The sequence below is a fragment of the Mesorhizobium sp. CA5 genome, assembly GCF_020165105.1.
Lineage (GTDB): Bacteria > Pseudomonadota > Alphaproteobacteria > Rhizobiales > Rhizobiaceae > Mesorhizobium.
Genome location: NZ_JAIUHJ010000006.1, coordinates 171,039 through 281,758, shown reverse-complemented (window position 1 = coordinate 281,758; position 110,720 = coordinate 171,039). Strand labels below are relative to the sequence as shown.

115 protein-coding genes and 2 pseudogenes (2 of these 117 cut by a window edge) are annotated in these 110,720 nt (G+C 63.6%); 64 read left to right on the top strand and 53 right to left on the bottom strand.

Annotation, left to right across the window (positions count from 1 at the left end; translation table 11 throughout):
- On the top strand, positions 1-249 hold the final stretch of the coding sequence (locus LB529_RS10915) for a DNA-3-methyladenine glycosylase I (protein WP_224711077.1). It extends 390 nt beyond the left edge of the window; only the last 249 of its 639 coding nucleotides appear in the window; its start codon lies off the left edge, out of view; the stop codon is at positions 247-249.
- 273 nt (positions 250-522) lie between these two features.
- On the opposite strand, the gene LB529_RS10910 is transcribed toward LB529_RS10915, so the two are convergent.
- The gene (locus LB529_RS10910; protein WP_224711070.1) at positions 523-837 is read right to left on the bottom strand and encodes a hypothetical protein; all 315 of its coding nucleotides are present in this window, start codon (positions 835-837) and stop codon (positions 523-525) included.
- 27 nt (positions 838-864) lie between these two features.
- Positions 865-1,101: a hypothetical protein gene (locus LB529_RS10905; protein ID WP_224711069.1), complete on the bottom strand. Its 237-nt coding sequence runs from the start codon at positions 1,099-1,101 to the stop codon at positions 865-867.
- A 237-nt stretch (positions 1,102-1,338) separates the two neighbouring features.
- Between LB529_RS10905 and hisS the strand changes: the two genes are divergently transcribed.
- The 6 genes from hisS (at position 1,339) to LB529_RS10875 (ending at position 8,539) form a co-directional block, all read left to right on the top strand.
- The gene (gene hisS / locus LB529_RS10900) at positions 1,339-2,880 is read left to right on the top strand and encodes a histidine--tRNA ligase (RefSeq protein WP_224711068.1); all 1,542 of its coding nucleotides are present in this window, start codon (positions 1,339-1,341) and stop codon (positions 2,878-2,880) included.
- 174 nt (positions 2,881-3,054) lie between these two features.
- On the top strand, positions 3,055-4,173 hold the full coding sequence (locus LB529_RS10895) for an ATP phosphoribosyltransferase regulatory subunit (protein ID WP_224711067.1): 1,119 nt from the start codon (positions 3,055-3,057) through the stop codon (positions 4,171-4,173).
- Positions 4,170-4,871 (top strand): ATP phosphoribosyltransferase, encoded by a 702-nt coding sequence (gene hisG / locus LB529_RS10890; protein WP_224711066.1) that lies wholly within the window; start codon positions 4,170-4,172, stop codon positions 4,869-4,871. The genes LB529_RS10895 and hisG overlap by 4 nt, the downstream gene beginning before the upstream one ends.
- An 86-nt stretch (positions 4,872-4,957) precedes the next feature.
- Positions 4,958-6,718, top strand: a complete 1,761-nt coding sequence (locus tag LB529_RS10885) for an AMP-binding protein (protein ID WP_224711065.1) — start codon at positions 4,958-4,960, stop codon at positions 6,716-6,718.
- 10 nt (positions 6,719-6,728) lie between these two features.
- On the top strand, positions 6,729-7,352 hold the full coding sequence (locus LB529_RS10880; protein ID WP_224711064.1) for a poly-gamma-glutamate hydrolase family protein: 624 nt from the start codon (positions 6,729-6,731) through the stop codon (positions 7,350-7,352).
- 83 nt (positions 7,353-7,435) lie between these two features.
- Positions 7,436-8,539 carry a calcium:proton antiporter gene (locus tag LB529_RS10875; RefSeq protein ID WP_224711063.1) on the top strand — a complete coding sequence of 368 codons (1,104 nt, stop codon included), beginning with the start codon at positions 7,436-7,438 and terminating at the stop codon, positions 8,537-8,539.
- Between the two features lie 46 nt (positions 8,540-8,585).
- Here LB529_RS10875 and LB529_RS10870 read toward each other — a convergent pair.
- Positions 8,586-9,495: pseudogene (locus LB529_RS10870) on the bottom strand (hydrogen peroxide-inducible genes activator).
- Between the two features lie 173 nt (positions 9,496-9,668).
- Here LB529_RS10870 and katG point away from each other — a divergent pair.
- Positions 9,669-11,876 carry a catalase/peroxidase HPI gene (gene katG, locus LB529_RS10865; RefSeq protein ID WP_224711062.1) on the top strand — a complete coding sequence of 736 codons (2,208 nt, stop codon included), beginning with the start codon at positions 9,669-9,671 and terminating at the stop codon, positions 11,874-11,876.
- A 65-nt stretch (positions 11,877-11,941) separates the two neighbouring features.
- Here the strand turns inward: katG and LB529_RS10860 are convergent, their stop codons facing one another.
- On the bottom strand, positions 11,942-12,619 hold the full coding sequence (locus LB529_RS10860) for an MIP family channel protein (protein WP_224527544.1): 678 nt from the start codon (positions 12,617-12,619) through the stop codon (positions 11,942-11,944).
- Between the two features lie 333 nt (positions 12,620-12,952).
- Here LB529_RS10860 and LB529_RS10855 point away from each other — a divergent pair, with 333 nt between their 5' ends.
- From LB529_RS10855 to LB529_RS10845, 3 genes are all read left to right on the top strand, one after another.
- Positions 12,953-14,245: an RsmB/NOP family class I SAM-dependent RNA methyltransferase gene (locus tag LB529_RS10855; RefSeq protein WP_224711061.1), complete on the top strand. Its 1,293-nt coding sequence runs from the start codon at positions 12,953-12,955 to the stop codon at positions 14,243-14,245.
- 94 nt (positions 14,246-14,339) lie between these two features.
- Positions 14,340-14,801: a PaaI family thioesterase gene (locus LB529_RS10850; protein WP_140635058.1), complete on the top strand. Its 462-nt coding sequence runs from the start codon at positions 14,340-14,342 to the stop codon at positions 14,799-14,801.
- A 131-nt stretch (positions 14,802-14,932) separates the two neighbouring features.
- A complete protein-coding gene (locus tag LB529_RS10845) occupies positions 14,933-15,571 on the top strand; it encodes a 5'-methylthioadenosine/S-adenosylhomocysteine nucleosidase (protein WP_224711060.1) in 639 nt (212 codons plus the stop codon).
- A gap of 12 nt (positions 15,572-15,583) precedes the next feature.
- Here the strand turns inward: LB529_RS10845 and LB529_RS10840 are convergent, their stop codons facing one another.
- Positions 15,584-15,901, bottom strand: a complete 318-nt coding sequence (locus LB529_RS10840) for a hypothetical protein (protein ID WP_224527552.1) — start codon at positions 15,899-15,901, stop codon at positions 15,584-15,586.
- 87 nt (positions 15,902-15,988) lie between these two features.
- On the opposite strand from LB529_RS10840, the gene LB529_RS10835 reads away from it, so the two are divergent.
- From LB529_RS10835 to LB529_RS10815, 5 genes are all read left to right on the top strand, one after another.
- Positions 15,989-16,471 carry a MarR family winged helix-turn-helix transcriptional regulator gene (locus tag LB529_RS10835; protein ID WP_224711059.1) on the top strand — a complete coding sequence of 161 codons (483 nt, stop codon included), beginning with the start codon at positions 15,989-15,991 and terminating at the stop codon, positions 16,469-16,471.
- 58 nt (positions 16,472-16,529) lie between these two features.
- Positions 16,530-18,095, top strand: a complete 1,566-nt coding sequence (guaA, locus tag LB529_RS10830) for a glutamine-hydrolyzing GMP synthase (protein ID WP_224711058.1) — start codon at positions 16,530-16,532, stop codon at positions 18,093-18,095.
- Positions 18,096-18,304: 209 nt separating this feature from the next.
- The gene (locus LB529_RS10825; RefSeq protein ID WP_224527660.1) at positions 18,305-18,670 is read left to right on the top strand and encodes a VOC family protein; all 366 of its coding nucleotides are present in this window, start codon (positions 18,305-18,307) and stop codon (positions 18,668-18,670) included.
- Positions 18,671-18,981: 311 nt separating this feature from the next.
- Positions 18,982-20,874, top strand: coding sequence for an APC family permease (locus LB529_RS10820; protein WP_224527662.1), 1,893 nt, complete (start codon positions 18,982-18,984; stop codon positions 20,872-20,874).
- Between the two features lie 164 nt (positions 20,875-21,038).
- A complete protein-coding gene (locus tag LB529_RS10815) occupies positions 21,039-21,620 on the top strand; it encodes a sigma-70 family RNA polymerase sigma factor (protein ID WP_224527665.1) in 582 nt (193 codons plus the stop codon).
- A gap of 3 nt (positions 21,621-21,623) precedes the next feature.
- Here the strand turns inward: LB529_RS10815 and LB529_RS10810 are convergent, their stop codons facing one another.
- The 12 genes from LB529_RS10810 to LB529_RS10755 form a co-directional block, all read right to left on the bottom strand.
- On the bottom strand, positions 21,624-21,785 hold the full coding sequence (locus LB529_RS10810; protein ID WP_176477115.1) for a hypothetical protein: 162 nt from the start codon (positions 21,783-21,785) through the stop codon (positions 21,624-21,626).
- 122 nt (positions 21,786-21,907) lie between these two features.
- Positions 21,908-22,045: a hypothetical protein gene (locus LB529_RS10805; protein ID WP_224527667.1), complete on the bottom strand. Its 138-nt coding sequence runs from the start codon at positions 22,043-22,045 to the stop codon at positions 21,908-21,910.
- Positions 22,046-22,237: 192 nt separating this feature from the next.
- Complete coding sequence (locus LB529_RS10800; protein ID WP_095768881.1) at positions 22,238-22,456, bottom strand: hypothetical protein; 219 nt, start codon at positions 22,454-22,456, stop codon at positions 22,238-22,240.
- Between the two features lie 59 nt (positions 22,457-22,515).
- On the bottom strand, positions 22,516-23,376 hold the full coding sequence (locus tag LB529_RS10795; protein ID WP_224527669.1) for a class I SAM-dependent methyltransferase: 861 nt from the start codon (positions 23,374-23,376) through the stop codon (positions 22,516-22,518).
- Positions 23,377-23,426: 50 nt separating this feature from the next.
- Positions 23,427-24,419, bottom strand: coding sequence for a GNAT family N-acetyltransferase (locus tag LB529_RS10790; RefSeq protein WP_224527671.1), 993 nt, complete (start codon positions 24,417-24,419; stop codon positions 23,427-23,429).
- Positions 24,419-25,480 carry a glycosyltransferase gene (locus LB529_RS10785; protein WP_224527672.1) on the bottom strand — a complete coding sequence of 354 codons (1,062 nt, stop codon included), beginning with the start codon at positions 25,478-25,480 and terminating at the stop codon, positions 24,419-24,421. Before LB529_RS10785 ends, LB529_RS10790 begins: the two co-directional genes overlap by 1 nt.
- Before the next feature lie 18 nt (positions 25,481-25,498).
- A complete protein-coding gene (locus tag LB529_RS10780; RefSeq protein WP_224711057.1) occupies positions 25,499-26,434 on the bottom strand; it encodes a beta-xylosidase in 936 nt (311 codons plus the stop codon).
- Entirely contained in the window at positions 26,427-27,188 is a 762-nt protein-coding gene (locus tag LB529_RS10775; RefSeq protein ID WP_224711056.1) for a TIGR04290 family methyltransferase, read from the bottom strand. The genes LB529_RS10780 and LB529_RS10775 overlap by 8 nt, the downstream gene beginning before the upstream one ends.
- A 2-nt stretch (positions 27,189-27,190) precedes the next feature.
- Entirely contained in the window at positions 27,191-27,994 is an 804-nt protein-coding gene (locus LB529_RS10770) for a nucleotidyltransferase family protein (protein ID WP_224601075.1), read from the bottom strand.
- Positions 27,994-29,091: a glycosyltransferase gene (locus tag LB529_RS10765; RefSeq protein ID WP_224711055.1), complete on the bottom strand. Its 1,098-nt coding sequence runs from the start codon at positions 29,089-29,091 to the stop codon at positions 27,994-27,996. Before LB529_RS10765 ends, LB529_RS10770 begins: the two co-directional genes overlap by 1 nt.
- Positions 29,092-29,105: 14 nt before the next feature.
- A complete protein-coding gene (locus tag LB529_RS10760) occupies positions 29,106-29,702 on the bottom strand; it encodes a histidine phosphatase family protein (RefSeq protein WP_224711054.1) in 597 nt (198 codons plus the stop codon).
- Entirely contained in the window at positions 29,699-30,802 is a 1,104-nt protein-coding gene (locus LB529_RS10755) for an inositol-3-phosphate synthase (protein WP_140844510.1), read from the bottom strand. Before LB529_RS10755 ends, LB529_RS10760 begins: the two co-directional genes overlap by 4 nt.
- 152 nt (positions 30,803-30,954) lie before the next feature.
- Here LB529_RS10755 and LB529_RS10750 point away from each other — a divergent pair, with 152 nt between their 5' ends.
- Positions 30,955-32,703, top strand: coding sequence for a hypothetical protein (locus LB529_RS10750; RefSeq protein WP_224711053.1), 1,749 nt, complete (start codon positions 30,955-30,957; stop codon positions 32,701-32,703).
- On the opposite strand, the gene LB529_RS10745 is transcribed toward LB529_RS10750, so the two are convergent.
- The 9 genes from LB529_RS10745 to LB529_RS10705 all read right to left on the bottom strand — a co-directional run bounded on the left by LB529_RS10745 (position 32,704) and on the right by LB529_RS10705 (position 41,903).
- Positions 32,704-32,853: a hypothetical protein gene (locus LB529_RS10745; protein ID WP_224544254.1), complete on the bottom strand. Its 150-nt coding sequence runs from the start codon at positions 32,851-32,853 to the stop codon at positions 32,704-32,706.
- Positions 32,854-32,967: 114 nt separating this feature from the next.
- Positions 32,968-34,002 carry a UDP-glucuronic acid decarboxylase family protein gene (locus tag LB529_RS10740; RefSeq protein WP_224711052.1) on the bottom strand — a complete coding sequence of 345 codons (1,035 nt, stop codon included), beginning with the start codon at positions 34,000-34,002 and terminating at the stop codon, positions 32,968-32,970.
- A 23-nt stretch (positions 34,003-34,025) separates the two neighbouring features.
- On the bottom strand, positions 34,026-35,135 hold the full coding sequence (locus LB529_RS10735; protein WP_224544255.1) for a glycosyltransferase: 1,110 nt from the start codon (positions 35,133-35,135) through the stop codon (positions 34,026-34,028).
- On the bottom strand, positions 35,132-36,226 hold the full coding sequence (locus LB529_RS10730; RefSeq protein WP_224551593.1) for a glycosyltransferase: 1,095 nt from the start codon (positions 36,224-36,226) through the stop codon (positions 35,132-35,134). Before LB529_RS10730 ends, LB529_RS10735 begins: the two co-directional genes overlap by 4 nt.
- Positions 36,223-37,350 (bottom strand): glycosyltransferase, encoded by a 1,128-nt coding sequence (locus tag LB529_RS10725; RefSeq protein ID WP_095768867.1) that lies wholly within the window; start codon positions 37,348-37,350, stop codon positions 36,223-36,225. Before LB529_RS10725 ends, LB529_RS10730 begins: the two co-directional genes overlap by 4 nt.
- Before the next feature lie 2 nt (positions 37,351-37,352).
- Complete coding sequence (locus LB529_RS10720; protein WP_224711051.1) at positions 37,353-38,453, bottom strand: glycosyltransferase family 4 protein; 1,101 nt, start codon at positions 38,451-38,453, stop codon at positions 37,353-37,355.
- Positions 38,438-39,730, bottom strand: coding sequence for a TIGR04295 family B12-binding domain-containing radical SAM protein (locus LB529_RS10715; RefSeq protein WP_224711050.1), 1,293 nt, complete (start codon positions 39,728-39,730; stop codon positions 38,438-38,440). Before LB529_RS10715 ends, LB529_RS10720 begins: the two co-directional genes overlap by 16 nt.
- Positions 39,727-40,800 carry an NAD-dependent epimerase/dehydratase family protein gene (locus LB529_RS10710; protein WP_224711049.1) on the bottom strand — a complete coding sequence of 358 codons (1,074 nt, stop codon included), beginning with the start codon at positions 40,798-40,800 and terminating at the stop codon, positions 39,727-39,729. The genes LB529_RS10715 and LB529_RS10710 overlap by 4 nt, the downstream gene beginning before the upstream one ends.
- Positions 40,797-41,903 (bottom strand): NAD-dependent epimerase/dehydratase family protein, encoded by a 1,107-nt coding sequence (locus LB529_RS10705; protein ID WP_095768863.1) that lies wholly within the window; start codon positions 41,901-41,903, stop codon positions 40,797-40,799. The genes LB529_RS10710 and LB529_RS10705 overlap by 4 nt, the downstream gene beginning before the upstream one ends.
- Before the next feature lie 189 nt (positions 41,904-42,092).
- Between LB529_RS10705 and LB529_RS10700 the strand changes: the two genes are divergently transcribed.
- On the top strand, positions 42,093-42,365 hold the full coding sequence (locus LB529_RS10700; RefSeq protein WP_140833344.1) for a hypothetical protein: 273 nt from the start codon (positions 42,093-42,095) through the stop codon (positions 42,363-42,365).
- 225 nt (positions 42,366-42,590) lie between these two features.
- A complete protein-coding gene (locus tag LB529_RS10695) occupies positions 42,591-42,797 on the top strand; it encodes a hypothetical protein (RefSeq protein WP_095768905.1) in 207 nt (68 codons plus the stop codon).
- Between the two features lie 242 nt (positions 42,798-43,039).
- Here the strand turns inward: LB529_RS10695 and LB529_RS10690 are convergent, their stop codons facing one another.
- The gene (locus tag LB529_RS10690) at positions 43,040-43,363 is read right to left on the bottom strand and encodes a hypothetical protein (RefSeq protein ID WP_224629482.1); all 324 of its coding nucleotides are present in this window, start codon (positions 43,361-43,363) and stop codon (positions 43,040-43,042) included.
- 209 nt (positions 43,364-43,572) lie between these two features.
- Between LB529_RS10690 and LB529_RS10685 the strand changes: the two genes are divergently transcribed.
- Together LB529_RS10685 and LB529_RS10680 are read left to right on the top strand one after the other, a co-directional pair.
- Positions 43,573-44,067, top strand: coding sequence for a DUF6894 family protein (locus LB529_RS10685; protein WP_224711048.1), 495 nt, complete (start codon positions 43,573-43,575; stop codon positions 44,065-44,067).
- A 311-nt stretch (positions 44,068-44,378) separates the two neighbouring features.
- Positions 44,379-44,729: a response regulator gene (locus LB529_RS10680; protein WP_224527705.1), complete on the top strand. Its 351-nt coding sequence runs from the start codon at positions 44,379-44,381 to the stop codon at positions 44,727-44,729.
- Between the two features lie 11 nt (positions 44,730-44,740).
- Here LB529_RS10680 and LB529_RS10675 read toward each other — a convergent pair whose 3' ends face one another.
- The 3 genes from LB529_RS10675 to LB529_RS10665 are packed head-to-tail and all read right to left on the bottom strand — an operon-like array spanning position 44,741 to position 49,728.
- Positions 44,741-45,115: a response regulator gene (locus tag LB529_RS10675; RefSeq protein ID WP_224527708.1), complete on the bottom strand. Its 375-nt coding sequence runs from the start codon at positions 45,113-45,115 to the stop codon at positions 44,741-44,743.
- Positions 45,116-45,149: 34 nt separating this feature from the next.
- The gene (locus tag LB529_RS10670; RefSeq protein ID WP_224544263.1) at positions 45,150-48,722 is read right to left on the bottom strand and encodes a CheR family methyltransferase; all 3,573 of its coding nucleotides are present in this window, start codon (positions 48,720-48,722) and stop codon (positions 45,150-45,152) included.
- Positions 48,676-49,728 carry a chemotaxis protein CheB gene (locus LB529_RS10665; RefSeq protein WP_224711047.1) on the bottom strand — a complete coding sequence of 351 codons (1,053 nt, stop codon included), beginning with the start codon at positions 49,726-49,728 and terminating at the stop codon, positions 48,676-48,678. The genes LB529_RS10670 and LB529_RS10665 overlap by 47 nt, the downstream gene beginning before the upstream one ends.
- A gap of 328 nt (positions 49,729-50,056) precedes the next feature.
- Between LB529_RS10665 and LB529_RS10660 the strand changes: the two genes are divergently transcribed.
- Positions 50,057-50,488, top strand: coding sequence for a hypothetical protein (locus LB529_RS10660; protein WP_224527716.1), 432 nt, complete (start codon positions 50,057-50,059; stop codon positions 50,486-50,488).
- Between the two features lie 52 nt (positions 50,489-50,540).
- Here LB529_RS10660 and LB529_RS10655 read toward each other — a convergent pair whose 3' ends face one another.
- The gene (locus LB529_RS10655) at positions 50,541-51,116 is read right to left on the bottom strand and encodes a response regulator (protein WP_224711046.1); all 576 of its coding nucleotides are present in this window, start codon (positions 51,114-51,116) and stop codon (positions 50,541-50,543) included.
- A gap of 267 nt (positions 51,117-51,383) precedes the next feature.
- On the opposite strand from LB529_RS10655, the gene LB529_RS10650 reads away from it, so the two are divergent.
- Positions 51,384-51,578 carry a hypothetical protein gene (locus tag LB529_RS10650; protein ID WP_224711045.1) on the top strand — a complete coding sequence of 65 codons (195 nt, stop codon included), beginning with the start codon at positions 51,384-51,386 and terminating at the stop codon, positions 51,576-51,578.
- Between the two features lie 11 nt (positions 51,579-51,589).
- Positions 51,590-52,192, top strand: coding sequence for a diguanylate cyclase (locus tag LB529_RS10645; RefSeq protein WP_224711044.1), 603 nt, complete (start codon positions 51,590-51,592; stop codon positions 52,190-52,192).
- A gap of 169 nt (positions 52,193-52,361) precedes the next feature.
- Here the strand turns inward: LB529_RS10645 and LB529_RS10640 are convergent, their stop codons facing one another.
- Entirely contained in the window at positions 52,362-52,565 is a 204-nt protein-coding gene (locus LB529_RS10640) for a DUF2934 domain-containing protein (protein WP_095768854.1), read from the bottom strand.
- Positions 52,566-52,715: 150 nt separating this feature from the next.
- Here LB529_RS10640 and LB529_RS10635 point away from each other — a divergent pair, with 150 nt between their 5' ends.
- Entirely contained in the window at positions 52,716-53,030 is a 315-nt protein-coding gene (locus LB529_RS10635) for a hypothetical protein (RefSeq protein ID WP_224601096.1), read from the top strand.
- 618 nt (positions 53,031-53,648) lie between these two features.
- Here the strand turns inward: LB529_RS10635 and LB529_RS10630 are convergent.
- Together LB529_RS10630 and LB529_RS10625 are read right to left on the bottom strand one after the other, a co-directional pair.
- Entirely contained in the window at positions 53,649-53,819 is a 171-nt protein-coding gene (locus tag LB529_RS10630) for a hypothetical protein (protein ID WP_224711043.1), read from the bottom strand.
- A 622-nt stretch (positions 53,820-54,441) separates the two neighbouring features.
- Positions 54,442-56,202: a thiamine pyrophosphate-dependent enzyme gene (locus LB529_RS10625; RefSeq protein WP_224711042.1), complete on the bottom strand. Its 1,761-nt coding sequence runs from the start codon at positions 56,200-56,202 to the stop codon at positions 54,442-54,444.
- Positions 56,203-56,345: 143 nt separating this feature from the next.
- On the opposite strand from LB529_RS10625, the gene LB529_RS10620 reads away from it, so the two are divergent.
- Both LB529_RS10620 and LB529_RS10615 read left to right on the top strand, forming a co-directional pair.
- Positions 56,346-57,242, top strand: a complete 897-nt coding sequence (locus LB529_RS10620) for an alpha/beta fold hydrolase (RefSeq protein ID WP_224711041.1) — start codon at positions 56,346-56,348, stop codon at positions 57,240-57,242.
- Positions 57,243-58,181: 939 nt separating this feature from the next.
- Entirely contained in the window at positions 58,182-58,445 is a 264-nt protein-coding gene (locus LB529_RS10615; protein ID WP_140542264.1) for a hypothetical protein, read from the top strand.
- Between the two features lie 35 nt (positions 58,446-58,480).
- Here the strand turns inward: LB529_RS10615 and LB529_RS10610 are convergent, their stop codons facing one another.
- From LB529_RS10610 to LB529_RS10600, 3 genes are read right to left on the bottom strand one after another with little or no spacing between them, the layout of a single operon-like run.
- The gene (locus tag LB529_RS10610; protein ID WP_224711040.1) at positions 58,481-58,693 is read right to left on the bottom strand and encodes a hypothetical protein; all 213 of its coding nucleotides are present in this window, start codon (positions 58,691-58,693) and stop codon (positions 58,481-58,483) included.
- A 49-nt stretch (positions 58,694-58,742) separates the two neighbouring features.
- Positions 58,743-59,342, bottom strand: a complete 600-nt coding sequence (locus LB529_RS10605) for a hypothetical protein (RefSeq protein WP_224711039.1) — start codon at positions 59,340-59,342, stop codon at positions 58,743-58,745.
- A gap of 14 nt (positions 59,343-59,356) precedes the next feature.
- Positions 59,357-60,085, bottom strand: coding sequence for a DUF4142 domain-containing protein (locus LB529_RS10600; protein ID WP_224544398.1), 729 nt, complete (start codon positions 60,083-60,085; stop codon positions 59,357-59,359).
- A gap of 437 nt (positions 60,086-60,522) precedes the next feature.
- Between LB529_RS10600 and LB529_RS10595 the strand changes: the two genes are divergently transcribed.
- The gene (locus LB529_RS10595; RefSeq protein ID WP_224711038.1) at positions 60,523-61,437 is read left to right on the top strand and encodes a hypothetical protein; all 915 of its coding nucleotides are present in this window, start codon (positions 60,523-60,525) and stop codon (positions 61,435-61,437) included.
- Positions 61,438-61,497: 60 nt separating this feature from the next.
- Here LB529_RS10595 and LB529_RS10590 read toward each other — a convergent pair whose 3' ends face one another.
- Together LB529_RS10590 and LB529_RS10585 are read right to left on the bottom strand one after the other, a co-directional pair.
- On the bottom strand, positions 61,498-62,571 hold the full coding sequence (locus LB529_RS10590; RefSeq protein WP_224629455.1) for a sensor histidine kinase: 1,074 nt from the start codon (positions 62,569-62,571) through the stop codon (positions 61,498-61,500).
- Positions 62,571-63,314 carry a Crp/Fnr family transcriptional regulator gene (locus tag LB529_RS10585; protein WP_224629454.1) on the bottom strand — a complete coding sequence of 248 codons (744 nt, stop codon included), beginning with the start codon at positions 63,312-63,314 and terminating at the stop codon, positions 62,571-62,573. Before LB529_RS10585 ends, LB529_RS10590 begins: the two co-directional genes overlap by 1 nt.
- A 117-nt stretch (positions 63,315-63,431) precedes the next feature.
- Here LB529_RS10585 and LB529_RS10580 point away from each other — a divergent pair, with 117 nt between their 5' ends.
- The gene (locus LB529_RS10580) at positions 63,432-63,611 is read left to right on the top strand and encodes a hypothetical protein (RefSeq protein ID WP_224638492.1); all 180 of its coding nucleotides are present in this window, start codon (positions 63,432-63,434) and stop codon (positions 63,609-63,611) included.
- 184 nt (positions 63,612-63,795) lie between these two features.
- Here LB529_RS10580 and LB529_RS10575 read toward each other — a convergent pair whose 3' ends face one another.
- The 3 genes from LB529_RS10575 to LB529_RS10565 all read right to left on the bottom strand — a co-directional run bounded on the left by LB529_RS10575 (position 63,796) and on the right by LB529_RS10565 (position 64,989).
- Entirely contained in the window at positions 63,796-64,014 is a 219-nt protein-coding gene (locus LB529_RS10575) for a hypothetical protein (RefSeq protein WP_224544276.1), read from the bottom strand.
- 226 nt (positions 64,015-64,240) lie between these two features.
- A complete protein-coding gene (locus LB529_RS10570) occupies positions 64,241-64,429 on the bottom strand; it encodes a DUF3606 domain-containing protein (RefSeq protein WP_224629451.1) in 189 nt (62 codons plus the stop codon).
- Between the two features lie 251 nt (positions 64,430-64,680).
- Positions 64,681-64,989, bottom strand: coding sequence for a DUF982 domain-containing protein (locus LB529_RS10565; RefSeq protein WP_224629450.1), 309 nt, complete (start codon positions 64,987-64,989; stop codon positions 64,681-64,683).
- 366 nt (positions 64,990-65,355) lie between these two features.
- On the opposite strand from LB529_RS10565, the gene LB529_RS10560 reads away from it, so the two are divergent.
- The 4 genes and pseudogenes from LB529_RS10560 to LB529_RS10545 all read left to right on the top strand — a co-directional run.
- A complete protein-coding gene (locus tag LB529_RS10560; RefSeq protein ID WP_224711037.1) occupies positions 65,356-65,517 on the top strand; it encodes a hypothetical protein in 162 nt (53 codons plus the stop codon).
- Between the two features lie 93 nt (positions 65,518-65,610).
- A complete protein-coding gene (locus tag LB529_RS10555; RefSeq protein ID WP_095768838.1) occupies positions 65,611-66,417 on the top strand; it encodes a hypothetical protein in 807 nt (268 codons plus the stop codon).
- Positions 66,410-67,156, top strand: a complete 747-nt coding sequence (locus LB529_RS10550; RefSeq protein WP_140844352.1) for a metallophosphoesterase — start codon at positions 66,410-66,412, stop codon at positions 67,154-67,156. Before LB529_RS10555 ends, LB529_RS10550 begins: the two co-directional genes overlap by 8 nt.
- Before the next feature lie 127 nt (positions 67,157-67,283).
- A pseudogene (locus LB529_RS10545) lies at positions 67,284-67,445 on the top strand (LysR family transcriptional regulator); the annotation flags it as partial.
- 221 nt (positions 67,446-67,666) lie between these two features.
- Here LB529_RS10545 and LB529_RS10540 read toward each other — a convergent pair.
- The 3 genes from LB529_RS10540 to LB529_RS10530 are packed head-to-tail and all read right to left on the bottom strand — an operon-like array spanning position 67,667 to position 71,219.
- Complete coding sequence (locus LB529_RS10540; RefSeq protein ID WP_224527757.1) at positions 67,667-68,482, bottom strand: alpha/beta hydrolase; 816 nt, start codon at positions 68,480-68,482, stop codon at positions 67,667-67,669.
- Positions 68,483-68,492: 10 nt separating this feature from the next.
- Complete coding sequence (locus tag LB529_RS10535; RefSeq protein WP_224711036.1) at positions 68,493-69,977, bottom strand: NAD-dependent succinate-semialdehyde dehydrogenase; 1,485 nt, start codon at positions 69,975-69,977, stop codon at positions 68,493-68,495.
- Positions 69,978-69,992: 15 nt separating this feature from the next.
- Entirely contained in the window at positions 69,993-71,219 is a 1,227-nt protein-coding gene (locus LB529_RS10530; RefSeq protein ID WP_224711035.1) for an iron-containing alcohol dehydrogenase, read from the bottom strand.
- 135 nt (positions 71,220-71,354) lie between these two features.
- On the opposite strand from LB529_RS10530, the gene LB529_RS10525 reads away from it, so the two are divergent.
- On the top strand, positions 71,355-72,053 hold the full coding sequence (locus tag LB529_RS10525) for a GntR family transcriptional regulator (protein ID WP_224711034.1): 699 nt from the start codon (positions 71,355-71,357) through the stop codon (positions 72,051-72,053).
- 107 nt (positions 72,054-72,160) lie between these two features.
- Positions 72,161-72,754, top strand: coding sequence for a DJ-1/PfpI family protein (locus LB529_RS10520; RefSeq protein ID WP_095768830.1), 594 nt, complete (start codon positions 72,161-72,163; stop codon positions 72,752-72,754).
- 158 nt (positions 72,755-72,912) lie between these two features.
- On the opposite strand, the gene LB529_RS10515 is transcribed toward LB529_RS10520, so the two are convergent.
- Positions 72,913-73,677 (bottom strand): SDR family oxidoreductase, encoded by a 765-nt coding sequence (locus tag LB529_RS10515; RefSeq protein ID WP_224711033.1) that lies wholly within the window; start codon positions 73,675-73,677, stop codon positions 72,913-72,915.
- A gap of 290 nt (positions 73,678-73,967) precedes the next feature.
- On the opposite strand from LB529_RS10515, the gene LB529_RS10510 reads away from it, so the two are divergent.
- The 8 genes from LB529_RS10510 (at position 73,968) to LB529_RS10475 (ending at position 80,762) form a co-directional block, all read left to right on the top strand.
- The gene (locus tag LB529_RS10510; protein ID WP_095768828.1) at positions 73,968-74,240 is read left to right on the top strand and encodes a hypothetical protein; all 273 of its coding nucleotides are present in this window, start codon (positions 73,968-73,970) and stop codon (positions 74,238-74,240) included.
- A gap of 293 nt (positions 74,241-74,533) precedes the next feature.
- Positions 74,534-75,736 carry an ABC transporter substrate-binding protein gene (locus tag LB529_RS10505; RefSeq protein ID WP_095768827.1) on the top strand — a complete coding sequence of 401 codons (1,203 nt, stop codon included), beginning with the start codon at positions 74,534-74,536 and terminating at the stop codon, positions 75,734-75,736.
- A gap of 77 nt (positions 75,737-75,813) precedes the next feature.
- Positions 75,814-76,680: a branched-chain amino acid ABC transporter permease gene (locus tag LB529_RS10500; protein ID WP_224711032.1), complete on the top strand. Its 867-nt coding sequence runs from the start codon at positions 75,814-75,816 to the stop codon at positions 76,678-76,680.
- 7 nt (positions 76,681-76,687) lie between these two features.
- Positions 76,688-77,668 (top strand): branched-chain amino acid ABC transporter permease, encoded by a 981-nt coding sequence (locus LB529_RS10495; RefSeq protein ID WP_224711031.1) that lies wholly within the window; start codon positions 76,688-76,690, stop codon positions 77,666-77,668.
- A gap of 3 nt (positions 77,669-77,671) precedes the next feature.
- Complete coding sequence (locus tag LB529_RS10490; protein ID WP_224711030.1) at positions 77,672-78,451, top strand: ABC transporter ATP-binding protein; 780 nt, start codon at positions 77,672-77,674, stop codon at positions 78,449-78,451.
- On the top strand, positions 78,448-79,170 hold the full coding sequence (locus LB529_RS10485; RefSeq protein ID WP_224711029.1) for an ABC transporter ATP-binding protein: 723 nt from the start codon (positions 78,448-78,450) through the stop codon (positions 79,168-79,170). The genes LB529_RS10490 and LB529_RS10485 overlap by 4 nt, the downstream gene beginning before the upstream one ends.
- 10 nt (positions 79,171-79,180) lie before the next feature.
- Positions 79,181-79,918: an aspartate/glutamate racemase family protein gene (locus LB529_RS10480; RefSeq protein WP_224711028.1), complete on the top strand. Its 738-nt coding sequence runs from the start codon at positions 79,181-79,183 to the stop codon at positions 79,916-79,918.
- A 136-nt stretch (positions 79,919-80,054) separates the two neighbouring features.
- Entirely contained in the window at positions 80,055-80,762 is a 708-nt protein-coding gene (locus LB529_RS10475; protein ID WP_224629425.1) for a GntR family transcriptional regulator, read from the top strand.
- Positions 80,763-80,808: 46 nt separating this feature from the next.
- On the opposite strand, the gene LB529_RS10470 is transcribed toward LB529_RS10475, so the two are convergent.
- Positions 80,809-81,711 carry an SDR family oxidoreductase gene (locus tag LB529_RS10470; protein WP_224711027.1) on the bottom strand — a complete coding sequence of 301 codons (903 nt, stop codon included), beginning with the start codon at positions 81,709-81,711 and terminating at the stop codon, positions 80,809-80,811.
- 81 nt (positions 81,712-81,792) lie between these two features.
- Between LB529_RS10470 and LB529_RS10465 the strand changes: the two genes are divergently transcribed.
- Positions 81,793-82,647 carry a helix-turn-helix transcriptional regulator gene (locus LB529_RS10465; protein WP_224711026.1) on the top strand — a complete coding sequence of 285 codons (855 nt, stop codon included), beginning with the start codon at positions 81,793-81,795 and terminating at the stop codon, positions 82,645-82,647.
- Between the two features lie 111 nt (positions 82,648-82,758).
- The gene (locus LB529_RS10460) at positions 82,759-83,094 is read left to right on the top strand and encodes a hypothetical protein (RefSeq protein WP_224711025.1); all 336 of its coding nucleotides are present in this window, start codon (positions 82,759-82,761) and stop codon (positions 83,092-83,094) included.
- 166 nt (positions 83,095-83,260) lie between these two features.
- On the opposite strand, the gene LB529_RS10450 is transcribed toward LB529_RS10460, so the two are convergent.
- Complete coding sequence (locus tag LB529_RS10450; protein WP_224711024.1) at positions 83,261-84,214, bottom strand: LysR family transcriptional regulator; 954 nt, start codon at positions 84,212-84,214, stop codon at positions 83,261-83,263.
- An 85-nt stretch (positions 84,215-84,299) separates the two neighbouring features.
- Here LB529_RS10450 and LB529_RS10445 point away from each other — a divergent pair, with 85 nt between their 5' ends.
- Positions 84,300-85,130 (top strand): class I SAM-dependent methyltransferase, encoded by an 831-nt coding sequence (locus tag LB529_RS10445; protein ID WP_224711023.1) that lies wholly within the window; start codon positions 84,300-84,302, stop codon positions 85,128-85,130.
- A gap of 11 nt (positions 85,131-85,141) precedes the next feature.
- A complete protein-coding gene (locus LB529_RS10440; protein ID WP_224711022.1) occupies positions 85,142-85,645 on the top strand; it encodes a hypothetical protein in 504 nt (167 codons plus the stop codon).
- Here the strand turns inward: LB529_RS10440 and LB529_RS10435 are convergent.
- Positions 85,642-86,181: an Lrp/AsnC family transcriptional regulator gene (locus LB529_RS10435; protein ID WP_224638504.1), complete on the bottom strand. Its 540-nt coding sequence runs from the start codon at positions 86,179-86,181 to the stop codon at positions 85,642-85,644. The two genes, LB529_RS10440 and LB529_RS10435, sit on opposite strands and share 4 nt — an antisense overlap.
- Positions 86,182-86,229: 48 nt before the next feature.
- On the opposite strand from LB529_RS10435, the gene LB529_RS10430 reads away from it, so the two are divergent.
- Together LB529_RS10430 and LB529_RS10425 are read left to right on the top strand one after the other, a co-directional pair.
- Positions 86,230-87,414 (top strand): MFS transporter, encoded by a 1,185-nt coding sequence (locus LB529_RS10430; RefSeq protein WP_224711021.1) that lies wholly within the window; start codon positions 86,230-86,232, stop codon positions 87,412-87,414.
- 91 nt (positions 87,415-87,505) lie between these two features.
- Complete coding sequence (locus LB529_RS10425; RefSeq protein WP_224711020.1) at positions 87,506-87,931, top strand: GNAT family N-acetyltransferase; 426 nt, start codon at positions 87,506-87,508, stop codon at positions 87,929-87,931.
- On the opposite strand, the gene LB529_RS10420 is transcribed toward LB529_RS10425, so the two are convergent.
- Entirely contained in the window at positions 87,932-89,047 is a 1,116-nt protein-coding gene (locus LB529_RS10420) for an anhydro-N-acetylmuramic acid kinase (protein WP_140844311.1), read from the bottom strand.
- Positions 89,048-89,271: 224 nt separating this feature from the next.
- On the opposite strand from LB529_RS10420, the gene LB529_RS10415 reads away from it, so the two are divergent.
- The 9 genes from LB529_RS10415 (at position 89,272) to LB529_RS10375 (ending at position 98,131) form a co-directional block, all read left to right on the top strand.
- The gene (locus tag LB529_RS10415; protein ID WP_224711019.1) at positions 89,272-89,961 is read left to right on the top strand and encodes an SDR family NAD(P)-dependent oxidoreductase; all 690 of its coding nucleotides are present in this window, start codon (positions 89,272-89,274) and stop codon (positions 89,959-89,961) included.
- A 203-nt stretch (positions 89,962-90,164) separates the two neighbouring features.
- Positions 90,165-91,001: a substrate-binding periplasmic protein gene (locus LB529_RS10410; RefSeq protein ID WP_224711018.1), complete on the top strand. Its 837-nt coding sequence runs from the start codon at positions 90,165-90,167 to the stop codon at positions 90,999-91,001.
- Between the two features lie 2 nt (positions 91,002-91,003).
- Positions 91,004-92,368 carry a dicarboxylate/amino acid:cation symporter gene (locus tag LB529_RS10405; RefSeq protein WP_095768812.1) on the top strand — a complete coding sequence of 455 codons (1,365 nt, stop codon included), beginning with the start codon at positions 91,004-91,006 and terminating at the stop codon, positions 92,366-92,368.
- Positions 92,365-93,162: an aspartate/glutamate racemase family protein gene (locus tag LB529_RS10400; protein ID WP_224711017.1), complete on the top strand. Its 798-nt coding sequence runs from the start codon at positions 92,365-92,367 to the stop codon at positions 93,160-93,162. Before LB529_RS10405 ends, LB529_RS10400 begins: the two co-directional genes overlap by 4 nt.
- Before the next feature lie 197 nt (positions 93,163-93,359).
- Positions 93,360-94,202 carry a MetQ/NlpA family ABC transporter substrate-binding protein gene (locus tag LB529_RS10395; RefSeq protein ID WP_224711016.1) on the top strand — a complete coding sequence of 281 codons (843 nt, stop codon included), beginning with the start codon at positions 93,360-93,362 and terminating at the stop codon, positions 94,200-94,202.
- 83 nt (positions 94,203-94,285) lie between these two features.
- On the top strand, positions 94,286-95,377 hold the full coding sequence (locus LB529_RS10390) for a methionine ABC transporter ATP-binding protein (RefSeq protein WP_224711015.1): 1,092 nt from the start codon (positions 94,286-94,288) through the stop codon (positions 95,375-95,377).
- Positions 95,358-96,011 carry a methionine ABC transporter permease gene (locus tag LB529_RS10385; protein ID WP_140844297.1) on the top strand — a complete coding sequence of 218 codons (654 nt, stop codon included), beginning with the start codon at positions 95,358-95,360 and terminating at the stop codon, positions 96,009-96,011. Before LB529_RS10390 ends, LB529_RS10385 begins: the two co-directional genes overlap by 20 nt.
- 284 nt (positions 96,012-96,295) lie before the next feature.
- The gene (locus LB529_RS10380; RefSeq protein WP_224707298.1) at positions 96,296-97,315 is read left to right on the top strand and encodes an isopenicillin N synthase family dioxygenase; all 1,020 of its coding nucleotides are present in this window, start codon (positions 96,296-96,298) and stop codon (positions 97,313-97,315) included.
- A 465-nt stretch (positions 97,316-97,780) separates the two neighbouring features.
- The gene (locus tag LB529_RS10375; protein WP_224711014.1) at positions 97,781-98,131 is read left to right on the top strand and encodes a hypothetical protein; all 351 of its coding nucleotides are present in this window, start codon (positions 97,781-97,783) and stop codon (positions 98,129-98,131) included.
- A 134-nt stretch (positions 98,132-98,265) separates the two neighbouring features.
- Here LB529_RS10375 and LB529_RS10370 read toward each other — a convergent pair whose 3' ends face one another.
- Complete coding sequence (locus tag LB529_RS10370; RefSeq protein WP_224711013.1) at positions 98,266-99,168, bottom strand: LysR family transcriptional regulator; 903 nt, start codon at positions 99,166-99,168, stop codon at positions 98,266-98,268.
- Between the two features lie 102 nt (positions 99,169-99,270).
- Between LB529_RS10370 and LB529_RS10365 the strand changes: the two genes are divergently transcribed.
- Entirely contained in the window at positions 99,271-100,257 is a 987-nt protein-coding gene (locus LB529_RS10365) for a zinc-dependent alcohol dehydrogenase family protein (protein ID WP_224711012.1), read from the top strand.
- Between the two features lie 99 nt (positions 100,258-100,356).
- Positions 100,357-101,316 carry a dihydrodipicolinate synthase family protein gene (locus LB529_RS10360; RefSeq protein ID WP_224711011.1) on the top strand — a complete coding sequence of 320 codons (960 nt, stop codon included), beginning with the start codon at positions 100,357-100,359 and terminating at the stop codon, positions 101,314-101,316.
- Positions 101,317-101,389: 73 nt separating this feature from the next.
- On the opposite strand, the gene LB529_RS10355 is transcribed toward LB529_RS10360, so the two are convergent.
- On the bottom strand, positions 101,390-102,286 hold the full coding sequence (locus LB529_RS10355; protein WP_224711010.1) for an AraC family transcriptional regulator: 897 nt from the start codon (positions 102,284-102,286) through the stop codon (positions 101,390-101,392).
- 149 nt (positions 102,287-102,435) lie between these two features.
- On the opposite strand from LB529_RS10355, the gene LB529_RS10350 reads away from it, so the two are divergent.
- A complete protein-coding gene (locus LB529_RS10350) occupies positions 102,436-103,161 on the top strand; it encodes an SDR family oxidoreductase (protein WP_224711009.1) in 726 nt (241 codons plus the stop codon).
- A gap of 64 nt (positions 103,162-103,225) precedes the next feature.
- Here LB529_RS10350 and LB529_RS10345 read toward each other — a convergent pair whose 3' ends face one another.
- Positions 103,226-106,630, bottom strand: coding sequence for an acyl-[ACP]--phospholipid O-acyltransferase (locus LB529_RS10345; protein WP_224711008.1), 3,405 nt, complete (start codon positions 106,628-106,630; stop codon positions 103,226-103,228).
- Between the two features lie 506 nt (positions 106,631-107,136).
- Here LB529_RS10345 and LB529_RS10340 point away from each other — a divergent pair.
- The 3 genes in view from LB529_RS10340 to LB529_RS10330 are tightly spaced (at most 19 nt apart) and all read left to right on the top strand, a layout consistent with a single transcriptional unit that may run on beyond the window.
- Positions 107,137-108,537, top strand: a complete 1,401-nt coding sequence (locus tag LB529_RS10340) for an SWIM zinc finger family protein (protein ID WP_224711007.1) — start codon at positions 107,137-107,139, stop codon at positions 108,535-108,537.
- Positions 108,534-109,973: a DUF5691 domain-containing protein gene (locus LB529_RS10335; RefSeq protein ID WP_224711006.1), complete on the top strand. Its 1,440-nt coding sequence runs from the start codon at positions 108,534-108,536 to the stop codon at positions 109,971-109,973. Before LB529_RS10340 ends, LB529_RS10335 begins: the two co-directional genes overlap by 4 nt.
- Positions 109,974-109,992: 19 nt before the next feature.
- Positions 109,993-110,720: the 5' portion of an ATP-binding protein gene (locus LB529_RS10330; RefSeq protein ID WP_140844275.1), read on the top strand. The gene runs 352 nt beyond the window's last position; the window shows 728 of its 1,080 coding nt (coding positions 1-728); its start codon is at positions 109,993-109,995; the stop codon falls past the right edge of the window.

Genomic DNA, 110,720 nt, shown 5'->3' with positions numbered 1-110,720 from the left:
TGGAAGTTCGAGCCGGGTCCGGGCGAGCGGCCCGAAATCGTCGACCTGGCGCATCTGCGCGCTAACCCGACGACGGCGGTGTCGGTCAGGATATCCAAGGAATTGAAGAAGCGCGGCTGGAGCTTTGTCGGCCCGACCACGGTCTATGCTTTCATGCAGGCGATGGGCCTGGTCAACGACCATCTCGAAGGCTGCTACTGCCGGGCAGAGGTGGAGAAAGAGCGCAAGAAGCTGAAGCGGCCGAAGTAGGGGTGCTTTCTTCCTTCTCCCCTTGTGGGAGAAGGTGGCCGCGAAGCGGCCGGATGAGGGGTGTTCCAGGGAATGCCAGCGTCTCACACCGCCGGAGGAGACGGCAAGTTTGCCGCCGCCTCACTCGCTGGAGCACCCCTCATCCGTCTCGGCGCTAACGCGCCGATCCACCTTCTCCCACAGGGGGAGAAGGAAAAGAGGCGCGCTACTTCTCGAACCTGCCCTTATGGCCGCTGCCGTTGATGTCCCAGACCAGATTGGAACCGGACACCGTCAGCACCAGTCCGCTGAAGCCGCTGTCGTCGGGCGTATGATGCGTGGAGGCGGAGCTGCGGCCTGCCGGGATGACCTCGAGAGTCGAGCCCTTCCGCACCAGCAGCCCTTGCCGTACTGGTCGTTGGCGCCATAGGCGAGCGCGAATTCAAAGCTGCCGTCTTTCTTCAACAGCAGTTCTGAACCGACCTCCATGACGCCGTTCAGGTAATAATGGCCGGCAAGACGGGCATCACCCGCCTGGCAGGCGTTGGCGGCAACGGGCATGCTACAGAAAAGCGCGCCGGCAAGCGCGTACGCGAATTGCAGATGCATGATGATCCCCCGATCGTTGAGTGAAAGTCAGACGCTGCCGGCGCCGGCCAGGAACAACCCGGCAATGATCGCCGCCACCGCCGCGAAGGCCGGATAGATCACCAGCAGACCGGTCACCAGCGCGTCGCGCACGGTCGGCTTGCGCGCCTCGGCCGCGACCTCGAATGGCCCGGCCGGCTGCTGGGCCGGCTTGAGCATAAAGCCGCCGGCAGGCCGCAGCCTGGCCGATGTGTCGCTCTCGATAATCTCGTTAGCCGTCGTCATGCCCCGAACCCCTTGTTTCGGCGCGCTTTATAGTCGCCGATTGTGTCGGCAGCATGCCGCGCCGACGGCGGAATTGTTTCGTTTTTGGCGTGGTTCGTTTCAGCTCTTTCCTTCCCACAAGGGAGAAGGAAAGAGCCCACCCTTGCCGCACCAAGCAGCATCGGTTAGGACACGCGCGCCTTGGAAATAGGAAATTTCCTATCTAAGGCGTGCCACGAAACACCGAGTACTCATCCCATGGCCGACAAATCCGAAAAGACGAAAGCGCGGCTGCCGCGCGGTTTTGCCGACCGCAGCGCCGAGGATATTCGTGCCGTCGAGAAGATGATGGCGACTATCCGCTCGGTCTACGAGCTCTACGGTTTCGAGCCGGCCGACCAGCCGATGATCGAATACACCGATGCTTTGGGAAAATTCCTGCCCGACCAGGACCGGCCGAACGAAGGCGTCTTTTCCTTCCAGGATGATGACGACCAGTGGCTGTCGCTGCGTTACGACCTGACCGCCCCGACGGCCCGCTTCGTCGCCGAGAATTTTGACAGGTTGCCAAAACCCTATCGCAGCTACCGCTCCGGCTGGGTGTTCCGCAACGAGAAGCCTGGTCCCGGCCGCTTCCGCCAGTTCATGCAGTTCGACGCCGACACCATCGGCACGCCGGGTGTCGCCGCCGATGCCGAGATGGCGATGATGATGGCTGACGTGATGGAAGCGCTCGGCATCAAGCGCGGCGACTACGTCATTCGCGTCAACAACCGCAAGGTGTTGGACGGCGTGCTGGAAGCGATTGGCCTTGGCGGCGAGGAAAATGCCGGCCGCCGGCTGACGGTGCTGCGGGCGATCGATAAGCTGGACAAGTTCGCACTCGAAGACATTCAACTTTTGCTTGGAAAGGGCCGCTGGGACGGCGGCAAGGAAGGCGAGGGAGATTTCACCAAAGGCGCAGGTCTTTCCGACAGTCAGATATCGCAGTTATTAAACATCACTGGTTGGAAGGCTCAGGGATCGGGCAGCAGCGGGGTTGCTAACGGCCTTACTGTCGACAATCTGCGTCGCGGCTTCGAGCAGACTCCTCTGGTGATGCAAGGTTGCGAAGAGCTTGATCAGATACAAATGCTCTGTGCAGCCGCTGGTTACGACGAAACTAAGATATTGATCGACCCCTCCGTCGTGCGCGGCCTCGAATACTACACCGGCCCGGTCTTCGAGGCCGAGTTGCTGGCCGAGATCCCCAATGACGAAGGCCAAATCGTGCGCTTCGGCTCGGTCGGCGGGGGCGGGCGCTATGACGGGCTGGTCTCGCGCTTCCGCGGCGAGCCGGTGCCGGCGACCGGCTTCTCCATTGGCGTCTCGCGGCTAATGACGGCGCTGAAGAACCTCGGCAAGCTCGACGCCTCCGATGTCATCGCGCCGGTCGTGGTGCTGGTCATGGACAAGGACACCGAAAGCCTCGGCCGCTACCAGAAGATGGTTGCCGACCTGCGCGCCGCCGGCATCCGCTCCGAAATGTATCTTGGCGGCGCCGGCATGAAGGCGCAGCTCAAATATGCCGATCGCCGCGGCAGCCCGGTCGCCATCATCCAGGGCGGCGACGAGCGCGCCAAAGGCGAGGTGCAGATCAAGGACCTGATCGAAGGCGCCCGCCTGTCGGCCGAGATCGCCGACAATGCCGAATGGCGGGCGGCAAGGCCGGCGCAGGTGACGGTGGCGGAGAGCGAGCTGGTTGGCGAGGTGAAGAAGATACTCGCGGCGCAGGCTGAGGAGCGCGCACGTGGCCGATAGGGCGCCGACCTCCCCTTCTCCCCTTGTGGGAGAAGGTGGCCGAGCGAAGCTCGGTCGGATGAGGGGTGTTCCAGGGAACGCCGGCGTCTCATTCCTTCCAACACCCCTCATCCGTCTCGGCGCTGCGCGCCGATCCACCTTCTCCCACAAGGGGAGAAGAGGAAGGGGCGCCGCATGACCTCCCGTCCCGCCATCGCCGCCGACATCGTTGAACTATTCGCCACCCGCGACACCCACGCCGTGGAAGTCGCCGTGCTGCAGCCTGCCGACCCGTTCCTCGACATGGCCGGGGAGGATCTGCGCCGCCGCATCTTTCTCACCGAGAGCGAGACCGGCAAGACGCTGTGCCTGCGGCCCGAATTCACCATTCCGGTCTGCCTCGACCACATCTCCAGCCAGGCCGGCACGCCGCGCCGCTATTCTTATCTCGGCGAAGTGTTCCGCCAGCGCCGCGACGGCGGCAACGAGTTCTTCCAGGCCGGCATCGAGGATCTCGGCGACCGCGACACGGCCGCCGCCGATGCCCGTTCGCTGGCCGACGCCCATGCGCTGCTGTCGCTGGTGCTGCCCGGCCGGAAGCTCGCCGTCACGCTCGGCGACCAAACTTTGTTTGAGGCGGTGCTGGCCGCGCTCGGCCTGCCGCGCGGCTGGCGCATGCGCCTTGCGCGTGCCTTCGGTTCGGCGCCGATGCTGGAGGCCGCCCTTGCCGATCTCGCCAATCCGCCGCGCAACAGTCAGCTTTCCGGTCCGGTCGCGCTGCTGGTGCTCGACGGCGATGCGGAAGGCCTTGCCGCGCATATTGCCGACGGCATGGAGGAAGCCGGGCTGTCGGCGTCATCCGGCCGCGCGCCTGCCGACATCGCGCGCCGGCTGATCGAGAAAGCGCAACTGCGCAGCGTGCGGCTGTCCGACGAGGCCTTCTCGGCGTTGAAGGGCTTTCTCGAGATCGACGTCGCGCTCAGCGACGCGACCGCGGCGCTGGAAAAATTCGCCGCCGATGCCGGCCTGTCGCTGGGACCGGCGCTGGAGAATTTCGCCGCCCGCGCTAAGGCGATCGAGGCGCATGGGCTGTCGGCGGCGCAAATCCGCTATGACGCCGCCTTCGGCCGTCCGCTCGATTACTACACCGGCCTGGTCTTCGAGATCGCGGTCCAGGATGGCGATCGGCCGCTGGCCGGCGGCGGCCGCTACGACCGGCTGCTGACGCTGCTGGGAGCAAAAAAGCCGATTCCAGGGGTTGGCTTCTCGGTTTGGCTCGATCGCATCGACGCCTTGCGGGAGAATGCCATATGATCACGCTGGCGATCCCCTCGAAGGGCCGTCTTAAGGAGCAGTCGCTCGAAGTGCTGGCCAAGGCAGGCCTGGCCGTGAGCCTGCCTGAAGACGATCGCAAGTACCGCGCCCGCATCGACGGTCTCGACAATGTCGAGGTGGCCTTCCTGTCCGCGTCCGAGATCGCCGGCGAGATCGGCCAGGGCGCGGTCGACCTCGGCATCACCGGCGAGGACCTTTTGCGCGAGAACCTCGCCGACTGGGAAGCGTGCGCTGAGATCGTCGCCCGCCTCGGCTTCGGCCATGCCGATGTCGTGGTGGCGGTGCCCGACATCTGGCTGGACGTCGACAGCATGGCCGATCTCGACGATGTCGCCGCCGATTTCCGCCAGCGCCATGGCCGGAGGCTCAGGATCGCCACCAAGTACTGGCGGCTGACGCAGCAGTTCTTTTCGCTCAAGCATGGCATCCAGGTCTACCGCATCGTCGAAAGCCTCGGCGCCACCGAAGGCGCGCCGGCCGCGGGGCTGGCCGACGTCATCGTCGACATCACCACCACCGGCTCAACGCTTCGCGCCAACCACCTCAAGGTGCTGGGCGACGGTGTGATCCTGAAGTCGCAGGCTTGTCTCGTTGCTTCGAAGAAGCAGCGCGATGCGGCCGACGAAGCGATCCTGCGCGACATCGCCGCGAAAATGAGCGTCCTTCCTCCTGCCTGAGCGCCCTCAAGCAGAGGGGGACCATTGACGGATTTCCACCGTCCCCATCGGCTGATAGGCTGGCTTATCCCGGGAGGAGAACGGCGATGGCGATCAAACTCGACGAGCTCATGAACGCCACCAATCTGCGCAAGACGCGCAACAGCTTCGTTGCTCCGGTTGGCGGCAAGGCGCATGTGTCGGGCGACCGGTCGGTGCCGCTGCTCGACAAGACCATTCCGGAATTGTTTTCCGATACGGTGAGCAGATATGCCACGCTCGACGCTGCCGTCTTCGTCGGCCAGGACAAGCGTTTCACCTGGAGCGAGCTGTCGGACGCGGTCGACGCTTTGGCCGCTGGTTTCCTGGCGCTCGGCCTCGAAAAAGGCGACCGCGTCGGCATCTGGTCGCCGAACCGCTGGGAATGGCTGGTGACGCAGTTCGCCACCGCGCGCATCGGCCTGATTCTGGTTAACATCAACCCGGCCTACCGGCTGACCGAGCTCGAATACGCATTGAACAAAGTCAGCTGCAAGGCATTGGTCACCGCCGCGCAGTTCAAGACCTCCGACTATCTCGGCATGATCGAGACATTGGCGCCGGAGATCGCCAAGGTGGAGCCCGGCAAGCTCAAGGCTAAGAAACTGCCGGCGCTGGAAATCGTCATCCGCATGGGCGACGACAACTCGCCCGGTATGTTCAATTTCGGTGACGTGCTCGCAATGGCCGGTCGTGACGAGCATGACAGCCTCGACCGCATCTCCGAAGGGCTGAAGCCCGGCGAGGCCATCAACATCCAGTTCACCTCAGGCACGACCGGCGCCCCGAAAGGCGCGACGCTGACGCATTCCAACATCGTCAACAACGGCAATTTCGTCACCTCGGCAATAAAACTCACCACCGAAGACCGGCTCTGCATCCCGGTGCCGCTCTATCACTGCTTCGGCATGTCGATGGGTACGATGGGCTGCGTGTCGAAAGGCGCGACAATGGTCTTCCCGGGCGAAGGCTTCGATGCCGGCGCGACGCTGAAAGCGGTGGCGCAGGAGCGCTGCACCGGTCTCTATGGCGTGCCGACCATGTTCGTCGCCATGCTCGACCATGCGGATTTTTCGAGCTTCGATCTCTCCAGCCTGCGCACCGGCATCATGGCCGGCTCGCCATGCCCGATCGAGGTGATGAAGAAGGTGGTGTCGCTGATGCATATGAGCCAGGTGACCATCGCCTATGGCATGACGGAGACCAGTCCCGTCTCCTTTCAGAGCAGCGTAGACGATCCGCTGGAAAAGCGTGTCTCAACCGTCGGCCGCATCCACCCGCATGTCGAGGTCAAGGCGATCGGCGCCGACGGTGCCACCGTCGCGGTCGGCGAGCCGGGCGAGCTCTGCACGCGCGGCTATTCGGTGATGAAAGGCTATTGGGACGACGCCGAAAGGACCCGCGAGGCGATCGACGCCGACGGCTGGATGCATACCGGCGACCTCGCGACGATCGACGCCGAGGGCTATTGCAACATCGTCGGTCGGGTCAAGGACATGGTCATCCGCGGCGGCGAGAACGTCTATCCGCGCGAGGTCGAGGAATTCCTCTATCGCCATCCCAAGATCAAGGAAGTGCAGGTCTTCGGCATCCCGGACGACAAATATGGCGAGGAGCTCTGCGCCTGGATCGTGCTGAAGCCCGACCAGATCGCCACCGCCGAGGAGATCAAGGCCTTCTGCGCCGGCCAGATCGCGCATTACAAGGTGCCGCGCTATATCCGCTTCCGCACCGAGCTGCCGATGACGGTGACCGGCAAGCCGCAGAAATTCCTGATGCGCGCGGCGATGGTGGAGGAATTGGGGCTGGTGGCGCAGAAGACGGCGTGAAACGGCATCTATGGACAACGAGTTTCCAAACTTCGCGGCGCTGAGAGCCGCCAAAATTGAAAACGTGGATTATCGCATCGTTGTCCGGCGCGGCGCGCGAACCGGAAGTGCCATCGTCATGGCCCCGCATGGCGGCAAAATCGAGCCTCGCACCTCCCTGATCGCCGAGACGATAGCAGGGGCCGATCTCGATATGTATTGCTTTGAAGGGCTCATGCCGGAAAGCAACCGGGAGCTGCACATAACGTCCAGGAACTTTGACGAGGCAACCGCGCTCGAACTGTTGCGGACGAAGTCCACCGTCGTCGCCATCCACGGCCGTCAGGATCGCGACGATCCCTCGACGGTCTACCTGGGCGGCAAGGACGCCGCTCTGGTTTCAGAGATAGCCGGGCGTCTGCAGGAGGCCGGCTTCCAGACAAAAAGGGACAACCATCCCTTTCCCGGTATCCAGGATTCGAACATCGTTAACCGCGGACTGACGGGGAAAGGAGCACAGCTGGAAGTGCCCTTCTCGCTGCGCCGCCGACTGGGGAACGAGCCGGAACTTCTGGAAAAATTCTGTGGGGCAGTTCGCAACGCCATCGAGACATTCGACGCCATGAACGGCGCCAGGTCTCCAATCATGTTTTGAATGCTGCAAGGATGCCCGCGAGAGATGCTCCCCACGCGCTTTTCCGCTAAGTTCGCGTAAACGCCTGGCATTCGGGGGCTTTGATGACTGGTTATGCGCGATCGGTGACGTCCTACACGATGCCGTTGGTGGCGCTGGCAATGGCTGTCGCGGTCAGGGCCAGCGGCCTTTCGGTGGACGAAGGGTCACTGAACGCCAGGATACTCGTTGGGGTGCTCTCGAGCGCCATCATGTTCACCACCATTTTCGTCGTGCTCGACCACGCCGAGGCAGTCGCCTTGCGCGTCGGCGAGCCCTATGGAACTTTGGTGCTGACATTTGCGGTGACGGCAATCGAAGTGTCGATCATCGTCTCCATGATGCTGCATGGAGAAAACAACCCGACGCTGGCGCGCGAGTCCGTTTTCTCGACGGTGATGATCACCTCCACCGGCGTCGTCGGCATATGCCTCACGCTCGGCGGCTGGCGCTATCGCAAGCAGGCGATCCTGCGGCAAGGCACCAGCGCCTACCTGTCGGTTCTGATCGCGCTGACCGTGATGACGCTTATTCTTCCGACCTACACCCAAGCCACGGATCCCGGCACGTTCTCGGCGGCTCAGCTTGGTTTCGTAAGCGTTCTCTCGGTGCTGCTCTATGCGAGCTTCGTATTCGCCCAGACCGTCCGGCACCGGGAGGACTTCGTCCAGGGGCAGGCGCACGACGCTCCGACGCGAACTGCAATCCACGGAAGCATTTTGATCAGCACCCTGCTGCTGTTGGGCGGGCTCGTCGGCATTGTCCTGCTCGCCGAGCAGGTCGCCGCGAGCGTGGAGGATGCGCTCGCTGCCTACAAGGTGACCCAGGCCGACAGCATCGTAGGGGCAATGATCGCGGCACTGGTTTTGATGCCGGAGGCGATCTCGGCGATCCGCGCCTCCTTCAAGAATGAGCTGCAGCGCAGCCTGAACGTCGCGATGGGCTCGGCCTGCGCCACGATCGGCTTGACGATACCGGCGGTCGCCGCCGCCAGCCTGCTGACGGGCAGGGGGTTGACCTTGGGGCTCCCGGCGTCCGATGCCGTGCTTCTGGTGCTGGCGCTTTTCATATGCAGCGTGAGCTTCAGCACCGAACGAACGACGTTCCTGACCGGCATGGTGCATGTCGTGGTTTTTTTCACCTATGTGTTTCTGATCTTTGTGCCGTGAAGTGCCGGCCGGCGGGCGCAGGGATGGAGATGCGTCGAAGCGCGCTTCACACCGCCAGCACCGCCCGATCCAGCCCGCGTATGATCCGCGCCAGTTCCACGCACTCGTCCTGGCGCACCTTGTTCTTGCGCCAGGCCATGCAGATCATGCGCTGCGGCATCGGCTCCTGGAACGGCACGATCCTCAGGTCCGGCATGACGCTGGCAGCACTTGCCGCCATTTCCGGCACCAGCGTGACGCCCAGCCCATGCGCCACCATCTGCAAGAGCGTTGTCAGGCTTGTCGCGCCGTAGCTTGCCATCGCCACCCGGTCGCACATTGCCGCAGACGGCCAGCGCCTGCTCGCGCAGGCAGTGGCCTTCCTCCAGAAGCATCAGCCGCTCCAGCGCCGGGCTCTCGGGCGGCACCGGCGGCGAGGCGAAGGCCGGATCGCCGGCGGGAACGGCGAGGAAGAAGCGGTCTGGAAAAAGCGCTTCGGTGACGATCGCCGGCTGGTCGAGCGGCAAGGCCGCGATGAAGGCGTCGAGCCGGCCGGTGGCCGCGTCCTCGACCAGCGACGCGGTCACCGCCTCGCGCAGTTCGAGTTGCAGGGCAGGGTAGTGCTTTTTCAGCTCCGGGAGCACATGCGGCAGGAGATAGGGCGCGACCGTCGGGATCATGCCCAGCCGGAAGCGTCCTTCCATGGTCGGGCGGCCGCGCCGGGCAGTCGTCTCGACGTCACGTATATCCGCCAGAATGCGCTCGATACGCGGCTGCAGGGTGAGCGCCTCGTGGGTCATGCGCACCGCCTTGCCGCCGCGCTCGAACAACAGGCAGTTCAGCCGCTCTTCCATCTCGGCGATCTGCGCGGAAAGGGCCGGCTGGCTGACGCCGGCGAGTTTCGCGGCGCGGCCGAAATGCAGCGTCTGCGCCAGCGCGTCGAAATACTGCATTTGCCGGACGGTGAGGCCAATCATAAGAAAATCCTATCAAACGAAACAGGAAAGGCAATTTGTCTTTATCGGCAGGCCGGCCTAGTCTGGAATCGTTCCAGGTTGGCGCGGCCGGCGGCTGCCCCCGAAATTTCGGGAAAAATCAACCTCGGCAAAATTCAACCACGGCAAAACCTCGGCAGAATCGGGAGACTAAGATGGACGCGAAAACCGACGACAACAGCGCTGGCAAATGCCCGGTGGCGCATGGATCCGCACGGACCAACCGCGACTGGTGGCCGAACCAGCTCGACCTTTCCGTTCTGCACCAGCAGTCGAACCTCTCGGACCCGATGGATGAAGATTTCGACTATGCCAAGGAGTTCGCAAGCCTCGACCTTGATGCGGTGATCGCAGACCTGCACAAGGTCATGACGGATTCGCAGGACTGGTGGCCGGCCGACTTCGGCCATTACGGCCCGCTCTTCATCCGCATGGCTTGGCACAGCGCCGGCACATATCGCATCGGCGACGGCCGCGGCGGCGCCGGCGCCGGTCAGCAGCGTTTCGCGCCGCTGAACAGCTGGCCGGACAACGCCAACCTCGACAAGGCGCGCCGGCTGCTATGGCCGATCAAGCAGAAATACGGCCGCAAGATTTCCTGGGCCGACCTTCTGATCCTCACCGGCAACGTCGCGCTGGAATCGATGGGCTTCAAGACCTTCGGCTTTGCCGGCGGCCGCGCCGATGTGTGGGAGCCGGAGCAGGACGTGGACTGGGGCTCCGAAACCAAGTGGCTTGGCGACGAGCGCTATTCGGGCGACCGTGAGCTTCGCGGCCATCTCGGCGCCGTGCAAATGGGCCTCATCTACGTCAACCCGGAAGGTCCGAACGGCAAGCCGGATCCTGTCGCGGCCGCGCGCGACATCCGCGAGACCTTCGGCCGCATGGCCATGAACGACGAGGAAACCGTGGCGCTGATCGCCGGCGGCCACAGCTTCGGCAAGACGCACGGCGCCGGCGACGCCTCGCTGGTGGGCGCCGAGCCGGAGGGCGCCGGCATCGAGGCGCAAGGCCTCGGCTGGTCGAGCAAATATGCCTCCGGCATTGCTGGCGACGCCATCACCTCGGGCCTCGAGGTCACCTGGACGACGACGCCGACCAAATGGAGCAACAATTTCTTCGACAACCTGTTCAATTACGAATGGGAGCTGACGAAGAGCCCGGCCGGCGCGCATCAGTGGACGCCGAAAGGCGGCGCCGGCGCCGGCACCGTTCCGGACGCGCACAATCCCTCCAAGCGTCACGCGCCGGCCATGCTCACCACCGACCTCGCGCTGCGTTTCGATCCGGCCTATGAGAAGATCTCGCGCCGCTTCCACCAGAACCCGGACCAGTTTGCCGACGCCTTCGCCCGCGCCTGGTTCAAACTTACCCACCGCGACATGGGCCCGGTGGTGCGCTATCTCGGTCCGCTCGTGCCGAAGGAAGAGCTGATCTGGCAGGATCCGATCCCGGCCATCGACCACGAGCTGGTGAGCGAGGCCGACATCGCTTCGCTCAAGGCGAAGATCCTGGCCTCCGGCCTGTCGGTCTCCGAGCTGGTCTCGACCGCCTGGGCCTCGGCCTCGACCTTCCGCGGCTCGGACAAGCGCGGCGGCGCCAATGGCGCCCGCATCCGTCTGGCGCCGCAGAAGGACTGGGATGTCAACGAGCCGGCTCAGCTCGCCAAGGTGCTGACCAAGCTGGAAGCCATCCAGAAGGAGTTCAACACCGCGCAGCTCGGCGGCAAGAAGGTCTCGCTCGCCGATCTCATCGTGCTTGGCGGCGTCGCCGCGGTCGAGAAGGCGGCGAAGGACGGCGGCACCGAGGTGAAAGTACCCTTCACGCCGGGCCGCATGGACGCTTCGCAGGAGCAGACGGACGTCGCCTCCTTCGCCGCGCTGGAGCCGAAGGTAGACGGCTTCCGCAACTATGCCCGCGGCAGGTTGCCGATGTCGGTCGAAGCGATGCTGGTCGACCGCGCCCAGTTGCTGACGCTGACCGCGCCGGAGATGACGGTACTTGTCGGCGGCTTGCGCGTGCTCGGTGCCAATACCGGCGGTTCGAAGCATGGCGTCTTCACCGACAGGCCTGGCCAGCTCACCAACGACTTCTTCGTCAACCTGCTCTCGATGGCGACCGTTTGGGATCCGGCGGCCGGGTCAGAGCCGGGCTCGGACGAGGTTTACGAAGCGCGCGACCGCAAGACCAAGGAGGTCAAGTGGACCGGCACCCGCGCCGACCTGATCTTCGGCTCGCACGCGCAGCTGCGTGCGCTCTCCGAAGTCTACGCCTCGGCCGACGCCAAGGCCAAGTTCGTCAAGGATTTCGTCAAGGCGTGGACGAAGGTGATGAACGCCGACCGCTTCGACATCGCGAGATAAGGTCGTACCTCCCAAGCAAAAAAGGCGCGGGTCATGCCCGCGCCTTTTACTTTATCGAACTGCGGTCAGTCTTTTTCGAAGACGCCGGCCTTGGCGACGACGCCGGCAATCGCGCCGCCGACCAGCGGCGCGACGATGAACAGCCAGAGCTGGCTGAGCGCAGCGCCGCCCGAAAACAGCGCCGGGCCGATCGAGCGCGCCGGATTGACCGAGGTGCCGGTCACCGGGATCATGGCGAAGTGGATGCCCGCCAGCGTCAGTCCGATGGCCAGGCCGGCAAAGGCGGTGGTGTGCTTGGCGTTGGTGACGCCGAGGATCACGGTGACGAAGGTGAAGGTGCCGATCAGCTCCCACAGGAAGGCTGAGCTCATGCCCCATTTCGTTTCGTCCCAGCCATTGGCGCCGAAGCCGCCGATGTGGCCGCCGACCTGGCCGGAAACGATGATCCACAGCGCCAGCGAGGCGATGATGGCGCCAATGATCTGCGCGATCCAGTAGGGGACGACATCCTTGGCCGGCATCCGCCCCGCCAGGAACACGCCGAGCGTCACCGCCGGATTGAGATGCGCGCCCGAGATCGGGCCGATCGCATAGGCCGCGGCGATCAGGCCGATGCCGAACGCCAGGCCGATGCCTTCCTGTCCGAGCGGCAGCGCGCCGCCGAAGCCGCCCGTGACCACGGAGGCGGTGCCGATGAACACCAACAAAAACGTGCCGAGAACTTCTGCCAGATAAGTCTTCATTGCCCTCTCCTCATAGGATCCGTCGAAACCGCGTTTCCTGCGTCGCGAATCACTACCGGAAGAGTATTCCTGCCGGAAACACTTGAAAAGCTTGGAGGTTAAGCCGGTTTGCTTTCTTGCAGGCGTCAATCAAAAACATTAGAAGTCTTTCATGTTCTGATCGATTGTTCTTGTTTCCTGACTCGGGCTCCCACCAACGGAAAAATCGTTCGGCCAAATGGGCCGGTCTTGAAACGCCATTTCATCGGCAAACCGAACGGAACTGTTTCAATCCTGGCCGGAAAGGCTTTATGAGCGGGCTGGAACCGATTTGTAACAGCTACGGAAAACGGGATGCGACTGGGCGGAAGGCTGGCGGCGGCCATAGAGGTTCTTGAAGACATCGGCCGGCGTCACCGGCCGGTGGCCGACGCCCTGCGCGATTGGGGCCTGTCGCATCGTTTCGCCGGCGGCGGCGACCGCGCCGCGATCGGCAACATCGTTTATGATGCGCTGCGCCGCAAACGCTCGGCCGGCTGGCTGTTCGGCGAAGACACGCCGCGCGCTATCGGCTTCGGCGCGCTTCTGTTGGAATGGGGCCAGACGGCGCAGTCGCTCAACGACGCGCTCGACGGCGACAAATTCGCGCCGCCGCTGCTCAGCGCGTCCGAGTTGAAAGCGGCTGCCGAGCGCAGGCTTGGCGAGGCCCCCGATGCTGTGCGGGCCGATATCCCGGACTGGTGCGCGCCGCTGCTCGAGCAAGCCTATGGCGACGCCTGGGTCAAGGAAGGCGCCGCCCTGGCGCAGCGCCCGCCGCTGGACCTGAGGGTCAACACGCTCCAGGCCGATCGCGCCAAGGTGCTGGCCGAGCTCCAGGGCACCGGTGCCGCGCCTACGGCGATCGCGCCGCATGGCATCCGCATCCCGCCGGTCGACGGCGACGGCCGGCATCCGAACGTGCAGGCCGAGCCTGCCTTCCAGAAAGGCTGGTTCGAGGTGCAGGACGAAGGCTCGCAGCTTGCCGCCGCGCTTGCCGGCGCCGAGCCCGGCATGCAGGTGCTCGATTATTGCGCCGGCGCCGGCGGCAAGACGCTGGCGCTGTCGGCCGAGATGGACAATCGGGGCCAGCTCTTTGCCCATGACGCGGAGAAGGTGCGGCTGGCGCCGATCTTCGAGCGCATCCGCCGCTCACACAACCGCAACGTCCAGGTCGTCAGCAAGCCCGCGGAGCTTGCGCCACTCGCCAACCATATGGACATCGTGCTGATCGACGCGCCCTGCACCGGCAGCGGCACCTGGCGGCGGCGGCCCGACGCCAAATGGCGACTGACGGAAAGGCAGCTCGATGCCCGCAAGGCAGAGCAGCAGGCGATCCTCGACACCGCGCAAGCCTTCGTCAAGCCGGGGGGCCTGCTGGTCTACGTCACCTGTTCGGTGTTCGACGCCGAGAACGGCGAGCAGGTCGCGGCATTCCGCGAACGCCATGCAGGCTTCGCGCCGGTCGATCATCGCCAGCTGTGGGACAGCCGCTTCCCGGGCCATGAAGGGGCCGCGCGCATTGCCGATACCGGCGGTATCTCGCTGTCGCCGGCGCTCAGCGGCACCGACGGGTTCTATCTCCACGCCTTGCGCAGGACTGCCTCTTGAAGACAGCCGGGCTTTTGTTGCGCTGCAGCATAAAAGATTGCCTGTCTTGCCTGGCTCTGCAATAAACTTCGCCAGCAATGTGAGGCAAAGCGCCATGGCGGCAGCCAAGATCGTACCCGCTCCGGATTTCGAGGAACGCGTCAGGGCGTCCTTTGCCCGCCAGGAGGCGATGGCGACAATCGGCGCCGAGCTGACGCTGGTGACGCCTGGCATCATCGAGATCGAGATGCCGTATTCCGCCTCGCTGACCCAGCAGCACGGTTTCCTGCATGCCGGCGTCATCTCCACCGCGTTGGACTCCGCCTGCGGTTACGCGGCCTTTTCGCTGATGCCGGAGAATTCCGGCGTGCTGACCATCGAGTTCAAGGTGAACCTGCTCGCGCCGGGCAGGGGCGAGCGGTTCCTGTTCCGCGGCTCCGTGACCAAACCCGGTCGCACCATCATCGTCGCCGACGGCCAGGCCTACGCCTTCGCCGCCGACGGCGAGGCCAAGCTGATCGCCACCATGACCGGCACGATGATGACGGTGGTCGGCCGCGACGGGATAGAGGGGTGAGGAGCGGTCCGCGCAGCGGACGAAAAGCCCCCAAATGGGCTTTTCGAGCGACGAACGCCCGGAGCCATAGCGAAGGCGGCGAGAGCACGGTGTCCCTTTCGCGTCGTCGTAGCAAATAGGGGTAAAGCTTCATGACTATCGAAGTGTCACGCCTGTCGCAAAAATCCGTTCTCTTCGTCATGGCGGCCGAGGCCGAATACGGCCCGCACCTGAAAAACCTGTTCACGCCGCTGATGACCGGCGTCGGTCCGGTCGAGGCCGGGGTCAGGCTGGGCGCCGAGCTCTCGGCGTTGAAGGCTGAAGGAGCGCTTCCGGACCTGGTCGTTTCGCTGGGCTCGGCCGGCAGCCGCAAGCTGGAACAGACCGAAATCTACCAGGCCGTGTCGGTGAGCTATCGCGACATGGATGCCTCTCCGCTTGGCTTCGAGAAAGGGGCGACGCCTTTCCTCGACCTGCCGGTGACGGTGCCGCTGCCTTTCGTCATCCCGGGGATCAAGACCGCCTCGCTTTCGACCGGCGGCGCGATCATTTCCGGCGTTGCCTATGACGCCATCGATGCCGACATGGTCGACATGGAGACCTTTGCCTGCCTGCGTGCCTGCCAGCTGTTCGGTTTGCCGCTGATTGGGCTCCGCGGCATTTCCGACGGCGCGGCCGATCTCAGGCACGTCAACGACTGGACGGAATATCTGCACGTCATCGACGAGAAGCTCGCCGCGGCCGTCGCCCTGCTGGAACAGGCGATCGGCGGCGGCCTGCTTGGTGGCTGACTGCCGGTTGGATCAGGCAGCAAGGCGTTGCGGATCGCCGAAATCGATGCGTGAAATGCGTCCACGGGAGGCGCCTGTTGCATCGATATAGTCGATTGCCCCCGCTGTATGATCGAGTTTCCACGCGCCGGCGGGGCCGTTTTTCCATTCGACCTTGTAGCCGTCGTCAAGCAGCGTCCAGGTCCCGTGAAAGCGCGTGCCATCCGGCAGGAGCATGTGCGCCCGATCGTCGGTTTCATAGTGGATGAAGGCGTTCTTGCCGCCCATGTCGATGACATGCGTGGTTCCGACCATGATAATGGCCAGCGTGTCCCTGTTCAGTATCGTCATTGTTCCTGTCCGCGGGTTTGCGTTTCTCGAATGGCCTCGACGCCAAGAAGATCGTCAAGTATCTTGACCATACGGAGTTCGAATTAAATGGTCAAGGAGCTTGACGAAGAAACTGACGGGCTGCCCGATCACGTCGGTTGGCGGCTGTGGCAGGCGAGCCGTGCCTGGCAGGCGGAATTTGCCGCTGCCATGCGGGCCGCCGGCCACGCTTGGTTCAGCGAAGCGCGTGCCGGGCTGCTTGGACACATCCCGCGCAACGGCACGCGCCAGTCGGCATTGATCGAGCGCGCGGCGACCTCCAAGCAAGCGGTTCAGCAATTGCTCGACGGGCTGGAGGCGGAAGGCGTGCTGGAGCGATTGCCCGATCCACGGGACGGGCGCGGCAAGCTCGTGCGCTATACGCGCAAAGGCCTGGATGCCTTGCGCGACGGCGATCGCATCAAGCTTCAGATCGAACGCAGCTATATCGATCGCATCGGCGAGCAGCGGTTCGCGGCGCTGATGGACGCCTTGCGCTCACTTGATGCCGGGCAGGGCGATGCATCGGGAGAAGCACCAGCATCGAAGTGAACGGCGCGACCGCGCACAACCCATTGCGCCGACTCGTTTCTTTCTCTAAAGGCTCGCCATGACGACGACAGCCAATCATCCCGACACCGTTCTGATTGTCGATTTCGGCAGCCAGTTCACGCAACTCATTGCCCGCCGCATCCGCGAGGCCGGCGTCTTTTCCGAGATCGTGCCGTTCCAATCGGCCGAATCGGCCTTCCAGCGCATCAAGCCGAAAGCGGTGATCCTGTCGGGCGGCCCGGCCTCGACCACCGATATCGGCAGCCCGCGTGCGCCGCAGATCGTCTTCGATGCCGGCGTGCCGGTGCTCGGCATCTGCTACGGCCAGATGGCGCTCTGCGTGCAGATGGGCGGCGTCGCCGAAAGCTCAAACCACCGCGAATTCGGCCGCGCCTTCGTCGAGATCGAGAAGGAGAGCCCGCTGTTCGAAGGCCTGTGGGCGCCTGGCCAGCGCCACCAGGTGTGGATGAGTCACGGCGACCGGGTCATCGAGTTGCCGCCGGGCTTCAAGGTGCTCGGAAAGTCGGAAAGCTCGCCCTTCGCGATCTTCGGCGATATCGAGCGCAAGATGTACGGCATCATGTTCCATCCGGAAGTGGTGCACACGCCGGACGGCGCCAGGCTGCTCAGGAACTTCGTCCACAACATCGCCGGCATCGAGGGCGATTGGACGATGCGCGCCTATCGCGAGCACGCTGTGGAATTGATCCGCAAGCAGGTCGGCAAGGGCAAGGTCATCTGCGCGCTCTCGGGCGGCGTCGACTCCTCGGTCGCCGCACTTTTGATCCACGAAGCGATCGGCGACCAGCTGACCTGCATCCTCGTCGACCACGGTTTGATGCGCAAGGACGAGGCCAAGGGCGTCGTGGAGATGTTCCGCCAGCACTACAACCTGCCGCTGATCCTGGTCGACGCCTCCGACCGCTTCATCTCGGCGCTGGAAGGCGAGGCCGACCCCGAAAAGAAGCGCAAGACCATCGGCCGCTTGTTCATCGAGGTGTTCGAGGAAGAGGCGAAGAAGCTCGGCGGCGCCGATTTCCTGGCCCAGGGCACGCTTTATCCCGATGTCATCGAAAGCGTCTCCTTCTCCGGCGGTCCGTCGGTGACAATCAAGTCGCACCACAATGTCGGCGGCCTGCCCGAACGCATGAACATGAAGCTGGTCGAGCCGCTGCGCGAACTGTTCAAGGATGAGGTGAGGGCGCTCGGCAAGGAGCTCGGCCTCCCCGAAAGCTTCATCGGCCGCCATCCTTTCCCCGGCCCCGGCCTTGCCATCCGTTGCCCGGGCGGCATCACGCGCGAAAAACTGGAGATCCTGCGCGAGGCCGACGCCATCTATCTCGACGAGATCCGCAAGGCCGGCCTCTATGACGCCATTTGGCAGGCCTTCGCCGTGCTGCTGCCGGTGCAGACCGTGGGCGTCATGGGCGACGGCCGGACCTATGAATTCGTCTGCGCGCTGCGCGCCGTCACCTCGGTCGACGGCATGACGGCGGACTTCTACCACTACGACATGAACTTCCTCGCCGCCGCCGCCACCCGCATCATCAACGAGGTCAAAGGCATCAACCGGGTGGTGTATGACGTGACGTCGAAGCCGCCCGGGACGATCGAGTGGGAGTAACAGGAAGTACCATGGAGTAGGCATGGGATAGCAGGATGTATAAGCGATCGGAGACCAGCGACAGATAAAAATCGAGCGACGCTGCTCCGCAGGCGGTAGAAGCCCAGGTCGTGTCCTCATCAGCCGACCCGCAGACTATTGGCCGCCAATGCCAAGGAACCACATTCCCATCGGCCAGTTCACTTTCTATGGTGAAAGGAGCACGGGCCATGGCATCCGTCCGATACATTGTGACAGACGTTGACAGTTCGGTCGCGTTTTATCGCGATAACCTCGAGTTCGAGGTTGACATGCACAACCCTGGCAAGTTCGCAGCGCTCATTCGCGATGATCTCACGCTTTACCTTAGCGCTCCGGGGGCAGGCAGTGGAGGAACTGCTGGCGGCAAACCAGAGCCTGGCGGGTGGAACCGATTCATGATCGTCACGAAGGACATAGATGTCGTCGTCGGCCGGTTGAACGATGCAGGCGTCAAATTCAAAGGAGAAATCAGCGAGGCGGGAGCTGGTCGCGCCAGACTTCTGGAAGATCCGTCGGCCAATCTGGTTGAGCTGTTTGAATTCAAGAAGAAATGAATGGGCGCGCAGATCGTCAACAACGACGTTCATGTTCATGCGCTTCACAGGTCCGACCGAATGCAGCTGAGGGAGCTGCCCGGCTGGCATTGAAGTGCGTGGCCGCACTTGATGCCACAGTCGCTGAAACCAAGCAGACAAGCAATCGGAGCCCTCGCGCTGCGCGACAGCCCCATAGCGCCACGAGATCCGCTCGCGGCCGGTGATTCCTAGCGACCGGCCCATTCCCGCCCGCCCTCAGAATCGGAAGGCGCAGTCGAGGAACATTCTTCTCCCCGCGCTATTCGGGAGAAGTTTCTCGGGACAACGACATGTCGATACTGGGCTGGATTCTCGGCCGGCGCCTGGCAAATCAGGAACAGTCGCAACGCAAGATCGGCGTGTTCGAGGGCGTGCCGGCAATGGGCCTCGATGGGCTGGGTTCGTCGGCCTATGGGCCGGAAGCGGCGCTCACGATCCTGATCCCGCTCGGCGCGGCGGGTCTCGGCTATATCGGTCCGATCATGGGCGCCATAGTCGGTTTGCTTGCGGTCCTTTATCTTTCCTACCGCCAGACCATCGCCGCTTACCCCGGCAATGGCGGAGCTTATATCGTCTCGCGCGAAAATCTTGGCCGTGACGCCAGCCTGCTCGCCGCCGCCGCGCTGATGGTCGACTACGTGCTCAATGTCGCCGTAGGCATCTCTGCCGGCGTCGGCGCGCTGGTGTCGGCGCTGCCTTCGCTGCATGCCTACACGCTTTGGCTCTGCCTCGGGATCCTGCTTTTGGTAACCGTCGTCAACCTGCGCGGCACGCTCGATGCCGGCCGGTTGTTTGCCCTGCCGACCTATCTGTTCGTTGCGAGCTTCCTGGCGATCCTGGCGATCGGCGTCTCGAAGACGCTTGCCTCCGGCGGTCAGCCGGTGCCGGCAATTCCACCGCCGCCCCTGCAGCAGCCGTCCGAAACGGTAAGCCTGCTCCTCTTGATGCACGCCTTTGCCAGCGGCTGCACGGCGATGACCGGCGTAGAGGCGGTCAGCAACGGCATGACCGCATTCAAGGATCCGCCCGTCAGGCACGGCCGGCGCACGCTGGCGGCGATTTGTCTGATCCTTGGACTGCTGCTCGGCGGCATCGCCTTCCTGTCGGCACGCTACCGCATCGGTGCGATGGATCAGGAGAAGGACGGCTATCAGAGCGTGCTGTCGCAGCTTGCACATGCCGTCGTTGGCGACGGGGTCTTCTACTATGTCGCCATCGGTAGCCTGCTTTGCGTGCTGGCGCTTTCGGCCAATACAAGCTTCGTCGATTTCCCCCGCCTTTGCCGCATGGTGGCGGAAGACGGGTATCTTCCCAAGCCCTTCGCCATGGTTGGCCGCCGGCTCGTTTTCTCGATCGGCATCCTTTACCTCGCCTCGTCGACAGGACTGCTGCTGGTCGTGTTCGGCGGCATCACCGACCATCTGATCCCGCTTTTCGCCATCGGCGCCTTTCTGACCTTCACGCTGTCGCAGACCGGGATGGTGATGCACTGGGTAAGGGCGCTTCGCACGACCAAGGATACGAGCCGGACGGGCAACCGGATGCATCTGGCGATCAACGCGTTCGGCGGCATAGTCACCGCGCTGGCGCTCATCGTGATTGTCGTCGCCAAATTCAGGGAAGGCGCCTGGATCACGGTGATCGTCATCCCGGTTGTGATCCTCCTGCTGCGGCTGGTGAGGCGCTATTACGACCAGCTCGAGGCAAGTCTGCGCGAGCCCGGGAAAGTCGATTTGAGCAGCACCGAGCCCCCTGTCGTTCTTGTCGTGACCCAGCAATGGAACAGGATGGCGGACAAGGCGCTCAGCTTTGCCTTTCACCTGTCCGAAGATGTCATCGCCGTCCATGTGGCGCGGCTGTCGGGTGAAGAGAGCGACGAAGAGCGCGCAATTCGCGGGAGGTGGTCGCAGGATGTGGAAGCGCCGGCGAGGGCGGCTGGCCTGCGCCCGCCACGCCTGCTTCTCCTCAAAGCCGACTACCGGCTGATGTACGAGCCGTTATTGAAGGAGATCAAGGCGCTGCGCGGCGAGTTCGACGGCCGCACCATTGCAGTGCTGCTCCCAGAGGTCGTGCCCCCCAATTGGTGGCAATATATGCTGCATACGCAGCGCGCTCGCCGATTGCACGCCAAACTGCTCGAGTTCGGCGGATCGGACATCGTGATCATTTCCATGCCTTGGTAATCGAGGAACCGAAGATCGAGGCGGCCCGTTGAATGTTGCCACTCCCTTCGATCACGCCACCTCACCAAAAGTTTGGCCGAGCGATGGAAAACAGGAACGTTCCGATTTCTCAAACATTCTCCCTAGTCTGCACTGCGTAATTCCTACTTGCTGGGGCCGGAACATTGTCATTCAGAGAGCATAATCTGCCGAACCCCAGCACCGAGGAGATCTCCATCGTCAACCTCATTCCTGCCTTGCGGGCTTTTGCGCGGACCTTCTGTCGCGTGCCCGACGATGCCGACGATCTTGTACAGGAAACGTTGACCAAAGGGCTCTCCAACCTGGACAAATTCGAGCCCGGCACGCGCCTGAAGTCCTGGCTCTTCACCATCATGCGCAACACGCACTACACGCGTGTCAAAGCGGCGGCCAGGGAGGCCCCCGGGCTGCTCGACTGCGCCTCCAGCCGGCCGATTTCGGAACCGTCCCAGGATTGGTCCGTGCAAAGCAGGGAAGTGCATCAAGCCATCCAGAAGCTGCCGTCCCATCAGCGTGAGGTCTTGATGCTGATCGGCGTACTGGGCGTAAGCTACGAAGAAACCGCGCAAATATGCGGTTGCGCTGTCGGCACCGTCAAAAGCCGCCTCAACCGCGCCCGTGCCGGCGTTCTGGAATTCCTCGGAGAAAGCTCGCCGCAAGCGCTGATCGAGCCACGACGTCAACTTTCGGACAATCATTGGGATACAGAGGGCGCGAGGCGCTAAATCCTACCGGCGCTGGGCTGCTGTCATGACTTTGGCCTCTCTCATCAACGAGGCCCAATTCAGACCGAGCAGAGAAACAAGTTCGAGCGCTTGCGCTTCGGTGATGCCCGTCTGCGCGACCAGCCGCCGAACGAGTTCGTCCACTTCCGGAGTTCTGCCAGCCATCGGGATGATCCCCAATCGGCTACAACGACTAACTTATGTTAAGGTTCCACCGATCACGCGACAGCGAGCGATATCGTGCCTTCCCGTCTCCAAGGAATGCCGCATCCTTGCTGGTGACATCTTCAACCGCGCTCACCCGCCATGTCGCCTTTGCGCTTTTCGATCAGAGCGTTCTGCAGTTCGAGTGCAAGCCTTGTCAGCCGGTCAGGGACCTCCTCCCGCTCGATAGCGTTCAGCAGCGATGCGATCTCCTGGTCCAAGCTCTGGATTACCCGGGCGCAAAGGTCGCGCTGACTCCTGTGAGACATGGCATTCTCTTAACAAACAGAGGCCCCTTCAAATCTCACAGAGGCATAGCCGACCGGCCTATGCAAGGCGCTTGCCGCAGGCTGTGGGGTTTCCGGTCCGTTGTCCCCGGATTTTGCGGCAAGAGGTGATCTGGAAACATCAGCTCAATCCTTGGGAAGGCGGTTCGCAGCGTGATCCTGATACTGATCGGATTTGATCCGGTTGCCGTCCAGACCTCGTTGCTCGGTGTGCTGCTTCTTGTCCCGGTTGGACAGCACGTCGTTCTCGCCGACCATGTCCTTTGCAAGCGTCGTCTTGGCTCCGGTTCCGGAACCCTTGCCCTGGCTGCCGCGGCCCATCTGTTTCTTACCGCCGGATGCCATCTGCTTCTCCCTGTTCTGCTGGCCTGGAACTGTTCGGTGACCGAACTGCCGCCGGTGCGTTATGTTCCGCCGTCACGACGGACAAGAAAGACCATGCCGTCCCAACTGCCGAACGGCATTTCGCCGTCGACCACGAGGTCCATGCCGCATGCATGAGAAAGACGGCTGATGTCGCCGGAATCGATACCCGGCGATGTCCGATAGGAATAGTTGAGGATCGCTGCCATTCCTCCCCGCCGCAGCACGCGCGCGATCTCGATGAAATGCCGCTCGGCAATCCCGGCGAGCACCAGGTAAGGAAAACTGTCCAGGGCCAGCACGCCGTCAAAGCTTGCATCGGCGAAATCACCGAGATCAAGGCCTGAGGTCAGGTGAAATTCCACATTGGCAAGGCCGGCGCATCGCCGGCGCGCGATTTCGATCATCCGCGACGAGATGTCGATGCCGACGACATATCCTGTGTGGGTGCCGAGCGCATGTTCGAGACGCCCGATGCCGCAGCCGATGTCGAGTATGTGCTTATGGGCACCAAGGAAACCCTGCTGTTCCAGCCATGCGACAATCTCGGCGGTGGTGGTCGACAGCCTGTGCTCGTCGCCAAGCGAGGACAACTGGACGCTGGCCGCGGGAGATATGGCGGCCGCCCGATCGAAGCTGCCGGCCAGCCGTTTGACGGTCATGGCGGTCGGTTCGCTATCCGGCCAGTCATGCGACACGCAGGCAGCCGCTCTGCGGACCTTGTCGAAGGCGTCCGCCTTGCCACGAAGCATCGTGGCGACCTCCTCCAGCCAGCATCGCCGGGGAGCATGGCTTGGACGCATGTCCAGCGCGATATCCGCCAATTGCGCCACGCTGGTCGTCTTGTCGGTATAAACGGCCAATCTGGCCAGCGCGTTGTCGACGGAAAGGCCGTCCGTCATGCAATCCTCGAGCAAGCGCCTGGCAATCGCACCGGGTTGGCTCGCGACGTTCACGGCGACGCGCTCCTGGTCCACACCTTCTGCGCCGTCCAGCGGTCCTTCGCGCCCCAGCCATATTTGTAACCTTCCCTGCCGCGCAGGAAATCGAACTCCAGCGCGCCCTCGCTGGCGGCTCCGGTGATGGCATGCCCGATCAGAATCGCGCCGGGGCTTTCGTCGGCATAGGCCGGATCGAAACCGCCAAGATAGGCATAGGCCCGGTCGCGGTGATGAAAACCGTAATAGGCGCCGACGACGGCATCGTCGATCTGGATCGTCAAGCATCGCGCCATGCCGTTATCGGCAAGCCGCGGCAGGGCCCGGCGATGAAATTCCACAGCCGTGTCGGACAGGACGCCACCGCCATGGCGGGTCCAGCGCGCGCCATGCAGTCGGATGAGCCTGTCGAGAAATGTCTGCGGATCGGATTCGCCGCGGCTGACAATGACGGCTCCTTTTCGCCGGGCAGCTCTCTCGGCGCGGCGCAACTGACGCCTCCGTCTCGCCGGAACCGAGCGGGCCAGAGTCCGATCGCCGTCGAGCAACAGCACAGGACAGGCCGCGTGCGCCATCGATCGGCGCTCTTCGGCATTCGGCAGCTCAAGGCTCAGCGATATGGCGTCGGCCGAGAGATCGGGCAGGATCCACTGCGACCATTCCAGCGACAGCGCCGCTTCGGCTATGGCGGCCTCAGTCTCCGCCTTCAGTTCCGGCGCGCACAAAATGTCGAGATAGTCGCTCAGCGAAATTCCGATGGGGAGCATTCGCTGACCGCCATCATGCCTTTCGATATAGAGCGGCGCCAGTCCGGCGAGTTCGTCTCCGCTCCACACGGCAATTGCGGTGAGATCGCCTGGCGCGAATGTACGCCACCAGGGAATGAGCCAGGCAGGAGACTGGAACGGCGTGGCCGAGATGCTCCGTCCCCAGAGCTGCCACCAGCACGGCTCAAGGTCCTCGAACGTCCCGGGATCGCGAATGATCTCGGTGCGCAGACCGCCCATTAGGCGGTCCCCAGCAAGGCGCGGCGGGTGCCAAGCTTCGCCAGCGCTTCGTAAGCATCCATGTAGGATGTGACCATGCGCTCAAGCGAGAAGCGGCGGCGCGCCTCGGCCCGGCAGGTCTCATGGTCCAGCGCTCCAGAATGGACGATGGCCTTAGCCATCTCCTCGACGTCATTGACCAGAAATCCGGTTCTGCCATGCTGGACGACATCGGGAAGGGCGCCATTCGGGAAAGCGACGACCGGCGTGCCGCAGGCAAGCGCCTCCATCGCGACAAGCGAGCTTGTTTCGGCGGCAAGGCTGGGGACGACCAGGCAGCGGGCGGCGTTGAGCAGCCGCCGTTTGGCGCGAAACCCCAGCGGCCCGAGAAAACGCCGCTGCCGATCGAGGCGAGGACGGACCTCGTCGGCGAAATAGCGCAAATGTGTCTCATAGGGATAGACCTGGCCGGCGATCGCCAGGGGAGTGCCGGCGCGCTTGGCTGCCTCGATTGCGAGATGGATGCCCTTTTCGGGACAGACGCGGCTGAGCACCAAAGCGAAATCGAGCCGCAACCGGGGCTCGTTCAGCGCATCGATATCGACGCCGTTTGGAATAGGCTTCGCAAGTCTCGACCCTGCCGGCGCAGTCCTATGCTGCGCCTCCGAGACCGCGTGCAGCCACAGGTCCTCGCGCGACGGCGCAAGCACTTCGGAGGGATACCAGCCCAGCGGCAGGTGCAACGTCACCAAGGTTGGGCCGTCGGTGGGCAGATAGGCATCGAAGTCGATGCCGTGGAGGTGAACGACGTCGATAGGCCAGCGCGCCCGGGCGGCCGCGATCGCGTCGCGATGCGCCTGCTGGGCCCGGTCCTTCGCCGCCTTGTCGAGCACGCCTGCTTCGGCCGGTGTTTCGACCAGGACGCCGGCCGTCTTTGACCTATGGCAGGCGACGACAACCGACCGGTGGCCTTTCTCAACCAGCGCCCGGTCCAGCGCCGACAGCACCTGCTCGGCGCCGCCGACCGCATCCGGCCCGACAGGCGCGAGGGGGTAGGCGACGTTGAGGACAGTCAGTGTCATCGCCGATCGAGCCGGGATTCACCATGCCGCCGACACGCGCCGCGTTCGTGTCATGTCGTCGCTGATCGCAGGAGCGTAGCGGCGGATCATCGCGGCGCAGAATTCGGCGAATTCCTCGGGCACCTGCGGCGGACTTGTGTGGTGGGGCTGAAGACCCCGATGTTCAGGCGTGAAGCAGAAGGTCACCGTGACGTTGAAGTCGGCGAGCGCTTCCATCTGGCGATCGAACCAGCCCAGCGCGTTCGGCCGGAAGCTGTCCGCCCAAGACAGGCCAGTGCGCAGGTGCGTCACGCCCAGTCGGTGCATCCAGGCTACGGCATCATCCAGCCGATGGTCCTCGAAATGGAACCACTGTACCAGGCCCATTTGCGGGGTGTGGCGCACGAACTCCTCGAGTGCCGGCTTGGGCGTGCCGTCCTCGCGCAGCAGGCCCATGTAGAAGTGCCTGTAATAGGACGAGCCTTCCGCCTCGCGATGGCGCGTCGTCGCCTCCCATGAACGCGGCAGGTCATAGAGGCTGTACCACTGCACCCGCGGTGCGATTCCAAGCAGCAGCTCGGCCGTGCGGCGCAGGCCCCAGAGCTGGATCTCCTCGGCGCCGAAGGTCGACACGCCGACTTCGCTGACCCAGATCGGCAGATCGGTGATGGCGGCGATCTCGCCGAGCTTCTGCGGCCATTCGTTGATTTGCCAGAGATTCCAGTCGAGCGGGAAGCCATGCACCGCGACGGCGTCGACATGGTCGAGCACGCCGAAATCCTTCATGCGTGTCATGAAGCCGGCATCGATCGGCGAAATACCGCCCAGCACCTTTGTGACGGCCGGGTTTTCCCGGTCGATCGCATCGGCGGCCAGGATTGCCATCGAGGCAAAACGGCTCCAGTCCGGATCGAGCTCGGGATCCCAATGCGATTTGTTGTTGGGCTCGTTCCAGATCATCGCGGCTTCAATCATCGGCCTCTCCTTTCGCGGGATAGACGGCGGCGCCGTCGGACGGATTGCCCGCCGCACGGCAGAAATAGACCTCGTCCTCTGGGTGCAGCACGATTTCGAAGCCGGCGCTGCGCAGCATCGCTTCGGTGCAGGCACGGTTTGGAATCCACCAGTTGGTCGGGTCGTCCGCATAGCGATGCTCGATGAAGTGCAGTTTCGGAAATTCAGGTCGATCGAAGAGCTCGCGTGTCCAGAAATGGTAGTTCTGTTCGAGCGGCAGGACGTCCCCGCTGCCCCTCTGCATCGACTGGAAGATCATCAGGTCGCCTGCGACATGCGCGCGGATCAGGTCGAGCGCCAGCAGCGGATGGCGCAGGTGGTAGAGCACACCCATGAACAGCACGATGTCGAAGCGCTCGCCAAGCGCCCCGACGTCGTAGACGGACATTTCCCGGAATTCGATATCGCAGCCGGCGATCTCGGCGGCGAAGCGCGCCTGGGCGAGGTAGGCCTGGTCGAAATCGATGCCGAGCACGCGGTCGGCGCCGCGCTTCTTCATCTCGATCGAATAGAAGCCGGCGTTGCAGCCGATATCGAGCACGGACATGCCCGAAAGGTCAGTCGGAATGGCATCCGCGAATTTGCGCCATTTGATCAGTGGATAATTGCCGAGGAAATGATCAGGCGCGGTTTCCACGCCCGCAAGCTCCATATTGTGGAACCACGGTCCCAGTGCGTCGATGCGGCGGCGTATTTCCGTGCTGGAATGCAGCATGGCTAAGCTCCTTCGCCTGGAAGGGTTGGCACCGTTGAGAGATCTTGCGATGCGAGCATCGGCGGGGTCTCATCTTCAACGGCATCGTTGCTTTCGAGCAGCCTGAGCGCCGTGCGATATCCATCGAAAGTGCCGACGTCGACATAGGCCGTTCCGGCCTTTACGCCGTAAGCCTCGCCTCCGGCTGCGAGATAGGCGTTGACCAGCGTGCCGAAATACTCGTCGAAGCCCTCGCGCTGGCGCCACAGTGCCGCGAGCTGGTGGAAGATACGGCCAGGCATCTTGAAGGCGCCCCAGACCCAGTTTGTTGCGGCATCAGCTTGCTTGACCTGGATTTGCTCGACACGTCCGCTCTGATCCAGGACGACGGCGTCGAACAGTTCCGGGCGATCGACCGGAAACATCAGAAAGGACAGCCGGTCGTCGGCCAGGCGGCAGAAGCCGTCCTCGGGGAACCAGATGGTGTCCGGCAGGCCGATCAGGACCGTTTCTTCCGGCGTGACCAGCGGCTCGGCACGGAAGATCGCATCGCACAGTCCGATCGGGGAGGGCTGCGCGACGAAGATTGCTGCGGCGGTGTCATAACCCGCGGCATAATATTCGAGAATGTCCGACTTGCCGGAACCGATGATGAAGCAGATGCGGTCGACGCCGTTTCGGACCATCCGCCGCACCAGATATTCGCTCACCGCGCAAGGGCGCTCGGTCTGCCCGTCCAGCCGGCTGCCGACCGGCAACAGCTCCTTGGAAAAACCCAGCGGCTGAATGCGGCTGCCGCGGCCCGCGGCAGGCACGATCCCCAACATCAGACGGCTTCCTCCATTGCTCCATCTGCCATGGACGCGGCGGCGTTCAAGATGCGATCGAGTTCGGCGGCGCGGTGCGCGGACGTGTGCTCGTCGAGCACGCGTTCACGGGCGCGGCGGCCAAGCGCCTCGATTTCGTTGTCCGACAGGCCAAGCGCGGCGACGACATCGCCGGTAGTGTGTGCCAACAGAATCTCGCTGCCGGGCGTGAAGAAGCTGTCGAGGCCGGCCCAATCGTCGGAGATGATCGCGGCGCCGCAGGCGGCTGCCTCGAACAGCCGGCCTGACGGGCACCAGCCCTTGCGCGCCATCGCCTCGCGGGTGACGTTCAGCGTCAGGCGCGAGGAGGAAAAGAAGGCGGGGTGATCCGCAGGCGGCAGGTGCCTGACGAAGAAGATATTGCCGCTCCATGGAAAGTCCGCTGGATATTGTGCGCCGCCGATGATGAAGCGGCGGTTCGGCAGTTGGGCCGCTGGAGCTACGAGCAGTCTTTCCACGGCCGCCTGCCGGTCCTCGGCATAGGTTCCGAGATAGGAGAGATCGCCGGCGAACTCGGACCGTGGCGGGGCTGGCCGGTGCCGGTTGGGGTCGACATGTCCGTATAGCGGCAGGACATGGCGCACGCCGAGAATACCCTTCAGCGCATCGATCGCCGGTCCTCCGGTATAGCTCAGGATCAGGTCGAAATCGCGCAGGCCATCCGGCTCGAAATAGGCCGGATAGTCACCTTGCTCGATTCTCGCCAGCGTTACCGGTGTATCGAGATCGTAGAACACCTTCAGCCCGCGACAGCTCTCGTTGGCGAGCCGCGAGGCCCTCACGGCGTCCGGACAATAAGAGGTGACTATGACCACGTCGGCCTGCCGTATCGCGGCCTCAGCCTCATGGCGGATACTCTCCCAGTCCGGGTAGAGAATGATGTTGCAAGCGTCGAGTCGGTCGAGGTCCCTGGCACCGGCGTAATAGGGCGTGTCGCGCTCGAAGAAGCTGATCGACCAGCCAAATGGGGCCAGAGCGCCTATCAGCCCGCGCCAGAGCGTGGCATGGCCGTTGCCCCATGAGGACGTGACGGTGAGACCGAATATGACCATGCGCATCGCCAGCCGCTCCGTCAGGGGAGTTCGTTGAGGCGAATGAGCTTGGAACCCCAGTCGCCATGAACGACTGTGGTGACCGAGGCCGGCGCAATATCGAAGCGGAAGCAGTCGCCGAGCTGCAGGCCGAGAATCGCGCAGACGGCTGCCTTGATGACGTCGGCATGGCTGATAAGGGCGATGCACTGACCCTGCCCATTCTCGCGCAACGCGTCCATCAGGCCGACGATCCTGTGTTGGACATCCAGCATCGTCTCGCCGCTCGGCGTACGGGCGCTCTGGCGCTGGTCGTTCCAAAGCCGCCAGCTTGCGTCGCCGTTCAGTTCTTCGAAGGTCTTGCCGGACCACTCGCCGAAGTCGATCTCATCGAGTTCTTTGCGAATCGAGATCTTCTCGACCCCGCAGGCGATCGCGATCGGCTTCGCGGTCTCCAGCGTGCGTTCGCGCGGACTGCTCAAGATGGCGGCGAGCGGCTCGCGCGCCATGCGGCGCGCGAGATGCAGCGCCTGCGCCTGTCCGGCCTCGCCGAGGCGAACGCCATCGAGCCGCCCGGCCAAGTAGCACCCGACATGATCATGAGCCGCGTGGCGGATGAGAAAGAAAGTCGTGGTCATTCGGCGGCATCGAGCAACGGCTCGTCCCCTCCGGCGATGAAGGCCAATGTGCGCAGCCGCGCCTCGGCGTCGGTGAACTGCTGGGGCGGCGACTTCATGAAGTAGCTGCTGGGGCCTGTGAGCGCGCCGGCAATGCCACGGTCGAGGGCCAGCTTTGCGCAGCGGACGGCGTCTATGACCACGCCCGCGGAATTGGGCGAATCCCAGACCTCCAGCTTGAGCTCGGCATTGAGCGGCACGCCGCCGAAGGTGGTGCCTTCGACCCGTATATAGGCCCATTTGCGGTCAGTCAGCCACGGGACATGGTCACTGGGACCGACATGGATGTTGCCGGCCTCGAGCGGGACGTCGATCTGGCTGGTGACGGATTGCGTCTTGGAAATCTTTTTCGATTCCAACCGCTCGCGCTCAAGCATGTTGAGGAAGTCGGTGTTGCCGCCGAAGTTGAGCTGATAGGTGCGATCGATGCGCACGCCGCGCTCCCGGAAGAGATTGGCGAGCAGCCGGTGCACGATTGTTGCGCCGACCTGGCTCTTGATATCGTCGCCGACGAGGGGAAGACCGCGCTCCTCGAAGCGCTGGCGCCATTCCGGCCGCGAGGCGATGAAGACAGGAATGCAATTGACGAAGGCGCAGCCGGCCTCAAGCGCGCATTCGGCATAGAAGCGCGTCGCCTGTTCGGAGCCGACCGGAAGATAGGATATCAGCACCTCGACCCCGCTCCCCCGCAGCCGGCCGGTTACGTCTGCGACCGGTTCATCCGACTCTTCGATCTCGTCCCGGAGATATTTGCCGATGCCGTCGAGTGTTGGGCCGCGCTCCACACGGACGCCGGTCGGCGCGACATCAGCAAAACGGAAGGTGTTGTTGGGCGCGGTGTAGATCGCTTCCGCCACATCGCGCCCAACCTTGTTTTTCGCGACATCGAAGGCGCAGACGACCTCAATGTCGTCGACATGATAGCCGCCGAGGTCGGCATGCATCAGCCCGGGGATAGGCTCGTTGCCGTTGGCGTGGCGATAGTAGGAGAGACCTTGCACAAGAGATGACGCGCAATTGCCCACGCCAACGATGCCGATGCGAACTTTCTTCGATGTCACGAAACCGCTGCCTCTTTGCTGAAGGTAAGTTCCTCGCGCCGAACCGGGAGCGACCTCGAATGTTCCTTCGCGCCGCGAAAAATTGCTAAGCCGGATCTCGGATCAAAGAGGCGCCGCTTCGCGTTGGCGGCCAGACGGGGGATAGGAGCCGCATGATCGTCTTCGGCGACCACAAGCGAACGCGCAGCGCACAACAGCTGAGGGAAGCTGCCTTGGCCGCAGCGGCAGCACTCGGCGATCTGCCCGCCGGTATCGAACGTCACGCCGCCGTGGTCGATCTTTTCGTCAGCGCCTCCGAACTTGTGCAAGGCCTTGCCGATGCGGAATTCGACACCAGGGGTGCCGATTGCAATTCGTCGACACAGAAGCTGGGGTCGGAAATTCTCGTCGAGTTGTCGGAGGAAGTGCTGCGATCCTGGCAACAAGGATTTGTCAGGAGCGGAGCGCTCGACCCGTTGCTGCTTGCGAAGCTTGCCACCATCGACTGTAGCAGCGAAATAGTTACCGGCCCGGCCGAAGGCTACGCGCTTTATGCGCTATATCCGGAAACCTATCTGCTTGCGGCGCTGCAGTCGGGCCTCGACGCAAACACCTGCGTCATCGGGATCCGCGGCGTCGGTCTCGGCCTCGCGGCGATGGTCGCCGCCGCGCTGCATGCGCCGCCTCCTGTCAGTGTACGGCCGATCGGGCACCCGTTTAGGCGCCACATATGCGCCACGCCCGAACTCCTCGGCGGCTGGCGCGACAGAGCTCACGCCAAATTTGCCATCGTTGATGAAGGTCCGGGCCTCTCCGGCAGTTCCTTTCATGCTGTCGTTGCCTGGCTGCGCCGGCAGGGCATCGACCAGGAGCGCATTCATCTGTTCCCGAGCCACCGCGGCGGGCCGGGCGTGCAAGCTTCGGCAGACATGCAGGCTATTTGGAGCCACTGCTCGCGCCATGTCGCGGATTTCGAAGCGGCCTTCGATGGATGCGTCGCGCCGAACCTTCGCCACTGGGTGGCGAACCTGCTCGGCAAGCCCGATGTCGAACTCTGCGAGATTTCCGGCGGCGAATGGCGCAAGCATATTTCCACGCCGCCGGAGCATTGGCCTCCGGTGTTTGCCGGCTTTGAGCGGCGAAAATTCATGGCACGGGCGGGCACGGAGCGTTGGTTGGTCAAGTTCGCCGGTCTCGGCGGGACCGGGCAGCACAAGCTGCACACGGCGAGGTGGGTGCACAGGGCCGGTTTTGGAACGCAGCCCGCCGGACTCTGCCACGGCTTCCTGATCGAGCGTTGGACAGAGGCGGACAGGCTGGATCGGACAGAGCTGGCCAGGGACCTGCTGGTCGAATGGCTTGGACGCTATCTCGGCTGGCGCGCTGCCGCGTTGCAGACCGAAGAGGCCGGCGCGTTGCTGGAGAGGCTTGCAGACATGGCCGTGCAAAACTGCAGGGAAGCCTTGGGGGAAGGGCCGGCCGAAGCATTAAAGGGTTGGTTCGCCCGCCACTCCTCACATCCCTTCCTGCGGAGGATCGAGATCGACGGACGCCTGCACCCGTGGGAATTTCTGGTTAGGCCGGACGGAACCCTGCTCAAGACGGACGCCGTCGACCATTGCCGCTCGCACGACATTGTCGGCTGTCAGGACATAGCCTGGGACATTGCAGGCGCGACGGTGGAATATGAGCTTTCCGCCGCCGAGCTTTCGCGGCTCATCCAAGGCATTGAGGCACAAATGTCGCGTGCCGTCGATCTTTCTTTGGTGGACTACATGGAGCCCTGCTATCTCGCCTTTCAGCTTGGGCTATGGACGATGGCCGGACAGTCGACACATGGCGATGAGCGGGTAAGGGCCACGCGCGCCGCCGACCGCTACGAAACCGGGCTTTCGCGTTTTATCGAGCGCGCGAGGACCTGATCAGTCCAGCCTGCGCAGCATGTCCGCTTCCTGTTCCAGAATTGTGGCCACTTCCTCGCGCTGCAGATGTGTCATCATGAGGCTGACGCAACATTCGAGATAGGTGATGGAGGCTCGCCGCAGGAACGCGGCGGTTTCGGCGGCCGCCATCTGGTCGATGTCCTTGATTGGTCGCTTCGGCTGCACAGTTCTTCTCCATGACGGTTGTCATGTCCAACCGCAATCCCGGTCGGTTGTTCCGCTACGGCGAAAGAAGCCACCGCCTCAGAGCTGAAGGTTCCGAACTTTTCCGGCCTCAGTCCTGTTGACCGGAGCGATGGGCTCCATCGCGAGGTCGTCGAGGCTCGAGAAAAAGGCTATGGTTTGCAGCAGGCCTTGCCTGAGAGGCACCTTGGGCGACCAGCCGAGAAGCGCCCTTGCGCGGCCTATGTCGGGCCGCCGGCGGCGCGGGTCGTCCTGCGGCAAGGGCAGGAATTTCACGGGCGATTTGGTGCCGGTCAGTTCCCGAACCAGCTTTGCCAGTTCGAGGATCGAAAACTCGCCGGGATTGCCCAGATTCACCGGCTGTCGCGGATTGGGATCGACATCCATAAGGCGCCGCAATCCTTCGATCATGTCGCTGACATAGCAGAATGACCGGGTTTGCCGGCCGTCGCCGAATATCGTCAGCGGCCGTTTCTCGATCGCTTGCATGACCAGGTTGGACACGATCCGGCCGTCGGCCGGGTCCATTCTGGGACCATAGGTGTTGAAGATGCGGGCGATGCGAATATCGGCCATCTCAGCCCGCAGATAATCGAAGCAGAGCGTCTCCGCGGTGCGCTTGCCTTCATCATAACAGGCGCGCGGTCCTGTGCAGTTGACGTGACCGACATAGTCCTCGCGCTGTGGGTGCTCTTCCGGATCGCCATAGACTTCGCTGGTCGACGCCTGCAGGAAGCGGGCGCCGTTGCTTGCGGCGAGCTCGAGCAGATTGAGCGTTCCGATCACACAGGTGCGCGTGGTGTGGACCGGATCGGCCTGGTAGCGGGGCGGCGATGCCGCGCAGGCCAGGTTGAAAACGCGGTCGACAGTCTCGCCGAGTTCCAGCGGGACGCAAACGTCCTGCTCGATCAGCCGGAACCGGGCTTGGCCGATCAGCGAGCTGACATTCTCCATTCGGCCGGTAAGAAAGTTGTCGACGCATATGACGCGATACCCTTCGTGAAGCAAGGCCTCGCATAAATGCGAACCGAGGAAACCGGCACCGCCGGCGACAAGCGCCGTCTGTGTCTGCTGAACCCTTCTTGATCGCCGCATCTGCAAAGTCTCCTGTCTGCTATTCATGCTGCACTTTCCACGTTCAGATCGATCGCCGCGCGCGCATGGACAGACTGGGTCAAAGCCTGAACGAATTCACGCGCCCGAGCGCCGCCGGTGTGGCTTGCAAGCACCGCCTCGCGTGCCGAACGGGCCATATCGAGTCTGGCCCGCTCCGATTTGGCTGTGAGGATTTCCTGCACGTCGCCGGCACTGGCTGCGGTCTCGATCGTCGATTCCGGGAAGAAGCTATCGAGACCGGGCCAGCGGTCGCTGATGATCGGTGTGCCGCAGGCAGCGGCCTCGAAGAGCCGCACGCTGGGCGACCATCCTGCCGCGATCATCGACGCGCGCGTAAGGTTCAGCGTGTAACGCTGGCGGCTGTAGAAGGCGGCATGTTCGGCGGGCGGCAGGTGCTCGATCCGCTCGACATTGTCCGGCCAGGCGATATCGGACGGATATTGCGAGCCGGCGACGACGAAGCGGCGCTCCGGCAGGCGCCGCGCCGGCTCCAGCAGCAGCGTTTCGAGGGCGAGCTGCCGGTCGGCGCTGTATGTTCCAAGATAGCCGAGATCCCATTCGATCGCGTCTCTGGTGCGATGGTGTCGCTTTGGATCGACCGAGCAGTAGAGCGGCTCCGTTCGGCGGGCGCCGAACTCCGATCTGAGGCGCTGCAACGTCGGTCCGCCGGTGAAGGAGAAGTAGACGTCGAAATAGGGGATCTGCCTGCGGGCAAGGTAATCGCAATCGTCCTCGGCAACCCGCGCCAGCGTCACCGGCGTGTCGATGTCGTAAAAGCAGAACTGTCCAGTACACAGCGAAGCGAGGTCGTCGATGATGGCCCTGCCTTCCGGCACGAAGGAGCCTATCACCACCGCGTCGGCACGCTGCAACTCCTGCCGGTGATTGCGGGGCAGCTCCGAGACTGTCTGGTAGTAGCGCAAGTCGCAGAAATCGGGGTCGCGCAGGTCCCGGTGATGCGCATACCAGGGCACGTCGCGTTCGAGGAAGGTGACGCGATGGCCGAGCTCGTTGAGCGCACGCAGCAGTCCCCGGAAAGTCGTCGCGTGGCCGTTGCCCCAGGATGAGGATAACGAAAGTCCGAGGAAAACGATGTCGAGCGGTTTCGTCATTCCGCGGCCTCCATTGCCCGGCGCTCGAAATGCGCCTTGAAGATGTCGTCCACCAGCCGGGCTCTCAGCGTGTAGGTATGCTCGGCCAGAACGCGCCGCAGCGCTGCGGCGCCGATCGCCTTCGCCCGTTTCGGGGTCAGCGTGCGCACGATCTCGGCGACGTCGGCGCCGTCCCGTGCGACCAGGATCTCTTCGCCTGGGGTCAGGAACAACTCGACGCCGAGCCAAGCATCGGTGATTAGGCATGCGCCCGCGCCCGCCGCTTCGAAGACACGTGTCGCGGGCGAAAACCCGTTGGCCGCCATGCTGTCGCGGCTGATGTTGAGCACCGCCTTCGGCGTCACGTTGAAAGCGTTGTGATCGCGCGTACCGACATGGCCGAGCCACGAAACGTTCGCCGGCAAGGGCTTGTCGCCCCAGCCGGATCCGCCGAGCAGGAAGCGTTGGCTGCCAAGCACACGGGCCGGATCGAGGAAGAAGGCGTCGACGCGCGCCTCGCGGTCGGGCAGCCGATTGCCGAGGAAAGCCAGGTCGCAGGCAAAGCGCGGATTCGCGGCGACCGGATGATGTGTCTCAGGATCGAGCGCGTTGTAGATCGGCACGCATTCCGCGGCGCCGAGCGCGCGATAGTCCCAAACCACAGGATCGCCGCCGCCATAGGTCAGCACAAGGCCGATCCTCTTCAACGCCTCATGCAGCGGGTGTTCGGCATGATTGCGCAGCTCGCTTAGGGTCGCCGGCGCATCGACGTCCCAGAACACGGTCAGCGCATCCGGGCGAGCGTTGTCGAGAACCGCATGCAGCAGCGCCTCGTCCTCGAAGCCGACGCCGCTTGCCTTGACCACGACGTCTGCCTGCGCGGCGCGCGAGGCGACCTGCATCAGCGCATGCGCTGTCGGCTCATAGACGACGACGCTGCACCAGTCCGGCGCCTCGATATCGCGATGCTTCTGGCGATCGTAGACATCGGGCTCATAGAAGACGATGTCATAGCCGCGCTTCGACAACGCCTTGAGCAAGCCCCGATAATAGGTGGCCGCGCCGTTCCAGTAGGACGACAGAAGGCTCGATCCGTAAAAGGCGATCTTCATGCAACGGCCTCCCTTGCAGGTTTGATTTCAGCGACCTCGCGATTGCCGCATGCGGCGAGGATGTCGAACAACTCGTCGACGCGGTGCCGGCATGTGTGGCGCGCAAGGATGGTTTCCCGGCCGGACGCAGCCAGCGCCTCCGCACGCTGGCTGTCGTTCAGCACGTCGCGAAGGTGATCCCGCATCTCGGCGCCGTTCCGGGCGAACAGGAAATCCGTGCCGGCACGGAACAGTCCTTCGACATCCGACCATGGCGCCGAGACCAGCGGAATGCCGCAGGCCATCGCCTCGAACATGCGTATGGTCGGAATGCCGGGCAGGCTCTCCCGATAAGGCCGGCGGGGGATGTGCATGGTGACGCGATGCCGGGCGAAGCTCTTCGGCACGTCGGCATTGGCAATCCAGCCATCATAGCGCAGCCCTGCCTCGGCAAGCGCGGCTCGGGCGTCGGTCGGATAGCGCACGCCGTGCACCGTTCCCGACAGCGCGAGAGCGCTCGCCGGCTCGATCAGGAACTCGGCGATCTCGGCGCTGCGTTCGTCGTCGCCCCAATTGCCGATCCACACGAGGTCGGAGACGGGCTCGACATCCGGGCACGGCTTGAACAGCCGGTCGTCCGCCGCCTCATGCCAGGTGAAGACCCGTTTGCCCCAGCCGGCGCGAAGATAGCTCTCGCGCAGCACCTCGCCGAAGACCAGCACTCCGTCATAATGCTCGAGCTGAAGTGCCGCTATCGCCTGCGTCGCCGATACGGCGCGGTGATGAGTGTCGTGGAACAGGAGCGTGAAATTGCCATAGGCTCGCGCCTGTCCGATGCGCGCGACAAGATCCTTGTCCGTCCATTCGTGGACGATCACGACATCCGCGCCGGCGAGCCAGGCTTCGTGTGCGAAGCCGGGGCCATAGGTCAGCGCCATCAGCTCCGGGAAATCCTTGCGGAAGCGCTCGACAGCGAAAGGGCCTTGCTCGGCAAGCAGATTCGATCGGCTCCAGCCGTCGGCGGGTTCCAGCGCGACCGCCTCGTGTCCGCGCGCGACGAGCTCGCGCATGATGCCGCGCTGGAAATGCGCGTTGCCGTGATTCCAGTCGGAAACGGCGGAGTGGGTGTAAAACAGGAAGCGCATGGTCAAAGCCCTGCCATGGCCGTCGCCGCCCGGTCGTAGACCTCTCGCATTCGCGCCGTCTGGGCGCTGAGCGAGAATTTGCGCGCCCTTCGGGCGGCGCGCTGACCGAACTGGCGTCGCAAGCTTTCGTCATGCGAGAGCATGGCGATGCAGCCGGCAAGCGCGTGGGGATCGCGCGCGTCGAAGAACGTCGCTGCTCCGTCCCAGATCTCGCGGTATGTGGCGATGTCCGCCAACACCAGGGGGGTGCCCGCAGAGGCTGCCTCCAGGGCGGCCAGCCCGAAAGGCTCGTAGATGGACGGCGAGACAAACATGCTGGCCCGCGCCATCAATTGCCGAACCTCTGAATGGCTGATCGAGCCGAGCGAGATGCAATTGTCAAAGAACAGGCGCTGTCCGTCCGGGCCTTCCGTTTCGCCCGCGGCGAAAACGGGAGGGCCGCACAAGGCAGCCGCGGCATCGAGCGCCAACCCGTTTTTACCCTCATCCCACCAGCGGCCGGCAGCGAGAACGAAGGACTCGCGATGCGCGCCTGCCGGGCCGGGGAGCGCGCCATTGTGGACGACGCTCAAGCCCGCGATCGGGCCGTAGCAGGCTCCGAGCATGGCGGCATGGCTTCGGCTCGGCGCGACAATGGCTTCGGCGCGGTCGAATCCCACCCGGTTGCGCTCTCGTTGCCAAGCCCAATCGCCCTCGGGCGCTTGCGCCCGCACTGCATGCAGCCATGTGACCACGCAGGAATGCGATACCGCGACGATCGGACAAGTCAGCTCGAGACCGGCTGCCTGCGCCGGCGCATTGAGGTGTATGAGATTGATTGCATAGTCCGACGCAAGCTCCTGCAATTCCCCAGGCAACCGGTCGAGATCTTTCGTGTCGCGCGTCATCCAGTCCGGCGGGCATTTCAGCCAAACCAGCGTGGCGAAGGACCGCGCCTCCCGCGCCTGCTCCGGGGAAGGTTCGGGTCCCAGCCCGGCAAGCACGATGCTGTCGCCGCTGGCCGCCAGCTCCCGCGCCAGATCGAGCGAATAGCGCCAGACTCCGCCGACGGCGTCGGTCGTCATCAGAATGCGCCGCGGACGATGGGTCAGTGATTGCAGCATGAGGACTCCAACTCAGCCAGCGCATGCGGACGCTGGTCCTGGATGTCGCTGAAGGATCGGAAGGAGGCGAGGTAGTGCTCATGCGCTCGCTCCCAGGCAATATCGTCGGGTTCGCCCCAGAGTTCGCGGTAGCTGGGCGAGCTCGGATAGGGATAGAGCGGCACGGGCTCGTTCGCCCAAACGCCGTGATCGATGAGGTGCTTGCGCCAATGGTCCACCAGCGCCGGGTCGTCCTCGACCACGCCGATCAGATTGGCCTGAACGAAAGGCACGTGGCGACGGGCATCGACCAAAAGCGCGGCCAGATCCTCCGTGTCGAGCCGGCATCGCTTGGCGAGCATCGCACGGCCCTCGACGGTCAGGCTTTCAAGGCCGGCTTCGATCGAGACGCAGCCGGCCTCGCCGAGCAGCTTGAGCAGGTCCGGCTTCCACAGGTCGATGCGGGTCTGGACACCGAACTGGATATCGCGGTCGACCAGCGCTTCCAGCAACGCCTTCTGCGGCAGGAAGATTTCATCGATGAAATAGATGTAGCCGACCCCTTGAGCGATCAAACCGTCGATCTCGGCTATGACGGCATCGTGCTTCCTGCGCCGATACGCATCGCGGAAGTCGATCTTGGCGCAGAAGCTGCAATTATAGGGGCAGCCGCGCGACGCTTCCACCTCGGCGCCGGCGCCCTTCTGGTGGGCATCGAACCTGTGGTGGTGGTGGCCATGCGCGGCGATCCAGTCGGACGGCCAGGCGAGCGCAGGATGATCGACGAACGGGCTGGCATGCACCCCGCCATTGCACACTGGAAAGTCGTCCTGGAGCCGGGCCGTATGCGCAACCTTGCTCCAGTCGCTATCCCGTGCAAGCTCCGTCACGACCTCCTCGCATTCACCGCGCACGACGACATCGACGCCGAGCTTGCGCAGGGTCGGCGCCGGTGTTGCCGAGCCATGCGGTCCGACCGCCACCGTGCGTCCGCCGCGCCCGGCGAGATGATTGAGGAATTCCGCCGGCACGCGCAGCTCGGGCGGCGCGCAGCGCCAGAACAGATAGGTCGGCGCGGTTGTCACGACGGTCATGTCCGGTCCGAAAGCCGCAACGCTTTCCGCAAGGGCGGCGTTGTCCAGCCCTTGCAGCAAGCCGTCCAGCATCAGCACGTCGTGCCCTTCGGCTTCCAGCATCGCCTTCGAATAGCCGAGCTCAAGCGGCAGATGCGGCTGGCGGCAGCCGAAATAGATGCTGTGCTCGTATGTCCAATGAGGATTGACCAGCGCTACCTTCATGCGACGTACCTCGTGGCTTCGGGGTGCGGTTGGAGCCGATGCCGAAGCAGCCAGCTGGCGAGATCGCTGACGCCTTCGCGCCATGGGACACGCGCCTGCCAGCCGATCGCTGCTTGCAGCTTGCGCGTGTCGGCGACGAAGAAGGGTTGGTCGCCAACGCGCTCGCGGTCGTGGCAAAGCGCGACGTCGCTGCCCGTCATGTTGGCGATCTCCGCCAGCAGCACGCGCAGGCTGACCGCATTGCTCGGGCCGCCGCCCAGGTTGAACGCCTGGCCCTTGAGGGCCTCAATCCTGGCCAACACGCCGCGATAGGCGGCTACGGCATCAGACACATGCAGGATGTCGCGCACCTGCCTGCCGTCGCCGTAAACGGTAATCGGCCGGCCGGACAAGACGCTGAGAAGAAAATGCGCGACCCAGCCCTGGTCCTCGGTGCCGAACTGGCGCGGCCCGTAGATGCAGCTCATGCGCAGCACCGCTGTCGGCAGTCCGTAGGATTTGGAATAGTCGAGCACATACTGATCGGCCGCGCCCTTCGAGCAGCCATAGGGCGTGCAGAAATCAAGGCCTACCTTCTCATCGACCCCGCTCGCACGCACCTTCTCGTCGAGCGGCTCGTAGTGATCATCGGCTTGCCGCACTGCGATCTGGGGCAGGCTGCCATAGACCTTGTTGGTGCTGGCGAAGACTACGGGGGCGCCGGTGCTGCGAGCGGTCTCCAGCACGTTGAACGTGCCTTTGAGGTTGATGTCGAAATCCTGCGCGGGATCGGTCAGGCTGGTCGTCACGGCGGTCTGGGCGGCGAGGTGAAAGATCGCCTTTGCCGGCGCCAGCGCCGCTGCCAGTGCGCCGGCATCGCGTATGTCGACGATTTTGGCGCTCAGCCGGTCGCCGTGCTTTTGCGCCAGCCAGTCGAGATTCTGCTCGACGCCCGGGCGGCTTAGATTGTCGACGACCAGCACGGCCTCGCCGTCGGATAGCAGGCTGTCGGCCAGGTTGGAGCCGATGAAGCCGCTGCCGCCAATGACGGCTATCGGTGCCTTGCGCGGATGCCGGTGGCCCTGGGTCATGAGACCAATCCCCGCTCTTCCAGCTCGCGCCGCATGTCCGCGCCGCGGTCGATAACAACGCTGTTGCGAACCCATGCCGCGAATTCGCCGAGCGAATCTTCCAGTCGATGCTTCGGCTCGAAGCCGAGCAATTCGCGCGCCTTGGAAATGTCGGCGAAGCAGTTGCGTATATCGCCGGAGCGCGCCTTGCCGAGAATTTCGGCGGGGCGCTTCGGAACGCCCATGGCCTTGGCAAGCAGCCGGGCCACCTCGCTGATCGAATAGGCTCGGCCGCTGCCGATGTTAATGGCGTGGCCGGCTGCCTGGCGTTGCTCCAGCGCCAGGCGGAACGCGGTGGCGACATCGCGCACATGGACGAAATCGCGCTTCTGCTCGCCGTCCTCGAAGATCGTCGGCTGTTTGCCATTGGCGAGGCGCGAAGCGAAATTGGCGAGGACCCCGGTATAGGGATTGGAAAGCGCCTGTCCGGCGCCGAACACGTTGAACAGGCGCAGTGCAACGGCATCGACGCCGTAGGCCTGGCCGAAGATCAGCACCGCGCGTTCCTGCGCATATTTGGTCAGCGCGTAGATCGAGGCGAGATCGGGCCGCTTCTCCTCGTCCGTCGGAAGAGGCGACAGTGCTTGGCCGGTCGCCGATACCAAATCCCAGCGGCCCTCCTTTATATCGGCAGGCTTTCGGCGCGCATTGTCGATCCGCTCGCCGTCCGGAGTCTGATAGAGGCCTTCGCCATAGATGCTCATCGAAGACGCCACGATGATCCGCTCGACCGGATGCTTGATCAATGTCTCCAGCAGCACCGCGGTGCCGAGATCGTTCGCGCCGACATAGCGGGCGATCTCGTACATGGACTGGCCGACGCCAACCTCGGCCGCCAGATGGATCACGGCATCGGCGTCGGAAACCGCTTCGGCGACAGCGTCGCGGTCGCGCACGTCGCCCTTGATCAGTTCGGCCCCCGCAGGGAGGTTGATGGCTTCGGCGCCGTGCACCTGATCGACAAGCGCATCGAGCAGGCGCACCTGATAGCCATGGTCGGTGAGTTCCTGGGCGACGTGGCGGCCGATGAAGCCGCAACCTCCCGTAACCAATACACGTTTCACGATGACTCCCTTGTGGACTTGGCTCCGGCGCCCCGAACTGCGCGGCAAAAGGTTTGTTCCCTGCTTCAACAAAGTTCCCGTCGCAGGAGGTGCCGCAGCTTCGACAGGGAGCCGTTCCACCATCTGGAACATTGCCTGTTGGCTGCCGTTAGGACCGCTCATCGGTCCCCGCTGCAGAAAGGAAAGTCCATGTCCGAGGCCAAGACGACCACCAACCACGACGAAATCCGCAAGTGGGTAGAAGAACGGAATGGCCAGCCGGCTGTCGTTCGCACGAAAGGCAAGGGCGGCATTCTGCGCATCGACTTCGGCGAGCCCGAAGACACGCTCGAGCCAATCGAATGGGACGAATTCTTCCGCATCTTCGACGAGAACGATCTCGCCTTCCTGCATCAGGATAAAGCCGGCAGCGGTGGAACGAGCCGCTTCAACAAGTTCGTAGAGCGCAGCCAGAAAGGTTGAGAGGCCGAAAACCTGGCGCCGTTGGGGGGAGGAGGCCCGATAATGGCGCGCGGCAGGCGGGGTCGGGCTGCCGCATCTATTCCGCTGCGCTCAATCGAGCGGCTGTCCGTCGGCCTGGGCGTCGCTCCAAGATCGTAGCCATCCGCGGCGCGGGGTTCCCGAATGGCGTCGGCAGTGGGAACCGCGTGGGCGCTCCGGCTGTTGGATCAGCAAGGAGCAATGACCATGGGACTCTTTTCCGACCTGAACAAGAAGCTGACCGAAAACCTGTACGCCCATGGCAGTTATCTGAGCGATCCGAGCGCCGACCTGCCGCGGCGGGTGGAGGAGACGGTCAACCTTCTAATGCCCTTCGTGCGGCCGGAGGCCCGCGAAACGGTGAAGCTGCAGATCCTCGGCATCATCCACGAGCATATCTATGACGAGGACTGACTGCGGCGACTGCTCGATCCGCCGGAGACGCTAGCCGAGGAACGCTTTCAGCCGTTATCCCGAACGCCGGGATCTGCCTTGCTTTTCGGCGTCGCGGAGCAGCCGAACGATGGCGTCCACCGGAGACGGGTCCGTGGTCGGCTGTGCTTTCCAGCGCCATAGATGACGAAACAAACTTCTCAAGCGCGGCATCGCAATACCTCCTTGCGCTATCAAACCTCGAACGGGGAATGATGTTCCTTTCATACCTGGCGGAAGATCGCGGCGAGCAGAAACACAACCGCGGCCAGGACGACCAGCGCCACGATCACCAGCACCGGGCCGTTCCTGCGCGGCTGCAGGCCGGGCGCGTTCTCTGGCGGCCGCATCGCGTTGGCAAAGCTTGCCTGGTTGGTGAAGCTCGGTTTGTGCGGCTCGACCGGCTTGGCGGAAGTCGGGACATCGCCGGCCTCGGCATCCGCCTCCTGCGGTGCCGCCGCAGGGTCGAACCCAGGGGTCTTGTCCTGCGTCCTGCCGGCCTGGATTTCGCCGCGGGCTTCGGCGGGCGTGCGTTGGTTGGGTGACATTCGGCGCCTCCTTTGTCTCCAAACCTGCTTTCGGCCCCGCTGTTCCAACCGCGCCTTTAAGATGGATATCGATCAGGAAGCTGCCTTGCAGTTCATCGCGAGCGTTGCGGGATGTCGGGCGCTGCTATCCAAGTCGATTCGTGGACTCCGGCGGAACTTTCAGGAGCAGGGGAGCTTTGTATCCTCGACAGGGAGATGAAGAGGCAGGAATGCAAGTTCTCGACACAGCGATACATGCCGGTCCTGGAAACGTGACGGTCGAATTTCTCGGCGAGGGCGGGGAAAAGATCGCTGTCACCATGGTTGTGTCCGACCCGTCGCCCGGCGATCCCGCGCTTGTCGATCGCGCCAAAGAGCTGATGATTCAGTGCGCGGCATTCGGCGGCCGGTCTGCGCAAGGCAGCCAGGACAGGTTCGTGGATGCCGTCCGGCCCGCCGTCGAGAGGCCAACTGACGTGGGCCAGGATCTCTATACATTCGAATATCGCGAGGGTGGCAGTTTGAGGCGGCTAGAAGGGGTGGAATTGCCCAACCTCGAAGCTGTTCATGATGAAGCGTTGCGCTCCGCGATCGATCTTCTCGACGATCCGGCTGCCGAAGCTCGGCGGGAGGGCTGGGCGGTTCGGGTTCGCGGCGGCGACGGCGATGTAATCTTGTCGGTCGATTTCGATGAGGCAAGGCGGGAAAAGGCCGCCGCATTGTGATGGAGGCAAGTCTGTGAAGGATCGGACGATAAAGACCTTTATGCCCCTGCACGCGATTGCCGCCGCACGGGGAGATGGGCTGAGGCCGGAATTTCTTCGCCTGTTCGAGGCCCGCGCGGCCTTGTCAGACCTCGACGTGATCCAGCTCAGCCGGGGCGAGGACGCAGGCTTGGACCAAGCCGGCCCGAATCCTATCGGCAGCCGCGCAGCCGTTTGCGGGCAAAACGTCGTGCGCTTCCCTCGCCGGCGGAGTACAACAAGTGTGCCAGGAGGAGGTAAGCGTGTCAGAGGAGGTCGTTATGGGAGCGCCCTTGGCACTGATCATTGAAGATGAATATCTGATCGCTTGCGACGTGGCGGATGGCTTAAGGGCACTCGGCTTCGAGGTGGCTTGCGTGGCCTCGGAACGGGCAGCCGCGACCTGGCTGGACGACAACCAACCGGATTTGGCCATCATCGACATCCAATTGCTCGACGGCCAAAGGGGGGCCGCCGCCGCTCGCCTCAAGGAGGCGGGTGTGCCCTTTGTCGTGCATTCGGGCTACGATCCGGCCTTCCAGTCGCCTGTCTTCCATGGCGCGCCTTTTCTGCCGAAGCCTGCGCCGATCCGGCATCTGGTCGAGCTTGCGAGCCGGTTGATAGGCGATCGCACCATGTCGTAGGCCAGGCTTTCTCAGTCCGGCGCATCGCTCTTGCGGAACCGCGACACCGCTTCGATCAACAGGTTGTAATCGACCGGCTTCGACAGCTTGGGCTTGTCGCGAAACTGGTCGGGAAAGACAGTGATGCTGTCGTAGCCGGTGAGGAAAATGAAAGGGACACCGCCGAGCGTGAGATGCTCGGCCAGCGGAAAGCTTTGCTCGCCTCGAAGGTTCACATCCAGCACGGCTCCGTCCAGAGCAACGCCCTCGATTTGTGCAAGCGCCTGTCTGACCGTAGGTGCCGGGCCGATCACTGTGCATCCTGCTTGGGTCAACTGGTCGGTGAGGTCCTCCGCAAGCATAAACACGTCCTCGACCACAAGGACATTCAGGCCGGACAAGAGCATGTTGTGTCCACTCCTCATCGCTCAGCGGCAAATGTCAGCGACCCGTGCCTGACGCCAGCGGAATTTCTATGTCGCATTCAAGTCCGGAGCGTTCGAACCTCAGATCGACCTTCCCTCCCAGCTCGTACTCCAAACTTTGCTGGATGAAGGTCGTTCCGAAATTCCTCCTTAGCGGCTCTTCGACGACAGGTCCGTCGATTTCCCTCCAGCGGATTGACAGAATGCCCGGTTTGTCGGTGTTCCAGGCTACTTCGACGCGACCGTCCTCTGTCGATAGGGCTCCGTATTTCGCGGCATTGCTGGCAAGCTCGAAGAATACCATGCCGAGTGTCGCGGCCGCGCTCGCGCCCAGCTGCAAAGGGCTTCCGAGGATGATGATATTCTGGCGCTCCTTGCTGCTGTAAGGCGACAGGACTGCCCGCAGCAACTGCTCGAGATCGGCATCCGTCCAGTTGTAGGAAGACAGCACGTCGTGCGTTCGACCCATTGCCTGCAGCCGCTGCTGGAAGGACGTGAAAAAATCGCCCATCGAACTGGATGTGCGAACCATGCGGGACGTCAGCGCGGTGACCGTGGCCAGGATATTCTTCACGCGGTGCTGCAATTCGTGCAGCAGCCTTTCCTGGCTGCGCTCGGCCTCCTTGTGACTGGATATGTCGACCAGAGCCGCAATGGCGCCGCGGACCTTGCCCTTTTCGTCGAACAGCGGGTTGGCCGACATCATAACGTCGATTGCGGTACCGTCCTCATGCTGGATCCTCGCTTCATAGCCCGGAATTGCCCTGCCGGTGCGCATTGTCTTGAGCAGCGGCTGGTCATCGGTGCCTACCTTGGTTCCATTGAAAGTCAGCGGCAGGATCGCGGGCACGGATATCAGCTTGGTGCCGGTAGCGGGCCGACCCAACAGCTCCGCCGCGCGCCGGTTGGCGCGGATCTCCACGCCGGCGCCATCCTCGGCGATGAAGATGCCGATCGGCACGAGATCGAGCAGGGCTCCCAGGCTTTCGCCGCGGTTGCGCAGGTCATGCGAGAGCGCGCCGATCCTTTTCTCGGCCTGCGTGATCTGGGTGATGTCGACGAAGGTGACGACGACGCCCGCTATGATATTGTCGACTGTCCGGTAGGGCAGCACCCTCATGATATAGCTCTGGCCGTTGTCCATGCCCTCGACCTGCCGCTCGATCGTGCCAAGCCTTTGCAGCACCTGTTCCATGTCGGCCTGCAAGCCGTCGGCAGTGAAGCGCGGACGGACATGCGCCAGCGGCCGTCCGACATCGCTTTCCACCAGCCGGAACAGGTCGCGCGCGGTCGGCGTGAAGTTCTTGATGCAGAGGTCGCGGTCGAGGAAGATGGTGGCGATTTGCGTGCTTTCGAGCAGGTTCGCCATGTCGTTGTTGGCGCGGGTGAGCTCGTCGACGCGCAGACTGAGCTCGGCATTGACGGTGTGCAACTCCTCGTTGATCGACTGGAGCTCCTCTTTCGAGGTCTCCAATTCCTCGTTGGACGACTGCAGCTCCTCGTTGATCGAGGAAAGCTCCTCGTTCGAGGATTTCAGCTCCTCATTGGAGGATTCGAGCTCCTCCGTCGTGATCTGCAGACGCTCCTTGGTTTCCCTCAGCTCCCTTTCGAGCTGACTGACATTGGCGCTTTCGACATCGTCGGTTGTGTGGACGGCCTCGTCCTCGGCTTCCGGCTTGATCCCGCCGACATCCCGGAAGACCAGCATAAAGAGCGGGTCGGAAGAACCATCGCCCGGAAGCGGCTGCACAGCCAGGCTGATCGTCTGACGCCCGCCATTGGTGCCGATGCTGATCTTGTTCTGGACCGCCACCTGTCCGGTGCTTACGGCCTTGTGGAGCGCGGCCCTCAGATCCATGCGCAACCCGCGACGCGCCATGGAGAAGACGTTGTGGCTGGGGGCGCCGGCAGCGAGCTCCAGATATTTGCCCGTGCCGCCTGAGCTGTGCATCATCTCGCCGGCGGCATTCACGATCACATAGGCCGGCGAATAGCGCTCGACGAGCAAACGCTCCGCGGTTTCCTGCAGGGTTCCGGCCGTTGCCCGCCGGCGCGCACTTGGATCCGTCGATCTCGCCGCGGTAGCGAGCGGGAATTCCGGCAACCGATGTGCCGTGGCCCCGTTGCGCCTCTGGAAGATGCGGCTTGTCTTATCCACCGTCGAGAACAGCTGTGGATGGCGCGTGACGTTCTCCGAGGAACCGAGAAGAAGATAGCCGTTGTTGCGCAAGGCGTAGTGAAAGATCGGGACGATCTTTTCCTGCAGTTCCGGGCCCATATAGATCAAAAGGTTGCGGCACGCGATCAGGTCGAGCTTTGAAAAGGGCGGATCGCGCAAGAGATTGTGCACTGAGAACAGGCAGATCTCCCGCAGGTCGGCGGAAATGCGGTACGTACCGTCCTCGCGCGAGAAGAACTCCTTCAGCCGCTTCGGCGTTATGTCCGGCGCGATCGTCGCCGAGTAGCGGCCGGCGCGCGCTACTTCCAGCGCGCGCTCGTCGATGTCGGTGGCGAAGATCTGTAGGTTAGGCGAGGCGGCGCCGCGCGGCGCGTTCTCCTTCAAGAGCATGGCGATCGAATAGGCTTCCTCGCCTGTGGCGCAGCCCGGCACCCATACCCTGATCGTCTCGCTGGGTTTGCGGTTCTCGAACAGCCGGGGAATGACCACACGCTCGAGAGCGTCGAAAGCCTGCGGGTCGCGGAAGAAGCTGGTGACGCCGATCAGCAGGTCCTGGAACAAAAGATCAACCTGCTGCGGGTCCTCGCGTAGCCGCTGGTAGAAGACGGTGGGATCGTCGATCTGCAGCACCAGCATGCGGCGCTGGATGCGCCGCAAAATGGTGTTGTCCTTATAGCCGCTGAAATCATGTCCTGTGCGCGAGCGAAGCAGGGCGGCGATGCGCGAAAGCTGTTCGGTCACTTCGCGCTTGCGCCGGTCCCGCTCGGTTTCGGTGCGGCTCGCGTGGGTGAAATAGCTGACCAGCTTGCCGGCCATCTCCTCAGCCGGAAGCACCATGTCGACCAGGCCGCTCTGGACGGCGCTGCGCATCATGCCGTCATATTCGGCGCTCTCTTGCGCAAGCGTCAGCCCGCCGCGCTCCTTGATGGCCCTCAAGCCGACGGTGCCGTCACTGCCGGTTCCGGAAAGAATGATCCCGGCGGCGTTCTCGGCCTGCTCCTGCGCAAGCGAGATGAAGAAATCGTCGATCGGCGCCCGTCTGTCGCGCGCGGCCGCGATCTTGACCAAGTGAAAGCGCCGCTCTTCAATCCTCACCGAAACACCTGGCGGGATCACGTAGATGTTGTCGGGTTTGACCTCTACGCTTTCGGCAACTGTTTGCGTTGCGATCGCGGTTGAGCGCTGGACGATGCTGGCAAGCGCACTTTCATGCTCGGCGTCGAGATGCTGGATGACGACATAGGCGAAGCCGCTGTCGGCGGGCACTTCGGGAAAAAAGCTCCGCAATGCCGCGATGCCACCCGCCGATGCGCCGATGCCGACAATGGGGAAGGACGCCGGCTGCTTTTCGTCGTCGCGCGAACTAACCCTTGCCTTGTGAGTACTTGCCTTCCGTGCTGACTTCGCCATTGCCCCTTACCTGAACCCGCCTGCTTCCGAGGATGCGTTCGATCACAGCGGCATCCGCCTCATATTCCTTCGCCCGCCTTCCCATTTCGGCGGCGAGTCCGGAGCGGCGCTTCGCCCGCTCCCGCTCTGCCATACGCCTGGCAAACGCCGCCCGCTGCTGATGCGAGCGGAGCAGGCTCCACAGGATCTCTTCGGCCTCCACCGCCTGCATCTCCATCACCGCGTCGGTGGTGAAGGCATGCCCGGTATGGCACCGATAGCGCAGCATGTCACCGTCTTCGATCTCCCACAACGGCCCGTGACATTCCGGGCATGTGAACACCGACAATTCGCCAAGTCGATCCGCTTCCTGCATCGTCGAATGCTCCTGCGCGGCAATGGCCGCTTCCAATCTAACCGCCGGCGGGGGAGGAAAGGATTCTCCGGCCGGCTCGACCGCAAGTTTTGCCAGCAAAGGGCCGAGCTCGGCAGCGGGCAGGCAGTGGTCGACCTCGACATAGCGCAGCGCGCTTTCAATCATCCCCGGCACCAGCGCGTCCTTGGGGTGCTGGACGACTGCCAGCCCGCCGACTGATTTGACGGCCCTCAACCCGGCGGTGCCGTCGGAAAGCGCGCCCGACAGCAGAACCCCGATGACGCTCGCGCCGTAGCTCAGCGCCGCCGAGCGGAACAAGGGGTCGATGGCCGGCCGGGCAAGATTCTCGCGCGGGCCGCGCCGCAGCATCATATGATCATCGTGAAGGAGAAGATGGAACCCGGGCGGCGCGACATAGATGCAGCCGGTCCTGAACTCTTCGCCGTTCGTTGCCGGCTGCGTTTTGAGCGTGCCCGCGCGGTCCAGGATCTCCGGCAGGCAGCTGACCTGGCCGATATGCAACACGACAAAGATGGCCGCCGGCAGATCGGCCGGAAGGTTGGCGACGATCTGCTTCAACGGCTCGATTCCGCCGGCCGACGCGCCGATGACGATGATGTTATGGTTGGATAGACCTTTGGAACGGGCCATTCCGCTACGAGCCTCCAAACTGGGCTGTAAGAAGTGTTCCGTTGGGGTGACGGCATCATCGCGGTTCAGCGACAGGTCAGATGTTTAACCCTGCAACCTGCACGAAGTTCCGTTCGCTGCCGGCCCAGGCTCGTCGCGAAGGATGGCGGGAACATAGGGGATGACTGGCAGTTGGGGTTCGCCTCAGACGCCATGCCAGGCGTTTGTCGAAGATCGGTGGGCAACACCTGATCGGTCTGCGCCTGTCCCTTGCAAGCGCGGGCTTCAGGCCCGGCAGGCCTGCCGCGCCGCTGTACAGATGTCGCCGCCAAAACCACAGGAGACAGCAATGAAGCATCAAACCTCATATGAACTTCAATCGGTGGCGGTCGTCGACCGGCTTGGATTGATCCCCCTTGCCACGAGAACGCAGCGGATCGAGCGGTGGGCGGAACTGCTGGACCGCAATCCGCTTCGGTGTCTCTCCGCGCTGACGGGCACTGAATATGTCGATCCCGAGGTTCGCGAAAAGGTGCGGGCGGACGGATCGCCGCTCGCGGTTGCTTTCGATGATCCGTTGCTGCGCGCGGCCGGTTTGCAGTCCGACACCTACGGCGAGGCCAAGCGCTTTTTCGAATTGTCCGATTGGCAATTGCATGATGTCGTGTGCAGCTGCCATACCGGCGCGACGATGCAGGCCAGCTGGGCTGCCGCGCGGGTCCGTCGGATCATAAAAGGCAACCGGATCATTGCCTGGCTCAGAAGCCGCCTGACGCATTGAGAATGCTGGTCGCCAGGCGAGCGCAGGTCGCCGGCGGCTCGGCTGCCTGCGATTAGTGCAGCAGACAAGCTCCGCGCAGCCGCGCTATCTTGCGCATGATGGTGTTCAGCCAGTCGGCGATCGATGACCCGGCGGGCCTTTTGTCGATATCTTCAAGCGCCTGTTCCAAAGTGTGCTCGACAAGGCGGTCGGAAGCGCCGGCATCGTCCAGCAGCAGACGCGCGGTGAGCCGGAGCTTGGGAAGCAGCGCAACGACGTCCTCCGCCGCGGGCGCCGGCTGCGCGACGTTCACCGGCTCCGCAAAGGGTTCCGGCGGGAACAGCGCATCAACCACGACGGCGCCGTTCGAGGACTTGCTTAGGCTGCTCGCGAAACGCAAACGCTCGGGGATGGCGATCTCGTCATAACCGCTGAAGAAGACGAAGGGCACGTTGCGCCGCATCAATTCGTCCGCGACCGGGAAGACGAGGCGACCATGCAGATTGACATCCAGAATCGCTGCGTCCGCCGCTTTTGCATGTCGCCCGGCCTGCTCCACTGTCGCTGCCGGCCCGAGGATGATAGCGCCCATCCCAGCGAAGAAGGTCGCCAGATCGCTGGCCAGCAGCCATTCGTCCTCCGCGATCAAGAGGTGAAGTCCCCTGAGGTTTCGCACACGAAGCTCCTTAGTTCATATTCTGAAATTCATGTTTTGACGTTGGTGAGATCTCAGTCACGGGGCATGTCGCGTCGCAACCGACGCGTGTATTCATGAGGTCGCAGGAAAGCCAACTGGTAGAACGCGGCGATAGGTGAACCGTTCCGGCGGTTCGCCGCGCCGGATCTGACAGCTATGGAACCATTCCGCCGGCCGGCGGTTCGACACCAGGCGGGAGTCGGCCGGGAACGATGACCCATGACGCCGCAGGGCGAAGCTTCCAGGGAAGACAGCGAGCGCCAAAATACCGACCGTATCCGTGACCTTGCGGAAAGAACGAGAATTCCAAGCGGGTTGGCGCTGGCGCTGATCCTGAAATACGGCAACGAGCCGAACGTGCTCGATCGTGAGGCTGCAAAGTTCAGGCGCGACGCGAAGAACGGCGGCAGGTAGGGAGCTGCGGCGTGCTGGCCGATCCCATGGTTCTCATCCTGATGTACTTCATCCTGCCGGTCTGGCTGGTTGCGGGCTTTGCCGACTGGCTCTGCCATCGCGCCACCCACATCGAATCGACGACCGGTGCGAAGGAATCGCTCATTCACTTGCTGATGTTCGCCGAGGTTGGAATCCCGCTGCTTGCGGCAATGTTCCTGGAGGTAAACGCCCTGGTCATCGCCGTGATGATCGTCACCTTCTTCATTCACGAAGCGACGGCGATATGGGACGTACGCTATGCGACCACGGCTCGCACGGTGAGCCCCGTCGAGCAGCACGTGCACAGCTTTCTGGAAATGATTCCGCTGATGGGGCTGGTCATCGTGGTGGCGCTGCATTGGGGCCAATTCCTGGCGCTGTTCGGCGCCGGAGCGGAAAAGGCTCGCTTCGATTTGACCTGGAAAGAACAGCAACTGCCGGTGATATACATTGCCGCCGTGATGATCGTGATCGTGCTGTTCGAGCTGCTGCCCTATGTGGAAGAGTTCTTCAGAGGCCTGCGCGCCAACTCAGGCCGGTTGGTGCCTGACAAAGCGAGGCGGCATGAGCCCGGCGACACGGCGACGCGCTGAGGCTGGCTGTCCTCTCAGCCGTTCTGGTCGATAGCGTGCGGCGAGGGTTGCTGGGCGCCGCCGCTCGGGCGCCTGCCGTTTTGGTCAGCCCAGACCCAAACGGCGACCAGAACGATCACCAGAATGCCGAGAGCAATTAGGATACGACGCATCCCCGGGCCGACCTGCTTCAGCCGCCTGGCCGGTTGGCGGCCGGATCAGAGCCGGCGCCAACTGCGGGATCGGGCGCCACCGGACCGCGCTCGACTTCCGAACCTTCCGACTCGATCTCCTGCACGGCTTGATCCCAGTGTTCCTGCTGACGGCCCTCGGGGCGGCCTTCACGCTCCCAGATCTCATGGGCGCGTTGCCTGATGCGTTCTTCCCTGTCCATGCCTGGCTCCTCTCGCACGGCTGAACTGCATTGTCTGCGCCTAATCGCATGCCTGGAGGTTTGTTCCACCGGACTTGAAACGGACTGCCCGGCAGTTGGGAACGCCGCTCCCGCGCCGGTGTTATCTTTCATCCAACCGGAGACAGAGTCATGAAGAACAGTCAGAACCGTCGCGAGACCGGCGCCACCAAATATCCCGCGAATACCGATCCGGATCCGAGCGACGAATTTTCCCAGGACGCCGCCGGCAATGAAAGGCCCCATGTCGATCCGGGCCTCAGCCGCAAGCAGGGCGAGGTCGAGGACAAGACCCGTCAATCTGAGGGCCGCAATCCGCCGCGACAGCCGACGCCAAGCACGGCGACGGAAAAGAGCTCAGGGGCAGGTCCCGCTGTCGCGGAGCATTCCAAGGACGCCAAGGCGCCCAGGAGCGGCCGTCAGCCCGGCGCCTATGTAAAGGAATGAACGGCAGCGCGCCCCCTGGAACATAGCTTTGAATTCTAAGTTCGGTAGCAATCGTCTCCGCCGGTTCCGGCATTGAGGCGGCGAGTAGCCAGGCTCCGAGACCATCCGGTTGCTGTAAAACGGCGGACCGACGATGAACAGAAAAGCCCCCAGCATGCATTTCCGGAAACGAGCGGGCGCGATGACGTGTCGCCCGCCCGTTCAGCGCCGAACGACGGCTTGGCTGGTTTTGCCGGCAGGCCTCTTGGCAGGTTCCCTTTGTGCCCCGGCATCGGCGCACCAGGCGCCGGCGGGCTGGCAGTACGATCCTTCCTGCTGCGCCGGAGTGGATTGCTATCAGGCCCCACCTTCGGACGTGAAAGAGACGAAATACGGTTACCAACTCTCGACCGGCGAGCTGATCCCCTACAGCGACCACCGCATCAAGCGATCACGCGACGAATATTTTCACGAGTGCAAGCCCGGGGGCGACACCAGTTCCCAGCACTCCTTCTGCCTTTATGTTCCGGACCGCGGGATGTGAGGCGCAGCGGTTAGTATCCCAAATCGTGACCAAGAAGGCCCGTCCTCGACACAGGCGGACCTTCTCGGTGTGCGAAAGCTACAGCCGCGAAACGCCTACTTGTTGCAATTCTGCATGTTGGATGTGGTGTTGCCGCTAGCGGTATTGTTGTCGATATCGTTGCCAGCCGCGTCCTTGCACCGGTCGCCCATGCCGCTGGACGGTTTTGTGGTCGTGCTGTTTGTGGCGTTTGGATCGACCGTGCCGACATTGCCGTTGTTGTTCATGCCGTTGGTTCCGGTCGTGGTGCCTGTTCCAGACCCGTTGCCACTGGTTCCAGAGCCGCTGGATTGGGCCATTGCGGATGTAGCCAGGACAATTGCGACAGCCGAAGCCGAGAGAAGTCTAATCATGGGGAAGTCTCCTGTTTGATCGCCCGATTGCGATATGTCTCAAACAAGAAATCCCTGTCGATGTTCCAGAGTGGCAGGTGCTATCCATAACTTCTTGTCGATTACACCTGAAACCAACAATGCTGCCATATCGAATGCGCGTCATAGAACAACTAGGCTTATTTGTTGTTCGAACTTTCTGCCTCGGGTCGATCCCGGCCGCGATGTTGGAGTCGTTTCACATCGCCTTCGACCGTGTCCCGCCATGGCTCCTTGAAAGTGCCCTTAGAGGTGCCGATGCCGGGATCGTTTTCCCATATCAGCGTCGCTCGGATTTTTTGGATTTCGGGTGCTGGTTTCCCTGATGACCATTCCTCGTAGCCCGGTCCATCAAGACTTCACGCGGAACCTGCCGCATCGCCGCCAGGATTTCCCGATCCGGGGTGCCGCCGCCGCCGAGATGAACATCGACCATTCGACGGCGCTGGCGGGAAAGGGCGAGTGTCAGAATTCCCGCCTATTCGCCGGCCTCCATCATCGTCTTGGCTGGTTCTTGGGCGACGTTTTCCTCGATCTGGTCGCGGCCCGGAGTCCGAGGCAGCGCCTTGCGGAAGTTCTTGGCGTAATCGGGCGGCATTTTCGGCGGCATCATCGGCTCATAGGCGTCGACGAGCGCTTCTATGATCACCGGCCCGCTGGCGGCGAAAGCCTGGTCGAGCACCCGCTCGACCTCCTCCGCCCGCTCGATGCTGAACCCTTTTCCACCCATCGCCTCGGCGGCCTTGGCAAAATCGATCGGCTGCAGCTCGCAGCCGAATTGAGGATTGCCGAGGAACATCATCTGCTCCCAGGCGATCTGGTTCAGCATGTTGTTCTTGATGACCAGGAGTTTCAGCGGAATGCCATAGCGCACGGCCGTCGAAAACTCGCCCAGTTGCATGGCGAGCCCGCCATCGCCGACGATCGCCGCGATAGGGCGGCCGGGAAAGGCTATGCCGGCGGCAATCGCATAGCTGAGGCCGCAGGACATAGAGGCAAGCGCACCGGAGACGCTAAAGGCTTGCCCCGCGCGGAGATCGACATGACGGGCGGCAAGCTCTGTGTTCTGGCCGGAATCGGTGGCCAGAATCGCATTCTCCGCAAGACGTTCGCCGAAGGCGCGCGCGACGCGTTGCGGCTTGAGAGGATGAGCCAAGTCGTCTTCGGACTGGCGCATCATCTCGCGCCATTTGCGCATCGAGCCTTGCGCCGTCGCCAGGAACTCGCCGTCAGCTTTCTGCTTCAGCCGCTTGTTGAGGGCGCGCAAGGTCTCCGCCGCATCGCCGACCAGACCGGCTTCGACCGGAAAGCGCAGGCCGATGCGCTGCGCATCGCAATCGATCTGGACGCCACGCGCCTTGCCCGGCCGCGGGTAATACTCGATGTAGGGGAAGGTCGAGCCAACAATGAGCACGGCGTCGCATGTTTCCATCGCCTCCTGCGATGGCAAGGTGCCCAGAATGCCGATGCCGCCAGTGGTGTAGGGATGGTCGTCCGGCAGCACCGCCTTGCCCAGCAGCGCCTTGACGACCGGCGCCTGCAACAGCCGCGCCGATTCTTCAAGCTCGGCTGCCGCGCCGATCGCTCCGCGTCCCGCGAGGATCGCCACGCGCGCTGCGTCGTTGAGAATGGCCGCGGCCTTGTCCAACTCCCCGTCTTGCGCGACGCAGTGAGGAACGAACATGCCCTGCGGCGTGTGCGCCGGCCGGTTGCGCTTGGATCGCTTGGCCGCGTCGGCGGGCTGTTCCTGGATATCGCTGGCGATTGAAAGATGGGCGACGCCCCTGCGGGCGAGCGCGGTGCGGCAGGCGAGGCTGGCCACGTTCTCCATATGCGCCGCGTCCGAGACCTGGACGTTGTAGACGCTGACGTCGTTGAAGACGCGGGTGAGATCGACATCCTGTTGCGTGAATGTCTCGATCAGGTCATGGAACTGCATGCCGGTAATTGCCAGCACCGGCGCCTGGTCGAGCTTGGCGTCGTAGAGGCCGGTGAGAAGGTGAGTACCGCCGGGCCCCGACGTTGCGAGGCACACGCCAAGCTTGCCTGTCCATTTGGCGTAGGCGCAAGCCATGAACGCGGCCGATTCCTCATGCCGCACCTGGACGAAGGATATCCTGTCCCGGTTTTTGCGCAGCGCCTCCATGACGCCATTGATGCCGTCGCCGGGCAGGCCGAACACGACTTCGACGTTCCAGGCAATCAGGGTGTCGACGAGGATTTCGGCTGCGTTGGGCATGGCGAGGCTCCGCTGTTGGCTTCCGAACCGGCAAGACCACGGTTGGTTCCCTCGTCGGATCGGGCCGGCCGGCGGTCACAAGGAACAAACCTGATTGCAAGGGGTTGGGCGGCCACTGCAATGTGCTGCTCTGAGGAGGATCTGTGGACGAGCCTGTTTTCTGCGACACGCCGCTGCTGCGGGTCGCCTATGTGAGCGGCGGATCCGAGGACGGAGCGCCTGTGCTGCTCCTTCATGGCTGGCCTGACGATGCGACCACTTTTGCAGACGTGTCGCCATTTCTTCATGCCGCGGGCTTTCGCACCTTCGCGCCATGGCTGCGCGGGTTTGGAGGAACCGTGTTCCACTCCAGCGAAACGATGCGCTCAGGCGAGATCGCCGCCATGGCGCAGGACGCGCTCGACTTTGCCGATGCCATCGGCCTCGAACGGTTCGCGGTTGTCGGCCACGACTGGGGGGCACGCATCGCCTACCTGCTCGCCTCCGTCTTTCCGCAGAGGATAAGATGCTGCGCGGCGCTTTCGCTGGGATGGCAACCCGGCTCGCTTCCGACGCCGCCTTTGGAGCAGGCGAGGGCCTTCTGGTACCAGTGGTTCATGGCGACCGAGCGCGGCGAGAAGGTCGTGCGACAGCACGGCCACTCCTTCGCGCGATTCCAGTGGGGCAGCTGGAGCCCGCCAGGCTGGTTTGACGACGCGCTGTTTGAACGTGTGGCGAGGTCCTTCAAAAATCCGGACTGGCCGGACGTGACGCTGCATTCCTATCGCGTGCGCTGGGGGGAGGCGGATCCCGATCCGCGCTACGCTGAACTCGCGCGCAAGCAGGTTGAGGCGGAGGTCATCTCGGTGCCGACACTGGTCCTTCATGGCGATGACGACCGCGTCGTTCTGCCGGGTTCGTCCGAAGGCAAGGAGGAATATTTCTCGGCAAGCTACGAACGTGAGCTTCTGCCGGGCGTCGGGCACTTTCCGACCCGCGAGGCGCCTGAGCAGACCCGAGAGGCGCTGGAGAGCTTCCTAATAAGCGTCGGCAGGCAATAGGCTGCGCCGACGATATTCGGGACAGCTGTCCCGAGAGGAAGTTCGTCGGTCCAGCAGACTGGCGAGACAGGAACCTTTTTCCTGTCAGTGGGTTAGTGGGGCAGGCATTAACCCACGTTAGGGGAGCGGCCGTGACACGCAAGCTTCGTCAAGTGCTCGGATCGGAGGAGGAGCCCTCCAAGATCACGACGCCCGAGCGCGAGACGAGCGTCGCGTTGGAGGCGCTGAGATGCGAGAGTGCACCGTCTCGAATGTTGGCACTGGCGCGTAAGCTCGACGCCGCGATAGCGTTGCGGGCGCGCAAAGCCCGCCCGAATTGATTGTCGACTGGGACGTTCCGATCGCGACGATGCGGAACAATCATGGCCGGCAGTTGTTCGTCTCCAAACCTTCCATGAGGCGATCGGATGAAAGGCATAATTCAAAGCCTGATTGCCGAGTTTCTGCCGCGATGGTGGCGCCGAAAATCTCGCGCCCCGGCACCGAGGCAAGCGCCGGTTCGTGCGTTCTCGCGGCTAAAATCGGACAGTTCCCAAGCGACCGGGGCAGGGGAAGAATCGGATGAAGGTCCAAGATAGCCAAGGCAGGGCATGCCCGCTCCGCCGGCTGAAACATTCGTCCCGATTGCTCGTTCGGCAACATCATTTCAGCGGGCGCGAGGCGACACCGAAAATGCCGAAGAAAGTTTTCCCAGTACCCGACGCGCTAGAAACGTGAAACTTTCTCCGGAACATTTCTGTCGCCTGCCGGTTCGAAAGCCGATCGCCCTCCCTCTAGCGATCCAGGGTCCCATCAGGCCCCATGGCCCGTTGCCGCATGCAGGCAGCGGGCCTTCTTCGTCTGGATCGCCGCGTGGCTCCCGAACCGGGCGCAAGGGGAACAAGCGGGATACCTCCGGGTTCCCCTGAGATAGCGGGAACTGTCAACCAGGAGGCCGCAATGAGCGAGGCTATGACGACCTCAAATCACGAAGTGATCCGAGCTTGGATCGAGGCGCGCGAGGGTAGGCCTGCCGTCGTCGCCGGGCCGGGGAAGGGCGCGATCCTGCGGGTCGATTTCGGCGCAGGCGACGAAGATCTGAGACCGATCGAATGGGAAGACTTCTTCAAAGTGCTGGACGACGACAATTTGGCGTTTGTCCACCAGGACATGACCGCGGAGGGTACCATCAGCCGCTTCAACAAATTCATCGCGCGCGAGTAGGCCTCCAGGAAAGAGCGGATATCGCGCTCGAACTGTCACTGAACCCCCGGCATCTTGCTGGCATCCTGTGGATTCTTCGTGATGCCGGCGGCCGGCGAGGTATCCTGCGGCGCGTTCCCGCCCTGGTTTTGCTCGGGCGTCCGTTTGACTGGCGCTGTTTGCCAGCGTGTGCCGACATAGACGAAGGCCCAATAACAGAGCACCAGGACCACCGCAGCCAATATCAGTGGCAGAAGCACCCGTCTCATGTCGAACTCCTGGCTGGCTTTGCGTCTGTTGTGGCCGCCGACGGCGAGGTTAGGTCGCCCTTCGGCGCGCCGCTTCCCGCTCGACATCCTCAGCCGAGTAATCGCCGGCAGCCGGATCGAAGGCTGCCCACCCGTCCGCTTCATATTCGCTGCGGCGGTTGGCGATGTTGACCGACGCGGAGCTGTGAAGGACTTCCCGGGCTTCCGAAGCGAGGTCGTCCTCGACGCGAGCTGTCACCAGCGTGCCGCCGCGGCGGACGCCTTCGGCATAGACATGCGCGTCTTCCTCCGGCACGCCGGCATCGGTCAGGCTGCCGATAATGCCGCCGGCCGCGCCGCCCACAATCGCTCCAGCGACGGCGCCCGCGGCTGTCGACGCCAGCCAGCCGGCCGCGACGACCGGCCCGACGCCAGGTATCGCCATGGCGCCCAGGCCTGTGGCCAAGCCTCCGGCGCCGCCCACGACCGCGCCGATACCGGCGCCGCTGGCGGCATCCTCGGCGGCCGGGGATGGCGTGTTTCGATACCAGCCGCGGGCATTGTTGGCCATGATGCTGATGTCGGATGACGGGACGCCAATGGATTCCAGCTCGCCCACCGCGTCAGCGGCGTCGTCATAGTCGTCGAACAGCGCGGTCATCGTTTGCATGTCGGTTCTCCTGTCTATTGTTGGCCGGCGAAGACGTTGCCCTGATAGTCGAGTGCAACGGAGGTGCCCTTGCCGTCCTTCGTCGCCTGGCCACGCCAGATGCCCTGCTCGTCCTTGGCGAGCGCTGACACGTCCGCATAGCCGGCATCCTGGATGCGCTTCTTCGCCTGGGCCTCGGTGAAGCTGTTTGCGCCGGGAACCGGAGCGGGTGGTTTGGGTGTCGATGCCGATTTGACCGCCGGCATGCTCGCGCTGGCGCGGGCGATCTTCTCGATCATGTCCTGATGCATTTTCAGTGTCGGCAGGGTTTCCGCCGCGAAAGATTTGAGCGCGGGATTGTCTCCGTCCTTGGCGTAGGCCTCGAACAGGCCGACCGCGTCCGCATGTGCCTTGCGCTGCATCTCCACGTAAGGCTGATCCAGCGAGGCCGTCGTGCTCTGCAACCGTTCCAGATCGCTCTTATGCTCCGCATCGGATCCCGTCGGTACCTGCAATTTCTGCTCGGCGGCGATCTTCTGCAGTTTGGCGTTCGCCGCGCCGTGGTCGGTGATCATCCGCTTGGCGAAATCCTTGATCTGCTGATCCTTCGCATTGTCTTGCGCGATCTTGCTGGAATCCACTTCGAACATCCCGCCGATGGCAGCCTTGTCGACGAAGGTCTGCGCGTCGTCGGCCGCGAAGGCCGGAAGGGCAAGCATCAACGCGACGGCCGTCGATGGAACGAGCAACATACGCAAGCTCATGGCTGAAGGCTCCTTGCTGTTTGATGGGGCCCGAACCGCTATTCCCGGCCTTTGTTCCGCGACAGACTTGTGGCGTTTCAAAAGGCCAAAATGGAATCCGCCAGCCCTGGCCGGGCGGGTTTCTGATCGGTCGACCATGGCGAAGCCCGGTCAGCGGGCAAGAGAGGAGCCGGTGAATTCGTCGACGAGGATCGGCCCCTTTTACACAACGGGGACAGGCCTTTGCCTCAATCAAGCGCTCGGAGTCGAGGCGAAACCGGCCTTTGTCTCAGAGCTCTGCTCGCGGGTGGAACGAAAGCCGAATCCGGGAATTACCTACAAGCACTGAAGATTACTTGCAGGAGGAACAAATGGGACGAGGTATTCTACTCTGGCTGCTCGGCGTTCCGATTCCGATCATTATCCTTTTGATGCTTTTCGCGCGGTAGGAGCGGACAATGACCAATGCCTTTTCCGCGGTCGACGAAGCCGCGATCGAAACATCTTCGTCTGCCGTCAATTGGGGACCTATCGTGGCAGGCGCTTTCGCCGCGGCCACTCTGACGCTCGTCCTCATGCTCGTCGGTTCCGGGCTTGGTCTGACGATGATGTCGCCCTGGGGCGGCGCTTCGCTGACGACTTTCGCCGTGTCGACCGCGGTCTGGCTGGTCATAGTGCAATGGCTGTCATCCGCGCTTGGCGGCTATGTTGCCGGACGGCTTCGCACCAAGTGGGTCAACGTTCATACCGATGAGGTGTATTTCCGCGATACCGCTCACGGGTTCCTGGCCTGGGCGCTTGCCACCTTGCTGGTGGCCACCGTCCTTGGTACGGCGATCTCGGGAATTGTCGGCACTGGCGCCCAGGCGACGACCGGCTTGTTGAGCGGCGTCGCAGCCGGTGCAGCTTCGCAGGCCTCGTCGGCGCAGTCGCCATCCGCCAATGATTTGGCTGGATATTTCGTCGACGCGTTGTTCCGGCCGGCCGATAACGCAGCCGCTGCAACACCACCGGCCGGCACGCCTCAGAACAATGCCGATGCCGCTGGGCAGGCAACACGCATACTGGCAATCAGCGCTGCGAACGGCGAAATGAGCGCGAATGACAAGGCATATCTTGCCCGCCTGGTGGCATCGCGGACGGGCCTGCCACAAGCCGATGCGCAGAAGCGGGTGGACGACGTCCTCGCTAGCGTCGAGGATGCCAAGAACAAAGCCAAGGCGGCCGCCGACAAGGCCCGCAAGGCAAGCGCCACCACTGCTCTGGTTGGCGCATTGTCGCTGGTGATCGGCGCCTTCATCGCGGCCGTTGCGGGAGTGCTTGGCGGCCGGCAAAGGGACGAGGACGAGGCTCGCTTTTTGAGAAGCAGCTGACGGTCATCGCGCCTAGTCTGGATGAGGGCGGCAACCATGTCGCCGACGGCGGTGGTCGTGCTACTGGCCGCCGATGGCCTCAAGCGGGATGGCAGCCGTGAAATTGAGCCCGCTCGGAGCCAGCCGCAAGTCCACCGTCGCTCCGAGCTCGTATGGCAAGGTGCCCTCCAGAACCTCCAAGCCGAAGCCGCGCCGCTCGACGGGTTTGAAATCGTGGGATCCGCTCTCCATCCATTTGAAATGGAGCAGGTCCTCTTCCTCCAGCTGCCATTGGATGTCGATGCGGCCTGCGCGGCTAGACAGTGCTCCGTATTTCAGGGCGTTGGTCGCTAACTCGTGGATGGCCAGCCCTATTGTCTCGGCGGCCTTGGGCGCAAGCGTCACGGGCGGACCGTCGATCGTCAGGTTCTCGCCTTCCCGGCCGCCCGCAGCACGCAATTCTTCCGCCACGATCAATGCCAGACTGATACCGATCGACGGACGGCGTGTGATGGCCGCCTGGACCCGGGCGAAGGCGTTGATGCGGCCTTCCAGATGGGCCGCGGCTTCGTCCAGGGATTCGCTTCTCTCCATCGTGCGCCGCACGATCGAGCGGATGACGGCCAGCGTGTTGCGCACGTGATGCTGCAATTCGGCGAAGCGGGCCCGGTGTTGTTCCTCGCATTCCTTCTGATGCGTGATGTCGTAACCGATGCCCCCGATCTGGGCGACCTTTCCCGCTTCATCGCGCATCGGAAAATCGGCGTTGCGCAGCCAGCGTATCTCATTGTCGGCCGGCCGGCATATACGGTATTCGAAGGTGACGCTTTTGCCGTCGCGAATGCGCTCGATCTGGGCCAGCACATGCTCGCGGTCTTCAGGCAGGACAAGGTCGATCCAGCTGGCGAAGTTGTCGCCAGCCAGGGCCTTTTCACGGCTCATGCCGTAAATGGCGTCGAAAGCCGGGCTCAGATATTCCCACTGCAGCGTCTCGGCGTTGCGAATCCAAAGCACGTCCGAGGCGGCCTCTCCGAAATCCTGCAGGTTCTCCTCGCTTGCGCGCAGCCCGGCTTCGGCACTCGCATGCTCATGCAGGGCCGTCTGGACCTCGGCCAGGCTGCGTTCAAGCGGCTCTTTGGGCGGACCCTTTGACATCACTCTTCATTGGCATCGAGATGCCTGCCTTCGCGATCGAGATGCAGATAATTGGGATTGAACAGCGCGACGTCCTGCAATGCCTTAAGGTTGGGAATGGTCAGAGTCCTGTCCTTCAGCACGATGAGGTTCGAGGCGCGCAGCTCCTGCAGCGTGCGATTCACATGAACCGTCGACATGCCCAGCGTCTCGCCCAGTTCCGTCTGCGTCAACGGGAACTCGCAACTGCTGTTGCTCGTGCAGCCCGCAGCTTCCAGCCGGATGAACAGCTCGCATAGTAAATGCGCCATGCGCTCCAGTGCATCGCGCTGCCCGAGGTTGACGGTCCACTCGCGCTGTATCGCCGCTGCGACGAGCGATTCCCACCACAGTGCCTGGGTGATGCGCGGATGCCCGATCATCATCTCGTCGAAGGCCGTGCGCGAGATTTCCGAGACCACGACCGGCGTGATGGCGCCGATAGAATGGTCCATTTCCTTCAGGACGAAGACATTCAGATCGCACAGGTCCCCAGGCAGGAAAAATGCGATGATCTGCCTGCGGCCGTCTTCGAGGGTCTTGTAGCGGCAGGCCCAGCCCTCGCTGATCAGATTGATGAATTCGGGCTTCTCGCCCTCGTGGATGATATCCTCGCGCGCGGCGAAACGTCGAACCCGTTGCGCCGCTATTCTGAGCAGCATGTCCTTGTCGGCCTGCGAGAGCCGCGTGAACTTCTCGAGCTTCCGGATCAGAGGCCGCCTCATCCTTATCCTTCTTGTCCGTGATACACAGAACGATCGGGCAACGACCTTACCTATGTTAACGTCCGTTTGCCGCGGACGACTGCGAGCAGGAAGCGCATATGGACGACAAAGTCGCCGATGCTCGTGCACCGTCCTGGAGACGCGTATTTTCCTGAGCAGGATATCACAGCCGCGATTTTCGCGCTCGGTTTCACGGCTATCGATCCCGTCGCGGCCAGCCACGAGGCCTTGGAAGCGCCTGGTCAAGATCGCGTCGAAATGGGCATGACCGATCTCGAGGGCCGGAGCCGCGATTGATCATGCGTCGTGTGCCAAGCGCTGAGAAGCGGCTGCCGCGAGTGTCCGCCACCGGCTACGACGCAGCCGCGCCCCTCTCGTGTTGCCAATCGCAGCTGGACAAGCCCACTGCCGACCAATCCGGCGCGTCACCCGCTGGACATGGCGCGCCGGCCTTGCGGCCCCTTGAGAGATCCTCGCCGGATTAAACCGACATCAAGTCGAAGCTGACGGCGTGTCCGTGCTTGACGGCCGACCGCGCGATCATGTTGCTCAATTGAGGAGACTCTACCGAGCAATCCGGCATGACAGTAAGGATGGCCCGCGTGGCCGCGGCCACCGACACCGGCGAGCGGTGCGAGGAACGCGTTTCCATATAGTGCTCGATGAGTTCGTTCAGCCGGACAGGATGATATTTGATCACGCCGCACCTCCCTAAGCCGCGCTTATTCTCTTGCAGCCAACGAATGCTCCCGGTCTCGCGGTCGCGCATTAACCCATGAGAGGGAGTCGGGAAAATTCTTTGAAGCTTCGGCGCTGCAACGACACGTCTGGAGACATTGGCGCTTCGGTCAATCACACTGGCTTTGCGCGCGCATTCCCTTCGCCGGCGGCTTCAGCCAGACGCATCCGCGCCAGGTCATTCCGGCCTAACGGGAACCAAGCGCCTTGGCTTCGCGCTCCAGCGTCGCGCGGTCATTGCCGTGTTTGCGAATAAGCTCCCGGGCTTCGGGCATCGTCAGCTGGAATTTCCGCGCGAAATACGCGACCTCATATTCTTCGTCGCCCGATATTCGGTCGCGGTCGCGGAAATCACGCTGGTTCTTGTCGTCGGTCATCACCGTTCCTCCTGGTTGAAGAACAACGTCCGCCGGTAAACGTTCCGTCGGCCGCTGCACGGAACATGCGGCTCGGTGCGGTTCGGAAGTCCCCCCTCGCACCCGCCGGCGTACCGAGCGCCTGATCGGAGAAACGGCATGGCCATCGCGGGGAGCCGCCTTTTTGCTGGAACGATCCCGCTGGCTGGTGGATCAGATCGGGGCGGGCAAAATCTCGGCTCGCCCATGGCGGACCCGGGATGCGTCTGATCTCAGCTCTGGTCGCGAAGCAATATTCTGGCGTCCTCGGCAGCAGCGATGAAAGCCTGGTGTGCGACCCTTGGCGGCTCCTGATTGCGCAACACCGCAAGGCAGGCCTGGATCGCGCGGCGCCGTGTCCTCAAATGAGGCTTGGGCCAATCGTGCAAAAGCACGTCAGCCGCATCCAGCACCGACACGACGACGCGGTCACGGTCGATGCGACCTGGCTGCACCACGACCGGTTTGCGAAAACGTTTGCTGCGATAGCGCATGGCCGCTTTGCCGCTGAAACGGTGATCGGACACGGCATCATCCTTCAATCGGCGTTTGCGACAACAACCTATGTTAAGGCGGCGCGACCGATCGTGGCGCAGACTGCGGCGGCCTTAGTTCCCTCACCGAGGCAGGCCCGGTCTGCGCTCCTGTGTCACCAACGAGGATAAGCAGACCGGGCTTTCAATTGGCTCCGCAATGCCTGCGGAAGGCCTTTAGCGATCCCATTCTCCATGGAGAGCGCTTCTTCAGTAAACCTGGACGCGACCGCTACGTTCCGTCTCGTCGAGCATGGGCACGGCCGTGAGTCGAGATCGGCTTAACTGTCGCCTCGCACGGACGGTGGGCGGAACATTTGGCCGCCAACTCGGTTAGCCGGACGACCGACCGCCTCCAACCGGGAAGGAAAAGCCATGCTCGGTATCGATCTGTGGGCCTTCGTCGTGATCGGCGGGCCGATTATTCTCCTGCTTGTGCTCGTTTATGCTCTTTTGACCCGCCGGCATCGAGGACCGGCCGAACGCCGCGAGAGCGATCGTGCAACCGAGCGCCTATACCGCAACCAAGGGGACTGAGGTGAGGCTCACCCACAGTCGCCGGCAACGGAACCAGCCGGTCAGGTTGCTGTTTACATCCCGAATGAAGATTTGAGCTCGGAGCAACGGTCGATGGCCGATGACGAGTTGCCGGGCGTGCTGGCGACGCTGCCTGTGATCGACGCTAAGGCGGAGCCGACGCTGAAGAGCGCGGAGGCGGAAGCTTTCTATACCCACGCGATCCGCGAGCTCGCCGCCACCGACATTCCTTTTCTCGTTGCCGGAACATATGCGGTGAGTGCCTATACCGGCGTCGTGCGCCAGACCAAGGACCTCGATATCTTCTGCAAGGCAGGCGATTGTCCGCGCATCCTCGCCCATTTCAAGGATATCGGCTACGCCGTCGTGATCGAGGACGATCGCTGGCTGGGGAAGGTCTTCGAAGGTCCGCATTTCTTCGACGTGATCTTTGCTTCCGCCAACGGCACCATGCAGGTCGAGGACCAGTGGCTGGAGCATGCCCGGCAGGTCGAGCTGCTGGGCAGCCGGGTCAGGATCATCGGACCTACGGAACTTATCTGGTCGAAATGCTTCATCCAGGACAGGGGACGGCACGACGGTGCCGATATCGCCCATACCATCCTCAAGGCACATGAGCAGATCGACTGGCAAAGGCTGCTGTCTTATCTCGACATCCACTGGGAGGTGCTGCTGATGCAGTTGCTGAATTTCCGCTGGATCTATCCCAGCGAACGCGACCGCATTCCCGACTGGTTGCTTGACGATCTGCTCGACCGGCTCGCCAGGCAGCGGCAATTGCCTTCACCGAGGATGAAGATCTGCCGCGGCCGACTGCTGTCGCAGGTCGACTACGAGATCGATGTCAAGGAATGGGGCTTTGCCGGTGTCGGCGGCGTTGGAGAATTTCACGATGGCTGAACAAAGCAGGGCAAGCAAAACGAACGGAAACGGCAAAATCAAAGTCGCCGCGGTGGGCGATCTGCATGTTCAGGAAGATGCCCAGACCTCCCATCGCGACCTGTTCGGCGAGGTTTCGCGCGAAGCCGACGTCCTGGTGCTTACCGGGGACCTCACCAATCTCGGCAAGCCGAAGGAGGCCGAGCTTTTGGCGGAGGATCTCCGGGCCTGCTCGATTCCCGTGGTCGCGGTGCTCGGCAACCACGACTACGAATCCGGTTGCGCCGAGCAGATAGCGGCGACACTTCGCCAGGCCGGCGTTTACCTCCTCGACGGACAGGCGACAGAACTGATGGAAGTCGGCTTTGTCGGCGTCAAAGGTTTTGTTGGCGGGTTCGGCTCGAGGATGCTCGGGTCCTTCGGTGAGCCGGCAATCAAGGCCATGGTGGCCGAGAGCGTCAGCGAGGCGATGCGGCTGGAAAACGCCATGCGGCAAGTCCGCGCCAAGCGGACACTTGTTGTGCTTCACTACGCCCCGATCGCGGAAACGGTTGCTGGCGAGCCGCCTGAAATCTTCCCGTTCCTCGGCTCTTCCCGGCTGGCCGAAACGATCGACCGGTTCAAGGTGAGCGCCGTCGTGCATGGTCATGCGCATCGAGGCACCTTCGAAGGTCAAACTCCCGGCGGCGCGAAAGTCTACAATGTCGCCATGCACGTCGCGAAGCCGACGGGCCGGCCCTATGCGCTGCTCGAGATCTGAGCCGGCCAGCGACTTGGCTAGACCTCGTCGACCTGGCTGCCTTCCTTGGAAGGGCCCGCGGTGTGGACAGTCCCCAAGGAGCGGATGAAGCGCTCGAAGGCGCACAATGTTTCTCTGTCGCGCCAAGCGCGTGCCGGGAACCGACCTGCACATGTACGGAACGCTCTGGCTTCTCACGCAGGGGGAGTCCCGCAAGACGAAGCGCGTGCGGCTCTTCACCGAGTTCATGTCCCGCAGGCTTGCCGCGCACGCGCCGCTTCTCGCCGGGCTGTCCATATCGCGCGACTGACGCGCGGCAGGGTCGCCGGAGACGCTTGCGCATCTGATGGTTCGGGCGACGGCAGCCTTCAAGGCGGGGAACTTTTGAGCGGCTACGGTCTCTTACGATTTGACGCTTTTGTCGCCATAGCCGCCCCATGCAGCCGGCGCGCTTGCGGCCTGCGCCGCTTGAGCGGGATTGAGCGCAGCATTCCACTTCGCAGGCCAGCGGCCCGGTATCTGGATAGGGCTCTATGTGGCGATGAGCTTGGCCAGACGATCCGATGCCTCGGTTCCACTCACTCCAAGGTCGCGAACGCTGCTCATGTGATTGGCACCGGAGAGGGCGGTTTGAGAAACTGCCAGCCCTTGTTTTCGCAGATGCTTCGCAAATGCCTCGGCCTGGCTGTGGAACGGCGGCGTTTCCTCGGCTCCAACAGCAATCTCGACCTCTACGGCGGGATCGAAGCGATGTGTCAGCGGCGACAGGCTGGCGGCCTCCTCGTCCGTTATGGCGATCTCGGCGGCAAGGAAGGAGGTCTGCAGAGGCTTCAGCTCGTACAAGCCGCCAAGCAGCAGCGCGCCTTTAACGCTTGATGATCGGCCGTCATCGTTGAACAGCATCGTCGCCAGATGGGCGCCGGCGGAGTGCCCGCTGACCGTCAGGCGGCCGCAATCGCCGCCATGCTCGGCGATGTGCTCGAGCACCCAACGCTTGGCTCGGCGCACCTGCTCGACGATGGCGGCCATCCTCACCGAGGGCATCAGTGAATAGTCGACGATGATCGCGATCGCGCCCGCCCGCGTCACCGTGTCCGCGACATAGGAATAATCGCGCTTGGAGAACATGCGCCAGTAGCCGCCGTGGATGAACATGTGCACCGGCAGGCGATCGCGTTTTCCCAGGGGAAAGAACAGATCGACGGTTTCGGCGGCGTCCGGTCCGTAGGCGATATCGGCGACGCTCGGGATTTTCGCCCGGGTCTCCGCGCTGCGGCGAACGATCTCTGCGACGATATCGTCGAACTCCGTAACGTGGTCGCGGATGCGAAACGGATCCCTGGTCACGCCTGCGCCCTCACATCGTCACGGCGATATATTTGGCTTCCAGGAACTCGCTGATGCCGTGCTTTTGCCCGCCTTCGCGTCCCAGGCCGCTCTGCTTGACGCCGCCGAAGGGAGCCGCAGGGTCGGACATCAGGCCCCGATTCAGCGCTATCATACCCGACTCGATCCTTGATGCCACGCGCATGCCCTTGGCCAGATCGCGCGTATAGATATAGGCCGCCAACCCGTATTCGGTGTCGTTGGCGCGCGCGATGACTTCGGCCTCATCGTCGAAGCGCATGATTGGAGCGACGGGACCGAATATTTCCTCGTGCGCCATCTCCGCATCCGGGGCAACGTCGCAAAGAACCGTCGGCGGGTAGAAAAAGCCCTTGTCATCCGAGGCTGCGCCTCCGCACAGCACCTTTGCACCGCGACGGACCGCGTCTTTGACGAGCCGGTCGATTTTCTCGATGGCTTTGCGAGTGATCATCGGGCCGCATTCGGTCTCGACGTCCGTGCCGGGGCCTACCTTGAGGGCGGCCATGCGCTTGCGCAGTCCCTCCGCGAACGCATCATGGATACCCGCCTGGACATAAAGCCGGTTGGCGGCAGTGCATGCTTCGCCGGCGTTGCGCATCTTGGCAATCATCGCTCCGTCGAGCGCTGCCTCCAGGTCGGCGTCGTCGAACACGACAAAGGGAGCGTTGCCGCCAAGCTCCATCGAACAGGAGATGACGTGCCTGGCTGCTTCGGCCAGAAGAACGCGCCCAACGCCGGTGGAGCCGGTGAACGAGAGTTTGCGCACTCGCGGGTCGGCGAGCATGGCAGCGGTCAGCGGTCCCGGATTGGACGTGGTGAGAACGTTTACGACACCGGGCGGGACGCCGGCGTCCTCATACAGCGCGGCAAGCGCATAGGCAGTCAGCGGCGTTTCGCTGGCGGGCTTCAGGATCACGGTACAGCCGGCTGCGAGCGCCGGCGCGATCTTGCGTGTGGCCATGGCAGCTGGAAAATTCCATGGCGTGATGAGCACACATATGCCTATCGGCTGGTAGTCGATGACGATGCGGTTTGCGCCGGAAGGCGCAAGGCCGAACTCGCCGCTGATGCGAACCGCTTCCTCGGCGTTCCACCGAAAGAACTCGGCCGCATAAGCGACTTCGCCGCGTGCATCGCGCAGCGCCTTGCCGTTCTCCAACGAAATCAGCACGGCCAACGTTTCCGCCCGCTCGGTCATCAGTTCGAAGCAACGTCTCAGGATCTCCGACCGTTTGCGTGGGGCAGTTTCGCGCCAGGCAGCCGCCGCCTTGGCCGCGGCGTCGACGGCGGCCGCGGCGTCAGCCAGCGTAGCATCGGGAACAGCCGCGATGACGGATTCCGTCGATGGATCGACCACCTCGATAACGCGCCCGTCCGACGAGGGCCGCCATTGCCCGCCGATATAGAGCCCGTGTGAGAACGTGGCATATTCGGAGACGTCCTCCTCATCCAAAAGCCCTGGAGAAGCGTTCATCAGGTGTCTCCTGTTTCACATCAGAACGGCGGGCATATCGCCGTCATAGGCCGCTTGCACCAGCCGTCGCATCGCGGCGGCGTCGAAAGGGCGGGGGTTGTTCTTGATCAGGCGGTCGATGCCGAGCGCCTGCTCGGCGGTCCACTCGATCTTGCCGGCAGGCAAGCCCAGCTCGGCCAGCGTCCGTGTGATGCCGATCGAGCCGAAAAGCCGTGAGACCTCTGCGATGGTCGCGGAAGCCCTGTCCTTGAGTTCAATGTTGGCATGGGGAAGACCGAGTGCTGCACCAACCTCGGCAAACTCGCTGGCGGCGGCGGGCAAGTTGTAGTTCATCACATAGGGAAGCATGGTCGCCACCCCCAACCCATGCGGCGTGTGGGTGAGCGCGCCAACCGGATATTGCACGGCATGGGCGGCGGCCGTCCCGGCCGTGCCGAAGGCGCAGCCGGCCGCCAAGGCGCCCATCATCACATCGGCGCGCGCATCCTCGTCCGCACCGTCCCGGTAGGCCCTTTCCAGGCTGCGGCCAAGAAGCTTGACGGCCAATAGCGCGAAATGGTCGGTGAGAGCGCTCTTGCCCACAAAGACGTGCTGCTGCGGCAGTGTCGGATCGGTTCCGCGTCTCGCCGCCGTAAAGGCTTCGATGGCGTGCGTCAGGGCATCGGCGCCTGCAATTGCCGTGAGCGCGGGCGGGCAAGTCGCGGTCAGCTCCGGGTCGCATAGCGCGACGGCGGCGATGAGGTGAGGACTTGAAATGCCGACCTTCAGCAGGCGCTCCGGATCGGAAATGACGGCTACGGGCGTCACCTCCGAGCCGGTGCCGGCGGTGGTCGGCACGGCAATCAGCGGCAGCGTTGGGCCCGGGACCTTGAACTCGCCATAGTAGTCCTGAAGCCTGCCGCCATGACTGATCAGCAGCGCCGCGCATTTGGCCATGTCGAGGCAGCTTCCGCCACCGATCCCAACGACCATGTCGGGTTTGAAATCCTTCGCCTCGGCAACACAGACCGCGACGCTGTCCCGAGGCACGTCCGGCAGAGTGCGGTCATGGACAAGGATTTCAACCGAGGTATTCCTCAGCGCGGCCATCATCTCGCCGAATATGGCCGTTGCCGCGAAGCGCTCGTCCGTGCAGACGAGCGCGCGCTTGCCATGCCTGGATGCGACCTGCGGCAGCACCTGGCGCTGGCCTTTGCCGAATAAGATTTCACGCGGCAATCGCGCTGCGGCGAACAAGGTCATCGAGTGAGCCCTTCCAGTATGGATCGGCGATCCATCGCTTCCATTTAGGCGTATCCGCTATAAAATCGTATAGGATATAGGATTGAATTGGCCGGAGCATCGTGTTAGTGGTCCTTCCTGTCAAGAGGCAAAAAGATGCAGAACCCCGATGTGAAGCTTGATGATGACGCGCGGCGGACGGGCAGAATCCAGCGCGCAAACAGCCTCGCGGGAGACGTCTACGAGGCGATCTTCCAGCAACTCATGTCGCTCAAGATCGCGCCGGGGTCGCGCATAACCGTGGACAATCTCGTCCGGGAGCTGGATGTCTCGCATACGCCGATCCGCGAGGCTCTCGGGCGTCTGGAAGGCGAAGGCCTGGTGATCAAGACCCATCTGATCGGCTATCGCGCCGCACCGCAGATCACACGCCGGCGTTTTGACGAGCTTTACGAATTGCGCCTTTTGCTTGAGCCTGCCGCCGCGGCCAAGGCAGCGGTCAGCCTCGACGCTGCCCGGCTGGCGGCCCTGCAAGAGGCGGCGGGGGTCATGACCCGCGGCGAGGGCAGGGACGAGCGCCTTCGCTATTCCAACTTCGCCCGCCAGGATGCGATCTTCCATGACAAGATCATGGAGTTCGCGCAGAACGAGATCATCCGCGAGACGCTGAACCACCAGCACACGCATTTTCACATTTTCCGGCTGATGTACCACTCGCGCGTAACCGAGGAGGCTCTCGACGAGCACGAAGCCATTCTCTCGGCTTTCGCAGCCGGCGATGCGAACGCGGCGCGAAGGGCCATGCGGGTGCACATCGAGAACTCGCGCGACAGGCTCCTGCCTGCGTTCGAATAGGCGGCCGGACGTTCCAAGCGGGTGAAACATGCCTTTGCTGACATCCACAATCCGATCCCCAAAACCCAAGGCGCGCCTTGCACTGCCACGCAACCGAGAGGAAGACCATGCCAGCCAAAAAGATACTGATGCTGACCGGAGAGTTCACCGAGGAATACGAAATCTTCGTCTATCAGCAGGCCATGGAAGCCGTAGGCCACACCATCCATGTCGTGTGCCCCGACAAGAACGCCGGAGACCGGATCAAGACCTCGCTGCACGACTTTGAGGGCGACCAGACCTATACCGAGAAGCCCGGACACTACGCGCTGATCAACAAGACGTTTTCGGAGGCGGAAAGGCAGATCGACCAGTATGATGCGGTCTACTGCGCCGGCGGCCGCGGACCGGAATACATCCGCACCGACAAGCGCGTTCAGGCCATGGTCCGCCACTTCCACGAGACCGGCAAGCCGATCTTCACGATCTGCCACGGCGTGCAGATTCTGATAGCGGTGGATGGTGTCGTGCGCGGCAAGAAGGTCGGTGCGCTGGCGGCCTGCGAGCCGGAGGTCACCCTTGCGGGCGGCACCTATATCGACCTCTCGCCCACCGACGCCTATGTAGACGGCACGATGGTTTCGGCCAAAGGGTGGACCGCACTTGCTGCCTTCATTCGTGAGTGTCTGAAGGTGCTCGGCACGGAAATCCACCATAACTAGCCACTGCCGGCCGCTGCGCTTGAGAAGGCGGGCGACCTGGCACAAATGCAACGGCGGATCCCGGTTTCGGGTCGGATCGCGACGCGTTTCCCGCGGCCCTTTGCAAGGGCCGCGACGTCCTTCGATTCAAGTACGAAGCGCGCCGCGCTTCGCTTCTGCTACCAGCACACGAAGCCGCCATCCACGATAAGATCGATGCCGGTGACGAAAGACGCGGCTCGACTGGCCAGAAACACCGCCGGGCCTATCATCTCCTCGGGTGCCGCGAGGCGACCCATGGGCGTATCGCGCTCGAAGTTCTTCACTTGCTCGGCCACTTCCGGCCTGCGGTTCATCGGGGTCAGCGTGTATCCGGGGCTGAGCACGTTGAGCCGCAGTCCGCGGTCCGACCATTCCATCGCCAGGCTCTTGGTCATGTGAATGACCGCTGCCTTCGACGAGTTGTAGTGCGCCTGGAGGAGACCACGGTTGACGATCGAGCCGGATATGGAGGCCACGTTGATGATCGATCCCTTGCGGCGCGGCAGCATCACGCGAGCCTCGGCCTGGCAGGATAAGAACACACCGCCGACATTGATGCCGTAGAGTTCTTCCCACGTGGCCAGCGGCAAGGTCTCGGCCGCGTGTGCGCCGCCTATACCTGCATTGTTGACGGCAACCGTAAGCGCGCCGAGCTCCCTTTCGATACGCTCGACGGCGGCGGCAAGATCGGTTTCCGACGTCACCGAGCCGGTTATCGCAAGCGCCTTGCGGCCGAGCGCGGTGATCCTCTGCGCCGTCGCCTCGAGCCCTCCCTTCGAGGCGTGACCGAAGCACGCGACGTCGGCACCGGCCTCCGCAAGGCCGACCGCTATCGCCTGACCGATGCCGCTGCCGGCGCCGGTGACCAGCGCGACGTCGCCATCCAGTTTGAACAAGTCCATTGGGGTAGCTCCTTCCTAATTCCTTGATCGCAATCGGGCGAACATACAGGAGTCTTGGTCTCGGCTGCGGTTTTTGTCGCACCCCATCCTTGCTGGTCGCTCAAATGCTGCTGCTGAACGTGGCGGCGATCGATCGACACCTCGAGCGCGAACTGCTCCCCTATCCATGATGCGCATCGCACAAATTTCTGTGTCGAGGAACTCACCGGCCGCGAGTGCGAAACGGGAACTTTTGTTCCACTGGCGATTTTGGCTATGCTGCAGATCCGAATTGCCAGAAGGTCGCTGCCATGACGAAATATTTTGCAATCGCCGCGCTCGTGCTTGCCGCAGCAGCCATGATGGCGGGCCCGGCCGCCGCTGGCGAACAGCATCGCTACCGCGTCGTCAAACAGGAGCGTTATGTTCCAGCCAGCGACGACATCATCGAGACGCTGTTCGGCGGTCCGCGCTATTACGATCAGCAGATGACCACCACGGCGGCGGGCGCCTGCGCGTATCACCGCGTCGGACCGGACGCGAATGCGGTGAACTACATCAACGATAACTATTGCGGGAAGTAGGATTCCCTGGGGGCGGCGTTCCTCGGAGCGTTTTCGACAAGCCTCGACCCTCTTTGCGTTATGGTCTCTGCGAACTTATCGGAGTTCGCCGGGGTGGCTGTGTTGGCCGGACGTGGCCTCTTTTGAATACCGATCCTCTCGCGGGTCTGCGGGTCATCGCACACAGTCGATCCAGACATTGTATACAATAATGAAGAAAGATGTTGACAATCGACCTCGGCCGGTTTCCCTTACGCTATACGCGCAGCCTACGAGCAAAACACAAAGCGCGATAACCAAGGGGAACTGAAACTATGATCAACCGTCGCTCGACTCTGAAATCAATGGCGCTCGGCGCCGTCTCGACCCTGGCGCTTGCCGCTCTCGGCATTTCGTCCGCGCAGGCTGAAAACAAGGAACTGAAGATCGGCTTCGTCGGCGTTACCAGCGGCCCCGCTGCCGCCTGGGGCACGTCGAACGTGCGCTCGATGCAGACCCGCGCCGCCTGGATCAACGAGACAGGTGGCGTCAAGATCGGCAACGACACCTACAAGATCAATATCGTGACCTTCGACGACCAGAAGGATCCCAAGCGCGCCATCGCCGGCATGGAGAAGATGGCGCAGGAAGGCATCCACTATGTCGTCGGGCCGAATGTCGATGACGGCGCCGCCGCGGTGCGCCCCGTCGCCGAGGCCAACGGCATCATTTATTTTCCCTACGCTTTCCCCAAGGCGCTCTACCAGAAGCCGGCCTCCAATGCGGTGCTCGGGATGATCGCCAACTATCAGTCAGGCCCTGCGATCTACAAATATCTCAAGGAAAACAAAGGCGTGAAGAAGATCGCCTTTGTCGCGGCCAATGAATCCGACCCGCTCAGCCAGCGCGACAGCGGCGTCGAGGCGGCGAAGGCACTTGGACTGGAAGTCGTCGCCCAGAACGACACCTACCAGAATGACACCCGCGACTTCACGCCAGTGCTGACGCCGATCGTCGCCTTGAAGCCCGACCTGCTCGTCCTGTCCGGCGTGGCCCCGGCCAACGCGCCGCTGCTCATCCGCGCCGCCCGCGAGCTCGGCTATGAAGGCCTGATCTCGACGGAAACCGCGCAGGACGCCAAGGTCCTGGAAGAGGGCGCCGGCGAATACGCCAACGGCTTCATCTCCGTCGGCGGCGCCTCCACGCCGGAGATCGCCTCGGACGCGATGAAGGAATTCGTCGCCCGCTACACCAAGATGTTCGGCGAATACAACGACGAGTCAAACACCAAGGTCTATGCGCTCGAATACATCATCGAGACCTTGAAGGCCAATCCGGCGGCCATCAACAACGTCGAGGAATTCAAGAAGACCATGGACACTTTCTCGGCGCCCAATCCCTTCCTGAAGGGCGACGCGAAGCTCAGCTATGTCGGCATGACCTCCTTCGGCCAGAAGCGCCAGCTTTCGGTGCCGATGGTGGTCAACGAATATAAGGACGGCGCTTTCCAGACCTTGTTCGTCGGTTCCGTCGACTAGCGCCACCTTCGAGCGTCATTCCTCCAGCTTGCCGCGGGGTCCGATAGGCCGGACCCCGCGGAAGATCGAAGGTATCCATGGAACAGGTCATCGCCAACGGATTGTATCTCGGTGCCCAATACGCGCTGATCGCGCTGGGCTTGACCCTGATCTTCGCCCTGATGAACGTGCTCAATTTTGCTCACGGGCAGATGTATGTGCTGGGCGGGTTCATCACCTACACTGTCTACGGCCAGCTCGGCCTGCCTTTCGTGGTCGCGCTGCTCGCCTCTGGCGTCACGCTCGCCGTCATCGGCGCGCTGATGGAGAAATTCCTCTTCCGCACCGTCATCAGGCGAAGTCACCGCGAGGAGAGCACCATGCTGCTCGCTGCCGCGACGGCCTTTTTCTTCGACGCCGTCATCCTGCTTCTGTTCGGCGAAAAGCAGCGCGGCGTTCCCAAGATAGTCAAGGGCGTCTTCAACGATGCCGGCATCATCATGCCTTACGATCGTATGGTCGTCGGCGTGCTGGCGATCGTCTTCATCGCCGCCTTCGTGCTCTATATGCAGTACAGCCGGGTTGGGCGGGCCATGCGCGCGCTTGCCCAGGATCGCGTCGCGGCCCAGCTGATGGGCGTCCGCGTCGATCGCTATTCGATGATCGGCTTTGCCATGGGCGCCATGCTCGCGGGCGCCGTCGGCGGGCTGCTGGTCACCATCACCGGCGTCAACTCGGGCATTGGCGGGCCGATCTCGATCAAGGCCTTCCTGATGGTGATGATCGGCGGCGCCGGCGTCGTCGGCGGCGCGATCGCTGGCGGCTTCATCCTAGGCATGATGGAGTCGGTCGGGCTCACCGTGCTGCGCGAATATGGCGACGTGACCTACCTCGTCATATTCGCTGCCCTGATGGTGTTTCTGTCGGTCCGTCCCAACGGGCTGATGGGCAAGCCGTGGGGTTGATGGCGCCATGACCCGCAACCGCAACATGAAAATCGCATGGGTCGCGGCCTTCCTGGCGATCGTCTTCATCGCCGTGCCGGCCGCGATCTCGGCAAGCGGCCGTTTTGATATCTACTACACGCTGACCTCGGTGGCGCTGCTCAGCATCGCCAGCGCAGGTGTCTGGCTCACCTTCTATATCGGCCGCATCAACATCGGCCAGGGTGCCTATGCGCTGATGGGCGGCTACGTCTCGGCCATACTGGTGATGAACCATGGCTGGTCGTTCTGGCTGACGCTTCCTGTCGCAGGCCTGTTCTGCGCCGCTGCGAGCGTGCTGATCGGCCTGCCGATCCTGCGGCTGCGTGGCGTCTATTTCGCCATGGTCACGCTGGTGCTGACGGAGGTGGCGCGGCTGCTCGCGCTGGCGCTGCCGATCACCAACGGCGCCAAGGGCATCGTCAGCATCCCGCTGCCCGGCGCGCTGTCGGTCTTCGGCCTGACCATCATTCCGGATTTCGCCACGCTGCAGAATTCGCGGCTTGCCTTCTATCTTCTGGCGGTCACGCTAATGGTGATCTGCTTCGGGGTGATGTACCGCCTGGTCAATTCGCGCATCGGCAAGCTCTGCCAGTCGCTGCAGCAGAATGAGGAACTGGCCTCCTCGATCGGCGTCAACATCGCTTATCTGCGCATCATCGCCTACGCCGTGTCGTCCTTCTTCGGCGGCGTGGCCGGCGCCATCTTCGCCGCCATCTCGCAATCGATCTATCCGTCGAGCTTCACGGTCACCGATTCCGTCAACTTCATGCTGAACTGTTTCCTCGGCGGCCTCGGCTATGTGTTCGGGCCGATGCTCGGCACACTCGTGCTCTATTTCGGCTGGGACCTCCTGTTCCAGACCGGCCAATTCCAATTGCTCATCTATTCCGGCCTGATGATCGTCCTGATGCTGGTGCTGCCCAACGGCCTGCTCAGCCTCGCCGAAACGACCCGGAAGAAGGGTTGAGCCATGGCCGAAATGCTCGAAGTCTCAGGCATCACCAAGCGCTTCGGCGGTCTCGTCGCGGTCAACAACGTCTCCTTCTCGGTGCGCGAGAAGGAGATCCTGTCCGTCATTGGCCCCAACGGCGCCGGCAAGTCGACTTTGTTCAAGCTGATCTCGTCATTCCTCAAGCCCACGACGGGCGAGGTGCGCCTGAAGGGCGAACGCATCTCAGGCATGGCGCCGCATATCGCCGCGCGCAGGGGCGTGGTGCGCACCTTCCAGGAGACGACGATCTTCAAGAACATGAGCGTGCGCGACAACGTCATCATTGCCCATCATTTGCGCTCCAAGGCGAGCCTCTTCGGCTTCTTCCTCGGCACCGGTGCGGCGAAGGCGGACGAAGCGGCCTTCGGCGCCTCCGCCGACCAAATCCTGGCGCTGCTCGGCCTCTCCTCGCTCGCCAATGAGACCGCCCGCAACCTGCCGCACGGCCATTTGCGCGCGCTGGGTGTCGCCATCGGCCTTGCGACCAATCCTTCGATCCTGCTGCTCGACGAGCCCTTCGCCGGCATGAACCATGACGAGACGATGCGCATGGTGGCGATGGTGCGGCGCCTGCGCGATCTTGGCCTCACCATCCTGCTCGTCGAGCACGATATGCCGGCCGTGATGAAGATTTCCGACCGCATCGTGGTCCTCAATTTCGGGCAGAAGATCGCCGAGGGAACGCCGTCGGAAATCCAGGCCAACGAGAAGGTGATCGAAGCCTATCTGGGCAGCGAAGACGAGGCGATCGGCCTATGAACCAGATCCTGAACTTCGCCAATGTCGAGCTTTATTACGATCACGTGTATGCGCTGAAAGGCGTCTCGCTCGAGGTCAACGAGGGCGAGACCGTCGCGCTGATCGGCGCCAACGGCGCCGGCAAGTCGTCGATCCTTCGCGCCATCACCGGCTTGCGCAAGATCAGGTCAGGCGAGATCCATTATGGCGGCAAGCGCATCGACGCCGCCGCCCCCGACGAGATCGTCAAGATGGGCATTGCCATGGTGCCGGAAGGGCGCCGCGTCTTCCCCTTCATGTCGGTCAGGGACAACCTCCTGATGGGCGCCTTCACCCGCACCAGCAAATCCGAGATCGCCGCGTCGATGGAGATGGTGTTGGGGCGCTTTCCGCGGCTGAAGGAGCGCTTCTCGCAGGCCGCCGGCACGATGAGCGGCGGCGAACAGCAGATGCTGGTCATCGGTCGTGCGCTGATGGCGAAGCCGAAGCTCCTCCTGCTTGACGAGCCGTCGCTCGGCGTCGCGCCAAAACTCGTCCAGGACATCGCCCGCTCGATCGTCGCCATCAACCACGATGAGAAGGTCAGCGTTCTGCTGGTCGAGCAGAATTCGCGCATGGCGCTGCGTATCTCGCAACGCGCTTATGCGCTGACCACCGGCAGTGTCGCGCTGAGCGGCAACTCCACCGAATTGCTGACCGACGACCGGGTCAAGCGTCTTTATCTCGGTGGTGAGATCTGAGGCTGATTCAATGCGCATTCTCGTCATCAACCCCAACACGACCGCCTCGATGACCGCCAAGATCTGCGAGGCGGCGCAAAGCGTCGCCTCCGCGGGAACCGAAGTCATGGCGGTCAATCCGGCCGATGGTCCGCCAAGCATCGAAGGCTACTTCGACGAGGTCTTCGCCGTGCCGGGCATCATTGCCGAGATGAGCAAGGCGCCGGCGGCCGATGCCTATGTGATTGCCTGTTTCGACGACACCGGGCTCGACGCGGCGCGCTGTGCCAGCGGAGCCCCCGTCATCGGCATCGGCGAGGCGGCGTTCCATATGGCGAGCCTCATCGCGGGTAAGTTCAGCGTCGTCACCACGCTTGCTCGATCGGTGCCCGCAATCGAGCACAATCTGGCGAAATACGGTCTCGCCTCGCGCTGCGCCAAGGTGCGCTCGTCGGAAGTCGCCGTGCTCGAGCTCGAGCGTCCGGGCTCGAATGCAAGGCACAAGATATCGCAGGAGATCGCCCGCGCTATAGGCGAGGATCGCGCCGAAGCCATCGTGCTTGGCTGCGCCGGCATGGCCGACCTTGCCAACAGCCTGTCGGAGGAACATGGGGTCCCCGTGCTCGATGGCGTCGTCTGCGCCGTCACGCTAGCCGAGAGCCTGTGCAAGGTGGGATTGAGGACATCGAAGATCGGCGGCTATGCCGCGCCGCGCGGCAAGCGGTTCGCCGGCATGTTCGCACCGCTGTCGCCCACGGAGGTTGTCTAGGCGGCTTCATGCTGCCGGACGACCCGCCGGCGCCCGGGCAGGTGGGATTGACCGCCGCGCGAGCGGTACTAGATTGGACGGGCTGCCGGCGATTTGGGGGGCAGATCGGGCCATTTCGGGCCCGCGCATTGAAAGCATGTTGACGGTACTCAAGGAAGAAGATCGAGACGACAAGCCGGCTGCGCGCTGGTCGCCGATCTATTATGGGCTGAGGGACGCCATCGTCAGCCATCGTCTCGCGCCGGGCACCAAATTGCCGGAGGACGAGCTGGCCTCGATCTATTCGGTGAGCCGCACGGTGGTCCGGTCCGCGCTGCAGGCCCTTGCCCATGACCGGCTAGCACGGCTGGAGCCAAATCGCGGCGCCTTCGTCGCGCAGCCATCGAAGATCGAGGCGCGGGAAGTGTTCGAGGCGAGGGCGCTGATCGAACCCAAGGTGGCCGCGCTCGCCGCCAGGACGGCGGTGCCTTCCGATATCGTGCAATTGCGGTCACACCTGGAGAAGGAGCACGACGCGCTGCACGCCGGCCGCGACAGTGACGCCATCATGCTGTCGGCGCGCTTCCACGTCGGCATCGCCGAGATCGCCGCGCATTCGGTATTCACCAACTTCGTGCGCGATCTCGTTTCGCACTCCTCGCTGATCATCGCGCTCTACTGGAAGCGCCGCGACGCCACCTGCGAGAAGCACGCCCACCACGCGCTGGTCGACGCGATCGAGGCCGGCGACAGCGCCGACGCCGCCGCCTTGATGAACAGCCATTTGGTCGACCTGCTGTCGGGGCTGGATCTCACCGACAAGGTGGAGAAGTCCGACAGCCTGGCGGATCTGCTTCGAGCTTAGAGCGAACGGCGGTTCAGCCGGGTCGCTGAACCGCCGGAGGACCAGGCTAGGCTGCGGCGGCTTGCGAATAATCCATCCGCTCGAGGTCGGCGATGAGGCCGGGTCCGGTCGGCTGCCAGCCGAGATGCGCGCGCGTCCATTCGCTCGACGCCGGCATGTCGAGGCCGGCGAACATGGCAAGCCATCCGAAATGGTCCGCTGCCTCTTCCTGCGAGAGCGAGACCACCGGCACGTCGAGACCGGCGCCGATCACTTCCGCGATCTCGCGCACCGGGATGCCTTCCTCCGCGACGGCGTTGTAGCGAACGCCGGCTTCCTGCTTATCCAGCGCCAGACGGTATAGCTTCGCGACGTCCAGCACATGCGCCGCCGACCACCGGTTGCGGCCTTCGCCAAGATAGGCGGACACGCCCTTGGCGCGCGTCTGCGCGATCAGCGGTGTGATCAGGCCCTGCTTCACCGTGTCATGCACCTGCGGCAACCGCACCACCGACACCTTGACGCCCTTCTCGGCCATCGCCGCGCCGGTGAGCTCCGACAGGATACGCGGATTGGGATGGTCGGTATTGAATACATCTTCTCTCGCCGGCTGTCCGTGTTCGGCGGATCCCATGCCCACACCCGACGTGATGATAAACAACCGGTCCGAGCCGGCCAGCGCGCCGCCCAGCGCTTCGATGACGCGTTTGTCCTTTTCGCAATTCGCCGCGAAATTCGAGAAATTGTGGTCGAAGGCGGTGTGGATCACCGCATCCGATTTCGCCGCGCCATCGCGCAGGCTGTCGAGGTCTTCCAGGTCGCCGCGATGCGGCTCGGCGCCTGCGGCGACAAGCGACCGCGCGCCGGCATCGGAGCGGGTCAGGCCAAGCACCTTATGGCCGGCGGCAAGAAGTTCGGGCACAATCCTGGAACCGATGAAGCCGGTCGCGCCGGTAAGGAATACACGCATGGGAGGGTCTCCTGTGGTTGTTCGGAGGCCTTATTTGCGCTATAAATCATTCTGTTAAAGTAGTGACTTTATCATGGTATAATGGTCAACAGGATCGCGATGGCGCTCGAAACGACCAACAAGCTTGGCACCTTTTTGCGAGATCGCCGCATGCGCCTCGACCCCGCCGCCTTCGGCTTCGCCATGGGGCGCCGGCGCACACAAGGGTTGCGCCGCGAGGAGGTGGCGCAGCGCGCCAATATCAGCCCGACCTGGTACACCTGGCTGGAGCAGGGGCGGGGCGGCGCGCCGTCCGCCGACGTGCTGAACCGCATCGCGACCGGGCTGATGCTGACCGAGCCCGAACGCGAGCATTTGTTCATGCTGGGTCTCGGGCGGCCTCCGGAAGTTCGCTACAAGAGCGTGGACAGCGTAACGCCGCGCCTCCAGCGCGTCCTCGATGCCTTGGACCCCAGTCCGGCGATCATCAAGACCGCGACATGGGATGTGGTGGCCTGGAACCGTGCCGCGGCGGCAATGCTGACCGACTATTCCAAGCTGCCGCGCGAGCAACGCAACATCCTGCGCCTGATGTTCGGCAATCCGCGCGTGCGCCATGCGCAGGACGACTGGCAGAGTGTCGCGCGTTTCGTGGTCGGCTCCTTCAGGGCCGACGCCGTCCGCGCCGGCGCCGGCGCGGAGGTCGCGGAACTTGTCGAGGAGCTTTCCAGGGTGAGCCCCGAGTTCGCGGCACTGTGGCGCGACAATGACGTCGTTGCGGCGCATGGTGAGGGCGTGAAGCGTCTGCGGCATCCCGAGATCGGGCTGATCGAGCTGGAGTTCTCGGTCTTCGCGGTCGACGGCCGCCCGGAACTCGGCATGATCGTCTACAATCCGGTCACGCAGTCGGATGCGGAACGTATCCGATCACTGATCGCGGCTCGTTCCGCAGAATGATGGCCGCCATGTGCGGTGTTCCGCCAAGGTGCGGCGAAGCGGAAAACAGGTCACAAAGGCGACCCGGTTAGGATAATATCCACTGCCCGACTCCTTCGTGGAAGATGTCCTATGACCTTGAATGAGCTTAGTTGGTCGCCCTCTGAAAAGAAAGTTGCCCGCGCCGCATATGACAAGGCCCTTGAGAGGGCACTGGCCAGCATCATGACCGAATTCAAAAGACGGGCGAACGCCGCGACCACACCCTCCGAGATGTGGGAGGTCGAGGACTATCTGAAGGAGCAACGTCGCGATTTGGATCGGACGTTCGACTATCGCTATTCGCAACTGACCGTCGTTTTCGCAACTCTCATCCGGCAAGGATATCTGGACGAGGACTTACTCTCGGGTCTGTCGGAAGAAAAACGCGAGGAGATCCGCAGAATGCTTGCGTGGCACAAGGGATAAGGGTTTAGAAGCGTTACCTTCGCGCCCCCGCACGCCGGATCGCTTGCGGCGGTGGGCCGAAGCTCCTCATGAAAGCGCGGCGCATGCGGCCGGCATCGCCGAAGCCGCTCTGTTCGGACGAGCGGATTATTGCCTGACTTAACCGCCTTCACGGGCCTTCGAAGCGTCAGCTTTGCCGCCGCCTGCCTGATCGCTTCGGGGCGGCGTCAGCGCCGCCCGGCTGCCTGATGTGGTCGATGAAAGCGCGCAGCTTGGGCAACACTTGGTGCCTTTCCGGATAATAGAGAAAAACGCCCGGCGTGGTTACCTCGAAGCGGCCGAGCAGCGCCTGCAGTCGCCCGTCGGCGATCGGCGCTTCGGCGATCGGGCCCGGCACCTGCGCCAGCCCGACACCCTGGATCGCCGCGCCGAGCAGCGACGGATAGTCGTGCGCGATGAGCGGTCCCGACACGATTGCCTCGACGGACTTGTTGCCGTCGACAAAGGACCAGGGCGCGACCGAACCATTCGAGCGGCGCAGGCGCAGGCAGGCATGGTCGCGCAGGTCCTCGATGCGCTCGGGCGCAGCGCGCTGGCGCAAGTAGTCCGGACTGCCGACGACCGCCATCGGAAAGGAGGGCGTCAGACGGACCGCGACCATGTCGGGCGCGATCAAGTCGCCCATCCGGATGCCGGCGTCGAATCCCTCGGCGGCGAGATCGGCGAGCTCGCCGCTGGCGACGATCTCCAGCTCGATCTCGGGATAGGTCTGGCAGAAGGAGGCGACCATCGGCTCCAGCAGCATCGGCACCACGGCCGGCGGTACCGAGAGGCGCAAGAGCCCCGCCGGCCGCTGGCCCATCCCGCGCGCGATCTCGCTCGCCGCGATCAGTTCCTCGAAGGCGGGCCGTGCGCGGGCGAAGAAGCGCTCGCCGGCTTCGGTAAGGCCGACGCTGCGAGTCGTGCGGATGAACAGCGCGGTGCCGATGCGCGCCTCGAGCGTTCGTATCGCCTGGCTGATCGCTGACGGCGTGACGGCGAGCTCGGCGGCCGCCTTGCGGAAATTGCGATGCCTTGCGACGCTCAGGAATGCTTCGACGCCGTCGAGCGCGCCGTGCCTGACTGTGAAGTTCTGCTTCATGACCCATCGACATTATCGTGGATAGTGGTTCGCGGAAAGCGGCCGTATTTCTTCCATGACTTTGGAAGCCTGAAGGGAAGTGGCAATGACCGATGAACTCGATCGCGTGCGCGATCACTATCGCGGGACAGGCTTGACCGATCGATTGAAGAACGCACTGGCGGTGTTTGGGCCTGAGCAACAGCGGCTGAAGCCCGAACAACTGGCGACCCTCGACCAGTTCCATACCCGCGGGCTGGCCGCGACGGCGGAGCTCGCCAACCTTGCCGTCATCACCGCCGGCATGTTCGTGCTCGACGTCGGATCGGGCGTCGGCGGGCCGGCCAGGTTTCTTGCCGAGACCTATGGCTGCGCGGTGACCGGCGTCGATCTCAGCGAACCCTTCGTCGAAGCCGCGCGCTATCTGACCACGCGCACCGGCCAAGACGACAAAGTGTCGTTCGAAGCCGGCAGCGCGCTGGCGCTGCCTTTCGAAGACAGCCGTTTCGATGCCGCGCTCTTGCAGCATGTGGCGATGAACATCGCCGACCGGCCGTTGCTCTACCGCGAGATAAGGTGCGTGCTGAAACCGGGTGGAAAATTCGCGACCTTCGACGTCGTGCTGAATGGCGGCGATCCGCTCTATCCGGTGCCCTGGGCGAAGACGCCGCGCGAAAGCTTCCTGCTGACGGCCGAGGCGACCTGCGAGGCGATCGAAGCCGCCGGCTTCGGCACGCTCGTCCGCCGCGACGACACGGCTGCCGCCAAGGCCTGGTTCGCCGAGCTCCGTGCCTCCGGCCCGCCGCCGTCGCTCAATCTCGGCGTCGTCATGGGCCAGGGTTTCGCCGACTTCGCCACCAATCTCGGGCGCAATCTCATGGAGGGACGGCTGGGCATTCTGACGGCAGTGTTCGAGGCCGTTCCGGCCAAGGTTTGATCGGGGCGAAGATGTCACCTGCGATGATCTTCAACATCCATCTCGTGCTCGGCTACGTGCCGTGGCTGCTTTGCTTCGCCGCCTATATCTGGCCAAGGCTGAGGTCGGTGGAGCCGATAGAGGCGCAGCGCGCCATCGCAACGCTGCACAGCTTCCGCTTTTTCGGGCTCGTCTTCCTCATCCCGGGCGTCGTCGGCCCCGACCTTGCACCTGCCTTCGCAAGCTTCGCCGCCTATGGCGACTTCGCCACCGGCCTGCTCGCCACGATGGCGCTATTCACCGTCGCGAGGCCTGTGATCTTCTGGCCGCTGGTCGTGACCTTTAACCTCGTAGGCGTGGTGGACATCGTCGTCGACTACTATCACGGCGTCGCGCTCGACCTTCCGGGCCATGCCGGACAGTTGGGCGCGGCTTACGCGATCCCCATCCTCTACGTGCCGCTGCTGATGATCACGCATGTCGCGGCGTTTTACCTGCTGGCGCGTTCCACGCGCCGCCAGCTCACCGCGACTTAATAAACCGGTGTCGCCATATGTTTCGGTGCCGGCCATTCGTTGGTGATCTCGGGCTGCACTGGCCGCTCGAGATAAGTCGAGAGCACCACATAGCTGCGCGTCGAGGTGACGCCGGGCGTGTCGTAGAGACGGGCCAGCAGGCCCTCCAGCGCGCGCGTGTCCTCGGTGCGCACCTTGAGCAGCATGCAGGTGTCGCCGGCGACCGTGTGGATCTCCTCGACCTCCGGATATTTCGAGACCGCCATCAGCTCCGGCGTCTTGCCCCAGCCCCTTGTGTCGATATGCACGAAGGCAAGCAGCGGCTTCTTCACCGCCCTCGGATCGATGATCGCCGATGTGGCGCGGATGGCGCCGCTGCGCTTCAGCCGCTTGACCCGCTCATGCGCCGCCGGCGCCGACAGGCCGACGCGCTCACCGAGCTCGGCATAGCTGATGGTCGCGTCCTCGACCAGGACGCCTAATATCTTTCGGTCGATAGGGTCGACCTCCCGGGCCGGATGCTTGTTCCGCTGAATGTCATCTGTTTCTGCGTCCATATGGAAATTCTCCATTGATGCGGAATTTAATTCGGCCATTATGATGATATGTCGAACAGCAATCAATCAGCAATTATGACTGAGGCGCCGCGCGCGCCGATCCCGGCCGCCGCCTATCTGCTGACCGGCTGCATCGCCGTCATCGGCTCCAATTCCCTGGTTCTGGGACCGATCGCGCCCGCCGTCGCCGCATCGTTCGGCGCCAGCGTGCCGGGGGTGATGACGGCTGCCGCCGCCTTCGGCCTCGGCACGTCGGCCAGCGCGCTCTTCCTTGCCCGCTACATCGACCGGATCGGCGCGCGCCGCATGCTGCAGGGCGCATTGCTGCTACTGGCAATCGCGCTGGTCGCCAGCGCCCTAGCGCCGACAGTGGCGATGCTGGTGGCCGCCCAGCTCGTTGCCGGCATCGCCGCCGGTATTGCCATGCCGGCGATCTATGCCAGCTCGGCCGCGATCGCGCCGCCCGGCCGCGAGAGCGGCACCATCGGCGTCGTGCTGACCGGCTGGACGTTGTCGATGGTAGCCGGCGTCTCGCTGTCGGCCGTGATTGCCGATCTCATCCATTGGCGTGCCGTCTTCGCGGCCGTCGCAATGCTCGCAGGGGCGGCCGTGGCCGGTCTGGCGATGAGCTCGCTGCACGATACCAGGAAAAGCGGCCCCGCGCCGTCGCCGCTTGGCGCGCTCGCCGTTCCCGGCATCCTGCCGCTGCTCATTGCCTGCGGCGCCTTCATGACCGCCTTCTACGGCGTCTATGGCTATCTCGGCGATCATCTCCACGAAGCTCTCGGCGAGCCGGTCAGCGCCAATGGCCTGGCGGCCGTCGCCTATGGTCTCGGCTTCGGCGCGGCCGCCTTGCTCGACGGCGTTATCGATCGCCTAGGCGCCCGTCGCGTCATGCCCTTTGCCTATCTGCTGGTCGCCGCCGTCTATGTCGCGATTGCCCTGGCAAGCGGCGGCTTCGGCCTGCTGATCGCAACGATCGCGGCCTGGGGCCTTGCCAACCATTTCGGGCTGAACGTGCTGGTCATGCGCCTCACCGCGCTCGACCCGTCGCGGCGCGGCACCATCATGGGCTTGAACAGCGCGGTCACCTATCTCGCCGTCACCGTCGGCACGGCAGGCTTCGGCCCGCTCTACACCGGCCTCGGCTTCGCCAATTGCGCGCTGATCGCGGCGGCACTGATGCTGGTGGCGGCGGGCGCAGCGGCGTGGCGGTCAGTCGGTCCTCGGTAACAGGCCTCAGTCTTCGCTTGCGTCCGGAATACTGTTTCGCACTTTTCCTGGAATTGCTCTAAGGCTGGCTTGCGAACCGGAGTCGCAGCCGATGAAGACGAGTCTCGAGATCACCGCCGAGCCCTCGCCGCAGGACCTCGCTTTCCTGAGTGGAAGCCTTACCGCTTTCAACGATGCCGATGTCGGAGCGTCAGGCCGAAAGTCGCTCGCGGTTTTCGTGCGCGGGGAAACCGGCGCCCTCGTTGCCGGTATTTCCGGCTACACCGCCTGGGGCTGGCTCTACGTGCAGTGGCTGTGGGTCGACGAAAAACTGCGCGGAAAAGGCGTTGCCGCCAGCATGCTCGACGCGGCCGAACAGGAGGCTGCCGCGCGCGGCTGCCACGGCGCCTGGATCGACACTTTTAATCCGATCGCCGAGAAGGTTTACCGGCGCCAGGGCTATCAACCGTTCGGCACGCTGCCTGACTTCCCCACCAGCCGCAGCCGTATCTTCCTGCAGAAGAAACTGTCGTCCTGATCAGCCCGCCAGTTTTCCGCCGCGCATCGGCTTTGGCGCGCCGGTGGTGCTCGGAAAGCTGATCGGCAGGCCGCGCAGCACGCGCACGGCGAGGAAAGCGAAACATTCCGCCTCGACGGCGTCGCCCTTCCATCCGAGCGTCTCGGCCTGCACCACTTCGACGCCGGCGCGGCTTTCGAGCATTGCCATCATCGTCGGATTGTGACGGCCGCCGCCGCTGACCGCGAGCCGCTTCGGGCGACGCGGCAACAGGTCGAGCGCCTTGCCGACGGCCGAGACGGTGAAGGCGGTCAGCGTCGCAGCGCCGTCCTCGGCGTTCAGCCCTTCGGCCATCGCCGCGGTGAAGTCGAAGCGGTCGAGCGATTTCGGATAAGGCTTCGTCAGGTACGGATGCTGCAAGAGCCTGGCGAGCCGTTCCTCGTCGACCTTGCCTGCGGCGGCCAGCCTGCCGTCGCGGTCCATCTCGCCCAGGCCTTTCGACTTGATGAAATCGTTGACCGGCGCATTGGCCGGACCGGTGTCGAAGGCGACGATTGCGTCTTTGCCGTCCCACCATGTGATGTTGCCGACACCGCCGAGATTGAGCACCGCGGTGTCGCCGCTGGCGTCCGCCTCTTTAAGCAACGCGGCATGATAGGCGGCGGCCAAAGGCGCGCCTTGCCCGCCGGCCGCGACATCGGCCGAACGGAAATCATAGGCGACCTTGGTGCCGAGCAGCGAGGCCATCAGCTCGCCATCGCCGAGCTGGCGGGTGCGGCCGATGCGTCCCGGCTGCGGGGCGCGATGCAGCACGGTCTGGCCGTGGAAGCCGACGACGCCGATATCGGCCATGCTCATCCCCTGGCTCTCGACCAGATCTCTGACCGCCGCCGATTGCGCGCGCGTCAGCGCCTCCTCGGCTTCGCGAAAAATCGCCGGCTCCGGCCCTTCGAAATTCCAGGCGCGCGCCTGGCGCAGCGTTTCTTCCAGCAGGGCGCGGATCGATTGCGGATAGGGGGCCAGCGTGTAGGTGCCGGTGTCGGCGATGCGCTCGCCGTCCGTCTTGATCAGCGCCACGTCGATATTGCCATCGAGTACCGTGCCGGTCATCAGGCCGACAGCCCAGATTGGTTCCATGGTCGTTCCTCGAATCGCCCTTCATTCACGTGTCTGACGGATCGGCCCGGCAGGCAAGTGTCTCGCTACACCCGAGCAGGCCGGCGCGTAGACCGACGGCTTTTGCATCGAATGGTGAAAGCGGAGCAACGCCGTTCTTGCCTCTCGTCGAAGAAGGCGCGAGGCTGCGAACAAGACCATCGGCCGGGCGACTGCCCGGATAGATTATCGTAAGGAGGAACACCATGGCAGCCAATGTTGCAGTGATCGCGGGCGCCGGTTCCGGGTTAAGCGCCTCACTGGCGCGACTTCTCGCCAAGCAGGATTTCCGTGTCGTCCTTGCCGCCCGCAACGTCGACAAACTGGCCGCGCTGGTCAAGGAAACCGGCGCGCAGGCCCTCGAAACAGACGTATCGGACGCAGCCTCCGTGGAGCGCCTCTTCGAGACGGCCGACAAGGCAGGTCCCCTCGAAATTGCCGTCTTCAACGCCAGCGGCCGTACGCGCGGCCCAATCGCCGAGCTCGACGCGCAAGCGGTCAAGCAAGCCCTGCTCGTCGGCGCCTATGGCGGCTTCCTTGTCGGCCAGCAGGCGGCGCGCCGGCTTCTTGCACGTGGTTCCGGCTCGATCCTGTTCACCGGCGCCACGGCAAGCCTCAAGGGCTTCTCCGGCTCGGCCGGTTTCGCCATGCCGAAATTCGGCCTGCGCGGGCTGGCGCAATCGATGGTGCGCGAGCTTTCCCCGAAGAACATCCACGTCGCGCATTTCATCATCGACGGTCAGATCGAGCCGGCCGGGCAGGCGCCCGAGTCCGACCGGCCGGATCGTCGCCTCTCGCCCGATGCGATCGCCGAGACCTATCTCGCCGTCCATCGCCAGCATCGCAGCGCGTGGAGCTTCGAGGTCGAGCTGAGGCCCTGGGTCGAGACGTTCTGACGATCCCTCGCACGAACCGGGCAACAACACGCCCCGCCGCGGACTCGTTTATTTTAGAAAGTCTGCATGCCTCCTGAGGCCATTTCGGCCGTCTGCAATGTAAAAAAACGCAAAACAAAAGATACCTTTACTTAACTTCGGCGTGCATACTGCGCATCGGTCAGAATTGTTGTCCGGTTCTCCTGCACGATAGAGAAATGCGCATGCCGCTTACACGTCGCACGCTGTTTGCAGCCGGAGGCGGAGGGCTGCTGCTCGCGCAGGCGCAAGCCCTGGCCACGCCGGCCCAGGAGCAAGACGCTCCCAAGCGTATCGTCAGCGACAACAAGCTACGCATCGCCATGCCGGCCTTCGCTTCCGATCCTTTCTTCCCGGCCGACGGCTCTGGGGACAGCGGCATCGATATGGACTTGGCGCGTGGCATAGCCGCGGAACTCGGCGTCGAACCGGTGTTCGACCGATCAGCCGGGACCTTCGACGCTATGGTGCAGCAGCTGACGTCCGGCCAGGCGGACCTGGCGATCGGCAAGCTCAGCCGCACCCTCCGGCGCGGCCGCTCGATCCTTTATTCGCGGCCTTACGCCATGCTGCACCAGGGGCTGCTGGCGAACCGCGTCAACCTGGCGCGCATCACGCAGGGCAAGCCGGCTGAACAGATCATCCGTGATTTCTCCGGCGATCTCGGCGTGATCGAAGGCTCGTCCTTCGCCACCTACGCGGCCGCCACGTTTCCGCACGCCACGATCCAGCGCTTCGCCGGCTGGAACACGGTCATCGATGCGATCCGCAACGGCACGATCGACCTCGCCTATCGCGACGATTTCGAGATCAAGAAGCTGATGGTCGACGATCCGTCGATGACGGTGGTCGCACGCTCGATCACGCTGACCGACAAGGTCGACACGATCGCCGTCGGCATCAGTCCGGACAACCCGCATCTTGCGGCCTTCGTCGATCTCTATCTCGATCTCGCGCGAGGCCAGCAGGTCCTCAACACCGACGAGATCATCGCGCGTTATCGCCAGCGGAGCAAAGCCTGACAATGGCCGTCTCGGATGTAGCCGCAGCCATGCCTTTCGATTGGCGCCTGGCGGCAAAGCGCATCCTGCGCTCGCCGGCGACGACGATCATCATGATCCTGGCTGGGATCCTGTGCGGCCTCTATTACCCGGCCTTCGCCCATGCGATCAGCCCCATCGCGCAGGTCTACCTGAATTTCCTCAAGATGGTCGTCCTGCCCTACCTGGTCTCGTCGGTGATCTTCTCCATCACCGCGATGGTCCAGGACCCGAAATCGGTCCGCTATCTCGGCAAGGTCGGCATAGCGGTACTGGTCGTGTCGTTCCTTGCCGTGCTGGTCAGCGGCACATATTCGCTGATCCTCAAGCCCGGCCAGATCGAGAACCCGCAGTCGCGTATCGAGCTCGGCGAGTTCATCAATTCGCAAGGCAGCGTCTCCACCGATCTCGCATTCCCCTTCCAGCCGCCGCCGTCGACCGGGGATCCGAACAGCGGACATTCGATCTTCCTGGATCTGGTGCCGAACAACGTCTTCAACGCGCTGGCCTCGGGCCAGACCATCCAGGTCCTGTTGTTCTGCCTGCTTTTCGGGCTCGCGATGGGCAAGATTCCCCAGCCCTCGTCGCTCAGCCTCTCACAGGCGCTCAACGCGGTGTACAAGGCCTGCACGGTGCTGACCAACTGGTTCGTCTGGGGATTGCCCTTCGCGACCTTCATCCTGATCGCCGACCAGACCGCGTCGACCGGCATCAAGCCGCTGATGCTGATGGGTGGCTACCTGCTGGTGATGGGCCTTTCCTGCGTGACATTCCTCGCCGGCGCGTTTGCCGTCATCGCCATACGCTCGCGGCGAAGCTACTGGGCCACGATCAAGACCCTTCAGCCGCTTCTGATGGTGGCCATCACAACGCGCTCCACGGTCGCCTCGCTGCCCTGGGTCATCAACCTTTTGACAGAGCGCCTGAGGTTCAATCTGGTGGTCGTCGAGCTGCTCGTGCCCCTGCAGGCTGCGCTTCTGCGGACCGGCCCGGCGCTGGTCTACACCTCGGGCGTCCTGTTCATCGCCCAGCTCTACGGCCATCCCCTGGCGATCCCGGACCTCTTGCTTGTCGGTGTCGTCTCCGCGCTTCTGGCGTTGACGACAGGCGGCATGGGCAGCCTGCTCATCCTGTCGCAGATGTCCATTGTCTGTGGCTATCTGAAGCTTCCCTTCGAGGCGGCGTTCGTCCTGTTCGTCGCGGTGGACGCGGCCGTGGACACGCTGATGACGCTGTCCAGCGTCTCCACCGTGGCCGCAAGCACGGCAATGATCGCGCCCAGCCACCGGGAAGCGGCGCAGGCTGCTGAAACCGTCGCGCAAGAGCTCGAAGCCGAGCCCGCCCGATGATCGACGACGGCATCCGTCCGCAACTCGGCATCATCGGCGGTCTCGGGCCGCTCGCATCGGCCGACTTCTACTTCAAGCTGACGCGGATGACCGGGGCGCTGCGCGACAACGAGCATGTGCCTTCCGTCATCCTCAGCGTGCCGCAACTGCCTGACAGGACCGAAGCGATCCTAGCTGGCCATGATGGCCCGCTGGCGCCGCTGCAAGCTGCGGTCTCGACGCTCAACGCGCTCGGCGTTGCCTGCATCGCCATGCCCTGCAACACCGCCCATCATTGGTACGACAGGCTGGCGGCGAACTCGCGCGCCGAGATCATCCACATCGGCGACGCGGTAGTGGCGGAGATCCGCCGGAGCCTGGACCGGGGCAGAGTTGCGAACCTCGCAACCCGGGGCACGCTTGCCTCCGGCTTTTATCAGGACAGGATTTCGCCGGCGGGGTTCGAGGTCTGCGTTCCGGCAGACGCGGAATTCCAGGAACGCGTCGACAGCGCGATCAATCTCGTAAAGGCAGGCTCGATTGCGGAAGCCGCGGCTGAGACCGAGCGCGCTCTCGATCTCGCGCAAATGGCCGGCGCCGATGCGGCACTTCTCGGCTGCACCGAACTGTCCGTGGTGGCCGCCAGCCTCAACGATCCGGCCGGACTAGTGGTCGTCGACAGCAATGCGGCCCTGGCGCGGGCCTGCCTGACCCGATTGGGCTTTGCCACGCAGGAAGCGCGCGGTCTGCCGACCGTCTCGTCGCTGCCGGGAGGCGACCGATTGCCCTTGCGTCTTGCCCGGCGCGCTTCATAGGCGCTGCCCGCCTTTGCCATATCGAACATCCGCTCCCGGGTGTGCTCCAAGTCATCAAATCTTTGAGAGAATATTTCCCGCACTCCGCTTCAGAGGAAATGCGCTTCTTTGCCCGATGAGGCAGCATTGATGATCCTGAGAACAAGGCTTCGCATTCCGCCGGGCCGAACTGATTTTAGGATTGCAAGGAACGCATCATGTCAGACGCTTCAAATTCTCTCGTTACGTCAGTCACCAGGCGCGCCGGACTTGGCGTGCTTCTCGCCACGACATTGGCCGTCATCAGTCTTGGTGCGCCGTCGCCATCCTTCGGCGAGGACAAGAAGTCGATCAAGGTCGGCATCATCAGCGGTGAGGATGAGGATGTCTGGCGCGTCGTCACGGCCGAGGCGGCCAAGAAAGGGCTGACCATCGAGACCGTCGTCTTCAACGATTACACCCAGCCCAACGAGGCGCTGGAGCGCGGCGAGATCGACGCCAATGCCTTCCAGCACAAGCCCTACCTCGACAACCAGATCAAGACGCAGGGCTACCACATCGTGCCGGTCGGCTATACCGGTGTCTGGCCGATCGGCCTTTATTCGAAGAAGCATGCCAAGGTCGCCGATTTGCCCGAAGGCGCGGTGATCGGCCTGCCGAATGATCCCTCCAACGAAGGGCGCGCACTGCATGTCCTGGAGCATGAAGGCCTGATCAAGCTCAAGGACGGCACGGGCATCCTGGCAACGACCGCCGACATTGCCGACAACCCGAAGAAGCTCGAGATCAAGGAACTCGACGCCGGCATCGTCGGCCGCTCGGTGGACGATCTCGACGCCGCCGTCGTCAACACCGACTGGGCGCTGAAGAGCGGCCTCGGCCCGGAAAACCGCATCGCGCAGGAGCCGGTGGCAGACAATCCCTATCGCAACTTCATCGCTGTCAAGGCGGGCAACGAGAACGAGCCATGGGTGAAGACGCTGGTCGCTTCCTACCAGAACGAAACGGTGAAGGCCGAATTCGACAAGGTCTACAAAGGCACCGGGATCAGCGCCTATTGATCGGCGCCTGGCTGCCAGAAATAGGCGGCCCGCTGCTGAGCGGGCCGCCGTCGCGTTTGCGCGGCACAGAAACGGACATGGAAATGAACCAGCATGTCACGGCCGAACGGGCCGATCCGATCCACATCCAGCCGACCGGGCGGGAAGACGTTGTCCGCCTCGTCGGCCTGAAGCGCCGCTTCGGCGCGACGCCGGCGCTCGACGGTGTGTCGCTGACCGTTCAGAAGGGCGAGATCCTCGGGATCATCGGCCGCAGCGGTGCCGGCAAGTCGACGCTGATCCGCTGTCTGAACGGGCTGGAGCGGCCCGATTCCGGCGAGGTCTTCATCGAGGGCCGCGAAATCGGCCGCCTGAGCGAACGCGAGTTGCAGCCGCTGCGCCGCCGCATCGGCATGGTTTTCCAGCACTTCAACCTTCTGTCGGCCAAGACCGTCGAGGAGAATGTCGCGCTGCCACTCAAGATCGAGGGCCGCCCGCGCGCCGAGCGCTTGGCGCGCGCGGCCGAGCTGCTGCAAGTGGTCGGCCTCTCGGAGAAGGCGAAGGCCTATCCGGCCTCGCTGTCGGGCGGTCAGAAGCAGCGTGTCGGCATCGCCAGGGCGCTCGCCGCGCGGCCGGCGCTGCTCTTGTCGGACGAGGCGACCTCGGCGCTCGATCCGGAGACGACGCGCTCGATCCTGGCGCTTATCAAGGACATCAATTCCAGGCTCGGTCTCACAATCCTGCTCATCACCCACGAGATGGAGGTGATCCGTTCCATCGCCGACCGCGTGGCGGTGATCGATGCCGGCCGGATCGTCGAGGAAGGGGCCGTCTGGCAGGTCTTCGCCAATCCGGAATCGGAGATCACCCGCAGCCTGCTCGGCAGCATCCGGCCGCAATTGCCGCCCGAGATCGCCAGCCGATTGATTCCGGGCGAAGGCGCGGAAACGATTCTCCGGATCGATGTGGCCGGCGAGGCAGCGCGCGGTGCTTTGCTTTCCGATCTTGCCGCAGCGGTGCCAGGCCAATTCCGCCTGGTGCAGGGCGGCGTCGATCATGTCCAAGGTCAGCCTGTCGGCACGCTGTTCCTGGCCGTTGCCGGCGCTGAAGCCGCGCATCTTGCGCGGGTGACGACATTCCTGAAGGACCGCGGCGCGCGGGTGGAGGTGCTTGGCCATGTCGCCGGTCCTGTTTGAACTCCTGCTTCGCTCGATCTGGGAAACGGTGCTGATGACCGGCGCGTCCGGTATCATATCGCTCGTCTTCGGCCTGCCGCTCGGCCTTGCCTTGGTCGCCACCGATCGCGGCGGCATCGCCGAGAGCCTTTGGGTCAACCGTACTCTCGGCGCCGTCATCAACGGCTTCCGGTCGGTTCCTTTCATCATTTTGCTGGTGGCGCTGATCCCGGTGACGCGGCTGATCGTCGGCACCTCAATCGGCACCTGGGCGGCGATCGTGCCGTTGTCGATCGCCGCCACGCCCTACTACGCCCGCATCGCCGAAGTGTCGCTGCGCGAGGTCGACCACGGCCTTATCGAGGCGGCGCGCGCCATGGGCGGCAATCGCTGGACGATCATCCGCGAGGTGCTGGTGCCGGAGGCGCTGCCGGGCATCGTCGCCGGCTTTACCGTGACGCTGGTGACGCTGGTCGGCGCCTCGGCCATGGCCGGCGCCATCGGTGCCGGCGGTCTCGGCGACCTGGCCATCCGCTACGGCTACCAACGCTTCGAGACCAGCGTCATGGTCGCCGTGGTCGTCGTTCTCATCGTCCTGGTCTGCGGCATCCAGTGGATCGGCGACCGGCTCGTCGCGCGGCTGGATCATCGCTGACCGGGCGAGCAAGGGCGCCGGCGCGAACGCAATTTGCCGCAAAAGACGGGAATTGAGCGCCGGCTTGCTCCGTTTGCAACGAGATTGAGCGGCGCGTTTCTTCACCCGCAATGGCGCGCATGTCATCGTGCGACGGGGTCGCTAGAGCAATTCCAGGAAAAGTGCGTAGCGGTTTTCCGTTCGGAATTGCGCCGAAACTAAAGAGAGCAATTCCAGGAACGGTGCGCAGCGGTTTTCCGTCCCGGGATTGCGAAAAAAAAGTTACCGCCAAGAGGAGCCTGTCCATGGCCAGAATAATCCCGGTGCTCGATCTCGACCGCCTGGAGCAGGGCGCATCGGAACTGCGGACATTTCTGTTCGATCTGCGTACCGCCGCGCGCGATGTCGGCTTCTTCTATCTGAGCGGCCACGGCATCACCCAGCCGGAGATCGATGCAGTGCTGGGCGCCGCGCGCCGCTTCTTCGCCTTGCCGGAGGCCGACAAGCTCGACATCGAAATGGTCAAGTCGCCGCAGTTTCGCGGCTATACGCGCGCCGGCGGCGAGCTGACCAAAGGCAAGGCCGACTGGCGTGAGCAGCTCGACATCGGCGTCGAGCGCACGACGATTGCGCAAGGGCCGGGCGTGCCGGCCTGGACGCGGCTGCAGGGTCCGAACCAGTGGCCTGCCGCGCTTCCCGATCTGAGGCCCGCGCTGCTTGCCTGGCAGGCCAAGGCGACCGATGTGGCGATCCGGCTGCTGAAAGCCTTCGCGCTGTCGCTCGACCAGCCGGAGGACGCTTTCGATCCGATCTATCGCGATGAGCCGAACCATCGCATGAAGATCGTGCGCTATCCCGGCCGCAATGCCACCGGCGACGACCAAGGCGTCGGCGCGCATAAGGATGGCGGCTTCCTCACCCTTCTGCTGCAGGACGAGAACAAGGGCCTGCAGGTCGAATATGACGGCAGCTGGGTCGATGTCGACCCGATCCCGCGAACACTCGTCGTCAACATCGGCGAGCTGCTTGAACTCGCCTCGAATGGCTATCTCAGGGCAACCGTGCATCGCGTCGTCACGCCGCCGGCCGGCGTGGAACGGATTTCGGTGCCGTTCTTCTTCAGCGCCCGGCTTGACGCCACCATCCCGCTGCTCGATCTGCCCGAGGAACTGGCGGCCGAAGCGCGCGGCCCGGCCAGTGATCCCGACAATCCGCTCTTCCGCAACGTCGGAACCAATGTGCTGAAAAGCCGCCTGCGGTCGCATCCCGACGTGGCGCGGCGTCACTATGCCGATCTTCTGGAAAAAGCAGCGGCCATCGGCTGACGATTTCGTTGGATTTGAGCGAGATTTTTTCGCGTTTCCCGTCTTTTTTGGAATTCCGTTCGTGGAAAATATGCCGCTTCAGGCCCACATAGGAACCATCGCTCGGTGTTTTCCTCCCATTGCGCCGGGCGATGTTCCCCTCTGAAGGTTATGACCTTCATACTTTGGCCGGGCCGCTTTCGCGCCCGGCCTTTTTCTTATCTGCGTCGGGAATCCGCCGATCAGACCGGCGAAGCGCTCGGCCTGCATTTGGATGTCGATCCCTTCATCGGCTCCGGTCCCGGTCGGCCGCCGCCGGCTCGAATATTTCGCGCTCGAGCCTCAAGCGCGTTTTCCTCGCTATTCCATCCTGACATGAATGCGCGAACCGTTGTGTTACGGTGTTGATGATGTTCACGGCATCCGCTCGGGGCTGCCGTGAAGTGAAGAGGAGAGTTCGCCACGTCCAGGATCAGCCGCCGCGCCTTGCTTTTTCATTCCGGCTGCGCGGTCGCCTCGACCGTCGCAGCAAACGGTCACAGCACGAAGGCGCCGAGGCGTGACCGGCAACCATCCAATGACCTGTTCGCCCTGATTGAGGCGCACAAGGCAGCGTACGCAGCGTTCGGCAAGGCCGTCCACAAAAAGGGCAGCCATAGCCGTGACCACATCGAGGCCGGCCGAGAGGAGGAGAGGGCGCTGCTGGCCATCTGCGCCTATCGGGCGGTCAAGCAAGGCGACCGCCTGGCCAAGGCCAGATATCTTTTGGAGGTCGAGGCGCGCGGCGAGCTCGACCTGCCAGAACACATGCAGGCCCTTCTGCGCTCTACGGTGTGAAAGGCATGAGACTTCCAGCGCATAGACCGTCGAACCCGCCGCAGTGCTGAAGGTTTCGGGGCTTACGATCATCTGTTCGCGACGAAGGTGCTGACGTGGCTCGGTGTGATGCAGTGACTGAAATCGGCGTGGACTTAGCTCATCATCTTCGGCAATCCCACCGCCAGCGCGTCGACGGCCAGCCGCACTTTCAGCGGCAGATGCGGCGCCTGCAGCCGGAGCGCATGGCAGTCATAGAGATAGTCCCGTTGCTCAGGCAGCAGGCGGACCAGTGTGCCGCCCTCGATGCGTTGTCGCACCAGCCAGTATGGCAGCCAGGCCAGTCCCATGCCGTCGGTTGCCGCGTCGGCGATGGCGTCGAGGTCGTCGAGCCGCAGCCGGCCGGCGGGGGCGATCTGCGTCACCGAGTCATCGTCGCGCGTAAACAGCCATGGCTGCAGCACGTGGCCGAGCCGCCGGTAGACGATCGCCTGATGGCTGGCGATGTCTTCGGGCTGAAGCGGTCGGCCGAAGCTTTCGATGTAGGACGGCGACGCGCAGACGATCATGCGCTGCCGCGCGACGCGGCGCGCAATGATGCCGGCCCTGTCATCCAGCGTTCCGGTGCGGATCGCCAGGTCGAAACCGTCCTCGACGAGATCGACGAAGCGATCGCTGAGCGACAGGTCCAATTCCAGCGTCGGATAACGCCGGGCCAGCTCGATTAGGATCGGCGTGACGCAGTGGCGACCGAAATGCGCCGGCATCGTCACGCGCAGTTTTCCGCGCGGCTCGGACAATTGGTCGGCTGCCAATGCATCGGCGGCTTGCGCTTCGGCCAGCACGATGCGGCAGCGCTCATAATAGGCGCGCCCGAAATCGGTCAGGCTCTGCCGGCGCGTGGTGCGGTTGATGAGGCGCATGCCGAGCCGCTCTTCGAGGAAGCGGACATGCTTGCCGACCATCGGCCCCGACAGGTCGAGCGTCGCCGCGGCGGCCGCGAACGAGCCGAGATCGACAGCCTTGACGAAGACCTCCATGCTTTCGAGGCGATCCATATTCAAAACCAATTGTTTCGACTGTTCTGCCCGTGTGCCGATTTATCGGTTCTCGATACCGCTGCATAGTCCATTCCATCGATTGGGTTTGGAGTTTCAGGCATGGCAAGGGTTGTTCGCTTTCACAGTCACGGCGGTCCCGAGGTGCTTCGCATCGAAGATATGGATGTTCCGTCGCCGGGGCCCGGCGAGGTGCGGATCCGCGTCAGGGCGCTGGGCTTGAACCGCGCCGAAGCCTTGATGCGCAACGGCTCTTACATCGAGACGTCGACGCTGCCGTCGGGCCTCGGCCTCGAAGCGGCGGGGGTGGTCGAGGCGGTGGGAGCCGGCGTGGAAGTCTTCGCACTGGGTGATGCGGTCAGCATCATCCCGCCGCGCTCGATGGCGCGCTGGCCGGCCTATGGCGAGCTCGTGAATTTCCCGGCCGAGCTTGTGGTGAAACATCCGCCATCGCTTTCATTCGAGGCCGCCGCCGCGACATGGATGCAATATCTCACCGCCTATGGCGCGCTGGTCGATATCGCACGTCTCGGCCCTGGCGAGCCTGTCGTCATCACCGCCGCGTCGAGCAGCGTCGGGCTCGCCGCCATCCAAATCGCCAACAGTATTGGCGCGGTGCCGATCGCCGTCACCCGAACATCGGCCAAGAAGACGGCGCTGCTCGATGCCGGCGCGGCGCATGTGGTGGCCTTGGCCGAGGAGGATATCGAAGCGAGGCTGAGGAAGATCGCACCGCAAGGCGTTCGCGTCGTCCTCGACGCGGTCGGCGGCCCGATCTTCACGCCGCTTACGGCCGCCATGGCGCGCGGCGGCATTCTCATCGAATATGGCGGCCTCAGCCCCGAGCCGACGCCGTTCCCGCTGCCCGATGTCCTGGCGAAGATGCTGACGCTGCGCGGCTACCTCGTCCACGAGATCACCGGCGATCCCGCCCGGCTTGAAGCCGCCAAGGCCTTCATCCTCGACGGCCTCGCCGCAGGCGCGCTGAAGCCGGTCATCGCCAGGACGTTTCCGTTCGAGAAGATCGCCGAGGCGCACCGTTTTCTGGAAGCAGGCGAACAGTTCGGCAAGATCGTGGTGACCGTTTGAGGCTCGCTTCAGCCGGAAAAGCGACTATCCGCTTGGCAAGCGGTGCTGCGCCGGGCCAAACTGGTCGTTCCGCATGCCTGCCTCAAGGAGACTTCGAAGATGACCGCCAATGTTTTTTCCGGCTGCATGCCGGCGCTGATGACGCCTTGCACCGATGACCGCCTTCCCGACTTCGACGCGCTGGTGCGCAAGGGACGCGAGCTGATCGCCGCCGGCATGTCGGCCGTCGTCTATTGCGGCTCCATGGGCGACTGGCCGCTGCTGACCGACGCGCAGCGCATGGAAGGCGTCGAGCGCCTGGTGAAGGCCGGCGTTCCGGTGATTGTCGGCACAGGCGCGGTCAACACCGCCAGCGCCGTGGCGCACGCCGCCCACGCGCAAAAGGTCGGCGCGCGGGGCCTGATGGTCATCCCGCGCGTTCTCTCGCGCGGGCCGTCGGTGGCGGCGCAGCGTCATCATTTCAAGGCGATCCTTGCCGCCGCGCCCGACCTGCCGGCCGTCATCTACAACAGTCCCTATTACGGCTTTGCCACGCGCGCCGACCTTTTCTTCGCGCTGCGCGCCGAGCATCCGAACCTGGTCGGCTTCAAGGAATTCGGCGGCCCGGCGGATTTGCGCTATGCGGCCGAAAACATAACCAGCCGCGACGATGACGTTGCGCTGATGATCGGCGTCGACACCGCCGTCTTCCACGGCTTCGTCAATTGCGGCGCTTCGGGCGCCATCACCGGCATCGGCAATGTCCTGCCCAAGGAAGTGCTGCATCTGGTGGGCCTCAGCCAGGCGGCGGCGCAAGGCGATGCCGAAGCGCGCCGGCTGGCGCAGGAACTGGACGCGGCGTTGGCCGTGCTGTCTTCTTTCGACGAGGGACCGGACCTCGTGCTCTATTTCAAGCACATGATGGTGCTGAAGGGTAATCCCGAATACAGGCTGCACTTCAACGAGACGGACGCGCTGAGCGACAGCCAACGCGGTTATGCCGAGCAGCAGCTCAAGCTCTTCGACACCTGGTATGCCCAATGGTCGAGGCAGCCCGTCATGGCAAGATACGCGGCCTGAGCCGATCGGTCCGGCGCAAAATCTCCGGCGATGCAGGGCCTGTTGACAGGCTGCACCCCGTTCGGCCAAAGCCTCAATAGGCCGCGGCCGAGCCGGGTATGGCCTGAAGACGCTCGATGTCCTGACGAGGCGGGGCGCCGAACAGGCGCCGATATTCGCGGCTGAATTGGGACGGGCTGTCATAGCCGACCGCGAAACCGGCCGTGCCGGCGTTGGCCCCGTCGGCCAGCATCAGCCTTCGCGCTTCCTGCAGGCGTAGCTGCTTCTGATATTCCAGTGGAGTCATGCGCGTGATCGCCTTGAAGTGAGCATGAAACGACGACGCGCTCATGCCTGACGCTGCGGCAATCTCGTCGATCCGCAATTGCGCCTGGAAGCCGTTCCGAATCGTAGCGATCGCGCGGCTCACCTGGTTCAGGTGGCTATCCACGGTTCCCATTTGACGAAGCGTTGCGCCATGCGGACCGGTAAGCAGACGGTAGAGGATTTCGCGCTCTATCAGCGGGGCCAGAACATCGACGGTTTCGGGGCGATCGAGCAGCTTCACCAATCGGCCCGCGGCATCGATCAGGTCCGGGTCGCTTGGATAGACAGCAAGCACAGGCAAGTCCTTTTCGCCAGAAGCCCGCCGCTCCGTCACCAGCAGATCGGCAAGTGCCGCGAGGTCGAAGTCGATCTTGCAGCATAGATATGGTGCGGCCGGACTGGCCTCGAGAACATGGCCGACCAGAGGCAGGTCGACCGAAACAAGAAGATAGCTCGATGCATCATAGACCACGCTCTGGTCTGCCAGCGAGACGCGCTTCGACCCTTGGGCTATTATGCAAAGCGAGGCTTCATAGACCGCCGGCACCGGCGCGCTGGGCCGGTCGGCACGAATGAGCGTCAGCCGGGGGATCGCGGTGCTTGAAATGCCGGGACCCCTGGCATGCCGGGCAATCAGCCCGGCCAGTTCGGTGATTTTTTCCATGCCGCATAAATCTGCATGACGCGGAATGTTGCAAGGCTTGTCCGCCTCGTTTGGAGGATTGTGCAAACTCTTTGGACGATCACGCTACCGGTCTTCGCCTGTGCGGCGCCATTTTCCATCCCGTCACCGCAAGCCAAAAAGGAACGATCATGACGGGACTGAAAGACAAGGTTGTACTCATCACCGGCGCATCGAGCGGCATCGGCGAAGCGACGGTGCGAGAGCTTGCCGCGGCCGGCGCCAGACTGTTCATCGGAGCCCGGCGCGCCGAGCGTCTGAAGGCGCTGGCCGAGGAAATCGGTGAACGCGTCGCCTGGCGCGAGCTCGACGTAACGGATGCCGAGAGCTTCGACGCTTTCGCCGATGCCGCTCATGCCCAATTCGGACGGATCGATGCGCTGGTCAACAATGCCGGCGTCATGCCGCTGTCGCCGCTTGCCGCGCTGAAGCGCGATGAGTGGGCGCGCATGATAAACGTCAACATCTTCGGCGTGCTGAACGGGATCGCTTCGGTGCTGCCGCGCTTCGTCGCGCAGAAAAACGGGCACGTCGTCAACGTGGCGTCCGTCGGCGCGCATCTCGTGCTGCCCACCGCGGCGGTCTACTGTGGCACGAAATATGCGGTGTGGGCGATCACCGAAGGCCTGCGGCAGGAGCACGACGACATCCGCGCCACGATCATCTCGCCTGGGGTGACCGCGACCGAATTGGGCGACGACATCAGCGACCCGCAGGTGGCAGCGGCTTTGAAAGAGTGGCGGCAAAAGTCACTGAAGCCGGACGCCATTGCCCGCGCGATCCGCTTCGCGCTCGAACAGCCCGACGGCGTCGACGTCAACGAAGTGATCGTGCGCCCGACCGCCGCCAACATGTGAGTGAACGGCAGGGACTGGCAATGAACAGGCCGGAGCTTGTTGCCGGCCTGTTCGCATGCGCGGGTCAGGCGGCCTTGACCTTCAGGTCCTCCTCGCCGCGCACCATCCTGGTCACGCCGGCGAAGTCGAGCTTGCCGGAACCGAGCACCGGCACTTTCGCCACGACGCGCACTTCGGCCGGAACCATCAGGTCCATGGCGCCGTTCGCCTTGGCGAAGGCCAGGAAGTCCGCGCGGGTCGCGTTGGGCGCTTCCGTGATCAGGATCAGCTTCTCGCCCTTGCGCGCGTCGGGCACCGCAGAGACGGCCGACAGCGAGCCCTTCCAGAGTTCGCCGGCCAGCGCCTCGACCGCGGCCAGCGAGACCATCTCGCCGCCGATCTTGGCGAAGCGCTTGGCGCGGCCGCGGATCGAGATGAAGCCCGCGTCGTCGACGGTCACGACGTCACCGGTGTCGTGCCAGCCATCGGCGAGCGGCTCGATCACGCCCGGATTCTCGGTGCGCAGATAGCCGGCCATGACGTTCGGGCCGCGCACGAAAAGCCGCCCGCCTTCGTCGACGCCGGGCACCGGCTCGAGGCGGTATTCCATGCCGGGCATGATTTTACCGACGCTGCCCGACTTGTTGTACATCGGCGTGTTGATGGCGATCACCGGCGCGGTTTCGGTCACGCCATAGCCTTCCAGGATGCGCAGGCCGAACTTCTCCATATAGGTCGTGCGCGTGGCGGCCTTGACCGGCTCAGCGCCGGCGAAGCAGTAGCGCACCGAGCGGAAGTCGTAAGGGTGCGCCGTGCGGGCATAGCCGGAGAGGAACGTGTCGGTGCCGAAGATGATCGTCGCGTTCGACCCGTAGATCAGTTCCGGCACGATGCGGTAGTGCAGCGGCGAGGGGTAGAAATAGACCGGCACGCCGGAGATCAGCGGCAGCACCGTGCCTGCCGTCATGCCGAAGGAGTGGAAGATCGGCAGCACGTTGAACACCTTGTCGCCCGAATGGAAGTCGATGCGCGAGGCGGCCTGGGCGGCATTGGCCAGGATGTTGCGGTGGGTGAGCACCACGCCCTTGGGCGTGCCTTCCGAGCCCGAGGTGAACAGGATCGCGGCCGGATCGTCCGCCTTGCGCGCCACCCGCGGGGTCGCCTTGCGGAGCAGGCCGAGCAGCTTGTCCTTGAGGCCGATCGTGGCCCGCAGGTCGTCGAGCCAGACGATGTCGACCGAGCGGCCGATCTCCTCGACGACCGGCCCGAGCTTTGCCTGTTCGACGAAGGCGCGGGAGGTGAGCACAGTGCGCACCTCGGCCGCCTTGCAGGCCGACAGGATGTTCGCTGCACCGGCGGTGAAGTTGATCATTGCCGGAACCTTGCCGGCCGACATCACGCCGAGAAGTGCCGCGCAGGCGCCGTTGGCATTGGGCAGCATGATGCCCAATGTCTGCTGGCCGGCATAGAGATGCTCGAACTTTTCGCCGAGCACCGCAGCGGCCGTCAGCAGCTTCCCGTAGCTCAGCGACCCGGTAACCGGATCCTGCACGGCGAGCTCCTTCATGCCGCGCTCGTTGGCGGTCTCGATGATCTTCTCCAGCACCGTCTTGCCGATGTCCTGGGTGCGGAAGACCAGGTCCGACATCACCTGGTAGAGCGCGGAACCGGCCGCGGCGCGACGCTGGCGGCCCTTCAGTTCCTGCGCGACTTCGAGCTTCACCGGCTCCAGTATGGTCACCTTGACCTTCGGGAACAGGCGGCGGCGCACATGCTGCGAGGTTAGTCGCGAGAAGTAGCTCTTCTCCAGCCCCTCGATGCGCACCGGCACCACCATCGAGCTGGTCTTGTCGGCCACCATGGCCGCGCCGTCATAGACCTTCATCAGGCCGCCGGTGACAGTGATGCGGCCTTCCGGGAAGATGACCAGCGGGTCGCCGCCCTGCACGATCTTGATCAGCGTGCGGGTCGACATAGGCTTCGCCGGATTGAGCGGCAAGGCCCGAGCAAGCTTCATGAACGGCTTCATCCACCAGGCCTGTGCGATCGTATAGTCGATGGCGAAGACTGGTTCCTCGTCGGTCAGGGTCAGGGCCAGCGGACCGTCGAGGAAGCTGACATGGTTGAGGGCCAGGATCGGCGCCTTGCCGGCCGCCTTGAGGTTTTCGATGCCCTCGATCTCCAGGCGCAGGAAGGCGCGGAAGAGGATAGAGACGAAGTCGCGGAAGGGGTTGGTCGGCAGATATTTCAGCATCAGCCAGGCGGCGAGGGCATTGGCCGCGACAAGGCCGAACAGGATGCCGGCGATCGAGACGCCCGCAGCCTGGATGGCCGCGACGAGAATGCCGCCGACGGTCATGAAGCCCGCATTGACGATGCTGACCGCGGCGACGACGCGGGCGCGTCGCGCTTCCGGCGACCAGGCCTGCACGGCGGCGAAGGTCGGCACCACCAGGAAGGCGGCGGCGATGGCCATGCCGGCGAGGTCGATGGCGACACGAATGGTGTTCGGCCCGGCGAAGAAGGCGGCAAGCGTCTCGGCCTTGGGCGAGGGCTGCATGCTGCCGATGGTCCAGGCCAGATGCAGGCCGAACAGCGCCAGCAGCGCGGTGCCGACCGGCGCCGGCAGCAGCACCATGCGCCCTTGCGACATCCAGGCGGCGATGGCCGAGCCGATGGCAATCGAGACGGCGAACACGGCAAGATAGGCGGTGACCGCGATCTCGTTGCCGCCGAGCGAATCCTTGATCATCGCCGGCAGGATCGACAGCACGATCGCGCCGACCAGCCAGAACCAGGAGGTCATCAGGCCGGCACGCCAGATGCGCGTGTCGGTGCGCAAGTCGGCGACCTGCCGCCAGGTCGAGCGGAAGATGTTCTTGTCGATGGCAAGGTTGGGCGCGGCCGAACCGGTGGCGGGGATGTAGCGGCTGACGAACCAGCAGCCGACGGCCAGCGCCATCATGATCGGTCCGAACACCCAAACGCCGATACCATCGGCGGAGACGACGCCGCCGGCGATGGTGCCGCCGAGGATCGCTGCGAACGTGGCCGACTCGATCCAGGCATTGGCCTTTGGCAGTTCCTTGCGCTCGAGATGATCGGGCAGGATGCCGTATTTGATCGGCCCGAACAGCGCCGAGATGGTGCCGAACATCAACAGCGCCGTCATCAGCACCGGGATCGACGACAGCGCGATGCCGGCGACGGCGACGGCGGCCGCGGCGATCTCGGTGAACTTCAGCCGCCGCGCGATCAGCGCCTTGTCGAAGCGGTCGGCGATCTCGCCGCCAAGCGCCGACAGCAGCAGGAAGGGCGCCATGAAGACAGCCCCCGCCAGCGTCACCAGTGACGCGGCCTGGTCCTTGGCAAGCGTGAAGAGAATGAGGAACACCAGCGTGTTCTTCAGGAAATTGTCATTGAAGGCTGAGAGGAATTGCGTCCAGAAGAGAGGCGCGAAGCGCCGCGACATCATCAGATGGGTGTTCATGGCAATTTCCCTTGGGCAAGTCCGGCTGGCAATCCGATTGGACTGAGCGGACACTTGCGCGGTTTGAGCCTTGTTTATCGGGAAGCCGTTAAACTTCGTTACTGCGATTCAATCCAAACCATTTGTTTCTTGTTCTTGGCGCCTGGAATCTGTCGTCCACGATCGGTCTCCAGGCCTTCCAGGCACCTGACTGTTTGCGGGCTTGGCTGTCGGCGAGCATCTATATGATCCTTTCGTTTCTGCGTTAAGCCGGATCGGCGCCGGTCTGTTTCAGGCCGGATACATTGCCTTGAACGCTGTTCACGAACGCACTATAGCACATCGTGAACGCCGTTCAAGAGGGAAAATGAACGATGTTCACAAATGCCTTACCGGCACTGTCAGGAGAGCAACGGAACGTTAGACAGGTTCTCAAATTTTACGGCGGCTGGAGCTACACCGGCGCGCCGCAAACAGCTATCAATCGTTGCGACGTCATTGCTTCGGGGTGGTGAGAGGCGCACGGCTTGCAGCTGGATTTGAAGACAATCGAGGCATTGGCCCCCGATCAGGCTTCGCTTGGCGCCGCGGCCAAGCTGACCAAGCGGTCGAACTGGCCCAGGCTTGAAGCACATGAACAGCTTCCGCTCATCTGGGGCGAATGCCAGGGCTCAGGATCCAACCCGTACCGGGTCGCATTCGACACCTCCGATCACGGCTATAAATGCACGTGTCCGTCGCGAAAATTTCCGTGCAAGCACATACTGGCGTTGGCGTGGATCGGTGCCACGGCGCCCGACAGCTTCGCGCGTGTCGACCAGACGCCCGACTGGGTGAACGACTGGCTCGGCCGGCGCCGCAAGCCAGGACAGCCGCCGGCGCAAGCGCCCGCGCGCGCGGAAGGCAAAAGCATCGACGAGGCATCGCGGCCGGAAGAGACCGCTCCTGTTGAGGACGCTGCTGCCGCCGAACGCCGCGAGGCCGCGCAGCGCAAGCGGGCCGAGGACACGCGCAGCGCGGTTTCTGCGGCGCTCGATGAGCTCGACCAATGGATCGCCGATCAGCTTCGGCTCGGTCTCGCCGGCTTTGTCGGCGCCAGCAGTGAACGCTGCCGCCGCATCGCGGCGCGTCTTGTCGATCTGAAGGCGACGACGCTCGCCGGGCGCATCGACGAGTTGCCGGCGCGGCTGATGGCGCTGCGCGGCGAGGAGCGCCCGGACGCCGCGATCCGCGAGCTCGGCAAGCTGGTGCTGCTCGGCAAGGCCTGGCGTGCCGCGCCCGACGATGCCGAATTGAAGCGCCTGGTCTCGACGTCGGAGACGCGCGACCAGATCCTCGCCAACCCCGATGCCGTCCGGGTCGAGAGCGACTGGGAGGTGCTTGGCGAAAAGATCGAGACGCGGCGCGACGGCCTTGTGAGCCACGCCACCTGGTTGCTTGATCTCAGGAGTCCAACTCCACGATTTGCACTCCTGCTCGATTTCTTCCCGGCATCAGCGGGGCGGCGCTCCGGCGCTTTTGCCCCCGCGGACCGCTTCAAGGCGAGGCTGGTGTTCTACCCATCCCGCAATCCGCTCAGGGCGCTGATCGCGGAGCGGCTGGGCGACGCGTCGCCTGGCGCATGGCCGGCGTTCGCCGGCGGCGCCGAGGCCGATCCGCTCGCCGCTTATTCCGTATTCCAGGACAAAACGCCTTGGCTGTCCGATTGCCCGCTCATCCTGCCGGCCGGCGCGATCGCGCTGGACGAAAGGGACGGCGCCTGGTGGCAGGCGGCGAACGATCCGCATGGCATCGCCTTGCCTGTCGCGGGTTCGGTCAATCAAACCTTGCTCGGTCTCGACCTCGCGGCGACGGCCGCGCTCTGGAATGGCGCGAGGCTCGAGCTTCTGGCTTCGCAAAGCAGCATGGGGAGGCTCGACCTGTCGTGAACGAGCTCGACCAGGCAGGGCTGGCGAGGCTGCGCGACGGCTGGATTTCCGGCGGCGCTGCTTTCGAATTTGCTCCCGCCGAATGGAAGGAAGTCGTGGCGGCGGCCAGACCGGACGAGCAGGAGCGGCGGCTGCTGGCCATTGCTGCGCAGGCGCTGGACGTCGCGCTTCGCCCGGCGGCGCCAAAAAGTTTGAAACGCCGTCCGCCACTGCCGGTGCTGGCCTTGCCGATGCTTCCTGAACGGCTGCGGCCGTCGCTGCGTGCCGCACTGAAATATGCAGCCGATGCGAGGCTCAAGGGTCGCGTGGCCACGCTCGTCGTCAGCCGAGGCTTCGTGCTGCATCCGATGGATTGGATGCCCGCTGCGACGGATCAGGAAAGCCCTGATGTCTATGCGCCTTGGGTCGACTGGCAAGCAGGCGCCGAAGGCGAAAAACGGTCCGGCCGCGAGCAACTGACGGCGGAAACCTGGGACGACTTCTATCCAGCCGCGCGCCGTATTGCCTTGATTGATTTACGGCGCACCAGGCCTGCCTTGGCGCGGACTCTCATCGAGACCAAAGGGACAAGCGAACCGGCGGAGGTCAGGCTTCCACTTGTCGAACTCATGCGTTTCGGCCTTGGTGCCGATGACGTTCCGTTTCTGAAGAGCTTGTCCGCCGATCGCTCAGGCAAAGTGCGCGAAACGGCCGGCCGGCTCCTGGCAAGATTGGGCGAACGTGGCAATCCAACTGATGGCGGGCTGGAAAATCCGATAGCCGAGCTCGCCGCTTTCATCGAGGAAGGCAAATCCGGCTTCATCCGGCGCCGCACCACCTATGCGCCGACAAAAACCAAGTCGCCCGCGCAACAGGCACGCCGCGCCGAGTTGTTCGCGTCCTGTTATTTCGGCGATCTCGTCGCTCACTGCGGCAAGACGGAGTCCGATTTCATCGGGGCATGGCAGTTTGGCGTCGATAATAATGCCGACCTCTTTCTCGTTCGAATGGTCTCGGCGTCCGGCGGCGATGCGGCGGTGGCTTGTTTGGCGGACCTGCTCGTCGCCGCCGGCGGCAGGTTGGCGCTTCTCGTCCTCCAGCTCATGTTGCGTTTGGACGGCGGCAGAAAACGTCTCCTGATCAGGCAGATCCTGAATGACGCTCAAAATCTGGCCGCGCTCACCCTGGTTGAAGGCGCGGAAGCAGGCTGGCTGGAATGGGGCGACCTCACAAGCGGCAAGACGCTTTCGGCGCTGCGTGCCGCCGTCTCGGGGGACAACGACATCATGAAACGAAGCGCCGAGCAGTATCTCGAAACCATGGGCTTTCTCGCCACGGCGGCGGCGGCGGAAAAATTGATCGGCGAGGTCGTTGCCGCAGGCTTGCCGCCCGCATCGCCATCGCTCGGTCTGCTGCGGCTCAACGCGGCGCTTGCCCAGAACCAATCCCACAGATGATCAAACTGGAGACGATCGCATGAACGCAGCCATCCGCCTTCCGGTCGAAGAAATCTATGCGTCGGAACTGCAGGCGCTGGCGCGCGGCGACGACCGTCAGAAGCCTGCCGGCTGGAGTCTGTCGCCCAAAGCAGTGCTCACCTATCTGATGGGCGGCAAGGCCAGCGACGGCACGGTGATTTCGCCGAAATATGTCGGCCGCCGGCAATTGATGGAAACGGCGGTCGCCACTTTGGCTACCGACCGGGCGCTGCTTCTGCTCGGCGTTCCCGGGACGGCGAAATCCTGGGTGTCGGAACATCTCGCCGGCGCCATCATGGGAAACTCGACGCTGGTCGTGCAATGCACCGCCGGCACCGACGAGAACCAGATCCGCTATGGCTGGAACTATGCCCAGCTGCTGGCCAAGGGCCCGAGCCAGGAGGCGCTGGTGCCGACCCCGCTCTACCGCGCCATGCAGGACGGCAAGCTCTGTCGCCTGGAAGAGTTGACGCGCATGGGCTCCGACGTCCAGGACACGCTGATCACCGTGCTCTCGGAAAAGATGATGCCGGTGCCGGAATTGAACACTTCGATTTATGCGCAGCGCGGCTTCAACATCATCGCCACGGCCAACAACCGCGACAAGGGCGTCAACGAGCTCTCCTCGGCACTGAAGCGTCGCTTCAATGTCGTGGTGCTGCCCTTGCCTGAGGACATGAACGAGGAAGTCTCCATCGTCTCCCGGCGCGTCGGCGAGATGGCCGG

Excerpts from the sequence above, each read along its gene's own strand:
- LB529_RS10715 (WP_224711050.1), bottom strand. The coding sequence starts at position 39,730 with ATGAAGGTAGCGCTGGTCAATCCTCATTGGACATACGAGCACAGCATC.
- LB529_RS10725 (WP_095768867.1), bottom strand. The coding sequence starts at position 37,350 with ATGCGCTTCCTGTTTTACACCCACTCCGCCGTTTCCGACTGGAATCAC.
- LB529_RS10810 (WP_176477115.1), bottom strand. The coding sequence starts at position 21,785 with ATGGCTGGCAGAACTCCGGAAGTGGACGAACTCGTTCGGCGGCTGGTC.
- LB529_RS10515 (WP_224711033.1), bottom strand. The coding sequence starts at position 73,677 with ATGGACTTGTTCAAACTGGATGGCGACGTCGCGCTGGTCACCGGCGCC.
- LB529_RS10885 (WP_224711065.1), top strand. The coding sequence starts at position 4,958 with ATGGCGATCAAACTCGACGAGCTCATGAACGCCACCAATCTGCGCAAG.
- LB529_RS10370 (WP_224711013.1), bottom strand. The coding sequence starts at position 99,168 with ATGGATCGCCTCGAAAGCATGGAGGTCTTCGTCAAGGCTGTCGATCTC.
- LB529_RS10855 (WP_224711061.1), top strand. The coding sequence starts at position 12,953 with ATGCGACTGGGCGGAAGGCTGGCGGCGGCCATAGAGGTTCTTGAAGAC.
- LB529_RS10735 (WP_224544255.1), bottom strand. The coding sequence starts at position 35,135 with ATGACGAAACCGCTCGACATCGTTTTCCTCGGACTTTCGTTATCCTCA.
- LB529_RS10770 (WP_224601075.1), bottom strand. The coding sequence starts at position 27,994 with ATGTTGGGGATCGTGCCTGCCGCGGGCCGCGGCAGCCGCATTCAGCCG.
- LB529_RS10625 (WP_224711042.1), bottom strand. The coding sequence starts at position 56,202 with ATGCCCAACGCAGCCGAAATCCTCGTCGACACCCTGATTGCCTGGAAC.
- LB529_RS10750 (WP_224711053.1), top strand. The coding sequence starts at position 30,955 with ATGATCGTCTTCGGCGACCACAAGCGAACGCGCAGCGCACAACAGCTG.
- LB529_RS10535 (WP_224711036.1), bottom strand. The coding sequence starts at position 69,977 with ATGAACGCTTCTCCAGGGCTTTTGGATGAGGAGGACGTCTCCGAATAT.
- LB529_RS10720 (WP_224711051.1), bottom strand. The coding sequence starts at position 38,453 with ATGCTGCAATCACTGACCCATCGTCCGCGGCGCATTCTGATGACGACC.
- guaA (WP_224711058.1), top strand. The coding sequence starts at position 16,530 with ATGACGACGACAGCCAATCATCCCGACACCGTTCTGATTGTCGATTTC.
- LB529_RS10640 (WP_095768854.1), bottom strand. The coding sequence starts at position 52,565 with ATGGACAGGGAAGAACGCATCAGGCAACGCGCCCATGAGATCTGGGAG.
- LB529_RS10765 (WP_224711055.1), bottom strand. The coding sequence starts at position 29,091 with ATGCGCATGGTCATATTCGGTCTCACCGTCACGTCCTCATGGGGCAAC.
- LB529_RS10745 (WP_224544254.1), bottom strand. The coding sequence starts at position 32,853 with ATGGCGGCCGCCGAAACCGCCGCGTTCCTGCGGCGAGCCTCCATCACC.
- LB529_RS10425 (WP_224711020.1), top strand. The coding sequence starts at position 87,506 with ATGAAGACGAGTCTCGAGATCACCGCCGAGCCCTCGCCGCAGGACCTC.
- LB529_RS10470 (WP_224711027.1), bottom strand. The coding sequence starts at position 81,711 with ATGCGTGTATTCCTTACCGGCGCGACCGGCTTCATCGGTTCCAGGATT.
- LB529_RS10420 (WP_140844311.1), bottom strand. The coding sequence starts at position 89,047 with ATGGAACCAATCTGGGCTGTCGGCCTGATGACCGGCACGGTACTCGAT.
- LB529_RS10530 (WP_224711035.1), bottom strand. The coding sequence starts at position 71,219 with ATGACCTTGTTCGCCGCAGCGCGATTGCCGCGTGAAATCTTATTCGGC.
- LB529_RS10670 (WP_224544263.1), bottom strand. The coding sequence starts at position 48,722 with ATGGCGAAGTCAGCACGGAAGGCAAGTACTCACAAGGCAAGGGTTAGT.
- LB529_RS10435 (WP_224638504.1), bottom strand. The coding sequence starts at position 86,181 with ATGGACGCAGAAACAGATGACATTCAGCGGAACAAGCATCCGGCCCGG.
- LB529_RS10410 (WP_224711018.1), top strand. The coding sequence starts at position 90,165 with ATGCCGCTTACACGTCGCACGCTGTTTGCAGCCGGAGGCGGAGGGCTG.
- LB529_RS10780 (WP_224711057.1), bottom strand. The coding sequence starts at position 26,434 with ATGATTGAAGCCGCGATGATCTGGAACGAGCCCAACAACAAATCGCAT.
- LB529_RS10355 (WP_224711010.1), bottom strand. The coding sequence starts at position 102,286 with ATGGAAAAAATCACCGAACTGGCCGGGCTGATTGCCCGGCATGCCAGG.
- LB529_RS10910 (WP_224711070.1), bottom strand. The coding sequence starts at position 837 with ATGCATCTGCAATTCGCGTACGCGCTTGCCGGCGCGCTTTTCTGTAGC.
- LB529_RS10385 (WP_140844297.1), top strand. The coding sequence starts at position 95,358 with ATGTCGCCGGTCCTGTTTGAACTCCTGCTTCGCTCGATCTGGGAAACG.
- LB529_RS10480 (WP_224711028.1), top strand. The coding sequence starts at position 79,181 with ATGCGCATTCTCGTCATCAACCCCAACACGACCGCCTCGATGACCGCC.
- LB529_RS10560 (WP_224711037.1), top strand. The coding sequence starts at position 65,356 with ATGCTCGGTATCGATCTGTGGGCCTTCGTCGTGATCGGCGGGCCGATT.
- LB529_RS10570 (WP_224629451.1), bottom strand. The coding sequence starts at position 64,429 with ATGACCGACGACAAGAACCAGCGTGATTTCCGCGACCGCGACCGAATA.
- LB529_RS10665 (WP_224711047.1), bottom strand. The coding sequence starts at position 49,728 with ATGGCCCGTTCCAAAGGTCTATCCAACCATAACATCATCGTCATCGGC.
- LB529_RS10820 (WP_224527662.1), top strand. The coding sequence starts at position 18,982 with ATGTCGATACTGGGCTGGATTCTCGGCCGGCGCCTGGCAAATCAGGAA.
- LB529_RS10520 (WP_095768830.1), top strand. The coding sequence starts at position 72,161 with ATGCCAGCCAAAAAGATACTGATGCTGACCGGAGAGTTCACCGAGGAA.
- LB529_RS10500 (WP_224711032.1), top strand. The coding sequence starts at position 75,814 with ATGGAACAGGTCATCGCCAACGGATTGTATCTCGGTGCCCAATACGCG.
- LB529_RS10615 (WP_140542264.1), top strand. The coding sequence starts at position 58,182 with ATGAGCGAGGCTATGACGACCTCAAATCACGAAGTGATCCGAGCTTGG.
- LB529_RS10630 (WP_224711043.1), bottom strand. The coding sequence starts at position 53,819 with ATGAACAACAACGGCAATGTCGGCACGGTCGATCCAAACGCCACAAAC.
- LB529_RS10440 (WP_224711022.1), top strand. The coding sequence starts at position 85,142 with ATGTCACCTGCGATGATCTTCAACATCCATCTCGTGCTCGGCTACGTG.
- LB529_RS10875 (WP_224711063.1), top strand. The coding sequence starts at position 7,436 with ATGACTGGTTATGCGCGATCGGTGACGTCCTACACGATGCCGTTGGTG.
- LB529_RS10475 (WP_224629425.1), top strand. The coding sequence starts at position 80,055 with ATGTTGACGGTACTCAAGGAAGAAGATCGAGACGACAAGCCGGCTGCG.
- LB529_RS10835 (WP_224711059.1), top strand. The coding sequence starts at position 15,989 with ATGGTCAAGGAGCTTGACGAAGAAACTGACGGGCTGCCCGATCACGTC.
- LB529_RS10485 (WP_224711029.1), top strand. The coding sequence starts at position 78,448 with ATGAACCAGATCCTGAACTTCGCCAATGTCGAGCTTTATTACGATCAC.
- LB529_RS10700 (WP_140833344.1), top strand. The coding sequence starts at position 42,093 with ATGTCCGAGGCCAAGACGACCACCAACCACGACGAAATCCGCAAGTGG.
- LB529_RS10605 (WP_224711039.1), bottom strand. The coding sequence starts at position 59,342 with ATGCAAACGATGACCGCGCTGTTCGACGACTATGACGACGCCGCTGAC.
- LB529_RS10760 (WP_224711054.1), bottom strand. The coding sequence starts at position 29,702 with ATGACCACGACTTTCTTTCTCATCCGCCACGCGGCTCATGATCATGTC.
- LB529_RS10510 (WP_095768828.1), top strand. The coding sequence starts at position 73,968 with ATGACGAAATATTTTGCAATCGCCGCGCTCGTGCTTGCCGCAGCAGCC.
- LB529_RS10585 (WP_224629454.1), bottom strand. The coding sequence starts at position 63,314 with ATGAGGCGGCCTCTGATCCGGAAGCTCGAGAAGTTCACGCGGCTCTCG.
- LB529_RS10790 (WP_224527671.1), bottom strand. The coding sequence starts at position 24,419 with ATGGGCGGTCTGCGCACCGAGATCATTCGCGATCCCGGGACGTTCGAG.
- LB529_RS10775 (WP_224711056.1), bottom strand. The coding sequence starts at position 27,188 with ATGCTGCATTCCAGCACGGAAATACGCCGCCGCATCGACGCACTGGGA.
- LB529_RS10395 (WP_224711016.1), top strand. The coding sequence starts at position 93,360 with ATGTCAGACGCTTCAAATTCTCTCGTTACGTCAGTCACCAGGCGCGCC.
- LB529_RS10695 (WP_095768905.1), top strand. The coding sequence starts at position 42,591 with ATGGGACTCTTTTCCGACCTGAACAAGAAGCTGACCGAAAACCTGTAC.
- LB529_RS10495 (WP_224711031.1), top strand. The coding sequence starts at position 76,688 with ATGACCCGCAACCGCAACATGAAAATCGCATGGGTCGCGGCCTTCCTG.
- LB529_RS10405 (WP_095768812.1), top strand. The coding sequence starts at position 91,004 with ATGGCCGTCTCGGATGTAGCCGCAGCCATGCCTTTCGATTGGCGCCTG.
- LB529_RS10345 (WP_224711008.1), bottom strand. The coding sequence starts at position 106,630 with ATGAACACCCATCTGATGATGTCGCGGCGCTTCGCGCCTCTCTTCTGG.
- LB529_RS10825 (WP_224527660.1), top strand. The coding sequence starts at position 18,305 with ATGGCATCCGTCCGATACATTGTGACAGACGTTGACAGTTCGGTCGCG.
- LB529_RS10445 (WP_224711023.1), top strand. The coding sequence starts at position 84,300 with ATGACCGATGAACTCGATCGCGTGCGCGATCACTATCGCGGGACAGGC.
- LB529_RS10740 (WP_224711052.1), bottom strand. The coding sequence starts at position 34,002 with ATGCGGCGATCAAGAAGGGTTCAGCAGACACAGACGGCGCTTGTCGCC.
- LB529_RS10360 (WP_224711011.1), top strand. The coding sequence starts at position 100,357 with ATGACCGCCAATGTTTTTTCCGGCTGCATGCCGGCGCTGATGACGCCT.
- LB529_RS10795 (WP_224527669.1), bottom strand. The coding sequence starts at position 23,376 with ATGACGGACGGCCTTTCCGTCGACAACGCGCTGGCCAGATTGGCCGTT.
- LB529_RS10350 (WP_224711009.1), top strand. The coding sequence starts at position 102,436 with ATGACGGGACTGAAAGACAAGGTTGTACTCATCACCGGCGCATCGAGC.
- LB529_RS10525 (WP_224711034.1), top strand. The coding sequence starts at position 71,355 with ATGCAGAACCCCGATGTGAAGCTTGATGATGACGCGCGGCGGACGGGC.
- LB529_RS10845 (WP_224711060.1), top strand. The coding sequence starts at position 14,933 with ATGACTATCGAAGTGTCACGCCTGTCGCAAAAATCCGTTCTCTTCGTC.
- LB529_RS10365 (WP_224711012.1), top strand. The coding sequence starts at position 99,271 with ATGGCAAGGGTTGTTCGCTTTCACAGTCACGGCGGTCCCGAGGTGCTT.
- LB529_RS10430 (WP_224711021.1), top strand. The coding sequence starts at position 86,230 with ATGTCGAACAGCAATCAATCAGCAATTATGACTGAGGCGCCGCGCGCG.
- LB529_RS10580 (WP_224638492.1), top strand. The coding sequence starts at position 63,432 with ATGCTCGTGCACCGTCCTGGAGACGCGTATTTTCCTGAGCAGGATATC.
- LB529_RS10450 (WP_224711024.1), bottom strand. The coding sequence starts at position 84,214 with ATGAAGCAGAACTTCACAGTCAGGCACGGCGCGCTCGACGGCGTCGAA.
- LB529_RS10660 (WP_224527716.1), top strand. The coding sequence starts at position 50,057 with ATGAAGCATCAAACCTCATATGAACTTCAATCGGTGGCGGTCGTCGAC.
- LB529_RS10785 (WP_224527672.1), bottom strand. The coding sequence starts at position 25,480 with ATGACACTGACTGTCCTCAACGTCGCCTACCCCCTCGCGCCTGTCGGG.
- LB529_RS10415 (WP_224711019.1), top strand. The coding sequence starts at position 89,272 with ATGGCAGCCAATGTTGCAGTGATCGCGGGCGCCGGTTCCGGGTTAAGC.
- LB529_RS10690 (WP_224629482.1), bottom strand. The coding sequence starts at position 43,363 with ATGTCACCCAACCAACGCACGCCCGCCGAAGCCCGCGGCGAAATCCAG.
- LB529_RS10400 (WP_224711017.1), top strand. The coding sequence starts at position 92,365 with ATGATCGACGACGGCATCCGTCCGCAACTCGGCATCATCGGCGGTCTC.
- LB529_RS10730 (WP_224551593.1), bottom strand. The coding sequence starts at position 36,226 with ATGAAGATCGCCTTTTACGGATCGAGCCTTCTGTCGTCCTACTGGAAC.
- LB529_RS10850 (WP_140635058.1), top strand. The coding sequence starts at position 14,340 with ATGGCGGCAGCCAAGATCGTACCCGCTCCGGATTTCGAGGAACGCGTC.
- LB529_RS10390 (WP_224711015.1), top strand. The coding sequence starts at position 94,286 with ATGAACCAGCATGTCACGGCCGAACGGGCCGATCCGATCCACATCCAG.
- LB529_RS10840 (WP_224527552.1), bottom strand. The coding sequence starts at position 15,901 with ATGACGATACTGAACAGGGACACGCTGGCCATTATCATGGTCGGAACC.
- LB529_RS10675 (WP_224527708.1), bottom strand. The coding sequence starts at position 45,115 with ATGCTCTTGTCCGGCCTGAATGTCCTTGTGGTCGAGGACGTGTTTATG.
- LB529_RS10610 (WP_224711040.1), bottom strand. The coding sequence starts at position 58,693 with ATGAGACGGGTGCTTCTGCCACTGATATTGGCTGCGGTGGTCCTGGTG.
- LB529_RS10635 (WP_224601096.1), top strand. The coding sequence starts at position 52,716 with ATGAAGAACAGTCAGAACCGTCGCGAGACCGGCGCCACCAAATATCCC.
- LB529_RS10860 (WP_224527544.1), bottom strand. The coding sequence starts at position 12,619 with ATGAAGACTTATCTGGCAGAAGTTCTCGGCACGTTTTTGTTGGTGTTC.
- LB529_RS10685 (WP_224711048.1), top strand. The coding sequence starts at position 43,573 with ATGCAAGTTCTCGACACAGCGATACATGCCGGTCCTGGAAACGTGACG.
- LB529_RS10600 (WP_224544398.1), bottom strand. The coding sequence starts at position 60,085 with ATGAGCTTGCGTATGTTGCTCGTTCCATCGACGGCCGTCGCGTTGATG.
- LB529_RS10465 (WP_224711026.1), top strand. The coding sequence starts at position 81,793 with ATGGTCAACAGGATCGCGATGGCGCTCGAAACGACCAACAAGCTTGGC.
- LB529_RS10880 (WP_224711064.1), top strand. The coding sequence starts at position 6,729 with ATGGACAACGAGTTTCCAAACTTCGCGGCGCTGAGAGCCGCCAAAATT.
- LB529_RS10380 (WP_224707298.1), top strand. The coding sequence starts at position 96,296 with ATGGCCAGAATAATCCCGGTGCTCGATCTCGACCGCCTGGAGCAGGGC.
- LB529_RS10895 (WP_224711067.1), top strand. The coding sequence starts at position 3,055 with ATGACCTCCCGTCCCGCCATCGCCGCCGACATCGTTGAACTATTCGCC.
- LB529_RS10800 (WP_095768881.1), bottom strand. The coding sequence starts at position 22,456 with ATGGCATCCGGCGGTAAGAAACAGATGGGCCGCGGCAGCCAGGGCAAG.
- LB529_RS10550 (WP_140844352.1), top strand. The coding sequence starts at position 66,410 with ATGGCTGAACAAAGCAGGGCAAGCAAAACGAACGGAAACGGCAAAATC.
- hisS (WP_224711068.1), top strand. The coding sequence starts at position 1,339 with ATGGCCGACAAATCCGAAAAGACGAAAGCGCGGCTGCCGCGCGGTTTT.
- LB529_RS10905 (WP_224711069.1), bottom strand. The coding sequence starts at position 1,101 with ATGACGACGGCTAACGAGATTATCGAGAGCGACACATCGGCCAGGCTG.
- LB529_RS10490 (WP_224711030.1), top strand. The coding sequence starts at position 77,672 with ATGGCCGAAATGCTCGAAGTCTCAGGCATCACCAAGCGCTTCGGCGGT.
- LB529_RS10460 (WP_224711025.1), top strand. The coding sequence starts at position 82,759 with ATGACCTTGAATGAGCTTAGTTGGTCGCCCTCTGAAAAGAAAGTTGCC.
- hisG (WP_224711066.1), top strand. The coding sequence starts at position 4,170 with ATGATCACGCTGGCGATCCCCTCGAAGGGCCGTCTTAAGGAGCAGTCG.
- LB529_RS10710 (WP_224711049.1), bottom strand. The coding sequence starts at position 40,800 with ATGACCCAGGGCCACCGGCATCCGCGCAAGGCACCGATAGCCGTCATT.
- katG (WP_224711062.1), top strand. The coding sequence starts at position 9,669 with ATGGACGCGAAAACCGACGACAACAGCGCTGGCAAATGCCCGGTGGCG.
- LB529_RS10590 (WP_224629455.1), bottom strand. The coding sequence starts at position 62,571 with ATGTCAAAGGGTCCGCCCAAAGAGCCGCTTGAACGCAGCCTGGCCGAG.
- LB529_RS10650 (WP_224711045.1), top strand. The coding sequence starts at position 51,384 with ATGACGCCGCAGGGCGAAGCTTCCAGGGAAGACAGCGAGCGCCAAAAT.
- LB529_RS10505 (WP_095768827.1), top strand. The coding sequence starts at position 74,534 with ATGATCAACCGTCGCTCGACTCTGAAATCAATGGCGCTCGGCGCCGTC.
- LB529_RS10555 (WP_095768838.1), top strand. The coding sequence starts at position 65,611 with ATGGCCGATGACGAGTTGCCGGGCGTGCTGGCGACGCTGCCTGTGATC.
- LB529_RS10595 (WP_224711038.1), top strand. The coding sequence starts at position 60,523 with ATGACCAATGCCTTTTCCGCGGTCGACGAAGCCGCGATCGAAACATCT.